Source organism: Polyangium mundeleinium, from assembly GCF_028369105.1.
Lineage (GTDB): Bacteria > Myxococcota_A > Polyangia > Polyangiales > Polyangiaceae > Polyangium > Polyangium mundeleinium.
In genome coordinates this window covers 8,940,608-9,055,950 of sequence record NZ_JAQNDO010000001.1, presented here as the reverse complement: position 1 = coordinate 9,055,950, position 115,343 = coordinate 8,940,608, and the positions used below count along the sequence as shown (strand labels likewise).

Annotated in this window: 101 protein-coding genes (2 of these 101 running past the window's edge); 53 read left to right on the top strand and 48 right to left on the bottom strand. The window is 67.9% G+C overall.

What is annotated here, in order from left to right:
- Window positions 1-1,755, top strand: partial view of a lamin tail domain-containing protein gene (locus tag POL67_RS35875; protein WP_271925136.1) — the 3' portion only. It extends 579 nt beyond the left edge of the window; the window shows 1,755 of its 2,334 coding nt (coding positions 580-2,334); its start codon lies beyond the left edge, outside the window; it ends in the stop codon at window positions 1,753-1,755.
- 36 nt (window positions 1,756-1,791) lie between these two features.
- Here the strand turns inward: POL67_RS35875 and POL67_RS35870 are convergent, their stop codons facing one another.
- The gene (locus POL67_RS35870) at window positions 1,792-2,619 is read right to left on the bottom strand and encodes a PAS domain-containing protein (protein WP_271925135.1); all 828 of its coding nucleotides are present in this window, start codon (window positions 2,617-2,619) and stop codon (window positions 1,792-1,794) included.
- A gap of 340 nt (window positions 2,620-2,959) precedes the next feature.
- On the opposite strand from POL67_RS35870, the gene POL67_RS35865 reads away from it, so the two are divergent.
- Window positions 2,960-4,582 (top strand): hypothetical protein, encoded by a 1,623-nt coding sequence (locus POL67_RS35865; RefSeq protein ID WP_271925134.1) that lies wholly within the window; start codon window positions 2,960-2,962, stop codon window positions 4,580-4,582.
- Here POL67_RS35865 and POL67_RS35860 read toward each other — a convergent pair.
- A complete protein-coding gene (locus POL67_RS35860) occupies window positions 4,579-5,133 on the bottom strand; it encodes a sugar O-acetyltransferase (RefSeq protein WP_271925133.1) in 555 nt (184 codons plus the stop codon). The two genes, POL67_RS35865 and POL67_RS35860, sit on opposite strands and share 4 nt — an antisense overlap.
- A gap of 103 nt (window positions 5,134-5,236) precedes the next feature.
- Window positions 5,237-5,737 carry a VOC family protein gene (locus tag POL67_RS35855; RefSeq protein WP_271925132.1) on the bottom strand — a complete coding sequence of 167 codons (501 nt, stop codon included), beginning with the start codon at window positions 5,735-5,737 and terminating at the stop codon, window positions 5,237-5,239.
- A gap of 252 nt (window positions 5,738-5,989) precedes the next feature.
- Here POL67_RS35855 and rpmG point away from each other — a divergent pair, with 252 nt between their 5' ends.
- The 5 genes from rpmG to POL67_RS35830 all read left to right on the top strand — a co-directional run bounded on the left by rpmG (window position 5,990) and on the right by POL67_RS35830 (window position 10,848).
- A complete protein-coding gene (gene rpmG, locus POL67_RS35850; RefSeq protein WP_136928309.1) occupies window positions 5,990-6,160 on the top strand; it encodes a 50S ribosomal protein L33 in 171 nt (56 codons plus the stop codon).
- A gap of 14 nt (window positions 6,161-6,174) precedes the next feature.
- The gene (zigA, locus tag POL67_RS35845; protein ID WP_271925131.1) at window positions 6,175-7,503 is read left to right on the top strand and encodes a zinc metallochaperone GTPase ZigA; all 1,329 of its coding nucleotides are present in this window, start codon (window positions 6,175-6,177) and stop codon (window positions 7,501-7,503) included.
- 256 nt (window positions 7,504-7,759) lie between these two features.
- Complete coding sequence (locus POL67_RS35840) at window positions 7,760-8,779, top strand: deoxyhypusine synthase family protein (protein WP_271925130.1); 1,020 nt, start codon at window positions 7,760-7,762, stop codon at window positions 8,777-8,779.
- 9 nt (window positions 8,780-8,788) lie between these two features.
- Window positions 8,789-10,111, top strand: a complete 1,323-nt coding sequence (locus POL67_RS35835; protein ID WP_271925129.1) for an FAD-binding oxidoreductase — start codon at window positions 8,789-8,791, stop codon at window positions 10,109-10,111.
- Window positions 10,108-10,848 carry an SDR family NAD(P)-dependent oxidoreductase gene (locus POL67_RS35830; RefSeq protein ID WP_271925128.1) on the top strand — a complete coding sequence of 247 codons (741 nt, stop codon included), beginning with the start codon at window positions 10,108-10,110 and terminating at the stop codon, window positions 10,846-10,848. The genes POL67_RS35835 and POL67_RS35830 overlap by 4 nt, the downstream gene beginning before the upstream one ends.
- A gap of 9 nt (window positions 10,849-10,857) precedes the next feature.
- On the opposite strand, the gene POL67_RS35825 is transcribed toward POL67_RS35830, so the two are convergent.
- From POL67_RS35825 to POL67_RS35810, 4 genes are all read right to left on the bottom strand, one after another.
- Window positions 10,858-11,598 (bottom strand): SDR family NAD(P)-dependent oxidoreductase, encoded by a 741-nt coding sequence (locus tag POL67_RS35825; RefSeq protein WP_271925127.1) that lies wholly within the window; start codon window positions 11,596-11,598, stop codon window positions 10,858-10,860.
- A gap of 510 nt (window positions 11,599-12,108) precedes the next feature.
- On the bottom strand, window positions 12,109-12,396 hold the full coding sequence (locus POL67_RS35820) for a hypothetical protein (RefSeq protein ID WP_271925126.1): 288 nt from the start codon (window positions 12,394-12,396) through the stop codon (window positions 12,109-12,111).
- Between the two features lie 5 nt (window positions 12,397-12,401).
- Window positions 12,402-13,265, bottom strand: a complete 864-nt coding sequence (locus POL67_RS35815) for a hypothetical protein (protein WP_271925125.1) — start codon at window positions 13,263-13,265, stop codon at window positions 12,402-12,404.
- Window positions 13,266-13,287: 22 nt separating this feature from the next.
- The gene (locus POL67_RS35810; RefSeq protein WP_271925124.1) at window positions 13,288-16,488 is read right to left on the bottom strand and encodes a TonB-dependent receptor; all 3,201 of its coding nucleotides are present in this window, start codon (window positions 16,486-16,488) and stop codon (window positions 13,288-13,290) included.
- Window positions 16,489-16,810: 322 nt separating this feature from the next.
- On the opposite strand from POL67_RS35810, the gene POL67_RS35805 reads away from it, so the two are divergent.
- Window positions 16,811-20,065 carry a serine/threonine-protein kinase gene (locus POL67_RS35805; RefSeq protein WP_271925123.1) on the top strand — a complete coding sequence of 1,085 codons (3,255 nt, stop codon included), beginning with the start codon at window positions 16,811-16,813 and terminating at the stop codon, window positions 20,063-20,065.
- A gap of 22 nt (window positions 20,066-20,087) precedes the next feature.
- On the opposite strand, the gene POL67_RS54555 is transcribed toward POL67_RS35805, so the two are convergent.
- On the bottom strand, window positions 20,088-20,969 hold the full coding sequence (locus POL67_RS54555; RefSeq protein ID WP_506333376.1) for a hypothetical protein: 882 nt from the start codon (window positions 20,967-20,969) through the stop codon (window positions 20,088-20,090).
- A 999-nt stretch (window positions 20,970-21,968) separates the two neighbouring features.
- Between POL67_RS54555 and POL67_RS35795 the strand changes: the two genes are divergently transcribed.
- The 5 genes from POL67_RS35795 to POL67_RS35775 all read left to right on the top strand — a co-directional run bounded on the left by POL67_RS35795 (window position 21,969) and on the right by POL67_RS35775 (window position 27,995).
- Window positions 21,969-23,381, top strand: a complete 1,413-nt coding sequence (locus POL67_RS35795; protein WP_271925121.1) for an FHA and sigma-54 interaction domain-containing protein — start codon at window positions 21,969-21,971, stop codon at window positions 23,379-23,381.
- 189 nt (window positions 23,382-23,570) lie between these two features.
- The gene (locus POL67_RS35790) at window positions 23,571-24,185 is read left to right on the top strand and encodes a hypothetical protein (RefSeq protein ID WP_271925120.1); all 615 of its coding nucleotides are present in this window, start codon (window positions 23,571-23,573) and stop codon (window positions 24,183-24,185) included.
- A gap of 112 nt (window positions 24,186-24,297) precedes the next feature.
- Entirely contained in the window at window positions 24,298-24,963 is a 666-nt protein-coding gene (locus tag POL67_RS35785; protein WP_271925119.1) for a hypothetical protein, read from the top strand.
- A gap of 93 nt (window positions 24,964-25,056) precedes the next feature.
- Entirely contained in the window at window positions 25,057-25,848 is a 792-nt protein-coding gene (locus tag POL67_RS35780; protein WP_271925118.1) for an ABC transporter ATP-binding protein, read from the top strand.
- Window positions 25,845-27,995 (top strand): ABC transporter permease subunit/CPBP intramembrane protease, encoded by a 2,151-nt coding sequence (locus POL67_RS35775; protein ID WP_271925117.1) that lies wholly within the window; start codon window positions 25,845-25,847, stop codon window positions 27,993-27,995. Before POL67_RS35780 ends, POL67_RS35775 begins: the two co-directional genes overlap by 4 nt.
- A gap of 1 nt (window position 27,996) precedes the next feature.
- Here POL67_RS35775 and POL67_RS35770 read toward each other — a convergent pair whose 3' ends face one another.
- Window positions 27,997-28,902 carry a bile acid:sodium symporter family protein gene (locus POL67_RS35770; RefSeq protein WP_271925116.1) on the bottom strand — a complete coding sequence of 302 codons (906 nt, stop codon included), beginning with the start codon at window positions 28,900-28,902 and terminating at the stop codon, window positions 27,997-27,999.
- A gap of 113 nt (window positions 28,903-29,015) precedes the next feature.
- On the opposite strand from POL67_RS35770, the gene POL67_RS35765 reads away from it, so the two are divergent.
- Window positions 29,016-29,987, top strand: a complete 972-nt coding sequence (locus POL67_RS35765) for a PAS domain-containing protein (RefSeq protein WP_271925115.1) — start codon at window positions 29,016-29,018, stop codon at window positions 29,985-29,987.
- A 142-nt stretch (window positions 29,988-30,129) separates the two neighbouring features.
- Window positions 30,130-32,010, top strand: a complete 1,881-nt coding sequence (locus POL67_RS53840; protein WP_271925114.1) for a sensor histidine kinase — start codon at window positions 30,130-30,132, stop codon at window positions 32,008-32,010.
- Window positions 32,011-32,041: 31 nt separating this feature from the next.
- On the opposite strand, the gene POL67_RS35755 is transcribed toward POL67_RS53840, so the two are convergent.
- Window positions 32,042-33,247 (bottom strand): cytochrome P450 family protein, encoded by a 1,206-nt coding sequence (locus POL67_RS35755; protein WP_271925113.1) that lies wholly within the window; start codon window positions 33,245-33,247, stop codon window positions 32,042-32,044.
- A gap of 198 nt (window positions 33,248-33,445) precedes the next feature.
- Here POL67_RS35755 and POL67_RS35750 point away from each other — a divergent pair, with 198 nt between their 5' ends.
- On the top strand, window positions 33,446-34,576 hold the full coding sequence (locus tag POL67_RS35750) for a sterol desaturase family protein (RefSeq protein WP_271925112.1): 1,131 nt from the start codon (window positions 33,446-33,448) through the stop codon (window positions 34,574-34,576).
- Here the strand turns inward: POL67_RS35750 and POL67_RS35745 are convergent.
- The 4 genes from POL67_RS35745 to POL67_RS35730 form a co-directional block, all read right to left on the bottom strand.
- Window positions 34,557-35,576, bottom strand: coding sequence for a radical SAM/SPASM domain-containing protein (locus tag POL67_RS35745; RefSeq protein ID WP_271925111.1), 1,020 nt, complete (start codon window positions 35,574-35,576; stop codon window positions 34,557-34,559). The genes POL67_RS35750 and POL67_RS35745 overlap by 20 nt on opposite strands.
- On the bottom strand, window positions 35,573-36,949 hold the full coding sequence (locus POL67_RS35740) for an aspartate aminotransferase family protein (RefSeq protein WP_271925110.1): 1,377 nt from the start codon (window positions 36,947-36,949) through the stop codon (window positions 35,573-35,575). Before POL67_RS35740 ends, POL67_RS35745 begins: the two co-directional genes overlap by 4 nt.
- A gap of 46 nt (window positions 36,950-36,995) precedes the next feature.
- Window positions 36,996-37,943: a bestrophin family protein gene (locus POL67_RS35735; protein WP_271925109.1), complete on the bottom strand. Its 948-nt coding sequence runs from the start codon at window positions 37,941-37,943 to the stop codon at window positions 36,996-36,998.
- Window positions 37,944-38,005: 62 nt separating this feature from the next.
- The gene (locus tag POL67_RS35730; RefSeq protein ID WP_271925108.1) at window positions 38,006-38,344 is read right to left on the bottom strand and encodes a hypothetical protein; all 339 of its coding nucleotides are present in this window, start codon (window positions 38,342-38,344) and stop codon (window positions 38,006-38,008) included.
- 107 nt (window positions 38,345-38,451) lie between these two features.
- Between POL67_RS35730 and POL67_RS35725 the strand changes: the two genes are divergently transcribed.
- Window positions 38,452-39,234 (top strand): YkgJ family cysteine cluster protein, encoded by a 783-nt coding sequence (locus POL67_RS35725; protein WP_271925107.1) that lies wholly within the window; start codon window positions 38,452-38,454, stop codon window positions 39,232-39,234.
- Here POL67_RS35725 and POL67_RS35720 read toward each other — a convergent pair.
- On the bottom strand, window positions 39,214-40,284 hold the full coding sequence (locus POL67_RS35720) for an alpha/beta hydrolase (RefSeq protein WP_271925106.1): 1,071 nt from the start codon (window positions 40,282-40,284) through the stop codon (window positions 39,214-39,216). The two genes, POL67_RS35725 and POL67_RS35720, sit on opposite strands and share 21 nt — an antisense overlap.
- A gap of 99 nt (window positions 40,285-40,383) precedes the next feature.
- Here POL67_RS35720 and POL67_RS35715 point away from each other — a divergent pair, with 99 nt between their 5' ends.
- A complete protein-coding gene (locus POL67_RS35715; protein ID WP_271925105.1) occupies window positions 40,384-41,985 on the top strand; it encodes a thioredoxin family protein in 1,602 nt (533 codons plus the stop codon).
- Between the two features lie 20 nt (window positions 41,986-42,005).
- Here POL67_RS35715 and POL67_RS35710 read toward each other — a convergent pair whose 3' ends face one another.
- From POL67_RS35710 to POL67_RS35700, 3 genes are all read right to left on the bottom strand, one after another.
- Window positions 42,006-43,160: a DVUA0089 family protein gene (locus tag POL67_RS35710; protein ID WP_271925104.1), complete on the bottom strand. Its 1,155-nt coding sequence runs from the start codon at window positions 43,158-43,160 to the stop codon at window positions 42,006-42,008.
- Entirely contained in the window at window positions 43,157-46,501 is a 3,345-nt protein-coding gene (locus POL67_RS53835) for a VWA domain-containing protein (RefSeq protein ID WP_271925103.1), read from the bottom strand. The genes POL67_RS35710 and POL67_RS53835 overlap by 4 nt, the downstream gene beginning before the upstream one ends.
- A gap of 183 nt (window positions 46,502-46,684) precedes the next feature.
- Window positions 46,685-47,557, bottom strand: a complete 873-nt coding sequence (locus POL67_RS35700; protein WP_308789565.1) for an NAD-dependent protein deacetylase — start codon at window positions 47,555-47,557, stop codon at window positions 46,685-46,687.
- Window positions 47,558-47,629: 72 nt separating this feature from the next.
- Between POL67_RS35700 and POL67_RS35695 the strand changes: the two genes are divergently transcribed.
- On the top strand, window positions 47,630-47,962 hold the full coding sequence (locus POL67_RS35695; RefSeq protein ID WP_271925102.1) for an ATP-dependent Clp protease adaptor ClpS: 333 nt from the start codon (window positions 47,630-47,632) through the stop codon (window positions 47,960-47,962).
- Between the two features lie 9 nt (window positions 47,963-47,971).
- On the opposite strand, the gene POL67_RS35690 is transcribed toward POL67_RS35695, so the two are convergent.
- From POL67_RS35690 to tssI, 4 genes are all read right to left on the bottom strand, one after another.
- Window positions 47,972-48,766, bottom strand: a complete 795-nt coding sequence (locus POL67_RS35690) for an alpha/beta hydrolase (protein WP_271925101.1) — start codon at window positions 48,764-48,766, stop codon at window positions 47,972-47,974.
- 67 nt (window positions 48,767-48,833) lie between these two features.
- Window positions 48,834-49,910 (bottom strand): PAAR domain-containing protein, encoded by a 1,077-nt coding sequence (locus tag POL67_RS35685; RefSeq protein WP_271925100.1) that lies wholly within the window; start codon window positions 49,908-49,910, stop codon window positions 48,834-48,836.
- Between the two features lie 10 nt (window positions 49,911-49,920).
- On the bottom strand, window positions 49,921-50,367 hold the full coding sequence (locus POL67_RS35680) for a DcrB-related protein (RefSeq protein ID WP_271925099.1): 447 nt from the start codon (window positions 50,365-50,367) through the stop codon (window positions 49,921-49,923).
- 130 nt (window positions 50,368-50,497) lie between these two features.
- Window positions 50,498-54,376, bottom strand: coding sequence for a type VI secretion system tip protein TssI/VgrG (tssI, locus tag POL67_RS35675; RefSeq protein WP_271925098.1), 3,879 nt, complete (start codon window positions 54,374-54,376; stop codon window positions 50,498-50,500).
- A 71-nt stretch (window positions 54,377-54,447) separates the two neighbouring features.
- Between tssI and POL67_RS53830 the strand changes: the two genes are divergently transcribed.
- From POL67_RS53830 to POL67_RS35660, 3 genes are all read left to right on the top strand, one after another.
- Entirely contained in the window at window positions 54,448-56,079 is a 1,632-nt protein-coding gene (locus tag POL67_RS53830) for a hypothetical protein (protein WP_271925097.1), read from the top strand.
- A gap of 140 nt (window positions 56,080-56,219) precedes the next feature.
- Window positions 56,220-56,639 (top strand): DUF1801 domain-containing protein, encoded by a 420-nt coding sequence (locus POL67_RS53825; protein WP_271925096.1) that lies wholly within the window; start codon window positions 56,220-56,222, stop codon window positions 56,637-56,639.
- A gap of 98 nt (window positions 56,640-56,737) precedes the next feature.
- Window positions 56,738-57,997, top strand: a complete 1,260-nt coding sequence (locus tag POL67_RS35660) for a hypothetical protein (RefSeq protein ID WP_271925095.1) — start codon at window positions 56,738-56,740, stop codon at window positions 57,995-57,997.
- A 417-nt stretch (window positions 57,998-58,414) separates the two neighbouring features.
- Here the strand turns inward: POL67_RS35660 and POL67_RS35655 are convergent, their stop codons facing one another.
- A complete protein-coding gene (locus POL67_RS35655) occupies window positions 58,415-61,600 on the bottom strand; it encodes a serine/threonine-protein kinase (protein WP_271925094.1) in 3,186 nt (1,061 codons plus the stop codon).
- A gap of 43 nt (window positions 61,601-61,643) precedes the next feature.
- Window positions 61,644-62,282: a hypothetical protein gene (locus tag POL67_RS35650; protein ID WP_271925093.1), complete on the bottom strand. Its 639-nt coding sequence runs from the start codon at window positions 62,280-62,282 to the stop codon at window positions 61,644-61,646.
- Between the two features lie 243 nt (window positions 62,283-62,525).
- Between POL67_RS35650 and POL67_RS35645 the strand changes: the two genes are divergently transcribed.
- Window positions 62,526-64,508, top strand: a complete 1,983-nt coding sequence (locus POL67_RS35645) for a caspase family protein (RefSeq protein ID WP_271925092.1) — start codon at window positions 62,526-62,528, stop codon at window positions 64,506-64,508.
- A gap of 9 nt (window positions 64,509-64,517) precedes the next feature.
- Here the strand turns inward: POL67_RS35645 and POL67_RS35640 are convergent, their stop codons facing one another.
- Entirely contained in the window at window positions 64,518-64,994 is a 477-nt protein-coding gene (locus POL67_RS35640) for a hypothetical protein (RefSeq protein ID WP_271925091.1), read from the bottom strand.
- Between the two features lie 301 nt (window positions 64,995-65,295).
- Here POL67_RS35640 and POL67_RS35635 point away from each other — a divergent pair, with 301 nt between their 5' ends.
- The 3 genes from POL67_RS35635 (at window position 65,296) to POL67_RS35625 (ending at window position 69,740) form a co-directional block, all read left to right on the top strand.
- A complete protein-coding gene (locus POL67_RS35635; RefSeq protein ID WP_271925090.1) occupies window positions 65,296-66,954 on the top strand; it encodes a sigma 54-interacting transcriptional regulator in 1,659 nt (552 codons plus the stop codon).
- Between the two features lie 222 nt (window positions 66,955-67,176).
- Entirely contained in the window at window positions 67,177-67,947 is a 771-nt protein-coding gene (locus POL67_RS35630) for a hypothetical protein (protein ID WP_271925089.1), read from the top strand.
- A 110-nt stretch (window positions 67,948-68,057) separates the two neighbouring features.
- Window positions 68,058-69,740, top strand: coding sequence for a hypothetical protein (locus POL67_RS35625; RefSeq protein ID WP_271925088.1), 1,683 nt, complete (start codon window positions 68,058-68,060; stop codon window positions 69,738-69,740).
- 3 nt (window positions 69,741-69,743) lie between these two features.
- On the opposite strand, the gene POL67_RS35620 is transcribed toward POL67_RS35625, so the two are convergent.
- The gene (locus POL67_RS35620) at window positions 69,744-70,031 is read right to left on the bottom strand and encodes a WD40 repeat domain-containing protein (RefSeq protein WP_271925087.1); all 288 of its coding nucleotides are present in this window, start codon (window positions 70,029-70,031) and stop codon (window positions 69,744-69,746) included.
- A 9-nt stretch (window positions 70,032-70,040) separates the two neighbouring features.
- Between POL67_RS35620 and POL67_RS35615 the strand changes: the two genes are divergently transcribed.
- A complete protein-coding gene (locus POL67_RS35615) occupies window positions 70,041-70,166 on the top strand; it encodes a hypothetical protein (protein ID WP_271925086.1) in 126 nt (41 codons plus the stop codon).
- A 1,332-nt stretch (window positions 70,167-71,498) separates the two neighbouring features.
- On the top strand, window positions 71,499-74,066 hold the full coding sequence (locus tag POL67_RS35610; protein ID WP_271925085.1) for a DUF2169 family type VI secretion system accessory protein: 2,568 nt from the start codon (window positions 71,499-71,501) through the stop codon (window positions 74,064-74,066).
- A 99-nt stretch (window positions 74,067-74,165) separates the two neighbouring features.
- Here the strand turns inward: POL67_RS35610 and POL67_RS35605 are convergent, their stop codons facing one another.
- The gene (locus tag POL67_RS35605; protein ID WP_271925084.1) at window positions 74,166-74,639 is read right to left on the bottom strand and encodes a hypothetical protein; all 474 of its coding nucleotides are present in this window, start codon (window positions 74,637-74,639) and stop codon (window positions 74,166-74,168) included.
- Window positions 74,640-74,979: 340 nt separating this feature from the next.
- On the opposite strand from POL67_RS35605, the gene POL67_RS35600 reads away from it, so the two are divergent.
- The 4 genes from POL67_RS35600 to metG all read left to right on the top strand — a co-directional run bounded on the left by POL67_RS35600 (window position 74,980) and on the right by metG (window position 79,897).
- Window positions 74,980-75,552, top strand: a complete 573-nt coding sequence (locus POL67_RS35600; protein WP_271925083.1) for a hypothetical protein — start codon at window positions 74,980-74,982, stop codon at window positions 75,550-75,552.
- 61 nt (window positions 75,553-75,613) lie between these two features.
- A complete protein-coding gene (locus POL67_RS35595) occupies window positions 75,614-76,828 on the top strand; it encodes an acetyltransferase domain-containing protein (protein WP_271925082.1) in 1,215 nt (404 codons plus the stop codon).
- A gap of 21 nt (window positions 76,829-76,849) precedes the next feature.
- Window positions 76,850-77,686 (top strand): lysophospholipid acyltransferase family protein, encoded by an 837-nt coding sequence (locus POL67_RS35590; protein ID WP_271925081.1) that lies wholly within the window; start codon window positions 76,850-76,852, stop codon window positions 77,684-77,686.
- 150 nt (window positions 77,687-77,836) lie between these two features.
- Window positions 77,837-79,897: a methionine--tRNA ligase gene (gene metG / locus POL67_RS35585; protein ID WP_271925080.1), complete on the top strand. Its 2,061-nt coding sequence runs from the start codon at window positions 77,837-77,839 to the stop codon at window positions 79,895-79,897.
- 37 nt (window positions 79,898-79,934) lie between these two features.
- Here metG and POL67_RS35580 read toward each other — a convergent pair whose 3' ends face one another.
- The 6 genes from POL67_RS35580 to POL67_RS35555 all read right to left on the bottom strand — a co-directional run bounded on the left by POL67_RS35580 (window position 79,935) and on the right by POL67_RS35555 (window position 87,936).
- Window positions 79,935-80,453 (bottom strand): HIT family protein, encoded by a 519-nt coding sequence (locus tag POL67_RS35580; protein WP_271925079.1) that lies wholly within the window; start codon window positions 80,451-80,453, stop codon window positions 79,935-79,937.
- A 7-nt stretch (window positions 80,454-80,460) separates the two neighbouring features.
- The gene (locus tag POL67_RS35575) at window positions 80,461-81,627 is read right to left on the bottom strand and encodes a hypothetical protein (protein WP_271925078.1); all 1,167 of its coding nucleotides are present in this window, start codon (window positions 81,625-81,627) and stop codon (window positions 80,461-80,463) included.
- A 100-nt stretch (window positions 81,628-81,727) separates the two neighbouring features.
- Entirely contained in the window at window positions 81,728-82,639 is a 912-nt protein-coding gene (locus POL67_RS35570; protein ID WP_271925077.1) for a PAS domain S-box protein, read from the bottom strand.
- Between the two features lie 514 nt (window positions 82,640-83,153).
- Entirely contained in the window at window positions 83,154-84,968 is a 1,815-nt protein-coding gene (locus POL67_RS35565; protein WP_271925076.1) for an IgGFc-binding protein, read from the bottom strand.
- A gap of 101 nt (window positions 84,969-85,069) precedes the next feature.
- Window positions 85,070-85,705: a YkgJ family cysteine cluster protein gene (locus POL67_RS35560; RefSeq protein ID WP_271925075.1), complete on the bottom strand. Its 636-nt coding sequence runs from the start codon at window positions 85,703-85,705 to the stop codon at window positions 85,070-85,072.
- Between the two features lie 53 nt (window positions 85,706-85,758).
- Window positions 85,759-87,936, bottom strand: coding sequence for a M4 family metallopeptidase (locus tag POL67_RS35555; RefSeq protein WP_271925074.1), 2,178 nt, complete (start codon window positions 87,934-87,936; stop codon window positions 85,759-85,761).
- 271 nt (window positions 87,937-88,207) lie between these two features.
- Between POL67_RS35555 and POL67_RS35550 the strand changes: the two genes are divergently transcribed.
- From POL67_RS35550 to POL67_RS35540, 3 genes are all read left to right on the top strand, one after another.
- Complete coding sequence (locus POL67_RS35550; RefSeq protein ID WP_271925073.1) at window positions 88,208-89,332, top strand: hypothetical protein; 1,125 nt, start codon at window positions 88,208-88,210, stop codon at window positions 89,330-89,332.
- 48 nt (window positions 89,333-89,380) lie between these two features.
- Entirely contained in the window at window positions 89,381-91,873 is a 2,493-nt protein-coding gene (locus POL67_RS35545; RefSeq protein ID WP_271925072.1) for an FG-GAP repeat domain-containing protein, read from the top strand.
- Between the two features lie 1,010 nt (window positions 91,874-92,883).
- Window positions 92,884-93,891, top strand: a complete 1,008-nt coding sequence (locus tag POL67_RS35540) for a tyrosine-type recombinase/integrase (RefSeq protein ID WP_271925071.1) — start codon at window positions 92,884-92,886, stop codon at window positions 93,889-93,891.
- Here POL67_RS35540 and POL67_RS35535 read toward each other — a convergent pair.
- The 9 genes from POL67_RS35535 to POL67_RS35495 form a co-directional block, all read right to left on the bottom strand.
- The gene (locus POL67_RS35535; RefSeq protein WP_271925070.1) at window positions 93,888-94,118 is read right to left on the bottom strand and encodes a hypothetical protein; all 231 of its coding nucleotides are present in this window, start codon (window positions 94,116-94,118) and stop codon (window positions 93,888-93,890) included. The genes POL67_RS35540 and POL67_RS35535 overlap by 4 nt on opposite strands.
- A gap of 43 nt (window positions 94,119-94,161) precedes the next feature.
- Window positions 94,162-94,377, bottom strand: a complete 216-nt coding sequence (locus POL67_RS35530) for a hypothetical protein (RefSeq protein WP_271925068.1) — start codon at window positions 94,375-94,377, stop codon at window positions 94,162-94,164.
- 3 nt (window positions 94,378-94,380) lie between these two features.
- Complete coding sequence (locus POL67_RS35525) at window positions 94,381-94,578, bottom strand: hypothetical protein (RefSeq protein WP_271925066.1); 198 nt, start codon at window positions 94,576-94,578, stop codon at window positions 94,381-94,383.
- Window positions 94,575-94,871, bottom strand: a complete 297-nt coding sequence (locus POL67_RS35520) for a hypothetical protein (protein ID WP_271925065.1) — start codon at window positions 94,869-94,871, stop codon at window positions 94,575-94,577. The genes POL67_RS35525 and POL67_RS35520 overlap by 4 nt, the downstream gene beginning before the upstream one ends.
- Before the next feature lie 348 nt (window positions 94,872-95,219).
- Complete coding sequence (locus POL67_RS35515) at window positions 95,220-95,486, bottom strand: hypothetical protein (RefSeq protein ID WP_271925064.1); 267 nt, start codon at window positions 95,484-95,486, stop codon at window positions 95,220-95,222.
- Between the two features lies 1 nt (window position 95,487).
- Window positions 95,488-96,135: a CHAP domain-containing protein gene (locus POL67_RS35510; RefSeq protein WP_271925063.1), complete on the bottom strand. Its 648-nt coding sequence runs from the start codon at window positions 96,133-96,135 to the stop codon at window positions 95,488-95,490.
- The gene (locus POL67_RS35505) at window positions 96,132-96,587 is read right to left on the bottom strand and encodes a hypothetical protein (protein ID WP_271915053.1); all 456 of its coding nucleotides are present in this window, start codon (window positions 96,585-96,587) and stop codon (window positions 96,132-96,134) included. Before POL67_RS35505 ends, POL67_RS35510 begins: the two co-directional genes overlap by 4 nt.
- A 78-nt stretch (window positions 96,588-96,665) precedes the next feature.
- Window positions 96,666-97,103, bottom strand: coding sequence for a hypothetical protein (locus POL67_RS35500; protein WP_271915051.1), 438 nt, complete (start codon window positions 97,101-97,103; stop codon window positions 96,666-96,668).
- A gap of 364 nt (window positions 97,104-97,467) precedes the next feature.
- A complete protein-coding gene (locus tag POL67_RS35495) occupies window positions 97,468-97,827 on the bottom strand; it encodes a hypothetical protein (protein WP_271915049.1) in 360 nt (119 codons plus the stop codon).
- A 128-nt stretch (window positions 97,828-97,955) separates the two neighbouring features.
- Here POL67_RS35495 and POL67_RS35490 point away from each other — a divergent pair, with 128 nt between their 5' ends.
- The 10 genes from POL67_RS35490 to POL67_RS35445 all read left to right on the top strand — a co-directional run bounded on the left by POL67_RS35490 (window position 97,956) and on the right by POL67_RS35445 (window position 105,618).
- Entirely contained in the window at window positions 97,956-98,630 is a 675-nt protein-coding gene (locus tag POL67_RS35490; RefSeq protein WP_271915048.1) for a hypothetical protein, read from the top strand.
- A 49-nt stretch (window positions 98,631-98,679) separates the two neighbouring features.
- Window positions 98,680-99,456, top strand: a complete 777-nt coding sequence (locus tag POL67_RS35485) for a hypothetical protein (RefSeq protein ID WP_271925062.1) — start codon at window positions 98,680-98,682, stop codon at window positions 99,454-99,456.
- Window positions 99,457-99,783: 327 nt separating this feature from the next.
- Window positions 99,784-100,029 carry a hypothetical protein gene (locus POL67_RS35480; RefSeq protein WP_271925061.1) on the top strand — a complete coding sequence of 82 codons (246 nt, stop codon included), beginning with the start codon at window positions 99,784-99,786 and terminating at the stop codon, window positions 100,027-100,029.
- Window positions 100,026-101,756, top strand: a complete 1,731-nt coding sequence (locus POL67_RS35475; RefSeq protein WP_271925060.1) for a hypothetical protein — start codon at window positions 100,026-100,028, stop codon at window positions 101,754-101,756. Before POL67_RS35480 ends, POL67_RS35475 begins: the two co-directional genes overlap by 4 nt.
- 87 nt (window positions 101,757-101,843) lie before the next feature.
- Window positions 101,844-102,563: a hypothetical protein gene (locus tag POL67_RS35470; protein ID WP_271915040.1), complete on the top strand. Its 720-nt coding sequence runs from the start codon at window positions 101,844-101,846 to the stop codon at window positions 102,561-102,563.
- The gene (locus tag POL67_RS35465) at window positions 102,560-103,165 is read left to right on the top strand and encodes a hypothetical protein (RefSeq protein WP_271915038.1); all 606 of its coding nucleotides are present in this window, start codon (window positions 102,560-102,562) and stop codon (window positions 103,163-103,165) included. Before POL67_RS35470 ends, POL67_RS35465 begins: the two co-directional genes overlap by 4 nt.
- Window positions 103,159-103,980, top strand: coding sequence for a hypothetical protein (locus tag POL67_RS35460; RefSeq protein WP_271925059.1), 822 nt, complete (start codon window positions 103,159-103,161; stop codon window positions 103,978-103,980). Before POL67_RS35465 ends, POL67_RS35460 begins: the two co-directional genes overlap by 7 nt.
- Window positions 103,977-104,672: a transglycosylase SLT domain-containing protein gene (locus tag POL67_RS35455; RefSeq protein ID WP_271915034.1), complete on the top strand. Its 696-nt coding sequence runs from the start codon at window positions 103,977-103,979 to the stop codon at window positions 104,670-104,672. The genes POL67_RS35460 and POL67_RS35455 overlap by 4 nt, the downstream gene beginning before the upstream one ends.
- A gap of 12 nt (window positions 104,673-104,684) precedes the next feature.
- Window positions 104,685-104,990, top strand: coding sequence for a hypothetical protein (locus POL67_RS35450; protein WP_271925058.1), 306 nt, complete (start codon window positions 104,685-104,687; stop codon window positions 104,988-104,990).
- Window positions 104,991-105,030: 40 nt separating this feature from the next.
- Window positions 105,031-105,618, top strand: coding sequence for an RAD23 family protein (locus POL67_RS35445; protein ID WP_271925057.1), 588 nt, complete (start codon window positions 105,031-105,033; stop codon window positions 105,616-105,618).
- Here the strand turns inward: POL67_RS35445 and POL67_RS35440 are convergent.
- The 6 genes from POL67_RS35440 to POL67_RS35415 all read right to left on the bottom strand — a co-directional run bounded on the left by POL67_RS35440 (window position 105,605) and on the right by POL67_RS35415 (window position 108,778).
- Entirely contained in the window at window positions 105,605-105,856 is a 252-nt protein-coding gene (locus POL67_RS35440; protein WP_271925056.1) for a hypothetical protein, read from the bottom strand. The genes POL67_RS35445 and POL67_RS35440 overlap by 14 nt on opposite strands.
- Window positions 105,853-106,134 carry a hypothetical protein gene (locus tag POL67_RS35435; RefSeq protein ID WP_271925055.1) on the bottom strand — a complete coding sequence of 94 codons (282 nt, stop codon included), beginning with the start codon at window positions 106,132-106,134 and terminating at the stop codon, window positions 105,853-105,855. The genes POL67_RS35440 and POL67_RS35435 overlap by 4 nt, the downstream gene beginning before the upstream one ends.
- A 41-nt stretch (window positions 106,135-106,175) precedes the next feature.
- Window positions 106,176-106,496: a hypothetical protein gene (locus POL67_RS35430; protein ID WP_271925053.1), complete on the bottom strand. Its 321-nt coding sequence runs from the start codon at window positions 106,494-106,496 to the stop codon at window positions 106,176-106,178.
- 166 nt (window positions 106,497-106,662) lie between these two features.
- Window positions 106,663-106,806, bottom strand: coding sequence for a hypothetical protein (locus POL67_RS35425; RefSeq protein WP_271925052.1), 144 nt, complete (start codon window positions 106,804-106,806; stop codon window positions 106,663-106,665).
- Between the two features lie 119 nt (window positions 106,807-106,925).
- Window positions 106,926-108,272 (bottom strand): hypothetical protein, encoded by a 1,347-nt coding sequence (locus tag POL67_RS35420; RefSeq protein ID WP_271925051.1) that lies wholly within the window; start codon window positions 108,270-108,272, stop codon window positions 106,926-106,928.
- Window positions 108,269-108,778 (bottom strand): hypothetical protein, encoded by a 510-nt coding sequence (locus POL67_RS35415; protein WP_271925050.1) that lies wholly within the window; start codon window positions 108,776-108,778, stop codon window positions 108,269-108,271. Before POL67_RS35415 ends, POL67_RS35420 begins: the two co-directional genes overlap by 4 nt.
- A gap of 54 nt (window positions 108,779-108,832) precedes the next feature.
- Between POL67_RS35415 and POL67_RS35410 the strand changes: the two genes are divergently transcribed.
- The 8 genes from POL67_RS35410 to POL67_RS35375 all read left to right on the top strand — a co-directional run.
- Entirely contained in the window at window positions 108,833-109,597 is a 765-nt protein-coding gene (locus tag POL67_RS35410) for a DUF6065 family protein (RefSeq protein ID WP_271925049.1), read from the top strand.
- Window positions 109,594-109,869, top strand: coding sequence for a hypothetical protein (locus POL67_RS35405; protein ID WP_271925048.1), 276 nt, complete (start codon window positions 109,594-109,596; stop codon window positions 109,867-109,869). Before POL67_RS35410 ends, POL67_RS35405 begins: the two co-directional genes overlap by 4 nt.
- 53 nt (window positions 109,870-109,922) lie before the next feature.
- Window positions 109,923-111,266, top strand: coding sequence for a hypothetical protein (locus POL67_RS35400; protein WP_271925047.1), 1,344 nt, complete (start codon window positions 109,923-109,925; stop codon window positions 111,264-111,266).
- Window positions 111,267-111,271: 5 nt separating this feature from the next.
- Complete coding sequence (locus POL67_RS35395; RefSeq protein WP_271925046.1) at window positions 111,272-111,736, top strand: hypothetical protein; 465 nt, start codon at window positions 111,272-111,274, stop codon at window positions 111,734-111,736.
- 12 nt (window positions 111,737-111,748) lie between these two features.
- Window positions 111,749-112,363: a hypothetical protein gene (locus POL67_RS35390; RefSeq protein ID WP_271925045.1), complete on the top strand. Its 615-nt coding sequence runs from the start codon at window positions 111,749-111,751 to the stop codon at window positions 112,361-112,363.
- A 544-nt stretch (window positions 112,364-112,907) separates the two neighbouring features.
- Window positions 112,908-114,257: a hypothetical protein gene (locus POL67_RS35385; RefSeq protein ID WP_271925044.1), complete on the top strand. Its 1,350-nt coding sequence runs from the start codon at window positions 112,908-112,910 to the stop codon at window positions 114,255-114,257.
- Window positions 114,258-114,428: 171 nt separating this feature from the next.
- Window positions 114,429-115,190 (top strand): hypothetical protein, encoded by a 762-nt coding sequence (locus POL67_RS35380; RefSeq protein WP_271925043.1) that lies wholly within the window; start codon window positions 114,429-114,431, stop codon window positions 115,188-115,190.
- A 67-nt stretch (window positions 115,191-115,257) separates the two neighbouring features.
- Window positions 115,258-115,343, top strand: the beginning of a protein-coding gene (locus tag POL67_RS35375) for a sterol desaturase family protein (RefSeq protein WP_271925042.1). The gene runs 1,018 nt beyond the window's last position; only the first 86 of its 1,104 coding nucleotides appear in the window; the start codon lies at window positions 115,258-115,260; its stop codon lies off the right edge, out of view.

The window sequence follows — 115,343 nt, the reverse complement described above, 5'->3', positions numbered from 1 at the left end:
CAGATGGCCTGCGACGGCTCCGGCGGCACCTCGCCCGAGGTCGACGACAGCGACGTGCCTGTCGACGGGAATGCATGCACGGCCGACGTCTGCGCCGCCGGCGCGCCTTCCAACCCGCCGATCTCCCTCGACACGGCGTGCAACCAGAACGGCGGAAAGGTCTGCAACGGCGCTGGCCTGTGCGTCCAGTGCAATGCCGGCGCGCAATGCCCGAGTGGTGTCTGCGCGGCCGGGGTCTGCAAGGCCGCGAGCTGCGCCGACGGGGTCGAGAACGGGTCCGAGACGGACGTCGATTGCGGCGGCGCGGGGTGCCCGCCCTGCGGGGTGGGCGAGAGTTGTCTCGCGCCGGCCGATTGCCACAGCGGTCTCTGCGCCACCGGCCTTTGCCAGCCGCCAGCCGTGGTGGGAACGTCGCCCGCCGACGCGGCGACCGGCGCGCCGGTGACCTCCACGGTGGCGGTCACGTTCAGCGGGGCCATGGATCCGGCCACGCTCGCCGCGCAGACCACGGTCGGACCCTGCACCGGCGTGGTCCAGGTCTCGACGGATGGATTCGCCACCTGCCTCGGCTTCGCCGCGGCGCTGCCCGTGATGTCCGGGAATGGCACCGTGGCCACGTGGACCCCGTCTCCGGCGCTCTCCTATGGCACGACGTACCGCGTCCGTGTCGCCGCGACGGCCAAGGGGACCGATGGAACGGCGCTCGCGGCGGCGTACACTTCGAGCGTCGGCTTCGGCACCGCCACGCCGCCGACCTCCGCTCCCTGCGCGAGCTCGGTGGTGATAAGCCAGATCTACGGCGGAGGCGGGAATTCCGGCGCCACGTACAAGAGTGATTTCATCGAGCTGCACAACCGCGGCAGCTCCTCGGTGAACCTCGCCGGTTGGTCGGTGCAATACGCGAGCGCGGCAGGGACGTCCTGGCTCGTGACGAACCTGAGCGGCACCCTCGCGCCGGGCGGTTATTACCTGGTGGCGCAGGCCGGCGGGTCGAGTGGCGTGGCCTTGCCGGCGTCCGACGCGACGGGCACCACGAACATGAGCGCCTCGGCGGGCAAGATCGCCCTGGTCAACGCCACCGCCGCGCTCAGCGGGAGCTGCCCCAGCGGCGCGAAGATCCTGGATTTCGTGGGGTACGGGACCACCGCGAACTGCTTCAAGGGGAGCGGCGTGGCCCCGGGGGCGTCGACCGCCGCGCAATCGATCCAGCGCCTCGCCGCTGCGTGCACCGACACCGGCGACAACAAGGCCGACTTCGCGACGGCCCAGGTCGCGCCGCGGAGCTCGGCGAGCATGGCGAGCGCCTGCGCCTGCGCGGGCGACGTCACGGCCAACGAATCGGACCAGGCGTACGAGCTCGATTTCTGCAACGTCGAGCTCCCGGTCTCGCTGACGGTCTCCGCATCGGCGATGACGCCCGTGATCTACGGCCGGGCGTACGAGGCGGGCGTGACCGAGGCCGCCGACGCGAGCGCGACGTTGAAGGTCGAGGTGGGCTTTGGCCCGGCCAACATCAACCCCACCACGCAGAGCGGCTGGCAGTTCTTCTCGGCCACCTACAACGCGCAGATCGGCAATGACGACGAATACAAGGGCTCGTTCCTCGCGCCCGCCGTTCCAGGCGCCTACCGGTATGCCTACCGCATGAGCCTCGACGGGACGCGGTGGACCTATTGTGATCTGAACGGCGCAGGCTCGGGCGCGGGGCTCTCCTTCGAGATCACCCAACTTCCCGCGCTGACCGTCGTGCCGTGACGCGGCTCGGCCGGCGGAGCTCGCCGGCAAACGTCATCATCCTCGCCGCGCGAGCGCCCACGCGACGCCTGCCTGCATCGTCGACAACGTCACAATCCCTTCCAGGCGGGCATCCATTTCGATCATGGCCTGAGCCATCGCCGCTTTCACGCCGGTGAGCACCACACGCGCGCCGAGCAGCCGCACGGCCCCGGCGGCGTCGACGAGCAGGCGCACCACGTCGTCGTCGATCGTGGTGACACCCGTCACGTCGAGCAGCACCACGGCGGCCTGGCGCTCGGAGACGCCATGGAGCAACGAATCGAGCGCTTGCGCGGCGCGGGCGGCGTCGATGCGGCCGATGAGGGGCATCGCGAGGACCCGCTCGGCGAGCGGGAGGAGCGGCGCGCCGAGCTCGCGCAACGTCGCGGCTTGCGCTTGTCGTTCCTCCTCCAGGCGTTCGGCGCGGCGCACGCCGGTGACGTCCCAGTAGATGCCCATCGAGCCGGTGATCGCGCCCTCTGCATTCCGCACGGGAACCTTTTTGACCTCCACGTAACGCGAGCCCTCGGAGGTGGGCGCTTTGTGCTCCTCGACGTCCTGAAGGGTCACGCCCGTCTCGATCACGCGCCGGTCGTCGGCATCGTATTTTTCCGCGAGCGCGCGCGGGTAATAATCGAACACCGTCTTGCCGAGCGCCTCTTCGAGCCCGGATCCGACGCTCGCGAGCAGGGCCGCGTTGGCCCATACGCAACGTCCTTCGCGGTCCTTGTGGTAAAGGCTGAGTGGCAGCTCGTCGGCGAGCGTGCGGAAAAATCGCAGCTCCTCCTCGAGCGCCCGTACCTTCTCTTCGAGCGCCTGCACCAGCGCGCGGTCCTCTGCCAACCCCCCTTCATGTCCTCCAGCTACGTCAATCATCTCTTCGGAACCACTCATAGAACTGCCACCTGTAGCCCATGTCGCACGCATCCGTCCGGATTGGAAGAGGAAACGACGAGGCGTGCGTGGTCCAGGTGCGCGCGTCGTGCGGGGTTTTCCCGGGTTCGAGCGAGGATGGAGATTTCTCGGCACGCACAACGCTCTCGCCCCGACCTCGCCGGGGCGGTGACCGGGCCCGCAGGCGTTGACGAAGGCCCGCGACGGTGGTGCTATCGCGCCCGCCATGCGACCTCCGCGCAGGTTTGGGGAGCGCCTCCGCTCGTTTCTCCGGCGACGATGGATTGCCGTGACGACGACGCTCCTCGTCGTGGTTCCGGCGCTCGTCGACCTGCTCTCGTCGATCCGGACGGCCCCCTTTCACTGGATGGCCATCGATACCTATTATTACCTCACGATCGGCAGGAACCTTGCGCGGACCGGCAGGTTTTCCTACGACGGAGAGCATCCCACGAACGGGTTTCATCCGCTCTGGCAGGCCTTCATCGGGGTCACCGAGCTCGTGCGGGAAAAGGCCGGGCTCGGCGACATCGGCCTCTTTCTCGCCGTCATGAGCAGCGTGATCGCGGTGGGGGGCGCGACGTGGCTCCTCGGCATGACGCTTCTGCGCGCACGCCGGCTGACCCCGACCTTCGTTTTGCTGCCCGTCGGCGTGTATCCGCTCCTCGTCCTTCCCCTTTGGAATTTCGGCCTCGGGCTGATCGAGAAGGCGGGTTTGCCCCACTGGAGGCTCCCCGTGTTCGGGACCCCGTGGAGCTACATGAATGGCATGGAGAGCGGGCTTTGCCTTTTGCTCTTTGCGCTCTCCCTCTTCCTCGCGACCTCCCGCTCGGCCCTTCATTCCACGCGGGCGGGGGCGTACGTCGGGGCGGCGCTCGCGGCCTTCACGCTCGCGCGCCTCGATCACGGGCTCATCGCCGCGCCGATGCTGGCCGGGTATTGCTTTTCGTGCCTGCGTCGAGGCGGCCGGCGGGAGGCGGCCGGCGCGGCGGTCCTCGCGTTCGTCGCGCTGCTTTTGCCCTACCTCTTGATCAACCGGATCCATTTCGGATCGCTGATGCCCATCAGCGGGGCCGCAAAGACGACCTTTCCGAAATGGAACCCGGAGCACGCGCACCTCATCAAGGTCCTCTTCCAGGGCGCGCTGAAAAACTCGCCGTGGTGGCTCCCCAATGCGTGCCGTGAGGCGCAGATCGTCCTGCCGCCGCTCCTCTCGCTGCTCTACATCCTGGCCTGCGCCTTTCGCCGGCGCAGGGCGACGCGGCTCGAAGTGCAGCTCGTCTTCGCCGCGCTGGGTGTCATCGCGCTCGGCGCCTACAATTTCTGCTTCGGGCTTTATCTGCACCAGGGATACTGGTACTTCCCCGTCTCCACGCTCCTCCCCACCCTGTTCGTCCTTTCGTTCCGCCTCCCGCGGCTCCGCTTCCCGGCCCTCGCCGCGCCGCGACCTTCGCCCGGGAAGGTGGTTGCCTGCGCCGTCGCCGTGGCGCTCGGCCTCGCGTTTTTCTTCAAATACCACCGGCACGTCGCATACAACGGGGATTTTTTGCGGTTCCACCAAAGGACCGTGCCCGAGGTGCGGAAGCGGTACCCGAACGGGCTGCCGAAGTTCATCGAGGTCGACGACGGCGTGCTCAGCTACTGGTTCGACGCGCCCTCCCAATCGTTTCTCCTCGCGCTCGATCGAGAGGGGTTTACGGCGCGACGCGAGCACCGCTTTCTGGAGCTCTCGTTCGAACGAGGCTTTCAACATTTCGCCTCGTTCCAGTACCGGCCGCACGATTACCGGCCTTCCGAGCTCTCCGCCTGGCTCGGCCGCGCGGCCGATCAACCCCCGGAGCGCTTCCTCCTGGAGCGGGAGTACGTCTCTCCGGATGGGATGTTCGCCTTGCTTCGCGTGCGAAGTCGTTAATCCGTGCGCTTGACGAGCCGGGCCGGGTTTCCTGCCACGACCCAGCCCGGCGGCACGTCCTTCGTGACGACGCTGCCTGCGCCGACCACGACGCGATCGCCGATGGTCACGCCCGGCACGACAATCGCGCCGCCCCCGAGCCAGACGTCGTCGCCGATCCGCACGGGCCGCGCGAGTTCGCGCCCCGACGAGCGCAGCGCCGCGTCGAGCGGGTGCGTCGCGGCATAGATGTGCACGCCCGGCCCGAAGAGGACGCGGTGGCCGATGTCAATGCGGGCACAATCGAGCACCACGCAGCCGAAGTTCATGTAGAGCCCGTCGCCGGCGTGGATGTGGACGCCGTAATCGCAGCGGAAAGGCGGCTCGATGAACGCGCCGCCGCCGAGCGTGCCGAAGAGCGCCTCCAGGATCTCGCGCCTGCGCGTGGGCTCGTCCTCGGGCACCTCGTCGTAGGCGCGGCAGAGGCGGCGCGCGCGGGTGCGGGCGGTCGTGAGTTCGGGGTCGTCGGGTCGGTAGAGCTCCCCGGCCAGCATTCGATCGCGCTCGGACATGCGTGGTTCCTTGGCGCCTCGGTCGGAAGCCGTCAAGCGGCGGCGTCGTCACGCAGGATAGGGGAGGAGCCGTCGGTCCGGACGGGGTGGATTCCTTTGTTCCTCAGCCCGCCGCGGCCTTCTGCAGGGCGGTGATGTCGAGCTTCTTCATGCCGAGCATGGCCATCATGGCGCGGCGCGCTCGATTCGGGTCGGGATCGGAGAGCAGCTCGACGAGCTGCGTGGGCACCACCTGCCAGGACACGCCGAAGCGGTCCCGGAGCCAGCCGCATTGCTGGGCCTTCGGATCACCGCCCTCGCCGAGGCGATTCCAGTAATGGTCCACCTCCTCCTGCGTCTGGCAATGGATGACGAACGAAATCGCCCCGTTGAACGTGAACTGAGGGCCGCCGTTGATGGCCGTGAAATCCTGCCCGTCGAGCTGGAAGGCCATGGTCATGACCGACCCCTCCGCCCGGCCGGACGCCTGCGCGCTTTCCTTGTTGTAGCGGGTGGTCGTCACGACCCGCGAGTTCGGGAAGATCGAGGTGTAAAACGCGACGGCCTCCTCGGTCTGCGTGTCGAACCAGAGAAACGGCGTGATGCGCTGAAACCTGTTTTGCATGGTCGTTGTTCTCGCTGCTCTCTCGCTGATGTGGCGGTACAACCGCGGGAGCGGGGTCGTCCAGAACGTACGGCTGCCCCTCGCGGACGTGCTTCACGTCGTTGGACCCGCGGCGGAGGACAAACTCATCGGTCCCCCGCGTCGAAATTGTGCGACCTGGAGCTGTCGTCCAGGCCACGGTCGAGACCGTCGGAGTTGCTTGAGATGCAACGTGGTTGCATCTGATAAGTTGGTGATGTAGTAAGTTCGCCCATGCGCGACACGATCAAGCTCGTCTCGTCGGCGGGCACCGGGTACTGCTACTACACGACGAAAAACAAGCGGACGACGACCGAGAAGCTCCAGATCAAGAAGTACGATCCGATCGCCCGCAAGCACGTCGTGTTCGTCGAGGGGAAGATCTCCAAGGGCGGCGCAAAATGAGGAGCGCGGTCCCTGTGGCATCCGATCGCCGGCTCCCCGTCACGGTGCTCTCCGGCTTCCTCGGGGCCGGAAAGACGACGCTCCTCAATCACGTGCTCGAAAACCGCGAAGGCAAGCGGGTCGCGGTGATCGTGAACGACATGAGCGAGGTCAACATCGACGCCGAGCTCGTGCGGGGCGGCAGCGCCGCGCTCAGCCGCACCGAAGAGCGGCTCGTCGAGATGACAAACGGTTGCATCTGCTGCACGCTGCGCGAGGACCTCCTGATCGAAGTGCAGAAGCTCGCGCGCGAGGGGCGCTTCGAATACCTGCTCATCGAGTCGACGGGGATCAGCGAGCCCCTGCCCGTGGCCGAGACGTTTGGCTTCGAGGACGACACGGGCGCGCGCCTCGCGGACGTGGCGCGGCTCGACACGATGGTGACGGTGGTCGATGCCTACAATTTCTCGAAGGATTTCGACGCGGCCGAGGAGCTCGTGGACCGGGGCGTCGCGGCGTCCGAAGAGGACGATCGCAGCGTCGTCGATCTGCTCGTGGATCAGGTGGAGTTCTGCGATGTGATCGTGCTGAACAAGGCGGATCTCGTCACCGAGCCGGAGCTCGGGAAGCTCGAGGCCACGCTCCACCGGCTGAACCCGCGGGCGAGAATCGTGCGGGCGAGGTTCGGGGAGGTGCCGATCGATACGATCATGGGCACGGGGCTGTTCGATCTCGAGAAGGCGAGGGAGGCCCCGGGCTGGATGGCGGAGCTGCGCGGCGAGCACATCCCGGAGACGGAGGCGTACGGGCTCGGGAGCTTCGTGTTCCGCGCGCGGCGGCCCTTGCATCCGGCGCGGTTTTACGCGCTCCTCCACGAGGAATGGCCGGGCGTGATCCGATCGAAGGGGTTTTTCTGGCTCGCGACGCGGCCCGAATGGGTGGCGGAGTGGTCACAAGCGGGAGGCGCGTGCCGGTTTGGCGTCGTGGGGAAATGGTGGGCCGCGCAAGCAAAGGAGGAATGGCCGGAGGACGAGGACGCGCGGCAAAGGATCGCGGCGGAGTGGGATCCGGCGTTCGGCGATCGCCGGCAGGAGATCGTGATCATCGGGACCGTGGAGCGCGAGGAAATGCGGGCGCGGCTCGAAGCTTGCCTGCTCTCGGACGAGGAAATGGCGCTCGGCCCCGAGGGCGCTTTGCAATTCGAGGATCCGTTCCCGCCCTGGGATCTGGCCGAGGGCGACGAGGACGAGGGCTCGCCGCCCGGCGATCCGCGCGTCGCGTCGATGTGGACGCGCGGCCCCGCGCACGATCGAAGCAGCGAGCCGGCTCCTCCTCGCGGCCCGTCGCCTGACCCCTTGACCTGACTCCCGTTGCGGGGGCGAGAACGTCATGCTCGTCCCCCACGACCGCCTGTCGACGGCGTGACCGTCCGACCCGCCGCGAGCAGCGCGCTTGTGCGGTGGGATGGGTCACGCTTTTCTGCCTCCGAACGGGTGACGGACTGTCAGCGGGATGTGGCAGGTCATGGCCAGCGCGTGCTACGTCTCGGGCGCCACGCGGCCGACCTCGAAGGCCCGGCTCTCCCTCACGCGATCGCCCGACGGAACGGAAAGACCTCTCATGACGCCCCCCACGCTTCCGATTCTCGAGTTCATCCTGAAGAACTACAAGAACTTCAATGCGCGCGCGACGCGTGACGCGTTGGTCGCCTACATCCGACACATCGAGAGCGGCGGGAAGATGTTCTGGGCCCTCGCGGGAGCCATGTCGTCGGCGCAGCTCGGCATCACGCTCGCGCCCGCCATCCGCGCGGGGCTCATCCACGGCTTCTCCGTGACGGGGGCGAACCTGGAAGAGTCGCTCTTCCGGCTCGTCGCGCATGCGAGCTACAAGGATTTCCCGGACTACCGCTACTTCACGAAAGAGGACGACACGAAGATCCTCGCGGACCGCATGCGGCGGGTCACCGACACGAGCATCCCCGAGGACGAGGCGTTCCGCGCCGTCGAGAAGGACCTCGTGCCCATGTGGAGGAACGCGGGCGCGGCCGGCCAGCGGCGCTTCTGGCACGAATACTTCTACGACCTCATCCAGCGCATCGACCCGGCGCTTCACGAAGGCGACCCGGACGCGTGCTGGCTGCTCGCCGCCGCGCGCCACAATCTCCCGATCGTGGTCCCCGGCTACGAGGATTCGACGTTCGGCAACATCTTCGCGTCCCACGTCAAGCTCGGCGAGTGCAGCGCGAGCATCGTCAAATCCGGCATCGAGTACATGGCCGCGTTCTACGACCAGTATCGTGAGCTCTCGGCCGGCGCGGGCGTGGGCTTCTTCCAGATCGGCGGAGGCATCGCCGGCGACTTCCCCATCTGCGTCGTGCCGTCGATCAAGTACGACCTCGAGCAACCCGTGAAACCCTGGGCGTACTTCTGCCAGATCTCGGACTCGACGACGTCGTACGGCTCGTACTCGGGGGCGACGCCGAACGAGAAGATCACCTGGGACAAGCTCACGAAGGAGACGCCCATGTTCGTGATCGAGTCGGACGCGACGATCGTGGCGCCCCTCCTCCTCAGCGCGCTCCTCGAATACAAGCAGCACCCGGAGGCGGCGAACGCGCTGCTGTCGAAGCTCTCGTAGGAGGGAGCCATGGCCGAAGCGATCCTCTCGGGGTGGGGGCGCCTTGCCCTGCCGGGCGTCGAGCTCCTCGGGGAAGACCTCGAATCCCTCTCGCGTGGCACCACGCTGTCGAGGGGCATGGGTCGCTCGTACGGCGACTCGTCGCTGCCCGCCCGTGGCACCGACAGGGTCGTGTCCACGCGCCTTGCGAACCGGCTCCTCGCCTTCGACGCGCAGACGGGCGTCGTGCGCGCCGAGGCGGGCCTCAGCCTCGTCGAGCTCAATCGATTGTTCGTTCCGCGTGGCTTTTTCACGCCCGTCACGCCCGGGACCAAGTTCGTCACGCTCGGCGGGATGGTCGCGAGCGACGTGCATGGCAAGAATCACCATCGCGAAGGCTGTTTCGGCGCGCATGTACGCTCCTTGCTCATGCGCCTCGCCGACGACAGCATCGTCACGTGTTCGCCCACGGAGCTCCCTGATCTCTTCTACGCGACCATCGGCGGAATGGGCTTGCTCGGGCATATCCTCGAGGTCGAGTTCACGCTGCACCGCATTCCGAGTCCGTGGATCTTCATGGAAAGCGAGCGCGTGCGCGACATCGACGAATTCCTCGCCGCCCTCGGCCGCGCCGCCCCCCGGTGGCCCATGACCATGGGCTGGATCGATTGCCTGCAGCGCGGGCGATCGATGGGCCGTGGGATCCTCATGGCCGGAAGGTGGGCCGAGCCGCACGAGGCCCCCAAGGAGCCGCCGCGCGCGGCCCCCGAGTTGACGTTCCCGGTCGAGCTCCCCAACTGGGCCCTCAACCCGACGACGGCGAGCCTCTTCAACATGGCTTATTACTGGCGACACACGCAGCAACGCGTGGAGACGATCGTCGCGCCCGAGCCATTCTTCTACCCGCTCGACGCGATCCTGCACTGGAACCGCGCGTATGGCCCGCGGGGGTTTACCCAGTACCAGTGCGTCCTGCCGCGCGCGGCTGGGTCAGCGGCCGTGCGCGAATTCATGGAGCTCTTGACGCGGCTCGGCGGGGCGTCGCCGCTTTGCGTGATCAAGGACTGCGGGCCCGAAGGCGAGGGGCTACTCTCGTTCCCGCTCGAAGGGACGTCGATCGCCGTGGACATGGCGATCTCGCCGGACATCCAGCGGATCGTCGATCAACTGAACGAGTTCGTCATCGCGGCGGGCGGGCGGATCTACCTGACGAAGGATCTTTTCACACGGCCAGAGCATTTTCGCGCGATGGAGCCGCGGCTCGACCGTTTCCTCGCGGCGCGCGAAAAATGGGATCCGCAGAGGCGGCTGCGGAGCGCGCAGTCCGTGCGGCTTTTTGGAGATCGGGCATGAAGGCGGTCGTTCTCGGTGGCACGGCAGGCATGGGGCGCGCGGTCGCGCGGAGGCTCGCGGAGCGGGGAGACGAGGTCTTCCTGATGGGGCGCGACGCGGGCGACCTCGCCCGGAGCGCGGCCGATCTCGAGGCGCGGAAAGCGAAGGACGCCCGCGTGGGTTATGCCGTGTGCGACCTGGAAAAACCGGAAGGCTTCGCCGCGGCGCTCGACGAGGCCGACCGGGCGCTCGGCGGATTCGATACGGTCGTGGTCACGGCAGGCATGTTCGCGACCCAGGAGGCGCTGGAGGCGGACATCGAGCTCACGCGCCGCGTCCTCACGGTGAACTACACGAATACCGTCGTCTTCTGCGAGCACGCGCGCAAAAGGCTCCTCGAGCGGGGCGGCGGCCAGCTCACCGTCTTCTCGTCGGTGGCGGGCGATCGGGGACGCAAGCCGGTCGCGCTTTATGGATCGAGCAAGGCCGGCCTCTCGCATTATCTCGAGTCGCTCGACCACAAGTTTCACGCGAAAGGGCTCTCCGTCCTTTGCGTCAAGCCCGGATTCGTCAAGACCGGCATGACGGCGGGGCTCAAGCCGCCGCCGTTCGCCGGGGAGCCGGACGCGGTCGCGAAGCACGTCGTCCGCGCGATGGTCGCGCGCAAGCCGCTCCTGTACACGCCCGCGATATGGGCGCTCGTGATGCTCGTGATTCGATGGTTGCCGCGCTTCGTGATGCGCAGGATCGGCTTCTGAGCCGCGTTTTCAGCGCCCGGAGAGGAACGGGAGCTTCTGGAAAAGGGCCTCGGGCGTGCGCCGCACGAGAGGCATGATGAGGCCCCACCGCGCGGGTACGTAAGCCTCGGGCGTACCGCCATCCATGGCGCGCACGATGTCCTTCGCCACGGCGGCGGGTTTGCTGAAGAGAAGGGTCTTTTCGTGGTCCCGTGTCATCGGCGTGTCGACCGGGCCGAGCTTCAGCGTCGTCACGGTCACGCCCGAAGCATAAAGGCGCGTGCGGAGCCCTTGCAGGTACACGTTGAGCGCTCCTTTCGCCGCGCCATAGGTGTAGTTGCGGGGGCGCCCGCGGTCGCCGGCGACCGAGGTGATGACGCCGATCCGCCCCTTCCGGGTGGCCTCCATGTGATTCGCCAGCGGGATGAGGAGCGAGACGACGCTCGTGAAGTTCGTGCGGAGGATCGCCTCTGCTTCGTCGAAGGAGCGCTCGCTGGCGAGCTGATCGCCGAGGTCGCCGTGCGCGATGAGCGCGACATCCACGTGGCCGAGCGTCGCGATCGCGTCCGTGATGACGCGTTCGTTCGCGCCGAGCTCACCGAAGTCGGCGGTCGCCACGGAGACGGTCGCCTCCGCGCATCGCGCTGCCACCGCGGCGAGTTTTTCGGGGTTGCGACCCACCAGATGAAGGCGATCGCCGCGGCTCGCGTGAATCTGCGCGACCTCCGCGGCGACCGCGGACGTGGCACCAAGGATCAAGACCCGTGTCATGGGGATTCTCTCTAGAGCATCGACCGGCTCGATGCTCGGAAGATCGCGCAGCGTCCTTCCCTCCCCGAAATGCGGGTCTTCCGGATACGGGTTCGAGAAACGCGCATCGGAGAGAAACGCCTCGTCCGTGAGCGCGCGCTGCTCCCAACGCTCAGGAGGACCCGCGGGGGTCGACACGAGGCGACCGCCTCGGATCACGAGGACCCGCGGGGGTCGACACGAGGCGACCGCCTCGGCTCACGATGACCGGCGGGGGTCGACGCGAGGCGACCCCCTCGGTGCATGATGACCGGCGGGTGTCGACACGAGGCGACCCCCTCGGATCACGAGGACCCGCGGGTGTCGACACGAGGCGACCGCCTCGGACCACGAGGACCGGCGGGTGTTGACGCGAGGCGACCGCCTCGGATCACGAGGGCCGGCGGGTGTCGACACGAGGCGACCCCCTCGGGAGACCGTTCGCGACCGCGAGCGCTCCAGCGAGCCGAACGCGTGCCGGTCGGCGCGCCTCTATCGCGAACGATACGTCGAAAGGAACGCCGAAAGCCGGTCGATCGTGTCTGCTTTCGGCGAATCGATGCGGAAGAACTCGCGATCCTCCCACGCGACCGGGACACCAATCGCGGCCGACATCTGGACGTCGAAGTCGTGATACGGCCCCATGTCTCCGCGGTCCTCGAAGTCGGACGGGGGCATGAATTCGAAGGCGACGCGGAGGGTACCGTCCGCCATCACCTCGATTTGGGGCTCGCCATTCGCGTCGAACCCCGACAGCTCGATGGTCCTTACCACTTCCATGCAGATCAGCCTCCGCAGAATGAATTCTTCCCGAGCGGTGGGAAGGACTCCCCGGGCTTCCAGTCGAGCACGCACGACAAAAGCTCGGGGTCACACTTCACCTTGAAATCCGGGTGAATGCCGGAACCAAAGGGGCGCCCCTGCGAAGGATCGGCGGTGGCGCAGCAGCGCGTGTCGTCGGGCATCCCTGTCGCCTGGCCCGTGTCGTCCACCGCTTCGCAGCCGACGATGGGAAACAGGGCGCTCGCGACGTACGTCGTCGTGCACGTCGCGCGGTCGCCCGTCACCGGATCCTCGTCCTCCCGGGTGATGGTCACCTCGCCCGTCGCGGCGTTCCCCGGCGTCGCGAACGTCATGTACACGCGTACATCCCGCCATTCGTAGGCGAGGCGCGTCTCGGGGTAGATGGCCGGATTGCCGTCCGCGTCCGTATAGGCCGTCTCCGGGATGTGCTGCTCGGCGACCGAGAGGCTCGATGCCGCGCAGAAATCATCGGCGTCCGGTCGCACGGCGTACGCACCCAGGGAATACTGCTTGTGATTCGCGTCCGGGTCCGTTGCGCTCGCCGTTGCGCTGGCACTGTCCGCCAGCACGCCCATCGAATGCGCCTGGATCGCGACCGTCGCCTGGGTGGCATCGATCTCCCTGTCGTCTCCCTTCGGCGGATTGTACACGGACATGCCGACCCGCTCCCCGGGCACCTGGATACAATCGTTGCCGCCCTCCTTGGGGTAGTACTTCACGAGATAGGCGCTGCTCGCGACCTCGCAGAGCAGCGGTGGCTGCTCGCAGGACGCGCCGAACGCGGCCGTGAACAGGAGGGCACAGGCCCCGAGGGCGATCGACTTGGGGGGGTTCGGGCGAATCATGCTTCGTCTCCTCGTTCCGCGATCAGAAGGTCAACCGGACGCCCATGCGGATCGTCCTCGGCGCCTGGTACGAGGTGGGGCTGCCGTAGTTGGGGTTTCGGTTGGCAGGATCGAACGGCGAGCCGTCCTCGAAATTCACGAGTTTGTACCGGCACCCCGCGCCGGTCGCGCATGCCGATTCGCCCTTCTCGGGCAGATCCGTCGTCGTCCCGCCGTCGATGGGCCGGACGTTCGCGTACGTGAAGGACTGGTCACGGCTGGTCTCGGCCTGGAAGTTGAACAGGTTGAACACGTCCACGTTCACGGAGAGCGTGCTGTCCTTGCTGATCTTGTAGCCGACCGCGAGGTTCGAATCGACGCTATGGATCCAGGGCAAGTTGCCGCCCGCGCCCCGAGGCAGAATGAACGCGGCGCCTCTTCCATAGTAGGGATGAGCGCCGAGAACATCGAGCGGCGCCCCCGACGTGCCGGTGTAGCTCATTCCGATGTTGATGCGGATGTTTTTCGGGAGCGCGAACTCTTTGGCGCCGTAGAGCTTGACGGAATGGCGCCGATCTCCAGGAAGCGGGCCATCCCGGTTCGGCAGGAGCGACAGGAGGTCGAAGTCGGAGAGGGTATGAGGGGACGGCCAGGACCCCGACCCCGAGGCGAGCCCGGGGTAGTTGCCACGGAGATAGGACGCCGTGTAGCTCGCCAGCGCGAGCCACCCCTCGGAGAACGACTTCTGGAAGAACAACGTCACGGCGTCGTAATCGCGCCGCGCTTCGGGGAAGTCGGACGCCGCGCCGTGCCCGGGATTGCCCACGAAGAACGAGGTCCCTTCGTCGCGGCTCATGTTCTCGATGACGCGGTGGATCGACCGGTGCGTGTAGCTCGCGCCCACACGCGCATCGCTGAAGACTTGATACTCGCCGCCTGCGGTGATCTCGTCCATCGATTGCGCCTCGAGCTCCGGATCCACCGGCGCACGGTCCCCGTAATAAAAGCCCCATTGCCGGTTGGGCGAGGAGGGCGCCCCGTACGTGAGTCGGTTCTTCGGGTCCAGGCAGGCCTCGACCTTCGCGGGATCGGTCGGGTCACACACGGAGCTCGACACGGCGGATACGGTGAAGGGCCGCTGGACGAACAAGCCCTCGGCCATGCCGAGGGGCACGTTCTCGTAATACCGTGCGTAGCTGGCGAAGAGCTTCGACCGTCCCTGGCCGGTGAAGTCGTAGATGGCTCCCACGCGCGGAGACCATTGGTTGGGGAGCACCATGCCCACCCCCTCGCTGCTCGACATCATCTGCGCGTCGTACCGCAAGCCTGCATTCACCGTGACCCGGTCCAGGAACGTGAAGCTATCCTGAACGAAACCGCCGACGATGGTGGAATGCGTCGTGGGGGATTGCAGCTTGGGTACGTACACGTCGTCCGGGCTCGTCAGGTTTCCGATGCGCCAGACCTGCCACGCGGAACCATCGTACGTCTCGGAGAACCACACGTTCCCGGTGTTCGCCCGAGCGAACAGGCTGTTCGACACCTCGATGTCGAGTCCTGCCTTGATGACGTGTTGCCCGAATGCGTTGAGCAGGTACGTGACGACAGAGCGCCCCTGGAAACGGTTCGTGATGGACTCGTTGACGTTCCCGGGCCCCCCCGTCAGGTAGGCGCGCACCGGGCAGTAGATGACGTTCGTCGACCCCTTGGGCTCACAACCACTCCCCGCCGGCAGATTCTCGAAATCCGCGATGGAATGCGGTGCGCCCCGCGTCCACGAGACACCGGGGACCTTGTCGAGCCCCTGGCCGCTCCCGATCCCCGCTCCGTCGACCGGGAGGCGGTTGGAGTAGGCGTGATGGTATCCGACCGTCGTGTCGACCAGGAGCCTCTTGTTCAGGAAGGCCGACGAGAGCTTGAGCGAGACCGTGTTGATCACCTGCTCTTCCCGCCTCCCGAAGGCCGCGTATTCGCCTTCCAGCAAGTTCGTGTTGATCGTCGTCATCTGGCCCGAGACCCCATTGAGCGAGATCCGCCCGTTCCCGCCCGACCACGTGGGCGAGCCGAACACGGACAACGTCAACGTGTGCGACGGGTTGATGAGCCACGTCAGCTTGCCGATGTACTGCAACGTCTCTTTCGACGCGACGTAGTTGCGCGTCCCGCCCTCGATGGGTTCGGTGACCTGAAAGCCGTATTCGTCTCGAAGGCTGATGGGGTTGCCGTTCGCGTCGAGCTTCAAGGACCCGTCGGCGTTCGTCTCGTACCGCAAGCGGTTCAGCGAACGCACGATGTCGAGGTCCTGGAGGGCCACGTTCAAGCCCGCGTAAAACCAGAGGCGATCCTTCATGAGAGGGCCACCCAGCTCGAACCCGAAGTCACGCATCGCGCCGAGCTTTTGATCGACGCCGACGACCGTGCCCTGCGCGCGCACGGGCTTTCGGCGCCCCTCGAACGCGCCCGGCGTGAAGCTGCCGAAGATCGACCCGTGAAATTCATTGCCGCCCGATTTCGTGACGACGTCGAACACACCACCGGTGGTTCGGCCGTACTCCGGCATGTATCCGCCCGTGGCGACGTTGACTTCCCGGACGAATTCGAGCGAAAGCGGCGTGTCGTTGATGCCGTCCGAGGCGCTGCCCACGGAGACGCCGTCGATCTGGAATCGGTTTTCGGGGGCCGAGGAGCCGTTGATGGCAAAGCCGAGGGGGGTCGGCTGTGCGCCGGGCGCGAGCGCGCCGAGGCTTTCGAAGGATCGTATGGCCGAGGCGCGACCTCCCGGCGGGGCCACCGCGAGGCGATGCGAAAGATCCGAATCGACGATCACGCCCGTCGTCGTCGACCCGATGTCGATCGTCGGGGGCCTCGCGACGACCACGATCTCCTCGCGCAGCTCGTCCGGCAAGAGCTCCAGGTTGGCGCGGAGCGTGCTGCTCGTGCGGAGCGTGATTCCGCCGCGCGCGAGGGGCTTGTGCTTGTCCCCGTCGAGCCGGATCGTGTATTCGCCCGGCGGGAGCTGCGGGACGCGATAGTTGCCGGCTGCGTCGGTCACGACGGTCTGCTCGCCTTGCAGCGCGGGGGACGTCACGGTGACGACGACGTCGGCGAGTGGCTTCCGCGTCGCTGCATCGATCACCGTGCCGGTCAGAACCGAGTTTCCGGCGGCGAAGGCGGAGGAGGCGAGCAGGCCAAAGGAACAGGCTGCCGCCAGGGAAAACCATCGGGTTCTAAAGGGGAAGCGCATGATGATTCGATGTCCGGTGCTTGGGGTTTCCAAGACGATCCTCCAGGCGCAAGGCAACCCTCGTACCATGCCTCGATTCTCCTTGAAATGCCGTGGAGCGAGGCGATGAGGTGTGCTTGTGGTGTTGTGTCAGTGTCACACGCGCGTGACACTGACACAACACCGTGACAGTCCCGCCACGACGACCGTCGCACGGCCGTGACAGGTCGCGTAACGGAACCCCGCTATCGATGGGGACGTCGGACGCGGGGACGTCGTGCTGTGAAAACGTAGACCCTTGCAGGAGCGCCAGGGTATCCTCCCCTCGAGGTCTTCGGGAGCGATGTCCGTCGAGGGGGGAGAAGGGGCGATCTTTGCCGGGCGTTACCGGCTGATTCGCCGCCTCGCTGCGGGCGCCATGGGCGCGGTGTACGAAGCTCGTCACCTCGGGACGGACCGCCGGTGGGCGCTCAAGGTGATGCTCTCCCATATCATCGAGCGCCCCGAGCTCCGGCGGCGGTTCGCGCTCGAAGCGCGGGTGACCGCGCATATCGAAAGCCCATTCCTCGTCGAAGTCTTCGACGCGGGGGTCGACGAGGCGACAGGGGTGCCGTTCCTCGTCATGGAGCTGCTTCGTGGGGAGGAGCTCGGGCGATGCCTCCGGCGTGTGGGGCGATTTTCGCCCGAGGAGACGCTCGCGTGCCTCCATCAAACGGCGCTCGCGCTCGACAAGACGCATGGAGCGGGGATCGTCCATCGTGATCTCAAGCCGGCGAACCTATTCCTGAGCGTGCGCGAGGATGGCGAGCGGCGTATCAAGATCCTCGATTTCGGCGTCGCGAAGATCGTCGCCGAGGGCAGCGCCGGCGGAGGCGCGACCCAGACCGTGGGGACGCCGCTGTACATGGCGCCCGAGCAGTTCCGTGGCCATCGCGTCTCGGCAGCGACGGACATTTACGCGCTCGGGATGATGGCTTATACCTTTCTCGTCGGCGAGGCGTACTGGGCCGACGAGAGGCTCGAAGAGGACAACCTCGTCGCCTTCGCGCTCTGCGCGGCTTACGGCCCGGTGGAGCCAGCGAGAGCGCGCGCGTCGAGGAAGGGTGTCCTTCTGCCCATGGGCTTCGATGCATGGTTTGCAAAGACGACCGCCGTCGAACCGGACCGGCGTTTCGCCACGGCAACCGCCGCGGTGCGCGCGCTCGGCGATGCGCTCGGGATGGCCGACATCACGACGTTCGCCTTGCCCTCTCCGGCCCTCGGCGTCGAGCCCTCGGCGGCGGAGGCGGAGACGGTGGCCGCCACGGAAGAGGCTGGCGGGAGGGAGGACGGCGCGGAACGCGCAGGCGCGGAAGAGAGCGCTTGGGGAGAAACGGAGCCGGCGTCCCAGGAGGACGCGACGGCGGGGGATTCGACGTCGGAGAGCGATTCGTCCGTGGCCACCCGCGAGGGAGGGAGTGCAATCCCCGTCGAGCGGGCGCTCCCGACGCCGACGCCGCCCGCACCCGGCCGCCCGCGCGCGTGGGGCGTCCGGGGCCTGGCCATTGCCGGCGGCCTGCTTCTGGCCATCGGGGGCGCATGGTTCGTCCAACGTGATGCGTCTTCTCCGCCCGTGCCCTCTCCTTCGGTCGTCTCCCCTTTGCAATCGACGTCTTCGGTGCTCGCGTGCCCCGTCTTCGAGGCATCGGGCATCGACGAGCCCTCTGGCTGGATGGGCGCTGCGGCGGCGTCTCTCTTTTGCGACCGAGCGCGCGTCCTTTTGGGCGGCTCCGCCACGCGGACGCTCCTCCCTGCAGAGCTCCTCGCGCTCCCGGGGCAGCCTGTGGATCGGTTCCCCGAGGATCCCTATGCCGCGCCCGAGGCCCGCGCGAAATCGATCGAAGCCGCCCGTCGCCGGGCGGCAGCGTATGCCGAGGGGCAGGTTGTCCGGGAGAACGCCGGCTTCCGGATCACGGTCACCCTCCGCCGTCCCGACGGGGGGGATATCGATCATGCCATCGGCACCGGGCGTTCCCTCTACGAGGCCACACGAGACGCGATGAACCCTCTCGCCGAGCGGGGCTCGCTCCCGGTCGCGACCGCACTCGACCCCACGATGGCGGACTTTTCGCGCGCCCGAGACGTGAGCAGCGCCCTCGCGCTCTTCGATCTTGCTGCAGCGATGAGCAACAACGCGGGCGGGCTCCCGGACGAATGCTCCCACGTCGCGGCGAGGAGCGCCGACCTCGCGGAGCTGGGGCCCGCCGAGCGCCGCCACTGCGCCTATACGCTCGGCCTCCCGATGCCCGAGGTGAGGTTGTCCCAGCGAAACAATCCCGCATCCCCGGGCGAGCTCGCCGCGCGCGCGCGTGTCGAGCATGTGGCGCGACGGGTGGACGATCCGGCCACGATCGCCGAGCTCGAGCGGCTCTTCGCGCGCGAGGCGACGCCGCTCGGGCGCTCGACGCTCGCGACGACCCTCTCGTGCCTCCTCCAGTCGCCCGACCCGAAGCGGGCCGCGGAGCTATCGCTGCTCGCGGTGCAAGCGGAGCCGAAGAACCCGATCGGCGAGGGATGCGCGCCCTGGCTCCAGCTCCTCGCGGTGACGTATGGCGCGTCGAGCGCCGCGCCGACGCTGCGCGCGATGCAGGCATGGGTGCCCTGGAACAGCTATGGGTGGCTGTTTCAGGCGAAGCTCCCGGGTGACAAGGACCGTGCACTCGTGTATGCGCGGCGCGCCTATACGCTCTCGCCCCTCGACACGTCCGTGGCCCATACCCTCGCCGACAAGCTCCTCGCCTCCGGCGCGCGCGAGGAGGCACGAGGCATTGCGCTCGCGCTCGCGACCGGCGGCCATGCCGTCCACTTCGTGGAAAGCAATCTGCTCCTCGTGCGCATCGAGGCAAGCGAGGCTCGATTCGGCGCTGCCCTCGCGCGGGCGAAGCGGGCCATGCTCCCTGCCGCGGACTATGCCGGCTGGCTGCGCGTGCAACGCTTCGAGATCGCCTGGCGCGCCCTGCAGATCGCGCACGTCCTCGGTCGCGCGCAGGAGATCGCCGACCTCGTCGTGGAGCGATTCCTCGACCCCGAGCCTCCGCCGCTCGACGGCGCGTACGTCGACGTCCCGCTCCGGCTCCCCGCCGTCTGTGCGTACGCCTCGCCGGCCGTCTCCCGGCGTTGTTTCACCCGGTTCCGTGAGCTCCGGCAGCGCCTCTCGTTCAGCGCCCTCCCGGACGCAGATGCCTTCACGGAGGGGGCCGAGCGTTATGCGAAGGGGGACTTCGCGGGCGCGGCGCGCGCGTTTCGACCTTTGCTCCGGACGCCGGGTCCGTTTGTCGAGGTCCTCGCCGAGCCGATGATCGAGACGTTCGAGCATACGGGGGAGAGCGAGCTCGTCGCCCGCGTGGAGGCTGCGATGGCCGATCGCTCTGGCGAGCTCAATGGGGCGAGCCTGGCGCTGGTGCGCGCCGCGCGTCGAGCGGCGAAGCGTGGGGAGAAGGAGCAGGCCCGGGCGCTCGCGCATCGCGTGCTGGATGCGTGGTCGGTGGCGGATGAGACGGTCCCCGCGGTGGCGGAGATGCGCCGGCTGGTTCAGGAGGGGCGCGGCGGGGCGCGGTGAGCGGGGCTTGGAGGATTGTGTTTCAGTTGCAGGTCTTGCCGCACACGGTCTGGACTTCGCTCACGCAGATGTCGTCCCAGGCCGTGTTGCAGCAATAGGGATCCACGGCGCAGATGCTCGCTGCGCAGCCCGGGGAGGCGAGGGGAGGGACGTCGCAGCCCGAGGTGAGAGGAGCGCCTTCGGTGCAGAGCGTGTGAGCGCAGGTGCCGGCGACACATTGCAGGTTGTTCGCCACGCTCTGGACCTCGTTGACGCAGATGTCGTCCCATGCCGTGTTGCAGCAGTAGGAATCCGCGGCGCAGATGCTCGTCACGACAGGGCTGCACCCGGCGGTGAGCGCATTTCCGGTCTGGCAGGCTGAGTGGCCGCAGGGACCGATATTGCACGCAACAATATCGCTCTCATCGTCGTTCTCGCAGGTGGATCCATTGATGCCCCCGCCATGGGTTTCATGGTCAAGGCCACCCCCACTCCCATTGCCGCATGACGCGTTGGGCGTGCCATCATCGTCGGTGGGAGGGTTGATTGCCGAGTCACTTGATTGGCTGGAAAGCGCGTTGGGATCGTTGAGGAAGACGGTGACTGGGCGCCACGCGTCGCAGGGGTCGTAAAGGCTTCCTGATGCTACGCAGGTATCGCTACAGGGGGCGGTCGAAATGGAGCACTGACTATCTTGTTCTGCACAGAGCCGACCGGTAAGGTACGCGGTGTCGTGTTGCCACAACTCGCTGGAGCACGCGCGTCGATCGATTGCGTCATCCGGTGTCGGGAAGATGTTCCCATAGAACGCGCCCTCCGGATAGGTGAACACCTGGCCCTCTGTCGCGGGATAGGTAGCGCCACAAATGGGCGTCACGATGGGATCCGGTGGAAGCTCCCCCCCAGGGCTCTCCGGTGCCACCATGATGCTGAAGTAAGTATGACCAGGTTTGTCGCGCGGCGCAGCTCCCGCGTCATGGGGGCATGTGAACGTAATGTGGGCAGAGCCCAGGCCGAATTCTTCCACGAATCCTGCATAGGGGGGTGAAAATGCAGGGAGGCTCGGAGGCTGTTCACGGTAGTTACATCCGTGGATGCCTTTGCATACACGCACCTTGAGCGCTCCGCTACGCGCCATCGTCACGGGTTCGCCGTGCCTGCAAATCCCCACGAATTCCGGCTGCCAACCGCTTCCGACCAGTGTCCTGTCACGGAGCCTCGTCTGAACCCGGACCTTGGGCGCAGGCGGAAAACCATTGACCGGGATACGCACCGAGATGGGGACATGCCTGCCGAGAACGTTCATCCGCGCAAGGACACAGGCCGATACCATTTGGCTACACTTCTCACTGGCCGGAAAGCCCCCCCAGTTGCCAAACGTAGACCCCACACCGCAAAGGCCAAATTGGCCATTCCAAGTGACATTCTTGCCATTGACAGTGGCCGTTACATGCTGTCCCGGGTCAAGCGCGCACGAAACGATGTACTGCATGAGGTTTGCGGCGCTCGTAGGCCCCGGATTGAATAGACTCTGAATGTTCGGGTTGGCCGACAGGGTGGCTTGGAACCCACCACTCGTGAGCGGATGCTGCCAGACCTCCGAAAGGAGCGCGTCATTCAACTCGACCGCGGCAGGGTCGAGCCCATTCTGCGGCATCTCGAAGTTGGGCCCGTACGTGGCCTGCTGCGTCGAGTCCGTGACCTCTTCAAGCGTATCTTCTGCTCCGCACCCCATGACGAAGAGCGCGGGCACGAGGGCAAGCGTGGCGAGAAAGCGTCGAACGTTCATGCCCCACGCCTCACGCAAGGCCCGTGCCTAGCCGTTTGGCGCTCTTCTCCACGCCCGGGACCTCCAAGAGCTCGTTGCGGTGTTGCACCCCTTGTTGCACCAACGTCTTCGCGCCGCGGCGACGCTCGGGATCGGATGGTGTATGCAGCGAACGCGATGATCGACGGCCCGGACAGCAGGACGCTCTCCTCCACCGAAGAGCCCAAGGAGGTAGGCGACACCTACCACCGCCCCCACCTCTTCCTCGTCCTCGAGGCGCACCGCCCCCTCGCGCCTCCCGCGCGCGTATCGCTCGCGAAGCTCGACGAGCTCGAAATCGGCCGCGGATCCCCCCGACAGATGGAAGCGACGAACGCCCCGAGCGCCCGCCGCCTCACGATTCGCGCCGATGATCGCCGCATGTCGTCGACCCACGCGCGCCTCGGCAAGCTGCTCCAGCGCTGGGTCCTCGACGACGCCAAATCCAAGAACGGCACATTCGTCAACGGCATTCGAACGACCCGGGATGAACTCGAAGATGGCGACCTGATCGAGCTCGGCCAAACTTTTTTCCTCTACCGGGAAGCCCTTCCTTGCGACCCGAACGATCCCCCCGTGCTCGACCGGACCGCGTTGCGTCCAGCGGCCCCGGGCCTCGCGACCGTGCTCCCCCAGCTTCATCGTGTATTCGAAAGGCTTGTTCCCATCGCGCGTTCGACGATCTCGGTGATCCTCGAAGGCGAAACCGGCACCGGCAAGGAGGTCATGGCGCGCGCCCTCCACGCGCTCTCCGGGCGTCCCGGCGATTTCGTCGCGGTCAATTGTGGCGCCCTGCCGAAGGACCTCGTGGAGGCCGAGCTCTTCGGCCACAAGAAGGGGGCTTTTTCGGGGGCGACCGAGGATCGCCTCGGCCTCGTCCGCAGCGCCGACCGGGGCACGTTGTTCCTCGACGAAATCGGCGATCTCCCCGCGCCCGCACAGGCGGCCTTGCTGCGGACCCTTCAGGAGCGTGAGGTCCGTCCGATCGGCGGCACGCGCTCCATCGCCGTCGATCTCCGCGTGATCGCCGCGACCCATCGGTCCCTCGAACGAATGGTCGCCGCCGGCGCATTTCGCGCCGATCTCTGGAACCGCCTGGCCGGCCACAAGGTCGAGCTTCCCCCGCTGCGTGCGCGTCGGGAGGACCTCGGCCTGCTCGCCGGCGCGATCCTCGCACGCCTCCCACCCGATCAGGCCGCGCGGATCCAGATCCACCCGCGCGCGGCGAGGGCCATGCTCCGCCATGACTGGCCGGGGAACGTGCGGGAGCTGGAGAAGTGCCTCGGCACGGCGGTCGTGCTCGCGGGGGAAGGAGGAGTGGTGGAGCTCGAACACCTCCCCCCGGCCGTGCAGCGCGCGCTCGAAGGGCTCACAGCCGAGGAGGCCGCGCTCCGGGACGAGCTCATCGCGCTCCTCAAGGAACAGGGTGGCAATATCACCGCGGTCGCGAAGGCCATGGGCAAGGCACGCATGCAAGTCCAGCGCTGGCTGAAGCGGTTCGGAATCGACCCGACGCGGTTCCGGCGATAGCCGCGACGCCGCGGCGCAACCCACAGCGCAACAGCGCAACACCAGGCGGACGCTCCGCGCGCCCTGCTCCTCGTCGTATACGATGCGGATCTCGCGCTCCTCTCGCTTGGCACCGGGGTTGCTGACCGGACTGGCGCCGGCATCCCCTAGCGCCGGTACAGCCAACGCTTTTTCAAGGAGCCAGCCAGAATGACTTCGTACACGATACGCGTGCTCCAGCCGATTGCGCTCTTCACCGCGGCGTGCGCGGCGAGCTTCGTCGTCGCGCACGCGACGCCCGCGCAGGCGTCACGCGCGATCGTCCACGCCACGGCGTGCATGATCGAGACCGATTACATGGGCGACTACAAGATCTCGGCGAGCGGCATCGCCAACGCGAGCGGCAGCAGTGGTGTCGATCCCGGCGCCCGCGCCCGCAGGGTGTTTTGCCCCCTTCCCGACGAGACGTACAACTCCATCAATCAAACCGTGCCCGAGTCGAGGACCGACGTGCTGTACGTGTCCGGCGTCGACAGCAACAACAGCGTGCCGAACCACACCAACTACGAGCAAGACGGTCGGGCCATCGCCCAGACATGCGTTCGCTCGTACGGCGGCGCGCCCGCGCTCTGCTCGTACTGGGTGGAGCTCACGTCCGGCACGTACACAGGGGCGTTCGACACCAATATCGCCGCCTGGACCGGCGCCAACGACCCCGTGCCCTTCGTGAAGGCCTACCCCGACTATTATCCCGTCCTCGTGGTCAACCTGCCCAAGAGCGGCATTTACGGCTGGAGCAGCCTGTCCGGATTCAGTACGTTCTGAGCCTCGGCTCGCTCTCGTCCTCGTGGGGCCGGCCATTCCCTGCACGGGCGTGGCCGGCCTCCTCGCTCACTCCCGCATGACGAATCCCTCATGTCCTCGTCGAGGTGGCGAAATGAACTCGAAGAATTCCGAAAACGCGCATCGCGGCGCGCCTCTCCTCGTCCGCTCGTTCCTCCCCGCCCTCCTGGGTATTGTTGCCGGCGTCGGTTCCTCCCTGCTGCTCGCGCGACCGGCCGTGCTGGCTGCGAGCAAGGATGCGCCCGCGCCCCAGGCCGAGCTCCCCACGAAACGCACCGAGGGGCCTGCGCCCACAGCACCCCAAGCTCCCCTCGGCTTGGCGACGGCGCGGCTCTCGGCGCTGGAGGAGCGCATCGATTCGCTCGCCCCCACGAATGCGCCCCCCGATCCTGCGGAGCGCGAGGATTCCCGCCGCCGCTTCGAGGCCGTCGTCGCGTCGATGATCGATCGCCACGAGCAAGCGCCCGTCGACCCTGCGTGGTCCAAAACGACGAACGCTGCGTTGCGCCCGGCGCTGGACACGCTCGTCCAAGAAAACGCGAACGGGACCGCGCTCGAGGGGCTCGATTGCCGGACAAACTCCTGCGTGGCGACGCTCTCGTTCTCCTCCTACGCCGCCGCGCAGCAGGGCATCGATCGTTATGTCACGACGTTTTACGGCGTCAATTGCGTGCGCACCGCGAAGCTCGGCGAAGCGCCCGAAGATCCCACCGCGCCCGTGCAGGCCCAGCTCGTCTTCCAGGACTGCAAGCGCGACTGAGCGGCCAGGCCGTTGCAGGAGGACGCCGAGAGCGGGAAGGAAACGCCTCGCGCGCTGTTGAACCCCCCCGCCGCCGCTGCCACAGTCCTCCCGATGCCCCCGGAAGCCACCGCCCCCGATGCCGCCCTCGCCGCCGAGGGCCTCGTCAAACATTACGGTCCCACGATCGCCGTCGCCGGCCTTGATCTCGTCGTTCGTCCCGGCGAGGTCGTCGGCCTGCTCGGCCCGAACGGGGCGGGCAAGACGACCGCGCTGCGCATGCTCGCCGGCATCCTCCGGCCCACGCAGGGGCGCGTCCGGATCGGCGGCATCGACATGGCCGAGCGGCCGCTCGAAGCCAAAGCCCTCATTGGCTTCCTCTCCGGCGACACGCAGCTCTACCAGCGCCTCTCGCCGCGCGAGACCTTGCAGTATTTCGGCCGCCTCCACGGCCTCCCCGAGGCGGCCCTTGGCGCGCGCATCGACGACCTCGTGCGGGACCTCGAAATGGCCTCGTTCGCCGATCGCCCCTCGGCCACGCTCTCGGCCGGGCAAAAGCAGCGCGCCAACATCGCGCGCGCCTTCCTCCACGGGCCCTCCGTCCTCATCCTCGACGAGCCCACGAATGCGCTCGACGTCCTCTCCGGCCGCTTCATCGTCGAATCCATCCGCAAGGAGCGCGCGAAGGGCCGCGCGATTCTCTTCTCCACCCACATCATGAGCGAAGCCGAATATCTCTGCGATCGGATCGCCCTCATTCACGAAGGCCGCATCGTCGACGAGGGCGAGGTCCCGGCCCTCTGCGCGCGCGCCGGCGACGCGAAAAACCTCACGGATGCATTCCTCTACCACGTCGAGCGTGGTGCCCCCCGCGCGGACGGCGCGTCTCCCGGAGGTGCGGCGTGAGGCTCTCCATCGTCCTCGTCATTCTGCGCAAGGAGCTCCTCGAGACGCTGCGGGATCGCCGCACCTTCGTGAGCCTCGTCCTCTTGCCGCTGATGCTCTACCCGCTCTTCGCGCTCCTCATGAGCCGGATGGCGGGCGCCGAAATGGATGCGCTCGAAGCGCGCCCCTCGAAGATCGCCGTATGGGGCGAGCTCTCGCCCGACGTATCGGCCGCGCTCGCAGCCGACGAGAACAAACTCGAAATCATGCCGTGGCACGGCGTCTCCGCGCCGCTCCGCCGGGACCTCGAAGCCGGCTCCATTGCGCCCCCTGCGCCCGCGCCCCCACGCCCCCCCGGCCCGCCCCGCAAGGGGCCGAACGCCGAGGCCGCGGGCGCGGAAGCGAAAGCCGACACGAAACCACGCGACGCGGACCGGCCCGACGCGGCGGTCGCCCTCGCGGCCCGCGCGCTCGTCGGCGCCCGCGAGGCCCACGCCGTGCTCGTCCCCTGGCGGGGGTTTTCCGAGGACGTCCGCGCCGGCAAGGCCGCCCGTGTCACCCTTTATTACGACTCGGTCTGGGGCGACTCCGATTTCGCGGCCGATCGTCTCGATTACGCGCTCGCCCGCGCCCGCGACGGGTTGCTCGTCTCCCGCGAGGGCGAAAAAGGGTTGCCCAAGGGTTTTACCTCCGGCCTCGAGGTCGTCTCGCGCAACGTCGCGCCCGACGAACGGCGGGTCGGCAAGGTCCTCGGCACGCTCATGCCGATGATGCTGATCCTCATGTCGCTCCTCGGCGGCTTTCTCCGCGCGGCCGACATGACGGCCGGCGAAAAGGAGCGCGGCACCATGCAGACGCTCCTCTGCGCGCCGCTCCTGCCCATCGAGATCATCACCGGCAAGTTCCTCGCCGTCTTCGTCGTCTCGCTCTTCACGGCCCTCGTCAACGTCGCGAGCCTCGGCCTCACGATGCGCCGCATCCTGCCGGGCGAGATGGACATGCCGTTCTCGGCCCACGCGCTCACGTTCGCGCTCCTCGTCCCGGTCACGCTCCTCTTTTCGGCGCTCTTTCTGGCCGTCGCGGCCTTCGCCCGTGATTTCAAGGACGCGCAGAACCTGCTCACGCCCGTCTATCTGCCCGTCATGCTCCTCTCGATGATCACGTCCTTGCCCGGGATGGAGCTCTCCTTCGCCACCTCGTTCGTTCCGGTCCTCAACGTCGCGCTGCTCATCAAGGCGATTTACCTCGGCGACGTCTCGCCCGATCTCGTCCTCTTCACGCTCGGCTCGTCCACCTTGTTCGCCGCGCTCACGCTCGTCTTCGCCGCGCGTGTCTTCGAGCGCGAGGATGTCCTGCTCGGCGGCCGCGGCTCCTTCCGCGCTGTCTTCTCGTTCGAGCGGCAAAAAGGCGGGATCCCGAGCCTCGGGTTCTCCCTCGGCGCCTTCGCCGTCATCCTCGTCGTGATGTTTTACGCGAGCTTCCTCGTCGAGAAGACGACGAACAAAACCGCGCAGCTCGTCGCCACCCAGCTCGGCCTGTTTTTCCTGCCCGCGCTCGCCGCCATCGCCGCGTCGGGCGCCTCGATGCGCGAGACGCTCGGCCTTCGTTTGCCGCGCCCGCGCGCGCTCGTCGGCGCCGTCCTCGCGGGCCTCTCCGGGGGCGCCGCCGTCAGCGCGATCGCGACCCGCCTCGTGCCCGTCCCCCACGAGTTCGCGGAGAAACTCGGCGACGCCCTCCTGCTCGACGGCCAGCCCCTCGGGGTGCTGCTGATCGTCATCGCCGTCCTGCCCGCGCTTTGCGAGGAGACGCTCTTCCGCGGGCTGCTCTTTTCGGGCCTCACGCGCGCCGGGTTCGGTCTCGCGCTCGTCGCCTCGTCGCTCCTCTTCGGCCTCGCGCACGGCTCGATTTATCGGCTGATCCCCACGTTCTCGCTCGGCCTGCTCCTCGGCTACGCCCGCCACGAGACGCGGTCGCTCCTGCCCGGCATCCTCGTGCACGGGATCAACAATGCCCTCGCCATCACGGTCCTCGCCGTGCGGCCGGCGTGGCTGGAGAAGCTCTTGCAAACCAATCAGGTGCCCGTCGGGCTCGGCGTCGCCGCGGCGCTCGTGCTCGCGCTCGGCGTGGTTCTCATGCGTGAGCCGCGCGAAGCCGACGCGCGCGGCTGATTCACGTGCCTGCGGCCGCCTTGGGCTGCTCGGCCGGGGCGCCTTCCTCGTTTCCACGCGCGACGAAGCTCCCGAAGGCGGCGGCCGTGAAGAACATGATCAGGCTGTAGATGGCCGGCGGAACGGCCATCGTCGAATTGTTGAGCAGCGTGGGCGTCGAGGCGATCGCGATCGCCAAGGTCCCGTTGTGGATTCCGATCTCCATGCCGATCGCGGTCGCCTGGCGCTTCGGCAGCCGCACGAGCAGGGGGACGAGATACCCGAGGCCCATGCTGGCCAGGTTGAACACGAGCGCCGCGAGGCCCACCTGCTTGAAATACGTCACCAGGTTCGCCCGCTCCTTCAGCACGGCCGCGGCGATGATGAGCAGGAGGAACACGGCCGAGGTGATCTTCACCGGCGTCTGCAGCCGATCCGAGACCGCCGGGCGTTTCGCGCGGATGAGCATCCCGATCCCCACGGGCACGAGCACGACGGCGAAGACCTGGATCACCTTGTCGAACTGAAGCGGAATGCTCTTTTCGGTCCCGAGGAACGCCGCGAGCGACAGGTTCACGATGAACGGCAACGTGAACAGGCTGAGGATGGAGTTCGTCGCGGTCAGCGTGATGTTCAGCGCGACGTCGCCTTTCGCGAGGTGGCTGAAGAGGTTCGCCGTCGCGCCGCCCGGCGAAGCGGCGAGGAGCATGAGCCCGACAGCGAGCTCGGGCGGGAGCCCGAAGCCCTTCGCGATGCCGTAGCAGGCGAGCGGCAAGAGCACTGTCTGGCAGAGGAGCCCCACGAAGACGGCCCGCGGATACACCAGCACGCGCCGGAAATCCTCGAGCGTGAGCCCGAGCCCGAGGCCCAGCATGATGACGCCGAGCGCGAGCGGCATGAACACGGCCGTGAAGACATTCGATTGCATGGCGGCTCATGAGGGTCGCACGAACACCGTGATCGACTCAACCGTGAGCACGCCGCCATGACGCGTCGGCTTGCGTTTCGGTCGGGGTTGTAGGAGTACATGAAGGCGGAACCATGGCAGAGGAACGAACGGCGGTGGGGGCGGGGGGAGACGTCGCCGCGCTCGAAGCGGAGATCGCAACCCTGCGGCGCGAAAACGCCTCGCTGAAGGCGCAGGTGCTCGCGCTCGAGGGCGCGCTCATGGACGTGCGGATCGACGCGCCGCCCCGGATGGCGACGATGCGCGCCGCCGTGGTCGAGCGCGTCGACAACGAGCGAAGGCGCCTCCTCCACGCGGTCCTCGACCATTCGCCCAGCATCATCTTCGTGAAGGACCCGGAAGGCCGATACATCCTCGTGAATCGTCAAGCCGAGCATCGCTTCGGCGTGACACGAAAGGAGCTGCTCGGCCGGACCGACGACGATTTCTTCCCGCCGGAGGCCGCGCAGGCCATGCGCGAGAAGGACACGGAGGCCGTTCGCCGGGGCGAGCCCCTTCAATTCGAGGAGGCGATCGTGTTCGACGGCGAGCTCCGGCATTTCCACACGATCAAATTCCCCATCCTGAACAGCTTCGGCGCGCTCATGGGCGTCTGCGGCATTGCCACGGACATCACGGAGCAAAAACGCAAGGAGGAGGAGCGCCTGCTCCTGCGCGAGCAGGTGATCGCCGCGCAGCAAGAGGCGCTGCGTGAGCTCTCCACGCCCCTCGTCCCGATCGCCGACGGCGTCGTGGCCATGCCGATCGTCGGCAGCGTCGACCAGGCGCGCGCCGAGCGGATCATGAGCACGCTCCTCGACGGCATCGGCCATCACGGCGCGCACGCGGTGATCCTCGACATCACGGGCGTGCGCACCGTCGACACGAACGTCGCGAGCGCCATCGTCTCGGCAGCCCGCGCGGTGCGGCTCCTCGGCGCGCGCGTGGTCGTCACGGGCGTGCGGGCCGAGGTCGCGCGGACCCTGATCGAGATCGGCACCGATCTCGAAGGAATCATCATGCGGGGCAATCTGCAGAGCGGCATTGCATTCGCGCTCCGCCGGTAGCACGTAGGTCCGGCCGCGGCGGCTCGCCCGATGCGCGCTCGCCGCGGCCGGCGGCTCGCTTCTTTGCCAGGGCAGAATCCACACAGGACGGGAGTGGCACCCTTCTTGGTTGCCTCCCCCCCCGCGCCCGCGGCAAGGCCCCGTGAAACTCCCGACGAAACGTGCGGACTGGCTGCTCTTCCTGGTCATGCTCGTACCGATCGGCCTGAGCATCTGGTTTGGCTTGTCCCAGATCGACACGATTCACCGCCGCCAGGCCGCGGCGACCATCCAGACGGTGCTCGCAACGACCCGCGAGGCTCTGGTGACGTGGGAGCGGCACACGGCGACCACCGCGAGGGCCTGGGCGAGCGAGGTGGGCATCCGGCGCGCCATCCTCGCGCAATTGAAGTTCCGGAGCGAGGGCGGGGCGCTCCACGAGAGCCCGCACCTCGGGGAGCTGCGGCGCTTGCTGCGGGACGTCGTTCAGCAGAAGCAATTCATGGGCTTCGATGTCATCGCCGCGGACGGCATTGAAATCGCCTCCGACCACGCAGACGCCGTGGCGACGAACACGCTGAGCCGCCTGGACCCGGACAGCGTCACCGCGGCGCTTCGTGGCTCGACCGTCATCGGAGCGCCGTTCGTCATGCGCAACAAAAACTTCGGCGTCGGCGTCCCGACGATGCTGGTCGTGACGCCCGTGCGCGACGAGGAGGGGACGATCGTGGCGGCGCTCGCCTTCCGCCTCGATCCCACCGGGGAGTTCTCGCACATTACGAGGTCAGGCCAGGTCGGCGAGACGGGCGAGACCTATGCATTCGACCGTCACGCGCGCCTCGCGACGGAGAGCCGGTTCGAGCCGATGCTCCGCGACATTGGCTTGCTCGCGGTCGGCGAGCGCTCGAGCCACGTCATCGAGCTGCGTGATCCGGGCGGCGACATGCTCCGCGGCTTTCGCCCCCACGTACCCCGGTCGGAGCAGCCCTTGACGAAAATGGCCATGAGCGCCGTCGCCGGAAAATCCGGGCTCGACATCGACGGCTACCGCGATTATCGCGGCGTGGAGGTGATCGGGGCCTGGGTATGGGATCCGGAGCTCCGGCTCGGCATCGCGACCGAGGTCGACAAGGCCGAGGCCTACAGCGCCCTCGCCGCGACGCGCAGGGTCGTTCTTCGCACGTTCCTCGTCGGGCTCTGCATCACGCTCGCGTTGACCCTCCTTTTGCAGCAGCGCGCGACGGCCCTCGTCCACGGACTGGCGCGGGAGCGGGAGCTCCGGAGCGAGCTCGAGGAGCGCGTCGGCCGTCTCCAGCGGGTGGAGGAGGAGCTGAAGAGCGCGCTCCACGCGCGAGAAGACTTCCTGCGGTTCGCGTCGCACGAGCTCCGCACGCCGCTCACGAGCCTGCGGCTCCTTTACGAATACATGCTTCGATCCCGCCCCGAGGACGCGACGCCCGCGATGAGCCCGGCGGACGTCAATCGATTCTTGAAGGTCTCGACGCGCGAGCTTTACCGGATGACGCAGGTCATCAACAACATGTTCGTCCTGTCGAGTGTCGCCGCGGGCAGCGCGGTGCTGAACCTCGAGCGCGTGGATCTCGAGGAGCTCGTGCGGAACGTCGTTCGGAAGATGCAGGCGGAGGTCGCGGCGGAAGGGTGCACCGTGGAGATCCAGGGCGATGGCCTCGTGGTTGGCCACTGGGATCGGGCGCACCTCGAGCAGGTCTTCGTGAACCTGCTGTCGAATGCGGCGCGATTCGGCAGCAGGCAGCCGATCACGATATCGATCGGCAGGGAGTCGGGCTTCGCGGTCGTCACGGTGCGGGATCGCGGCGTCGGCATCACGAAGGAGGACCAGGAGAGGATGTTCGAGCCGTTTCAGCGGAGGCAGGACGCGCACGCCGGGCTCGGCGCGGGGCTCTTCGTTTGCCGCGCGATCGTCGAAGCGCACAAGGGCACGATCTCCGTCTCCAGCGAGAAGGGCCAAGGCGCGGCCTTCCGCGTGCAGCTACCGCTGCCACCGGGGACCGAGCAGGCATGACGCGTCGAGCGGTCGGGCGGCGATCGAAGGGCTAAAACTGGATGGGCAATCGCTTCTTCGCGTGCAGGAGGAGCAGCATCGAGCTCGGCTCGAGGTCCTCGCGCGGCACGGCCAATTTCATCCGCGGCAGGCGCCGGAGCAGCGTCTCCACGGCGATCACCGCCTCCAGGCGCGCGAGCGGCGCACCCAGGCAGAAATGGATCCCGTAGCCGAAGGCGATGTGCTTGTTCGGCTTTCGCCCCACGTCGAAGCGGTCCGCGTCCGGGAATCGTGATTCGTCGTGATCGGCCGAGAGCAGCGATGCCAGGACGAGCTCGTTTTTCCGGATCGTCACCCCGCCGATCTCCACGTCCTCCAGCGCGAAGCGGTACGTCGTCGTCTCCACCGGCCCGCAATACCGCAGCATCTCCTCCACGGCCGATTCGAGGAGCGAGGGATCGGCGACGAGGCGCTCGCGCTCCTCGGGGTGATCCATCAGCGCGAGCATGCCGTTCGTGATGAGATTGACCGTGGTCTCGTGGCCTGCGACGAGCAGGAGGAAGAGCATGCCCACGAGCTCCTGCGTGCTCAGCCGATCGCCGCCTTCCTCGGCCGCCACCAGCCCGCTCACGAGATCGTCCCTCGGCTCGGCCCGCCGGCGCTCGATGAGCGCCATGAAGTACTGGAAGAATTCGAAGCCGGTGGCGCGCAGGTGCGCGAGCTGCTCGTCGGTGTCCGCGGGCGTGAAGAGCGTCGTCGTCCAGCGCCGAAAATCGTCCTGATCCGAGGCCGGCACGCCGAGCAGCTCGGCGATGACCGTGACGGGCAGGGGATACGAGAACTGGGAGACGAGGTCCATCCCGCTCGAATCCCGCGCGACCGCGGCCGAGACGAGGTTCTCCGCGATCGCGGAGATGCGGCTCCGGAGGCCCTCGACGATCTGCGGCGTGAAGGCCTTGGCCACGATGGATCGCAGCCGTGTATGGTCCGGCGGATCTGCGCCCAGCATGTGCTTGCCGAGGGCATCGAATTCGCTCGACACGTGCATGCGCGCCCGCTCTTCGGCGGACCATTTCGTGAAATCCTTGCCGAAGCGCGGATCCCGCAGCATGTCGGAGCAATCGGCGTACCGCGTGAGCAGCCAGAACGGCGTCTTGCGATAAGGCTCGAGGATCTGCACGGCGGGCTCTTCGGCCCGGAGGCGCTTGTAGATGGGGTGAGGGTCCTTGCGGCCCTCCAGGGTGAACAAGGGGTGCATCGACGAAGCATGGTAGGGGGGCGTGAAAGGGGCAGGCAAGGGAGCACGTTCTGCGCGCGAGCTGCCCAACGTGTGACGTTTGGTACGCTTCGCTGCCCGAGCGACCTCGCTCATGGCTGGCGGCTCGAAAAAGGTGCTCCCATGGTACATGCCGCGCCTGCCCTTTACGCCCCTGCCTCGTTTTCGTAGTCTCGGCGCATGGGCCGCCTCGAGACGAATGGGTACTACGCGCTCGGGGTCCCCTTCTACCTCGCCATCGTCGCCCTGGAGATCGCGCTTTCGCGGCGGAAGGGAAAACACGTCTACGGGTTCGCCGACACGCTCGGGAGCTTCTCGGCGGGGCTCGGCGAGATCGTCCTCGGCCTCTTCCTCGGCCCCCTGCTGCTCGGCCTCTACGATTTTGCTCACGACAAGCTCGCCCTCGTGCGCTGGCCCGAGGGCTCGATCGTCCCCTGGATCCTCGCGTTCGCGCTCGGCGACCTCGGGTATTACTGGTACCACCGCGCCGGCCATTCCGTGGCCGCGTTCTGGGCCATTCACGGCGTCCACCACCAGTCCGAGCATTTCAACGTCTCGGTCGCCACGCGTCACCCCTGGTTCTCCGACACCTACGCGTTCCTTTTCTACGCGCCGATCCCCATGCTCGGCGTCCCGCCGCTGCATTTCTTCGTGGCGATCTCGATCATCTCGTTTTACGCGCTCACCGTCCATTCCCGCGTCTTCCACCGGCCGGGCCTCTGGTTTTTGGTCACGCCGGCGACGCACATCGTGCATCATTCGAAAAACCGGCGGTATCTGAACAAGAACTTCGGCGCGATGTTCACGGTGTGGGACCGGATGTTCGGTACGCACGTGGAGGTCGATCCGGCCGATCCGCCGGTCCTCGGAACGCCGTTCGGCTACCAGACGCACGACGGCGCGCGGGCGCAATGGGTGTTTTTTCGCGATCTCGTCGCCGTCGCCCGGCAGGCGAGGACGTTCGGCGACAAGGTCCGGACCTTCGTCCGCCACCCCGGCTGGACCCCCGCGGGGATCGGGTTCCCGCGCCACGCGCCCGCGCGGCCCGACGCGGACATTCCCACGCGCACGAAGGTCTATGCCGCGCTCGCGTTCGCCGCGACGCTCGCGTTCGCGCTGCACCTGCTCTGGCTGCGCGAGCGGCATCCTTTCTGGCAGCTCGCGGCCGGGGCGCTCGTCGTCCTGTGGGGGTTGTCCACGATTGGAGGGCTGCTCGACGGGCGCGACGGCGCAGCCAAGCGGGAGGGTGTGCGTGTCGCCGCGACGGCCGCGCTCGGCCTCGCCATCGCGTTCAGCTCGTCCGCATCCTAGTGCCGAGATCGAAGAGGCTTCGCGCCGATCCGCCATGGCCGAGCGCCTGGTTGATGCCCCGGCACGCGGTCCAGCATTGCTGGCATCGCGCGATCTCGGCCTGCTTCTCTTGCAGACGCCGATAAAGCTCGCCGAGGTTCGCGTCGCGCACGTTGCCCACGCTCTCGTGGATCCGCTCGATGCAGGGCGAGACGTTGCCCACGTGATCGATGTTGAACCCCGTCTTGCCCGCGCTGCACGTGGGCATCTCACCCTGCGCGAGGAAGGCGTCGATACGCGCGAAATAATCGCGGAAGTACCGGAGGTGCGGATACCGCTCCCATAACGCGAGCACGTGCTCGGATACGCCCACGGGCGGCATCTTGTCGGGGCCCTCCTTGCCGCGGCGATAACCCGCAATGCTGAGGAGCGTGAGCTGATGGCCGACCCCGCGTGCGTCGCTTTGCCGGAGCAAGCCTTCCAGGTCGCGCCAGTTGTCCTCCATCAGCACCGTCATCACGTGCACCTGTTTGCCCCCGCGCGGCGCCGTGTCGCGCAGGATGTCGACCGCCTTCCAGGCGCGATCCGTGGTCCCCGCGAGCCTGCGTTTCCCGTCGTGCCGGCTCGCCTCGGGGTAATCGATGGACACGTTGCCGTGCACGAGCCCCGCGTCCCAGAGCGCCTTCGCCTTGTCCTCCGTCACGAACCAGCCGTTCGTGAACAGCGCGGTGATGTGTTTCTCCGACAGGATCCGCACGATCTCCACGATGTCCGGCCGCGCGAGCGGCTCGCCGCCCTCGACTGAAATCACGAACGTACCGAGCGCCGCGAGCTCGTCCGCGACGCGGCGGTAGTCGGCGAGCGAGAGTTCTTGCTTGGGCGGCGCGGGGTTCGGCCAGAAATCGCAGAAGCTGCATTCCATGTTGCAGCGGTTCGTGACCTGGATCAGGCACGAAAAAGGTCGCCTGCGGAGGAGCGTCGTGGTGAACGCTGCCTCTTTTTTCCACGTGGCGAAGCTCATCCGAACCTCCATCCACCGGCGAACTGCTTGCCGAGCCGCTCCGTCGCGTCGCGCACGATCGGAGCCACCTCGCGGTATTCGTCGAGGAGCGCGCCGATCCGATCCACGACACGGTCGATCTCGGCGTCCGTCACCGTGAGCGGCGGTTCGAGCTTGAGCACGTTCCATTGCTGGCTCGCGGGTTGCGCCACGATGCCGTGTTCGAGCAGCCGCACGCTCAGCCATTGCCCGAAGATGCGGCGCGAGACCGCTTCCACGAGGCCCGGCAAGGCCCGATGCAAGAGCCCGCCTTTTTCGGTCGGCCCGAGCTCGATCCCCACGAAGAGCCCGCGGCCCCGCACCTCGCGCACGAGCGGGTGCTTGCCAATGCGATCCCGCAAGGCATGGAGCATCCGCTCGCCTTTCTCCCGGCTCGCGCGGACGAGCCCCTCCTCGTCGAGGATCGCGAGGATCGCCCCGGCCGTGCGGCAAGCGAAGGCATTGCCCGCGTACGTCGAGCCGTGCAGATCGAAGCGCTCCGCGGTGCCAAACGCGCGCTGGCACAGGTCCTTCGTGGTGAGCGTCGCGGAGATCGGCACCATTCCACCGCCGAGGGCCTTGCCGAGCACGAGGACGTCCGGGAAAAACCCTTCGGCCTCGCAAGCGAAGAGCGAGCCGGTGCGGCCGAGGCCAGTCTGCACCTCGTCCAGGATGAGCAGCGCGCCGCGCTTTCGGCAAAGCTCCTGCGCGGCGCGCAGGTACCCCTTCGGAGGCACGATCATGCCGCCCTCGGCCTGGATCGGCTCGACGAGGAATGCGGCGGCGCGGGTCTTGCCAAGCGCCTCGTCGAGCGCGTCGAGATCCCCGAACGGCACTTCCTGGCAGGCAGGCAAGAGCGGCTCGAAGAGCTCACGCATGCGCGGGATGCCGGACGTCGACAGCGTGCCGAGGTTCAGCCCGTGATAGCCGTTCTTGCAATACACGAGCGTCTTTTTCCCGGTCGCGGCGCGCGCGAGCTTGAGCGCGGCCTCCACGGCCTCGGCGCCGGTGCACGAGAAGAGGCACATCGTGAGCGGGCCGGCGCGGCGCGCGAGCTCGGCCGCGAGCTCGGCCGCGTGGACGGGCGGTCCGACGTGCACCAGGTTCGGCACGTCGTCCGCGAGGAACGCGGCCATGTGCGCCCGGAGCTTCGGGTGGTTGTGTCCGAGGTTGTGCGCGCCGAAGCCCGCGAGGAAATCGAGATATTCGCGCCCCTCGTGATCCCACAAGGTCGCCCCACGCGCGCGGACGAACACGCGGCCGTAGCCGAAGGCGCCGAGGAGTTTTACGAAGGCGGGATTGATGTGCTCCGCGTACTTCGCGACCGCTGGGTGGGAGGAGGGTGAGGGGGGCATCCGCGGGCGATTGTCGCTCCCGGATGCGGCGAGAAGCAAGCGCCGATCAGGTCAGGTGGCCGGCCTTCGGCTTGAGCAGGGGCGGCAGATCCGTCTCGCCGAGCCGCTGCCGGAGGTTCACCTCGATCATGCGCGAGAGGCCGGAGAGCGGGAGATCGTTCGCGTCCACGCCGAAGGGATTTTCGATCTCGTCGCCGATCGCGTCGAGGCCGTAGAACGCATAGGCCACGATCCCCACGACGACCGGCGTGAACACCCCGACCGTCTTCACGATCCCGAACGGGAGCGCGAAGCAATAAATGGCGACGAGCTGGTGAATGAGCGAGGTGTACGAGAGCGGGATCGGCGTGCTCTTGATGCGCTCGCAGCCGCCCTGGAGGTCCGTGAGGACGGTGAGGCTCTGCTCCAGCACGGGCAGGTGGTAGGAGTGAATCCAGCCGCGCTGCCAGGCGTCGCGCAGGCGGAACGCGGCCGATTGGAGGATCGCCGTGGGCCGATTCAGCTCGGGCCGCAATGCCTCGATCTCGGCCGCCGCGAGGAAGGGCTCGAGCTCCTCCAGCCGATCCTGATCGCGGAGGTGCAGCCGGAGCGCATGCGTGTAGCCGATGATCCGATAGACCATCTCCCGGCGGAACGCCGCGACAGGCTCGCTCTCGTCGGCGCGCTCGGCCGGCGCGTTCACGAGCGTGAGGATCTGGCGCGTGATCGTGCGGGTCGTGTTGACGAGGCCGCCCCAGAGCTTTCGGCCTTCCCAGAAACGGTCGTAACTCGTGTTGTTTCGGAAGCCGAGGAAGATGCTGAGCGCGAGGCCGATGAGCGTGAACGGGATCGTCGTGAGGTCCGGGTGAAAAAACCGGACGTTCAAGTCGATCACGGTCACCACGACGGCGAGCAGCGTGGTGAGGGCCATGCGGCCACGGATCCGCTGCATCGCCGTCCCGCGGTACTTGAGGAGCAGGCGCAGCCAGGAGTAGCGTTTTTCCGTCACCATCATGGGGCACGATCCCGAGAGGGGCGGCCGCCCTTACCACGATGACGTTGGTGCACCAACGGCAATCAGGCGTGTCCGAGCGGCCGGGCAGCCGCGGCGAGCGCGGCGTCGATGAGCCGCTTTTCGGAGGCGTCGAGGGCGCGGCGCAAGGCCGCGACGCGGCCCGGGAGCTCGACGAGCACGGCCGGGAGCGTGTCCACGGGGCCGAGCTCGCGCAGGGAGGCCTCCGCCGCGTCGATCCGCGCCCGCGCCGCGGCGTGCGCCTCCTCCGCGGCCCCGAAAAGCGGCATCTGCCACGTCGATCCGGCCGTCTTCTCCGCGCGGCCGAGCCAGAGCTTGGCGGCGTCGAGGTGCTGCCCGGCGTCCCGTATCGCCGAGATGATCGCGTCGAGGTAATGGGTCATGGCAGCAGCACCTCGGCCAGTCTACACGGGATCGACGGCCCGCGCTCGCCCGCCGAGGGCACGCCCCGACGTGGCGCGGTCCGCGCGGTGCTGATATCCCCTGATTCATGACGGACGAACGGCGCTCCTTGCCGCTCGCGCGCCCGAGCCGGTATTCGAACGAGATCTTCGTCGGCATCGCGGAGGGCGAGAGCCAGGCGCTCGCGCCGCTCGTCGCGGAGAGCCCGGCGCGCGCGATCGAAGCCGCCCGGATCACGAGCGAGCGCGCCGAGGCGCTCACGGCGGCCGCGCACGCGCACGAGCCGCCCGACGCGCCGATCGCGTGCCGTCGCGGCTGCTCGACGTGTTGTCAGGCCAAGGTGCTCGTCGTGGCGCCCGAGGTCCTGCGCATCGCCGCGCACCTCCGCGCCACGTGTTCGCCCGAGGATCTCGCGGTCCTGCTCGGTCGTGTGCAGGAGGCCGACGCCCGGACGCGGGGGCTCTCGCGCGCCGCGCGTGCCGAGGCGCGCGTGCCTTGTCCGCTGCTCGACGCGGACGGCGGCTGTGGCGTGCACGCGGTGCGGCCGCTCGTGTGCCGGAGCTGGTCGTCGTACGACGCGGGCGCGTGTGAGCGGTACTGGGAGGCGCCCACCGGGAAGCAGACGCCGCCGCAATGGGCGATCGGCTACGAGCTCGCGCAGGCCGTGCTCGCGGGGCTCGGCAAGGCGTGCTTCGACGCGGGCCGGGACGGGACGCCGCTGGAGCTCATCGCGGCGTTGCGCATCACGCTCGAAAGGCCCACGGCGGGCGAACGCTGGCACAAGCGGCTGCCCGTGTTCTCGGCGGCGAGGGACGCCGAATGGATCGAGGCGAACGTGCGCCCCGGTTCCTCAGGAAAAACCGTTCCGTAAAGCCGAGGCGGCCTCGCGGATGATGCGCGAGGTCTCCTCGCGGCAAGCGAGCGCGAAGCCTCCGGTGAGCACGAAGCCGTGGATCATCGATTCGTGGCAGACGTGCCGCGCAGAGACGCCCGCGGCCGTGAGGCGCTCGACGTACGCGACGCCCTCGTCCCGCAGCGGATCGAAGCCCGCCGTGAACACGAGCGCCGGCGGCGCGCCCTCGACGCTCGGCGCGAGGAGCGGCGAGGCGTCGGGGTGGCGGCGCAGGGCCAGATCGGCGCCGAAGTAATGCTCGTAATACCAGTCGATCATCGCCTTCGTGAGCATCCAGCCGTTCGCGTACACCGCGTGCGAGCGGTGCGCGCAGGTCGCGTCGAGCGCGGGATAGAGGAGCACCTGCAGCGCGGGCCGATGGGCTTCGCCGCGCGTCTTCAGCGAGACGACGGCGGAGAGGTTGCCGCCCGCGCTGTCACCCATGACCGCGATCCGCGCCGGATCGACGCCGAAATCGGCCGCGCGCGTGGCGACGTCGCGGAAGGCAGAGGCGGCGTCGTCCACGGCCGCGGGGAAGCGGTGCTCGGGCGCGAGGCGGTAGTCGACGGCGAGGACACGCACGCGGCCCTCGACGGCGAGCTGCCGGCAAAACGTGTCGTGCGTGTCGAGGTCGCCCGTGACGAACCCGCCGCCGTGGAAGAAGAGCACGCACGGCGAAGGCGCGGCGAGGCCCTCCGGCACGTATGTGCGGGCCGGGATCGGGCCGGCGTCGCCGCGCAGGCGCGTGGGCGCCACGGAGACGCCTTCGAGGCGCGGGATCTCCACCATGCTCACCGACTCGGCGAGGCGCGCGCGCGCCTCGGCCGGCGCGAAGCGTCGAAGGTCGCTCGATTTCAGGAGGTCGTCGAGCGCGAGCATCAGCGCGACGTCCGCATCGACGGTGCAGCCCTCGACCGGCCGCGCGCGCCAGCCGAGGAGGCGCGCGGAGAGCCCTTTCGAGCTGCGAATGGCGTCCGCGAGCGTACGGGCGACCTGGACGCGAGCGCGGGCCAGCGGAGAGAGCATCATCGCGGCCGATGGTAGCGGCGGCCGCAGCGGCTGTCATCACGGGCCGGACGCGTGGACGCCCTTTCCGGCCCGCGATACGCTCGGGATCGGACGAACGTCATGCGAGACGGCCGCGCTGCGCTTCGAGGTTCTTTGTTCGTCGCGCTCGCGCTCGCGTCCGCGTGCAGCAAGCGCGCGCCTGCGCCGGAAGAGCGTCCCGCGGCCACGACGACGGCGTCCGCGACGACGGCCCCGGCGCCGCATTCTCTTTCTCTTCCGGGCCCCTGGACCGATCTCACCCCCGACCGCGCGTTCGTCCGGGCGCGCGCCGAGGGCAAGCTCGTGTTCCTGTACTGGGGTGCGGCCTGGTGCCCGCCGTGCAACGATCTGAAATCGGAGGTGTTCTCGAAGCCCCGTTTCGCCGAGATGATGCGTGATTTCGTGCCCGTCCACCTCGACGGCGACACGGAGGACGCGCAACACGCGGCCGAGGCGCTCTCCGTGTCCGCGTATCCGACGATCCTGGTCCTCGGCCCCGAGCGCGAGGAGCTCTTGCGCTTGAACGGGAGCGTCGACCTCGCCGAGCTCGATCGCGCGCTCGGCGCAGTGCGCGGCAAGGCGCAGAGCTTCCGGGCGGCGGCCGCGCGCCTCGACGAAGGCAAGCCGAGCGCGGAGGACTGCAGCACGCTCGCCCACGCAGCGTGGGAGCTCCTGCCCGCGGAGACGTGGAGCCGGACGCGGATCCTCGCGGCGTTGCGCACGGCGATCGAGGTTTGTCCCTCCACCATGAACCGCGAGCGCGCCCTGCTCGCAGGCACGCTCCTCGGGCTCGCCGCGTCGTACCGACACGACCCGACGCTCGCCGAGGCGACAGGCGCCGCCCGGGCGAGCGCCGTTTCGTACCTCGATCTCATTTTCTCGAACGCCGAGACCACGTGGGCCGCGCGCGCGCTCGTCAATCACCGCGCCGAAGCGCTCGCGGCCTGGCTCGCCGCCGATCCCAAGGACGCGGCCTATCTCGCGTGGAAAGCAAAATGGCTCGCGGCCGCGGCGTCGCTCCGGTCCCGCGAGGGCGCCTCCGTCGACGTGCGGCTCGCGGCCGTGGCGCCCTCGATCGATTTCTTCCGGCACGAAAACCCGAGCGGCCCCGTGCCCGAGCCGCTCCGGGCCGACGTGCTCGCTGCTGCTCTACACGCCGATCACGAGGCAAAGACGTCCGACGAACGGTATTCGGTCGTCTCGACGGCGTCGTATCTCCTGCGGCGCGTGGGCGCGCACGACGAAGCGCGAAAGATGCTGAAGGCGGAGGCCGAGCGCTCGGACACGCCGCATTACTGGTACTCGATGATCTCGGCGCTCGAGAAGGAGCTCGGGCGCATCGAGGAGGCGCGGGTCTATTCGCAGAAGGCCCGCGAGGGCGCGGGCGGGCGCGCGACGCGGCTCCAGTGGATCACGAACGACATCCTCTTCCACGCAGAGCTCGAAGGCCCGCCGCCGCGCGCCTACCTCGTGGCCCAGGCCGAGGCGTTCTACGAGCTCGCCTTCTCGCTCCCGGACGGGTTCCAGGGGAGAAACCGGACGCGCGCCGAGCAAGTCACATCCGCGCTCGCCGTCCTGAAGGACGATCCTGATTACGTGAAGCTCGTGTCGCGTCTCCGTGATCGGTGCTCGTCGCTCCCCGCGGATGCCGCCGATCGCTGCCGGAGCTGCCTGCCGCGCTGAGGTGCGCGCGGAAAAAAAACTCACTGGATGACGATCTGAATGCCGTACGGGCTCGGGTCTCCGGCGAGGGAGCCGCCGCGCATGCGTACGAAGTACGTGCCTGCGGCGAGGTTCTGCGCGAGCGCGGCCCCGCAGTTGCCGACGATGTCGTCGCCCGTGGCGAGCACGGTCGTGCCATCGGGCGCGAGGATGTCGACGATCGTGTCGAGCGTCTTCGCCGCGCAGGCATTCGTGCCTTGATCGGTCGTGGTCGCCGTCAGGCTCGAAGCGGGGCCGGAGAGGACCACGGACACCACGTCGACGTCCCCGAGCGGCGTGAGCACCCCGTTCCACGGCGCCGCGAAGGCGTTGGCCGTCGCGGGGGTGTCGTTCGGCTCGGTCTCCGTGATTTCGATCGAGCAGGTCGGGCTGCACCCGTCGCCCGCATCCGTATTGCCGTCGTCGCAGGCCTCGGCGGGCGTCTTCTGCCCGTCGCCGCAGACGTCGGCGACCTGGTCGATGCGCAATCGATACAAGAACGTGGGGCTCGGCGCGGCGCCCGAGGCCACGACGCGCGCGAAATAAGACCCGGGCGCGAGGCTCGGCAGGACGGCGCGGGAGCAAGCTCCCTCCCCGGCGTCGTCGTCGCTCGCGAGGACGGTCGTCCCGTCCGCCCCGCGGACCTCGAGGATCGTGTCGATCACGCCCGTGGCGCAGCCGCCGTCGCCGACGTCGAGGATCCGCGCGATCACGCTCGTGTTCGCGGCCGCGACGGTGAAGGAGACGAAATCGACATCCCCTTCGGGTGCGATTTGGGCCGGGAAGGGGTCCTTGTAGGGGCTCGCCTGGCCCGGGGTGTCGTTGGGCTCGCTCTCGCCGAGCTCCACGGTGCATTCCGGCGAGCAACCATCCCCGGCCTCGTTGTTCCCGTCGTCGCACTCCTCGCCGGAATCGAGCGCGTCATCGCCGCAGACGGGCACGGGCTTGCCGCCGGCGCCGCCTTGCCCACCGGCTCCACCTTGCCCGCCGACACCCCCGACGCCGCCCTCTCCGCCTTGTCCACCCGCGCCCCCGGGCCCTGCGCTGGAGGACGTGCTGCTCGAAGATCCATTGCTCCGCGGCGGGAGCCCCGCGCCCTCGCCGCACGCGACGAGGGCTGTCCCGAGGAGACCCAAGACGAGGATCGATCGTTTCATTCGGAGTCCGGGCAGGAGTAGCTGAGATCCCAGCTCTTCACGATGGCCGCCGCGCTCTTGTTCGACGCGGGATTCAAGGTGATCGAGAGCTCGAGGTGGCTCTGCCGGGCGTCGCCCGCGCCCAGTTTGTCGAAGAAGGAGAGCGGGCACGGCGCCGGGCCGCTCATCAGGCAGACCTGCGTGTTGGGCGAGGCCTGCGCGGTCGCGAGGTTCTTGTACGTCGCGGCGGCGAGGCCCGCTTGTGTGGTCGCCGTGCGCGCCTTGAACACCACGTTCGTATCGGCGGCCGTGAGCGTGTCGTACGCGAGGAAGCCCCATTGCACCGTGGTGCCCTGCGGACAAACCGCCTCGTACTTGTACGTGAACGTCGCGGGATCGTAGCCGCCGGGGCAGCCGAGATCGACGGAGAGCTTGGCGCCCGCGTCGTTGAGGACCGTCTGGCAGGTCGAGGGGCAGAGCTTGAGCTGGGCCGGGTTCGCCGGGTCGTCGTAATACCAGCCCGCCCCGCAGCCCGCCGCGGAGGCCAGGTTGGCGAGGACGACCGGCGCGCCGGAGGTGGGCGTGAACGTGACCTTCGCGGCGCTCGGATCGTAGACGCCGCCGTTCGGCACGACGAAGTCACACGAGAGGGTGTCGCCCTTGATCTGGATCAGCGCCGAGAGCAGCTCGTTTTCGACGTTCCCGCCGGACGCGACGAAAAAGCCTTTTTTCGTGCCGCCCTTCGACGCGATCTGGTTCATGAAGTTCTGGTTCGCGCCCTGGATGCCGATCGCGTACGTCTTGATGCCCTTGGTCGAGAACGCCGTGCCCGCGAGGTCGGAGATGTCCGTCTCGCTTTCGTTGCAGCCGACCGGATCCCCATCGGTCGCGAAGACCACGATGGCGTCCTCGTTGGGGTTCGCGTTCTTGTAATTGATGGCCCATTGCGTCGCGCCCGAGAGCGCGGGGTACATGGGCGTGTTGCCGTTCGGCGATTTCGCGTCCAGCGCGTCGACGAGCTTCTTCTCCTGGGCGTCCGTCGGCGCGGATTGGAGCGTCAGGACGCCGACGTCGACGAGCGGCGAGCGGCAGGCCGTGGCGCTGCACGTGGTGTCGTTGCAGCCCGAGACCGGCGCGTTGTCGGGCCAGAACCGGAGCGCGACGCCGAGGCCCGCCGAGCCGGGATCCTGGACGAACTTCTTCAGTGCCTTCACGGTCGCCGACCAGCGCGTCTCGCCGCCGCCGATGTTCGTGGTCATCGAGCCGGAGCGGTCGAGGGCGATGAACATGTTCACGCGCTTGACCGTCGCGGTCGTCGTATTCGAGCAGCTCGGCGAGCCGCAGGCGACGTTCGGCGCGAACGACGCCCAGTTGTCGAGGCACTGGCATTCGTCGAGCTGCGTGTAGCCGCCGTAGCTCGGCGGGTTCACCATGATCTCGCGCTTCGCGGCGCTGAGGCCGCAGCTCGCCGCCGGCACGTTGATGCACTTGCCGGGGGGAATGGGGCTCGGTGTGGAGCAGCTCTGGACGCCGGCAAGCGCCTGGTTCGGGCTGCACTTACCGAACTGGCCGGAGCCCGCAGCGTAATGGATGAGCTTCACGCCCGCGGGGACCGTGGCGTTTCCGTGGTTGCACACCGGCACCGATCCGCTGCAGGGGACGCCGATCGAAAGGTCGTAGCCGGCGCAGTCCGGATCCGTTTGGCCAGGCAACCAGGGCACGCAGTCGCCCTTGACCGGGCAACCCTGGCCGCACAGCGTCTTCACGCGGTCGACGCAGAGGTTCGTCCAGGCAACGTTGCAGCAATCGGGCAGCTCCTGGCAGATCGTGGCGACGCACGAGTCACACGCCGGAGCGAGCTTCTCGCCCGAATCGCACTTGTTGTGGGAGCAAGGCGGATCCTGGTAGCACTTCGCGCCGCAGACGGTGTCGACCATGCCCACGCAGGCGGAGTCCCACTCGAACGGTCCGCACGATTTGCCGCACACGCTGCCGACCTTGTCCACGCAGGACGCGGTCCAGGTCGACGGATCGCAGGTTTTGCCGCACAAGGCGGGGACCTTGTCGACACACCGCTGCGTCCAGCCCGCGGTGCACGAGTTTCCGCAGACGGTCGCGACCTTGTCCACGCAGGACGACGTCCATTTCGGCGAAGGACACCTGTCGTTCTGCTGGCAGACCGACGCGACGAGGTTCACGCAGGTCGAGCTCCACGCGTTGCCGCTTCCGGTGCAGCAGCTCGGCTGCACGGCGCACACCGCGGCGACACAAGGATCGCAGGCCGTGTTGAGCTTGGTGCCCGTGGAGCAGTAGTCGTGCGCGCAGGCGACCGTGCCGGGCGTGAAGTCGCAACACTTCGGCTCGGCGGCGCAGATCTGCGCCACGCACGAATGGCAGCCCGGGACGAGCGGATTGCCCGTCGAGCAATACCCGTGCGCGCACGTGCCGGTCGTGCCCAGGTTGCAGCACTTCGGATCGTCGGCGCAGACGGTCGACGCGCACGGATCACACGCCGTCGTGAGCGAGGTCCCCGTCTTGCAATAGTCGTGGCTGCAGGAGCCCCACGCCGGCAGGCCGCAGCACCTCGGATCGACGTCGCAGATCGAGCTGACGCACGGATCGCAGCCGTCCGTGAGCTTCGCGCCGACTTCGCAATAATCGTGCGCGCATGTACCGCCGTACGTCGTCTCGCAGCAGGTCGGGTCGATGGCGCAGATGTCGTCCACGCAGGGATCGCAGCCAACCCCGAGCGGAGCGCCGACGGCGCATTTGTTGTGATTGCACGTGCCGAACACCGGCGCCGAGCAGTATTGATTGAACTGGCAGTCCACGCCCTGGGCACAAGGCTGGGCCACGCCCTGCGCGGCGAGGTCCGCCGGATAATTGCCGATATCCCCGGTCTGCCACGTGAAGATGGGCGTCTGCGCGAACGGCTTGAGGCCGCCGGGCGGGTCCTCGTCGAAGACCTGGCACGAAGGATCACAGGGATTGTTCGCGCAATTGGCGAGGACGTTGTTGCTGCCCGGAGGAGCGGGTTTTTCGCTAGAAGCGCCGCCCGGGGCGAAGGGAGCCTTGTCCTCCTGGCACGGGCTCCACGCGCCATTCTGGCAGACGTGGACGCCCTTGAAGCACGACTTCACACCATTGTGCTCGCCGAGCTGCACGGTGCAGGTCTTCTTCTGTCCCTCCTGACAGACGGCAGGCGCGCCGCCCGATCCCCCGCCGTCCCCGCCCTGGCCGCTGCCGCCCTCTCCCGTGCCCCCCGCGCCATTCTCGCCGCCCCCCGAAGGCTCCGACCCCCGCGGCGGCAGATCGTCAATCCCCTGACTGCAGGCGACGAGCAGGAAAAGAAAAGGCACCACGAAGAGGGGGAGAAGCCCCCGGGATGATGAGGTTCTCGTCGGTCCGGAACCATAAGCCATGAGTGAGCGCCTCCAGTCCAACCTTCCATGATGCATGAAGGCAGTCTGAGATCAAGGCGTTTTGGTCACTGGACTTATCGGTCTGGTTTCTGACGTTACCAGGGCGCCCCAGCGCGCGGGGCCTCACGCGCCGAGCGTCGCCACGAGCCGCGGCAAAAGCTCGCCGAGGCGCGCATCGACGCACAAAGCCGCGTGTTCGTCGCCGCGCGTCGGGCCGAGGTTCACAATGGCCACGGGCACGCCGCGCTCGCTCGCCCGACGCACGAACCGATACCCCGAGAACACCGTGAGCGACGAGCCCACGACGAGCAGCGCCTCGGCCTCGTCGAAGAGCGCCCAGGCGGCCTCGGTGACGCGCGCCGGCACGTTCTCGCCGAAAAAAACGACGTCGGGTTTGAGCGTGCCGCCGCAGCCGAGACAAACGGGGACGTGGAAATCGGCGAACGCGTCATGGTCGAGGTCGGCGTCGCCGTCGGGCGCGAGGGCCGTGCCCCACCTGTAATACGAAGGGTTTTCCGCGATGAGACGCTCCTGCAAAGCAGCGCGCGGCTCGATCACGCCGCAGCCGAGGCAACGGACGCGGGCGAGCGCGCCGTGCAGCTCGACCACGCGCTCGTTGCCCGCGGCCTGGTGCAGCCCGTCGACGTTCTGCGTGATCGTGCCCGCGAGCCGACCGGCGCGTTCGAGCGCGGCGAGCGCTTCGTGTGCCGGGTTCGGCCGGGCCGCGGCGATCCGGGGCCAGCCGTTCATGCTGCGCGCCCAGTACCGCGCCCGCGACGCGGGCTCGTGCAAGAACTGGCGCGCTTGCATCGGATTGCGGGCGCGGCGCGCCGTCTCGGGGCCCCGATAATCGGGGATGCCCGACTCCGTGCTCATGCCCGCGCCGGCGAGCGCGACGATACGCCGGCCGTCGAGCAGCCGCGCGAGGCGCGAGGCGGGGGCGAGGTCTTCCGCTTCGGAGCTGGAAGAGGCGGAGAGCGACGACGACGAGGTCACGCCCGAGCGTAGCGCACGCGCCGAAGCGAGGCTTGTGGAGGGCGAGCGCGCGGATAAGATCCCCGCTCGGCCATGGCGAACGATCCGAAGCGAAGGCGAGACGACACGGACTCCGATCTCGCCGTGGAGCAAAAGCGCAAGGTCGAGAAGGCGAAGCGCTGGCAGGTCGTCTTCCACAACGACAACTACACGACGAAATGGTTCGTGGTCGACGTGCTCGTCCGCTTCTTCCACATGGATGAGACCTCCGCGCTGAGCTTCATGCTCGTCGTGCACGCCACGGGCCGCGGCGTGGCCGGCGTCTACACGAAGGACGTGGCCGAGACGAAGGCGAAGCTCGTCCAGGAGCACGCGCGCGAGTACGGGATGCCGCTCCGGCTCACGGTCGAGCCGGACGACGATTGAAGGGCCCGCTCAGGGCGCGTCGTCGCGTTTTCCGAGCACGAACGGGACGACCTCTTCCTCGACCTCGTCGAAGTGCCAAAGATCGTTGTGGTGCGCGCCTGCGACGGCCATGAATCGCCCGCGCGGCAGGCGCGCCACGAGCTTCTTGCCGAGCTCCACGGGGATGAGCTCGTCGTCGGTGCCGTGCACGACGAGGACGGGCACATTCACGCCCGCGGCCCGCGCGGCCGAGTCGAATCGATCCTGCAGGAGGAGCCGCACCGGCAAAAACGGGAAGATTCGCGCGCCCACGTCGGGCAAGGACGTGAACGGGCAGAGCAAGAGGACCCGCGCGCCATGGCCCCGCGCGGCCATCTCCATCGCCACGCCCGTGCCGAGCGATTGTCCCGCGAGCACGAGGTCGCCCCGCGGGATCCCCCGATGCTCGACGAGGTGCCCGATCCCGCGCTCGGCCGCGTCGAAGAGCGCTTTTTCGCTCGGCTCGCCGAGGCCCCGCGCGAGCCCGTAGCCGGGATACTCGATCGCCGCGAACCCCGCGCCCGCGCGCGCGAAAAGATCCACGAGCCACGCGCTATCGGCGATCTGCTCGCCGTTTCCGTGGAAATACACGACCACGGGGCCACGCGCCGGCGGCGGCCGGAAGAGCATGGGCGTGCCGCCGTCGATCCGCAGGAGCTCAAAGGTTCCGGCGGGCGTGCGGCCCACCGTGGGCGCGGGAAAGACGATGCGGCGCTGGGCCGCGTAGAGCAGCCAGCAGAGCAGGAGGTAGAGCGCGACGAGCGTCCCGAGGACGATGCTCAGCACGCGACGCACCCGGCGGGGTTTGGGGCCTTTCCGAGCGACATCGGTCCCCTCGGCCACGCAGGCGCGCCTATTTTCCGCCGCCGAAGAGGAGCGCGCCGCCGAGGATCGATTCGAGCGCACCGCCCACGGAGCCCACGAGATCCCCGACCTTGCCGAGCGCCGCACCCGCCGCGCCCGCGACCTTGTCCACCGCGGCGCCTGCCTTGTCGGCGGCCTTCTCCGCGGCGCCGAGGGTTTTTCCGAGCGTCTTGTCGACCGCGCCCGTGACCTTGTCGATCGTGCCCGTCACGGCGCCCGTGGCCTTGTCGATCGTGCCCGTCACGGCGCCCGTCGCCTTATCGAGCGCCTTTTCGTACTTCGCTTCCGCCTTGTCGAGCGTCTTGCCGACCGCGCCCGTGACCTTGTCGAGCGCCGCGTTCACCTTCGTGTCGACCTTGTCGAGCGCCGCGTTCGCCTTGCCCTGCGCCTTGTCGAGCGCCTTGTCGGCCTTGGCCTGCGCCTTGTCGAGCGTCTTGCCGACCGCGCCCGTGACCTTGTCGGCCGCCGCCGAGACCTTCTCCGCGCCCTCCACGAGCGCCGCGCCGAGCTCGTTCATCCGCTCCACCGCGCCCGTCTTCGTCAGCACCGCGCCGAGCACGACGGCGCCGAGCGACCCCGCGAGATCGTTCAGCGACACCGGCTTCGGCGCCGCGGCCGCGCCGCCCACGACGACGCTCTTCACCCCGTCGCAGACCGTCGCGCCGCAGCTCGTCTTGTCGCCGACCCGCACGAGCTGCATCCCGCGCACGAGCACGCTCGGGCTCCCCGCGACGATGGGCTGCGCCACGTGGGGCCCGCACGGCTGGGGCAGGGAAGGGGCGAGCACGGCCATCTGGCCCGGCCCGAGCATCACGTCCGCCGCGCCCGTCGCCACGACGCCTGTCGTGAGGATGGGGACCATGTCCACGATCGAGATCATCGTCCCAGCCGGCGCCGCGCCGATGCCCGCGCCGAGGCTCGCCGCGCCCGCGCCGCCGAGCCCCGCCGGCCCCACGACCTCGCTGCCGAGCGTCGCCGCGACCATCGCCTGGCTCGGCGTCACGAGCGGCATGGCCGCGTGCGCGAGCCTCGAACCGACCTTCGCCGCGAGATGACCCGTGGTCATTGTGTCCTCCTCACGCCTCCTCCCCCGGACGGGGGAAACGCACCGTGGACAGGATCCGATCGAAGAGCGGGTTCATCTGATCCGCGTCGACCTTGGCCGCGGTCGCATTGAAGCAAAAGACCGTGCGCCGCCGCCCGAGCGCCATCGCGAGCCGCTGCTCGAGCTCGCCCGCTTGCGCACGCCACGTGAAATGCAGCTCGATCCCCGGCTGACCGCCGAGCGTCCGCTCCTTCCGATCCACGAGCTCGAACCCTTCGAGGCGCTTGCCCAGCTCGGCGAGCTGTTTGTCCGCGTAGGACACGAGTGTCTCCTCGGGGGAGAGCACGTCGCGGGTCATGACCACGTTTGGCGCCGTGGATTGTCCGGGCCGCGGCGTGGCGGCGAACGCCACCATCGTCCGGTCTTCCCAGTGGCGGGGTACGTCGAAGGAGACGTCTCGGCTCTCGTATCGCGACATTCGCTCTCTCTTCTCTCCTAGTCCCGAGGGGGCCGCCTCGCGTCCCCCTCTCGTCCGGGCAAAGCCCGGACGATTCACCCCCCGAGGGAAGATCGCTTCGCGATCTTCCGAGCATCGAACGATCGATGCTCTAAATGACCGCAGCGCGCTTCACGAACGCCTCGGCGAGCTCGCCCCAGGGCCGCTCGTACACCACGTATCCCTTCTTCGTGAGGGTGTGGACGAACGCGTCGCTCGACGAAAACCCGTTCATCTGCGCCTCGACGAGGTTCGCCTCCAGCTCGGCGCCCGAGACCGGCATCGCGCCCTGCGTCTTCATCACGAAGAGCTGCCCCTCGCCGGGGCTCTGCAGGATCGTGGCGCCCTTCGAGCCGCCGTTGACCGCGGACGCGACGTCGTCGCCCGTGAACCCGCCGGCGCGCGAGAGGATCTGCCCGAGCGATCCGCCGTCCGGCGTCGCGCCCTGGCCGAGGCTCACCTGCGGGCCTGAAAGCGCATTCGAGCCGTTCCCGCCGAACGCGTTTTGCAACGCGCCCTTCACGTCACCGAGTGCGCCCTGGCCTTGCTCCTGGGCCGCGCCGAGCGTGTCCTTCGTCCCCTCGGCCGCGTCTTTGCCCTGACCCTTGAGGTCCCCCCAGAAGTCCTCGGCCTCGTTCTTGATGTCGCCCCAGGCGTCCTTCGCGTCGCCCTTGATGTCCTTCCAGGCGTCCTTCGCGTCCTGCCCCGCCTGCTTGAACTCGTCCTTCGTCTGGTTCCAGGTCTCTTTCGCCTCGGTCTTGGTCTGCTTCCAGGCTTCCTTGGCGTCCTCGACCGTCTGCTTGGCGCCTTCCTTCGTCTGGTTCCAGGTCTCCTTCGCCTCGGCCTTGGTCTGCTTCCAGGTCTCCTTGGCCTCTTCCCAGGTCTCTTTCGCCTCGGCCTTGGTCTGGTTCCAGGTCTCCTTCGCGTCGGTCTTGATCTCGTTCCACGCGGCCTTCGTCTCGGCGACGAACTCCTTCGGGATGGCCTTCACGTCGGCGACCATCTCCTTCGCGTCCGCGATGGTTTGCTTGACCGTCTCCTTCGCGCTCTCGATCTGGCCCTTCACCTCGTCGACGACGGCCTTGGCTTGCGCCTTGACCTCCTCGACCTTGGCCTTCGCCTGGGCCTTCCACTCCTCGACCTTGCCCTTCCACTCCTGGACCTTCTGCTTGACCTCTTCCTTGGCGCCTTCGATCCGCGCCTTGAGCTCCTGCACGCGGGCCTTCGCGGCTTCGACCTGCGTCTTGGCCATCTCGAGGATCTCGCCCGCCTGCTTCTTCATCTCCTGGAAGCGCTCGACGGCCTGATCCTTGAGCGCGATCACGCGCTCCTTGATCTCCTGCACCTTGGCCTTGGCCTGCTCCTTGATGTCGTTGATGCGGCCCTTGATCTCCTCGATCTTGGCCTTGGCCTGCTCTTTCACGGCCTCGATGCGGCCCTTGATCTCGTCGATCTTGGCCGTCACCCGCGCCTTGGCCTCGGCGAACTTCTCCTTCACCTCGGTCACCTTGCCGAGCACCGCCGCCTTCGCCGCTTCGAGCTTGCCCTTGAACTCCTCGACGATCGCCACGGCCCGCGCCTTGGCCTCTTCGAGCTTGCCGCGCAGCTCCTGGATCTTGGCCTGCACCTGCGCCTTCGCGGCTTCGAGCTTGGCCTTCACCTCCTGGAACTTCGCGATGGCCATCTGCTTCGCGGCTTCGGCCCGCGCGCGCAGATCCTCGACCGCGCCGCGGATCTTCTCCTGCACGTCGCCCGCGATCTCGCCGGCCCGCGCGCGGATCTGATCGATGCGCTCCTGGAGTTTTTTCTGTTCGAGCGCCACGCGATCGAGGATGTCGTCCACGATCACGCCCGGCACGCCGAGCACCTTGTCGATCGCCGCCTGGAGTTGCTCGTTGATGGCCTCGGGCACCATCAAATACCCCGGCGCGTCCCCGATCGAGGCGGGCGGCTCTTCGAGCAGTCGCCGCAACGCGCCCTCGACGGCTTGTTCGTCGAAGCCGCCCGGGATCTCGTCGAAGATCTTCGCCTGGAGCGCCTTCGCCGCGTTGTTCACGGCTTCGGGGAACGAGAGATCGGCGAGGTTGATCTCGGCCGCGCCGAGGGACATCGGCACGGGCGAGCTCGCGCCCGCGGTGTTGAGCAGGACGTTCGGCGCGCCGTCGATGTGCACCTCGCGCCCCGCGAGCCCCGCGAGCCCGCCGGCGCTCACCTTGATGCTGCCGCTCGCGTCGAGGAAGATGTCGCCGCCCGCGAGCGTCAGCGATGCCTTGCCCGTCGAGAGCACGACCCTGTCGTTCGAGAGCGACGCGCCCGTCTCGCCGACCTGGATATGGCACTCGCCGCCGACGACGAGCACATCACTCTGCTCGACGCGCGTCGTGCGGCTTCCGACGACGTGGAGCGTCTGATCCTTGCCGACCTTGCGCGTCTCGCGCTCACCGACCTGCACGTCGAGATCCGCGCCGACCTGGAGCGTGTGTTTCTCCCGGACGACCTCCTCGCGGTCCTTTTGCGCGTGCATGAACACCTTCTCGCGCCCCTTGGCATCCTCGAAGGTGATCTCGTTGAAGCCGCCGGATCCGGGCGAGCTGTCGCTCTTCCACGACGTCTTCGTCTTGTGATCGGGCAGCTTGTACGGGTGCGGCGAAGTCCCGTTGAAGACGCGGCCGACGATGATCGGCTGGTCGGGATCCCCTTCGAGGAAATCGACGAGGACCTCCTGCCCGACGCGCGGGATCGCGACGTTTCCATACCCGCGCCCGGCCCATACCTGGCTCACGCGGATCCAGCACGAGCTCTCGTCGGTGTACTTGCCTTCGCGATCCCAGTGGAATTGCACGCGCACGCGGCCGTACTCATCGACGTGGATCTCCTCGCCGGGAGGCCCGACGACGACCGCGCTTTGCAGGCCGCCCATGCGCGGCTTCGGCGTGACGGGCACGGGCCTGTACGGATCGTCGGCGAACACGGCCGTGCCGGTGCTCGACCAATCGCCCTCGCTCGTCCCTTCGAGCGTGCGTTGCACGAGCAGCAGGCGGCTCTCCTGGGCGAGATCATCGCGCGGATGCCCCTCCATGCAAAACACGTCGCCGGGCGAGAGGCCGAGCGCGGTCGTCTGGAACAGCACCTTGCGGCGCCCTTGCCGCGCGCCGTCGAGCCTGCGCGCTGCGAGCGCCTTGGCCTCGCGCTCGTCGACGCGCCCCGGATCCACGACGAACGCGCCGGGGACGTAGCTGTAGCTCTCGTATCGATCCTCTTGATCGAACGTCGACTTCGCCTCGGCGATGAGCTGGAAGTCGGGCCGCCTGCGGAAATCGTGATCCCGCAGCGTCATCCGGCCCTGCCGCACCTGGTGCGAGACCTTTACGTGCGTGATCGCGTCGCGAGACTTCGCGTGATCGAGGTTGTTCACGTAGAGCAGCGGCGCGCCGGCCTCGCGCACGGTCGGATCCGTGACGAGGACGAGCTTGCTCGGCGTCTCGCTGCCCGGATCCGGCGGCCGGAAGTGATAGCTGATGCCCGCCTCTTCGAGCAGCCGCGAGAGGAACGCGAAGTCGGTCTCGCCGTACTGCACGCGGTACGCGAGCTTGGGGAACGTGCCCGCGTCGAGCTCGAGCACGGGCTCGATTTCCCAATCCGCGAGCAACTTCTTGGTGATGTCGGGGATCGAGAGGTGCTGGAAGATTCGCTGGTTCCTGCGCTGCGAGGTCCGCCAGAGCGCCGGCACGATCCGCAGGAAGTACGTCGAGAGCCCGTCCGGCTCGACTTCGATCTGCTCGGCGAACTGCACGACGCCGGTCCAGGCGAGGCCCCCCGCGACCTTGAACCCCGCGCCGTTTCCGACGAGGGCGTCGAGGTCGATGTCCTCATCCGCCGATCGCGCGACGAGCGAGACGTCGAAGAGCGTCGACATCTCCTCGACGACCGAAAAGCTCCGCACGGAGAGGTTGATGTCCTTCGCTGCGAAACGAAGCTCTAGGTTTTCCATGGGACAGCGTGCAAAACGATACGCGAGCGCAAGGCGGGCGGGAAGACGGAAGCTTCGTGTAGGATGGCCCCGTGCGAAGGCCAGGACTTCCGTGGCTCCTCCCACTCTTTCTCGCCGCGTGCAGCACGCGGTGCGGCGAAACGCGCGTGGAGGGCCTCGCGCCGGAGGGCTGGATCACGCTCGTCAGGGCGCCTGCCGAAGGCCCGGAGACCCCATTGCAGGCGCCGGCGGGCCGTGAGGGGGACGTCGGCACCGCACACCCTTTGCTGCTCGCGGCGCATGATCCCGCGGGTCGGTGGGTGATCCTTTGCCAGCCGCGCGAGGACACCAACGGAGATGGCCGGGTCGAGGCGCGCGTGGGTATCAACGGCCCGATGTCCGGCGACGACGTCGACCCCTATCTGATTTTCGGATCGGGCGCGGGGCAGCGGATCGACCAGTACGTGGCGCATGCGGGCCCCCACGTCGCCGTGATCCGCGACGGCAAGCTCGTGATCGTCGACGTCGAGGCGCGAACCGAGACCCTCTTGCCGCGCGCCGAAGTGACCGACAATAACGACCCCTACGAACCGCACCGGACCGCCGTTTTCGACGCCGCGGGCAAGACGCTCGGCTACCTCGCGAAGAAGGGCGAGCGCACGATTGCGATCGTGCGGGACCTCGAGGCCGGCGTGGAGACGGAGGTCGATCCCGGGCCCGGACGGCTCTGGCGCATCGCACTCCCGGGCGACGGTAGCTCGATCGTGATGCATGCCGCCGTCGCCGATACGAACGGCGACGGGATCCTCGGCTGGCCCATTCCCGAGACGTCGGTCGGCCGTCGCCGCTGTCGCAAGAGCGGTGGGCACGGCTTGTATCCAGGAGAAACCGATACCCTGGTGACGCGGATCGTCTCGCTCGCGACGGGGCGGATGACGCGCGTGCCGCGTATCGAGGCTGCGCTCGGGGATCGATGGATCGTCCGGGAGGAGGCGCCGGAAAAGAGCCCGGCCGCGCTGTTTCTGGTGTCGGCGGAGGGAATCGCGCGGCCGTTCGTCTCCGCGGCGTGTGACGGCGATCTGGTTTACCTGGATCACGGACGCAAGCTCGCGCTCGTGGCGTGCCAGAACGGCGCCGTGCGCTTCCGCAATGAGCCGGAGCGGACGCGGGTCGAGCTCCACGGCGAGGATTTCCATTTGCCGCTCGGCGTGTACGTCCAGGATCCGCGCTTTTATACGAAAAAGGTGGGGACGGGGAGCGTGGTGTTGCTCCGGTCCGTGAACCCCGAGGAGGGCAACGCGGACCCGCCGGACGTGCTCGTCGACCTGGAGCACCACGGCGTGCTCCACCCCTTCCCCGAGGGAGCACGCGCGCTCTCGGCCTACGACAGGTATGCGCTGTACGTGTCCGCAGAGAACAAACTCGTGCTGCGTGATAGGAGCCTCGGCGTCGATTCCGTCCTTCGTCCTTCCGAGCGCAACGTGCACATGGAGCAGGTCGAGCGATTTGCCCATTCGGGCTCCGAGGTCTTCGACCTCGAGCGCGGCGTCGTCGGCGAGGTGTCCCTCTTTTATGCGATGGTCCTGACGACGGATGGATGGGCCCTCGGCGTTCCGCACGCGTCGGAGGACAAACTCCCGGAGAGAAACGAGCTGTGGAGGGGGCCTTTGCGCTGGGAGAAGCCGAAGCCGGAACCGTATTACGGCCGCTTCGGTTCGTGGTAGCTTCCCGCGTAGATGCTCCGCCTCCACACCTTTCCTCCGTCTCCCCATGCCCTCAACGTTCGCCTCGGATCGAATTCGCGCCCGTGACGCCTGGACGGCGGCCGGCGGAAAGGCCATCGAGCTGTGACGAGAAGCGCACCGTGACGATAAAAGCCACCAGCAAAAAAACAACAAAACGGCCTGCGCCCGCGCCCGAGGACGTGGAGGCGTTCCTCGCGTCGCTCGATCATCCCTTCGAGAAGGAGATCCGCGAGATCCGGCAGGTGATCCTCGGCGTCGATGACCGTATCGGCGAGGGCATCAAGTGGAACGCGCCGAGCTTCCGCACGTCGGAGTTTTTCGCGACGTTCCATTTGCGCGCGAAGGACGGCGTGCAGGTCATCCTGCACCTCGGCGCGAAGAAACGAGAGACCCCCGGCGTCACCCTCGACGACCCGGAATCGCTGCTCGAATGGCTCGGCAAGGACCGGGCGTCGGTGAAGTTCCGCGACGCGAAGGACATCCAGGCGAAGCGGGCTGCCTTCGTGAACGTCGTTCGCCAGTGGATCGAGCACGTGTAGCTTCTCTCAACCGTGCGAATCGCCCCCGCACCTTTGCAACGAAGTACAAGCTATCGACGCGTGTAGAAGAAAAAGCCAAGCCGGGTACGCCTATGTCCATGAACGTCCATTCTCTTCCGTTCCGACTCCCTCGCCGCTCTCCTCCGTCGGTTCTCGCGTCCGCGCTCGCGTGGGCGCTCCTCGCGGGGTTGCCCCTCGCGACGGCGAGCTGCGGCGGGGGCGGGGGTGATCCGACCTCGTCGAGCGGCCAGGGCGGCGCGGGCGCGACGACCTCTTCGTCGAGCTCGGGCGGCGGAGGCGGCGGAGGCGGGCAGGGCGGCGCCGCGCCGTTGATGTACCGCCATGGCGACCTGGTGGACATCGAAGGCGACTTCGGCAGCAACGATGTCACGAAGACCTTCCTCGGCGGCGCCGACGGGAAGATCGAGTCGTTGCCGCCGGGTACGACCATGGTGAGCGGCGACGGCTGGTCCTTTCATGACCTGGGCGGCCCCACCACGGTGGAGCTCGACCCGAAGCGCGGCAAGGTGCTGTTCACGCCCCAGGACAGCGTCCATTACAATGCCACCCGGCGCTTCGATCCGGGCTTCGCCATCCAGGAGCACCGGTATTTCTACAAGGCCCACTACGTGCGCAACGTGATGCTCCTCGACGGGATGCCGTACGCGAAGAGTTATCAGTGGAAGCACGAGCGGGTGAACTGGGAGAACTCGGTGGTCGACGGCGACTGCGAGATCAAGGTGCATAGCTGGTTTGCCGGCGGCGGGGGCGTGATCACCTACGTCAACCGATCGGCGATGGACAAGTCCACCTACTACGGCGGAAAGGCCGCCGACAGCAATGGGGACTGGGCGCTCCTGGAGATGATGGTCTTCACCGGCACGCAAGGGCAGGAGGACGGCAAGCTGGTCACCCGCGTCCACAGGAACGGCAAGACGCTGATCAGCCAGAACAAGCAAGCCGAGCGCATCTATGCGGATCCGAACCTGCGGCTGCGTCATTTCGTCGAGCAGAACTACTTCGGCAATTTCGGTCAGATCGAGGACGGCGTGGACAATCCCCTCCCCAAGCCGGACGTGCGCGAGCTCTATTCGGACGACAGCCGCGTCCTCGTCGGCAACACGGCCGAGACGGGCTGGAGGCGCGTCGAGCTGCGCGACAGCGTGGACCTCCAGAGCGCCACACTGCGCGAGGTGCAGGACTGGGAGAGCTGGAATGGCGCCATCCGCCTGCGCCTGAACGCGGACGGTCTGCCGAAGGGGGAGCACGAGCTGTTTCTGGTCGTCATCGACGGCGTCGACGCCGACGGCTGGGATGTCGTGACGCACTCCATGCCCATCCGCGTCAGCGTCGATTGAGGAGCCGGCAAATCACGGCATGAAAGCAGGTTCGAGCCTTCGGACGCGCGCAACCCCCGCGACGGTCTCCCGGCGCCTCGTTCGGACATGCTCGAACGAGGCACAGGAAGTGGTGTGCGTCACGTTTGAAAATGTCCGAACGATGCACAGGAGCCCCGGCGGGATGTTCGGACGTGCTCGAGGGCGCCGGGCGCGTCGGGCGCGACGGTTTTCGGATCCCGAACGGCGTCGCGCTCGTCCTGTGCGGAGGTCGGAAGGGGCGAGGGGTGGGGGTTGGGGGCTCCTGTGCATCGTTCGAGCATGCGCGAAGACGGGATCCGGTTCTCGGGGCAGAATTTGCCAGCGACAAAAGCGAGGTTTCGGCGTTCGCTGCGCGACAGCGTGGACCTCCAGAGCGCCCCTCCATGCCCCTCCGCGTCAGCGTCGATGGAGGAGCCCGTCCAGCGATTCGTGGACGGAGAGCACATCCATCCGCTGATCCCAGCTCGCTTCCGGCACGTCGCGCACGAGCCCCGCGATCGCGTCTCGCCATTGCTCCCTCGCTTCGGGAGCGATCGGCCCCAGCAGCCCGAGGGTCTGGATTCCGACGCCCGGACCTTTGCAGTTCATCGCCCGCTCCGCGAGCGCCTGCACCTCGCCCGCGTCCGCGGTCGCGCCACAGGCAAGGGCGAGCGCTCGGGCCAGCATCGCCGCGAAGGGCCGCCCCATCCCGCGCCATATCGTGGCCGCCCGGTCGGCGAGCGCCGCGCCCGCGTCCCGCGCGCCCGCGCGCATCGCTGCCGCCCCTTCGTTCAGGCACACCAGCGCCTCCAGGTCCAGCGCCCCCACACGGGCAATGGCGTCCACGAGCTCGAAATCGGGCCCTTGGGTTTGCCCGGTCCGATACTTCGCGGACCGGGCCAGCCATTCGGCGCGGCCTTCCCAGTAGGGATTCCGGCACCGTGCCGCGAGCGCCTGCGCTTCCGAGGCTCGAAGGGCCGCTTTGTCGTGCTGGAATGCCTCCAGCAAGGCGGAGGCACTGTTGAGCATCGCCGCAATACGCCCCGTGGTCCACGGCTCGAGTGCCGCGGCCTGCGCATGGAGCGCCGCCGCCTCCTGGAAGCGCCCCTCGTGGTATCGCAGGAGCGCGCGCCCCTCCGCGAGGCAGAGCAGGGCGAGCGGATGTCCGGTGTCCTCGGCCCACGCCTCGATCTCCTCGAGCACCTCCGCGATGAGCGAGGACGACGCGCGGGCCGCGACCGCGACGATACGGATTCGCTGCCGTCGTCGCTCGAGCTCTGGATCCGAGAAGGAACCGATGTCATCGGCCATTTCGAGGGCTTTGAGCGCGCCCGCCCCGGGCGCCGCGATCCCTGCGCGAAGCAGGGCCTCGATCCGCCCGAGCTCTGCGTCACGGTCGCGGAGACGCGAGAGCTCGTAAAGAACACGATCGAGCGCGCGTGGTGCGCCCCCTGCGAAAGCGACCTGCGCCCATGTGCTCAGGATCTCGGTCAATTCTGGCCCGGAGCCGAGCTCCCGTGCTGCCCGCAGTCCTTCGGCGAGCGCTGCCGTCGCGGCGCCGAGGTCTCCTTCGACCGCATGACGATGCGCGACATCGACGGCCTCTCGTGCGGATTCGCGAACGAGCCCGGACGCCAGGAGATGATGCAATCGCCCCTCGTCGCCTGGCTGCATGACGCCTGCGAGGGCGCGGTGCGCCTCCACGCGCTGCTGCTCGCTCCAGGGCAGATAGATGCGCCCACGTCCCTCGAAGCGATCGGCGCCGTGATGCTTCACGGCGCCGAGGGAGAGGAGTGCATTGCAAGCCGCCTCGACGCGCCAGGGCGCGCAGCGCATCACGCGCGCGAGCTGGAGGATGGTCATGGGGCGGCCGGCGAGCGAGAGCCATGACCGCGTCTCTTCCACGTGGACGTCGTCGTCGAGGAGGTCGTGGGCCGCCGTGGCTCCGCCCGGAAGGCTCGCGAGGCCTGCCTGGAGCCGCCCCAGGGCATCTCGGTCCACGACGAACGCACCACCCTCCCGGCGAGCAAGGCCGAGGCGCGTCCACATGACGAGCTCCGCCTCGATGCGCGCAGGAAGCCCGTCGGTCCGCTCCCACAAGATACGTGCGGCATCCTCGCGTAGATGAAAAAGCCTGTCCGGTCCGGCGAACAGGGGCACGAGGGATGCCTCGTCGAGGGGCGGCAGCATCACGATCCCGTCCGCCCATGCGTCGGCGGAGGACAACAGGACCGCGCGAATCACGACGCCCGGCCCCTTGGGATGCCGGCCCAAGATCTCCGCGGACCACGGGTCGAGCCGCTCCGCATCGTCGGCGAATAACACGGTCCCAGCGCCCAGCACGTTTTTCAAAGCGCTCTCAGCGTGCGCGAGCGCGCCATCGAGCCGTAGTTCGTCTCCACCCGGCGGCTCCCCCACGATGGAATGGAGGCTGCCAAGGGGCGCCCGGGAAGGACGTGTCCACAGCGCCGAGAAGCCCGCGGCCGTGAGCTCCTCGGACGCCTCGTGCATGCAGCGGGACCGCCCGGATCCTCGCGGACCGACGATATCGATCGAACGGCCTGCCCGCGCGGCTTGGACCATTTCGAGCACGGGATTGCGGGAGCCGAGCCAGGGGAGCGTCGCGGAAACGTACATCGATTCGCCTCGTAGCGCCGCCAGCACGTCCGCGGCCGAGTCGAATCGATCCTCGATACGAGCAGCGAGCAATCGATCGATGACGGCCCCCAGGACGGGAGGCAGATCCGGCGCGAGCTCGAGCAAGGGGCGTGCCGGCTTCACGAGGCGCGCGCGTAGCATCGAAGGGACGTCCGGCGTCTCGTGAGGCACGCGGCCCGTGAGAGATTCGTAAAGCATCACGCCGATGGCATAGAGGTCCGTTCGGGCATCGACGGTTCGTGCGAGGATCTGCTCGGGCGCGACGTACAGGGGGGTGCCGACGATCTGTCCTGCGCCGGTGAGCCGCTCGGAGCCGGGGGCGTGGAGCTGAGAAATCCCGAAATCCAGCACGACGGGCCGTCCATCGGGGCGAACGAGGACATTCTCGGGTTTGAGATCCCTGTGCACGACGCCGGCTGCATGGACGTGCGCGAGCGTCTCCAGGAGCGCGAGCGTCGGGCTCGCCAGGGTTTGCCACGGCAAGCGTTGCGTCGGGGCGACCTGCTCCACCCCGGGGAAAGGTCGGCCCTCGATGAACTCCATGACGAGGAAGGGCCTGCCATCGGCGACGCCGTCGTCGAGGAGCCGCACCACGCCCGGGAAACGTAGCATCCGTAATGTCGTGATCTCGCGGCGAATCCGGGCGAGCATGGATCCATGCGCGACGCGCATCCATTTGAGCGCGACGCGCTCGCCGAGGATACGATCGTCGGCCGCCCAGACGTCCCCGTGCGCGCCGCCGCCGATCCGCCGGACGAGGGTGTAGCGGTCCTCGAGGACGCGCCCCGGCGCCTCGTCGTCGGGAGGAGGCGTGTCGACATTCGCTGGTAGCGGAATGGTGGAAGCGAGCGCTGGGTCGCCGGATCGAGCTCGCTCTTCGGCGTGGCTGTGCGCGAGATCCTCGCTCCCCTTCAGCGTCCCGGCTGCGTCGATCTCCGACGGCATGCCGGGAGGCTACTGGGCTCCGGACTTCGACGCAATGGGAAGCTCAGGGAGCGAAGGGGGCCGCGGTCCCGTGGTGATTGAGGCAGCCCGTGATGACGAACTTGCATCCGGGCCCCCAGGACGTGTTGGCGAGCCGGACGAACGCATCGAGCGAGGTGGCTTCCTCGGTCCCGACGGAGACGACGGCGCGCGTGCTCCCGGCGGGACGGTAACGCGCAGGGAGCGACCAGTACTCGATGCTCGACGTCTGCGAAAGGCCCCGGACCACATACGCGGAGCCGCGCCAATCCTCCTGGAGCACGTCGATCACCTTGCCGCCGGTGTAATCGAGCTGGTAGTTGCTCCCGGGGCGCTCGGGGAACGAGGGCTCTGGAAGGGCCGAGGCCGGCGGGATCTGCGTCCAGGTCTCGCCGTGCGGGTACACGTCGGCCTGCGCCCACACGTAATATCCGTTCGGCCTCCAGAGGCTGGGCACTTGGGCCTGCCAATCGGCGAGCGTGAAGCTCGCCATGGATGCGGGCGGCGGCCGGATTTCGAGCTCGTTCCGCGGATCACGAAAGAGCAGCCAGCGCTGAAGCTGACCCTTGCCGCTCGCCAAGGTGAATACGTATCCGAGAAGCTCCCCCGTCGTTCGATCGACCACTTCGGCAGCGCCGAGATCGAGCAGGCCCGTCGTCGTCATTTCGTCCCTCCGTCCCTCTTTGCGACCAAGGCCGCGCGGTTTTCTCGCGGCTCGTCCACAAACCATCATGCAGCCGCCGTGCCTGCCCTGTCACCAGGGAACACGGGGCCCCTGGTCCGTCACTGACGCGTCAGCGCGCGTCAGTGACGCGGGCGCGCGTCAGGTGTCTGTCATCCGACGGTCCATCCGAAGCGCTCGGGCGTCCTTTACGAAGGACGTGGTTTCTGGTCCCATGGATGCAGGATGAACCCTCCTCCTCGCTCCCATGTCCTGCTGGTGGGAATCGACGCCTATGCGCGGGTCGAGCCCCTCCACGGCTGCGCCAATGATGTCGACGCGATGGAAGCTGTTTTCCTCGATCGGCTCGCTGTACCGGCCGAGGCGATCACGAAGCTCGTCGCGCCCCACCCGCGGTTGTCGCGGCGATCCCGCGTGCCGGAGGACCGCCCCACGGCCGAGCGGCTCCGCGCGGCGCTGGAGGCGCTCGCGGGGGATCAGGTTCGAGCGGGCGATCGGGTGTTCATCCATTACTCGGGGCACGGCACGCAGACGTTGCCGCGTGGCACGCGCACCACGCGCGAGGCGCTCGTGCCGGTGGATGCGCTCGCGGGCGGGGACTTGCTTTTCGACCACGAGATCAACGCATTGCTCCGCCGTATCGCGGCGCGCACCGAGGATCTCACGGTCGTCCTGGATTGCTGCTGCTCGGCGGGCGCGACGCGCTCCCTTGGGCGTGCAGAGGACAGCGCCGTTCGTTTCTGCTCTGTCGACGGTCCCGACATGCTCTCCCCCGTGGCCTTGCGTGGCGGGGGAGAGCTCGATGCGGGGCTCCTCTCGTCGTTTGATCCTTCGGACCCCGGATTCCTGGTCGTCGCGTCCGCGCAATCGAGCGAGCCCGCCCACGAGGGGCGTGATGCCCGCGGCCATCGCCACGGCGCGTTCACGGGGGCGCTCCTCGACCTGCTCGCCCGAGAGCCCGACGAGAGGCTGCAGGCCCTGCGATGGGCGGATGTCTGGCAGGCCCTCCGCGGGCGCGTCACGTCCCAGTTTCCGACCCAGCACCCGTGCCTCGTGGGGCGGAACGAGAGGCATCTGTTCGGCGGGCCTTTCCGTCAGCAGGATCCCGGGTATTCGATCCGCGAGCTCGACGGCAAGGTTCGGATTCATGCGGGCTCGCGGGTCGGGCTCGGGCCGGGGGCCACGGTTGCGGTCTATGGGCCGAGCCCGGCGTTTTTCCCGCCGCTGCATTCTCCCGAGGACCTCGGCGCGAGGCGCGGGCTCCTGCGTGTCGAGAGCGCGACGCCTTCGTATGCCACGGCGTTGCCCGTGGGAAGCGCATTTCACCTCGGCGAGGGGGCGCGAGGTCGGCTCGTCCAACCCGGGAAGACGGATGTCCTGCTCGTGGGTCTCGATCCGTTCGACGCCGAGCTCGCGCGGTGGCTTTCGGCGGAGGGGCCGTTCGAGGTCGTGCCTGCCTCCGAGCACGGAGAGCGTGACGTGGAGGTTTTCGTGGGGCGTTCGCCCGACGGGCGACGGTGGATCGGCGATGCGGTGTTCGGATTTGGCGTGACCGGATCCGCGGGGGAAGCCCCGCTCGCGTGGGTGTCGGGGGAGGAGCGAAGGGCGCTCCTCCAGGGCCTCTTGCATTACGCGCGCTACAACCTGCCGCTCCGCCTCGCGCGGCGATGCCTCGATGGGCCGGGCGTCCTGCGCATGCGGGTGCTCGACGCGCGCAACGCTGGGGTGCTCGTCCCCGAGGAGCTCGCCGACCCGCCGCTCCCCGAGGCCGAGCCCGATCCCGAACACCGGTATCGATATCGGCTCGTCGATGGCCAGCCGGTATGTTTTTCCGTGGAGAATCGTTCGTCTGCGCCCATCTTTGCGCAGGTGATCAACTGCTCTGCGAGCGGCAGGGTGGAGATCCTCGGACCAACGCAGCTCGAGATCGCGCCCTGGCGGCGGCAGACGTTCTGGCTGCGAGGGCATCTCGGCCGGGCATTTCCGTGCAGGGTGTCGGCGGGACGGGCATCCAATGTCGAGCGGCTCGTCGTCGTGGGGACGACGTCACCCGAGGTGGATCTGCGCTCCTTGCAGGTGAAGGAGTCGTTCGCGGAGGCGATGGGCGTGACGCGGAGGGAGATGGTGCCGGACGAGGAAGAGCCCGCGGAGCGGTGGACGGCGACGGTGGTGATGGTGAAGATCGTCAAGGCCGCGGGCCGGCCCTGAGGATGCGGTTCAGAAGGAGACCGTCGCGTTCGCCCCCAGAAACGTGTTCTTTTTCTCGAACGACGCCGCCGGCAGCACGGTGAAGCTCACGTCGCTGCGCGGCGAGCGCGGGGTCGCGGCGTATTGGGATTTGCCCCACGTCGTGAAGCCCCAGATCATCAGCGGGAGGCCGATCGTCGCCGGCAGGAAGACACCAAGGCAATAGGCGGCGCCTCCCCTTTCGCAGTCCGGTGCCCCGACGATGATATTCGCGACACCATATCCGGTGAGCAGGGTGCCGATGGTCGCCGCCACGTTCCCGGGATGGTCGATGTCCGTGACGCTCAGGAGCGGAATCGAGTCGTGTCCGGCGCGCGTCTCGACCATGAGGATACCGTCGTCGGCCGAGATGATCTTCCCCTCGATGTCGGGCTCGTTGATCCGAGAAATGGTGGCGGTCGTGCTGCAGCCCATCACGAGCGCTGCGAAGGGGGCACAGAGGAGCATCCTGGGGGTCCGAATGTCGCGGAGCATAAAACCTCTCGAAGAACGGGGGGTGACCTTGTCGCATCCCCCAAAAGCAGCTTCCGTGCCTGCCAGGCCGCGACGTTTTTCGAGCCCCGCCGCGCGAGGAACGTTCGTCCACGGATTGGGCTGACGTGTCCGTGGACGGGGCTGACGTCGCGACGGCGGGTTGACGCGTCAGCCCGCTCGTGCTCGCTGGCTGTTCCCCTTCGCCTCGATTCCGGAGCCTTTGCTCGCTTCCCCCTTGCCCCGCCACACCCCCCCGTCCTACCATCGCCGATATATGCCGACCGGCAGGATAACCGGATTCAGCCGCACCACCCTCGGGGGCCGCGGGACCGCCACCGCATCCGGCGACGACCATCCGACGCTTTCGCTGACGATCCTCTACCACCCGGTCCTCGACCGCGTGGGGGATCGCGTCCTCGTCGACAGCGCTCCCGATCGACCCTTCGCCCTCTCCCGCAACGCGCCCGCGTTCGCTCCTCCCGGCGCCAGCGACGGCAAGCCCCTCGGCGACGACTATCTCAGCCGCAAACCCATCCACCTCACCGGCACCTCCGACGGCGGCGTGCGCATCGATATCGGCGACAGCGGCACCGCGGTGACCCTGCGCGGCCAGCTCGTCCGAGGGAGCGCGGTGCTCTCCGCCAAGGAGCTCGCTCGCGGCGTCGTGATCGAGTTTGGCCACCGGATTGTCCTTCTCGCACATCATGTGGGCACGCTCGAAGGCGTCCTCGACGGAGGCCAGGGCGATGAGGCTCGCGAGCTCGTCGGCGCGAGCGACGGCCTCCATCGCGTGTTATGGGACATCCGCAGCGTCGCCGATCTCGACCTGCCCGTCCTGCTCCGCGGCGAGACCGGCAGCGGCAAGGAGCTCGTCGCCCGCGCGATCCACCGGTCGAGCACGCGCCGCGACAAACCGTTCCTCGCGGTCAACCTCGGCGCGATTGCGCCGTCGCTCGCCGTGTCCGAGCTCTTCGGCGCGGAAAAGGGCGCATACACGGGATCGATCAAGCGTCAAGTCGGGTATTTCGAGCAAGCGCACGGCGGCACGCTTTTCCTCGACGAGATCGGCGAGGCCCCGGTCGAGCTTCAGGTCGTGCTGCTGCGTACGCTCGAGACGGGCGAAATCCAGACCGTGGGCTCCCCGCAGCTCCGCAAAATCGACGTGCGCGTCGTCGCCGCGACGGACGCGGACCTGGAAGGGAAGGTCGCGACGGGGTCGTTTCGCGCGCCGCTGCTCAACCGGCTCGCGGCGTACGAGATATGGATTCCGCCGCTGCGCGAGCGTCGGGACGACATCGGGCGGCTGCTCGTGCGGTTCTTGCGCGAGGAGCTCACGCAGATCGGCGAACCGCAGCGCCTCGCGCCCCCGGCCGGCGACGCGAAGCCGTGGTTCCCCGCGTCCCTCGTCGCGCGCCTTGCCGACTACGACTGGCCGGGCAACGTGCGGCAACTCCGGAACGTCGTTCGCCAGATCGTCATCGCCAATCGCGGGCGCAATCGCGCGGAGATGACGCCCGCCGTCGAGCGGCTGCTCGTGAAGCCACCTGCGCGAGAGCCGGAGAGTCCGCGGCCCATCGCGTCGGCGCCACCCGATCCTCCGAAAGAACCCACGGCTGATTCGCCGCCGGCCGCCGCCGCTCGCGGCGCCGGTCGACGAAAGCCCGCTGACGTCACCGAGGCCGAGTTCCGCGAAGTTTTGCGTATGTGTCGCTGGGATCTCGCCGCCAGCGCGGAGAAGCTCCGCATTTCAAGGGCATCCACGTACCTGCTCATCGAGCGGTTCCCCGGGTGTCGCACCGCGGGGGCCCTCACGGCGCAGGAGATCACGCAATGCCACCGTGAGCTCGGAGGCGATCTCGCGCGGATGGCCGAGCAGCTCGAGGTCTCCGAGAAGGCGCTCTTGCGCCGCGTGCGCGAGCTCGGCCTCGCCTGAACGTCGAGGACGCCGGCTTCCTCGTCGCTGACGCGTCAATTCCTTCGGCACACGGCGAATCGCGCGGCCGACGCGTCAGCGCGCGGGCGTGACGTCCTTCGCTTGCACGAAAAGAGGGGGGCGGGGTGCACGGAAGACCTGGCACGGTCGCTGCAGATAGGAGGGACAGAGGCCGCGACGAAGGACGAGCGGCCCTTCATGCCAAACGCGAGGAGCATCGCCATGAACAATGCAAATTCGATCTTTGTGTTTCGTTTCGTTTCGGCGGCTTTGATGGCTGGCAGCGCCGTGATGGCCGGATGTATGGCCTCTCCGGAGCCCGAGGGCGTCGAGGAGGCGCTCATCGACGAGAGCGGGGCGATGGGCATCCCCGCGCAGAGTGAAATGAAGCTCGAGCGCAGGGGGGAGGGCGAGTCCCTCTCGCTCGTGCCCAACGCGGCGTGGAAAGAGCTCGCTCCGGGCGTATGGGAGAACGGGGAGCAGGAAGGCGCGAATCGTATCGTCGTCGGCGCCGAGGGGCACAAGTGGGCGATCGAGCAAGCCGAAAAGGAGCTCTCCGAGCTCCAGGCGCGGAGCGCCTCGCAGGCGGAGGAAGAGCCGGCCGTGAACGACGCGATCGCGCAGCGAAAGGCGCAGCTCGCGAACCTCCAGGAGACCGCGAAAAACATCGCGGCGGCGCCGGGCAGTGCGAATTTGACGGTCTCGTGTGACATCGGTTTTTATACCGGCCCGAGCTCGTCCGTCTCGGGGTACTCCGGCGCGGCCGCGCTCGCGCAGGTCTCGTGCATCGGCGGCTGCGAGACGTTCACGATCTCGGCGCAGGCGTGCACGAACTTCGGCTGCTCCCCGGTCTATGCGTCGTCGCGCGTCGTCTGCTCGACGCCGTGGACCTATGGCGTGACGAAGAGCGGCACCTACGGCGCGAGCTGCTCGTCCGCGGCGTCCGTCTCGCCTCCGGGCATCATGTCGTCCTGGAGCGGCTCCTGCGGCTGACGGAACGACCCCATCGGGGCCCTCGCGCGCTCCGAGCGTGCACGCAAGCCACCAAGAGGGTTGCGCGCTCCGCTTGACTCGACGACGATGGATTGCGATTCGAGGGCCCCTTGACCGATATTCAGCTCTTCCTCGCCCACGCTGACGATCACCGCCCCCTCCTCGACGAAGGCCTCCCGCTCGCGGCGACGCTCGACGCGCCTGCGCAGGACGCGCCGCCCGAGGCCTCAGAACGCCTGGCCAACGTCGACGCTCCGGCGGACGCGCTCCCCGAGCAACGCTGGGCCCTGGTCGCGCCCAAGGGCTCCGCCGGTGATCGTTTGCTTTCGCTGGTTGCGCCGCTGCGGAAAAAACGCGAGGAAGAGCAAGGGGAGGACGCGCTCGTGTACCGCGTCGATCCCGGAATGGATCCCGTCGCCGCCGCGGCCTGGATCCAAAAAGAGTATCGCGAGGCCGTCGGGCGGCGCGAGGCGGCGCGGCCTCGTTATCTCGCCCTGCTCGGAGGCCCCGAGCTCATTTCCTGGGACCTCCAACAGATGCTCGGCGGCGAGACGTTCGTCGGTCGACTCGCGTTCGGGGAGGACCGCGGATACGAGGCCTACGTCGAAAAAGCGCTCCGCTGGGCGAACGCCGTGGAGGCGCCGCGCGCGCGGGCCCTTTATCATGCGGTGCTGGACGGCACGCGGGCGATGCAGGAGGGCCATCGTTACCTCGTGCAGCCCAGCCTCGACATTGCGCGGCAGGGCCAGGCCGCGGGCACGTTCGACGCCGATGGAATCGTCGAGATCCCGACGGATCCCATGGGCACGGCGCTCGACCTGACGAGCGCCGCCGGTGTTTTGCTTCGCGAGGCGGCACGCACGCGCGCCGGAATGCTCTTCACCATGAGCCACGGTGCGGGGATCCCGAGGGCGGGATGGCGATCGCGCGAGGAGCAACACGCCCACCAGGGCGCGCTGGTCCTCGGTCGCGCGGGGGACCTCCTCACGGCGAACGACATCTCCCACGGCCCATTTTTGCCGGGCGGCGTGTGGTTCCTGTTCGCTTGTTATGGTGCGGGCACGCCTTTGCGCAGCGCGTATTTACCTTGGCTCACCAGGCTCCACGAGCTCGGTGTCGTGGGAGACGCCGCAGACGAGGCGCTCGCCGCATTGCCCCGGGGAGGCGATCCGCCGTTTGTCGCAGCGTTGCCGCAGGCCGCGCTCGCGAACCCCGAGGGGCCGCTCGGCGTGGTCGGGCACGTGGATCTCGCGTGGACCTGGAGCTTTCTCGATTACGACGTCGATGGAGGAGGCCTCGTCCCGCGGAGCCGCGCCGAGCGTTTCCAGGGGATTCTCCAGGCCTTCGTGCACGGGCATCGGTTCGGCGTCGCGCACCACGAGCTTGCGCGGTTTTTTCGTTCCGTGAGCACGGAGCTGACGATCTCCTACGAGGAGCGCGCTCATCGGGCGAGCCTTTCCTCTGCTTTCGTGGAGGATCTGGCGAGCAAGGTGCGTCGTGCCAACCTCTGGATGCAACGACAGGATCTTTCGGCCTACGTGCTCCTCGGAGACCCGGCCGCGCGGCTCCCCATCGGGCGATGCCCGGCGGGCATTCAGCGGGGGGCGCCACGTGGAGCGGGATCGGGGAGCAGCGAGGAGAGCCTTCGCAGGGAGGAGGCCGTCCTTGCGGTGCTTCGGGGCACGGGGACGGCGACGACGATGGCTTTGCGTCATGGCGTCACGCGCGACGAGGTCGAGCGCTGGGTGGAGGTCTTCGTGGAGGCGGGCCGGGCGGCGCTCACGAAGGTGTGAGCGTCAGGGGGTGACGGGGAGGAAGGGCGCGTCGTCGGGGAGGCGGAGATGGAGGTATTCGTCGAGCTCGCCGGGGTCGAATCGGCAGAGGCCGGCGACGTGCCAGAAGGAGCCGCCGATGTCGCCGCCGAGCTTGTAGCGGCCGTCGGGGGTGAAAGCGACCCAGCCTTCGCGGGTGGCGAGGAGAATGGCGAGGCATTGGGCGGTGGCGACGTCCCATAGCCTGACCGTATTGTCGTACGAACCGGATGCGAGCGTCTTGCCATCCGGGGCAAATGCGACACTTTGCACCGCAGACGCATGCCCCTCGAAGGTGCGGAGGGCGCGGCACTCTCCCAGGTGCCTGCGGCGTACGACGTGGCCTCGACGCGCTCGGAGATCGAGCGTGCGGCGGCGGAGTTCGCCGCGCGCGACGTCGAGCAATGACGGACATCCGGCCTCGAGCAAGATCAGCCGAGGCCAGCGAGCCAGCGAGGCGTGACGAAGTTCGTGGCCGAACCAGGAGGGTCCTGGAGCCGCCTCTCCCGAAGGGGTCGACACGTGACGCCCCCCTCGGTACACGACGACCGGCAGAGGTCGACACGTGGCGACCCCCTCGGTGCACGACGACCGGCAGGGGTCGACACGCGGCGACCCCCTCGGTGCACGACGACCGGCAGAGGTCGACACGTGGCGACCCGCTCGGTGTACGACGACCGGCAGGGGTCGACACGTGGCGACCCCCTCGGTGCACGACGACCGGCAGAGGTCGACACGTGGCGACCCGCTCGGTGCACGACGACTGGCAGAGGTCGACACGTGGCGACCCCCTCGGTGCACGACGACTGGCAGAGGTGCGCTTCGGGAAAATAACCCGCCGGTTTCACCCCCGCGCATGGCCGCCGTCACCCCGCCGCCCCACTGTCTTGTTTTTCTTGGTTTTGCGTGCATCCCGATGGCGCATTCCACAGCGAAACGCTGGCCCCTATCGTAACCTGCGACGAGGCTGTGCTTCAGGAGCATCTCCTTGATTTCATCGGTCAACATGGCTCGATCGCCCAGTTTCATCGCAGTAAAGCGTCCACCGGCGAAGTACATGGCAGCCCCCTCCAGATGCGCGAATGTCAAAGAGGGCCTCGCGAGGGATTCTACAAGAACGGATGTCGGAAGCTCCAAGAGAAGCCTTTCGGGGATGGATCCGTCGTTCCACGAGCCTCCGCCCTTACCAAACCATTCGAACAGAATCAGGCCGCGATGAACCGGATCTGGATATGCATGCTCTCTGCTTCGCTACCTCTCGCGGGAAACCGTCGTCAGGCGGCTCGAACTCGCGTGGGGTCGACTGCGAGGGCGCATCGACGCGGAGAAGCGTTCCGTGGCCGCTGAAGTGCACGACGTCGGGCGCATCGTCGAGCAAGAGCCGGTGGAGATCCACAGGCGTGACAGCCAGCTCGACGCGGAACTCGATCTCATTCCTCGCCCAAGCGCGCTCGATCTCTGCCCGAATGTCCCGGGACTCTGCGCCGGAGCTTTTAGAAAATGTCGGCGGGTTACCTGAGCGAGAGCTCACCGCAGCTTCAGCAACGTTGGGGCCTGACCTCGCCGTCTCAGCATACGGCTCGACTACTGCCTCCCGCCGCCGACCCATTCGCCGGGACCCCCGTCCCCGAGCGGGACCCCTGCATACCGTTCCCGCTCGCGCTTGCGCTTGCGCTTGCGCTCCCGCTCGCCCCCGCTCCCGCTTCCGCCCGTTCCCTCCGTTGTGGTAGCGTCCCGCCGATGGAGGTCGTCGCGCTCGGCCCCTTCTACGTGGCCTCTCTCCCTTGGCAAAGGCAGAGCCGCGAGTGGGTGCTCACCGTCGTCTGCAAAGCCACCTTTGATCTTGCCCCGGGAGAACTCCGTCTCTCCTCGGGCCAGGAGCCGATCAACGACGCCGACAACCACTGGGACGACGATCCCCGGCGCAGCGTGTACTCGCCGAGCGACCTCGTCCCGTTCCGCAAAGGCGCGGACGTCACGCTCGTCGGGCACGCATTTGCCGCGCATCACCAGCCGTGCCGCTCGCTCCTCGCGCGCATGGTCGTCGGCTCGCTCGACAAGGCCATCGAGGTCCACGCCGACCGCACGTGGTCCGGCGAGGCGCAGATCACCGACGGCCCCGCCTTCACCCACATGCCGCTGCGCTACGAGCGCGCGCAGGGCGGGACCGGCACCATGAACCCGGTCGGGATCCCCGTCGCGCCCGGGCCCTTGCCGAACCTGCATCCGGCGCGCCGACAGCACACGCTGAAGGACGACGGATCACCCGTGGGCTTTGGCCCGATCGCCGCGGGATGGCCCCAGCGCGAGACCCGGCTCCGGCGCCATCGCGGGAGTTTTTCCCACGCCGAATGGCACACGCGGCCGCTGCCCGACGACATCGAGATCGAGTACTTCAACGCCGCGCCGGCCGATCAGCGCCTCCCCGAGATCACGCCCGATCTCGAGATCGTCCTCGAGCACCTCCACCCCGATCATCCACGCCTCACGACGCGCTTGCCGGGCCTCCGCCCGCAAGCATTCGTCGAGCGCCCGCGCAGCGGAGCGCAGGAGCTCAACCTCGTCGGCGACACGCTCTGGATCGACACCGATCGGGCCCTCTGCACCGTGACGTGGCGTGGCCAGATGCCGCTGCTCTCGCGCGACGAGCGCGGGCGTGTCCTCGTCGCGATGGGCGCGGCCCGCCAGAAGCTCGGCTGGGACGACGTGCAGATGCTGGTCCGCGCGCTCGCCCCGCAAAAATCGTCCACGCCCGCCCCGGCCGCGCAGCCCGCCGCGCCTGCACCCGCACCCGCACCCACCGCGCCTGCGTCCGCTGCGAAGGCCGCGCCGCCCGCGCCGCCGAAGCCCGTTCGTCCTGCGGAACAGCACATCTTCGAGGAGGAGTCGGTCGAGACGGAGATTATCTCCACCGAGGAGCTCGCGCGCGCCGAGGGCGTGAATTTGCCGGCGTGGCTCGCGCGCGGAAGAGCCCGCGGCGGTGCGTCCACGCCTCCCCCGGCGGCTGCGTCCACGTCTGCGCCCGCGCCCGTCCCCACGTCCGCCGCCGCGCCCGTCCCCCCTCCTGTTTCCGCGACAAACCCCGTCACGGCGCCCCGTGTCCCGCCGCAGCCTTCCCGCACGCCGCTGCCTTTCCCGGCCTCGCAGCCGCCCGCGGCCGCGCAGGTCGTCCCTCCGATGCCGCCCGTGCCTGCGATCCCCGCGGCGCCCGCGGTTCCTTCCACCGCGGCCATCCCCGTCGCGCCGCCCATGGGCCCGCCGGCTGCGGTCGCGGCCGCCGCGCCGCCCTTCACGCCCCCGCAGGCGACGCCCGTGCCTCCGGCCGAGGTCCCTCGCCGCGAACCCCTCGACGTGGCGGCCGCGCCCGCCTCGCCGCGCGAGACCAGCCCCTGGGCGGCCGGCGCGTCGGCGAACGTCATCGGCGCGCCCACGCATACCCCTGTCGCTGCGCCCGTCACGACCACGCCCGCCGCCCAGGACGACATGCGCCCGCGCGTGCCGCCCGCGCGCCCCTCGCGCCGGCTCGGCCCCGAGGTCGTTGATCTCCTCTGGTTCGATCCGCAGGGCGTCGCTCGCATTCGCGCCGCGTTCCCGACCATCGTGGACGAGCTCGAATTCGAACCGCTCGATCCCAAGCACGACCTGCCCACCGACGACCCGAATGCCTCGCGGGATCGGCACGACACCTTTGGCGTCCTCACGCGCGCCACGCCCACGGACGGACGGGGCATTCAGCGGGCGATGCTCGAATCGATCAGCGAGACGGGCCGCTTCACGCCGCCCGTCGTCATGCTCACGGGCGAGCTCCGCTTTCCCTTCGACGAGGTCGAGCACCTCCAGGCCGCCGTCGCCGCGATCACGCCGCTCGTGACCGAGGACAACAAGAAACTCAAGGATGCCCTCGAAGCGGCGAACGAAGTGCTGAAGACGCCGCTTCTCCAGGCACCTTCGAATGTCGAGGCCGTCACGAGCGAGCTCCGCGACGCGCTCCGCCAGTCGAAGCGTAGCGTCACGGTGACCCAGCTCGACGCCCACATCGAGCGCGTGCTCCTGGATCAACGCAAATACCAGAAGCGCACCGTGTTCGGCGACGAGCAGATTCGCGCCCTCTGCGTCCCCGCGGGCGAAAATACGCCCGTTCCCGTCTACCTGCCGCAGATCCTGGCGATGAAGCTGCCGCTCATGCTCAAGATGAAGGCGCGCCTGCTCGCCGAGGCCCACGCCCAGCAGGATCAATACGAGTCCCACCCGAATGCGCTGCGCGTCCTCGCGCTCGGGCGCGTGGTATCCATCGACGGCTGGCGATAGGCGCGGTTTGTCTATCGCGTACAAAAAGGGAACCCGACCGGCTCCCGGGTGCCGGTCGGGTTCGGATTCATCCTCGATGCGTGGGCGAATCGCCCCGGATCACCAGAACCGGCCGGCCCCGTAGCCGCAGAAGCCGCGCCCGTAGCCGCCGCAAGCCCCGTAGTACGGGCCGCGGAGGAAGTGGCGGCCGCCGATTCCGCAATCGAAGCCGCGTCCGTAGCCGCAGCCGCCGATGCCGCCGATGCCGCCGATGCCGCCGATGCCGCCGATCCCGCCGATCCCGCCGACGAAGCCCCCGCCGACGACGGCCCCGCCGACGAAGCCCCCGCCGACGAAGCCCCCGCCGCCACCGCAGGCGCCCCAGGCGCAGCTGCCCGTGCTCGAGAGCGCGTCTTCGCTCTCCGCCGTCGTCTCGTCATCCGCGCTCACAGCGAGCTCTGCGCTGTCGTCCGCTTCGTCCGCGAGGGCCAGCTCGGACTCGGGATCCTCGACCTCGGCCGCGCAACCGGTGCCGACGAGCGCCACGGACGCGGACAGACCGAGCAGCGCGAAAAACTTCGAGAACTGATTCATGGTTGGCCTCCCCAATTGTTTCCGTTCGTGGATGGTCGTCTCCGCCACGGCAATCACGGCGAGCCGCGCTCACCGGAGCACATCTGACCACCGCGCTGTCTCTTTGGCCTGGGCGAGCCCTCGTCGAGCGGGGCGGCCACGCGCTCGCTGATAAACTTTGGAAGTTCCTCCGAGGACGGGAGCAAACGGCCAGCGCGGCGAACATCCGTGCCGGGCGGCGCTTCCGGTCGTGCGCGGGCGGTCTCATGGGAAGGGGGCGACGAAGAGGGCGGGGCCTGCCTTCGTTCGTCGAGAACAAATTCGCCGCGCGAGAGCCGCGCGTGCAAAGGAGGAATGCGCCATGGGACGAATGATTCGCCTCGTCATGCTTGCCGCGCTCGCGGCCGCGCCGCTCCTCGCGGCATCACCCGCGGAGGCACAGCGCCGGGATCGAAATCCCGTGTTCAGGAATCTGAGCGTCGACATCACACGCGACGGGGACCTCGACGTCGATTTTCGTGAGTCTGGCCTGGCACGAAGGGCGAACGTCGAGATTCGCCTGCGCGCCGAGGTCCGCGCCGTGTACCGCTGCGCGACCCGGGCCGGCGTCGTCACGGGGGGCCAGGGCGACCGGCGGATCGTCCGCCAGTACATCTCCGAGCGGAGCGCGCTCCGCGCCGATCGCGAGGGCCGCATCGTCGGCTCGCTCAACCTCGAAGCTCCGCCGCCGGCCGCCTTCTGCAGCCGTGATCGTCGCCCGATCCTCGTCCGCGTCACGTACGACGACGTCACGCTCCGCGACGTGACGAACAACGTGGTGGTCCGGCTCGAAGGCCGCTACAGCGAGCGCATCGGCAATCGGTACAACCCGTTCATCGTGTTCGACCGGCGCGACGACGACGGCCGCCACGGCGATCGATTCCGCATCGAGTGAGGAGCCGCCTCGGGCGTGAGCGTGGTTCGAAATGCCGAACGCTCCTGGTAAGCTCGCGCCGGTGACGGCCCTGACTCTCGAAGATGGCGGCGCGGCTGCGGCCGCGAGCTCCACGAAACCCGCCGAACGTGCGCGCCTCGACGCGGTCGACGTCCTGCGAGGCCTCGTCATGATCCTGATGGCGATCGACCACGTGCGGGACTTCGTGGGCCCGCCGGTCGACTTCCGCCTCGACGTCACGAAGACCAGCGCGGCGCTGTTCTTCACCCGGTGGATCACGCACTTTTGCGCCCCCGTGTTTGTCCTTTTGGCGGGCACGAGCGCGTACCTGCAGGCCGCGCGGGGCAAGAGCCGGGGCGAGCTCTCCCGCTTCCTCCTCACCCGCGGCGCCTGGCTGGTGTTCCTGGAGATCACGGTGATCCGGCTCGGGTGGACCTTCGATCCGGGCTACCACATCACGCCGCTCCAGGTGATCTGGGCCATCGGCTGGAGCATGATCGCGCTCGCGGGCCTCGTGCACCTGCCCGTGCGCGTGGTGGCGGCGATCGGCGTCGCCATGATCGCGGGGCACAACCTGCTCGACGGCGTCTCGTTCGCGCGAGGGAGCGCGCTCGGCGTCGTCGGGTCGATCTTGCACGAGTCGCGGCCTTTCGAGCCCGCGCCGGGCCACTACGTGTTCGTCGCGTACCCGCTCGTGCCGTGGATCGGCGTCATGGCCGCGGGATATGGCCTCGGCGCGCTCCTCGAAGCGGCGCCGGGCGAGCGCCGCGCGCGGCTCTACAAGCTCGGCGCGGCGCTCACGCTGGCCTTCGTGATCGTCCGGGGAGCGAACGTGTACGGCGATCCTTCGCCCTGGACCTCGCAGGGCAGCGCCCTCCCCACGGCGCTCTCGTTCCTCAATTGCCGCAAGTACCCGCCGTCGCTCTCGTACCTGCTCATGACGCTCGGGCCCGCGCTCCTCGCGCTCGGCGCGCTCGAGGGGCGTGAATTCCCCGGCAAGAAGGTGCTGCTCGTGTTCGGCCGGGCGCCGCTCTTTTATTACATCCTCCACCTCTACCTGATCCATGCCTCCGCGGCCGTCGTGCACTACGCGATCCACGGCCCGAAGGTCTTCGCGTGGCACGACCCCATGGGGTTGCCCGCGGAGGCCCAGCATGGTTTGCCCTTCGTCTACGGATACACGCTTGCCGTCGTGGCGGCGCTCTACCCGCTCTGCCGCTGGTTCGCGGAGCTCAAGCGAAGGCGGCGGGATCTCGTATTCCTCAGTTATCTTTGACGTCAAAAGGTGGTGGGCACGATGCGCTCGCTGGATGGCCTGTTCGAGGCGCTGGATCGACAGATTCCCCGGGAACTCGCGGAGATCGTGGACACGGTCTCGCCCTCCGTGAACACGCTCGGGTTCGACAAATGGGGCTTCTCCACGGCGACGGCGAAGCGCACGCTTTACGTCGCGGCCTGGTTTTACCGGCACTATTTCCGTGTCGAGGTGCACGGGATCGACCGCGTGCCGCAAGGAAAGGGGCTGCTCATCGGCAACCACTCGTCGCAGCTCGCCTACGACGGCATGATGGTGGCGACGGCGATGATGCTCGACGCGCGTCCGCCGCGGGCGGTGAAGGCGATGATCGAGAAGGTCTTCCAGCGCCTGCCGCTCGTGAACGTGTGGCTGACGCGCGCCGGCCAGGTCACGGGCCTGCCCGAGAACTGCGAGCGCCTGCTCGCGGACGACGAGCTCATCATGGTCTTCCCGGAGGGCGCGCGTGGCAGCGGCAAGCTCTGGAAGGATCGGTACAAGCTGCTCGACTTCGGGACCGGCTTCGTGCGCCTCGCGATGAAGACACGTGCTCCCATCACGCCCTTCGCGTTCGTCGGCGGCGAGGAGGCGTGCCCGGCGTTCTTCGACATCAAGCCGCTCGCCCGCGCCTTCAACATCCCGTACTTCCCGATCACGCCGACGGTCCTGCCCTTGCCCCTGCCGGCCCGCTGCTCGATCTGGTTCGGCGAGCCGATGTGGTTCGAGGGCACGGGCAACGAGGAAGACGCCGAGGTGCAGCCGAAGGTGGATGCGGTGAAGGCGCGGATCGCCGAGCTGCTCGACGAGGGGCGCGCCGCGCGCAAGAGCCTCTACCTGTGATGTCCCTCTGACGCGGACGGACCGACGAGCTGCGCGCTTGCAGGTCGGGGCTTGGCATTTGTCCGCGTGATGGTGCACATTGCGCCCGCCATGAAGCCTTCGAACGATGGGGGCTCCGCTCCGACAAGCGGAGCTACGCCCTCAAACTCCTTGCTCGTCACCAGCGCGCTCCCTTACGCCAACGGCCACATTCACCTTGGCCACATGCTCGAGTACACGCAGACGGACATCTTCGTGCGGTACCAGCGCATGGCCGGACGCCGCTGCGTCTACATCTGCGCGGACGACACGCACGGCACGTCGATCATGATCCGCGCGCGCAAGGAGGGGCGCTCGGAGGAGGCGGTGATCGCCGACATGAGCGGCGCGCACCAGCGCGACTTCGCCGACTTCATGATCCAGTTCGATCACTACGGCAGCACGAACTCGGCCGCGACGCGCGAGGTCTGTCACGAGATCTGGGCCTCGCTCCGGAAGAACGGGCGGGTCGCGAAGCGCGACGTCACGCAGCTCTTCGACCCGCAGGCGGGCACGTTCCTCGCCGACAGGTTCGTCAGGGGCACCTGCCCGCGCTGCGGCGCGCCCGATCAGTACGGCGACAACTGCGACAAGTGCGGCTCGACGTACAGCGCGACCGAGCTCGTCGATCCGAAGAGCACGCTCTCGGGCGCGCGGCCGGAGCTCAAGAGCGCCGAGCACCTGTTCGTCGCGATCGAGCCCGACCACGCCTTCCTGACGGAATGGACGGCGGCCGAGGGCCGCATGCCGAAGGAGATCGCGAACTACCTCGCGGGCCATTTCCTCGCCGAGCCGCTGCGCGACTGGGACGTCTCGCGCCCCGCGCCCTACTTCGGCTTCGAGATCCCGGACGCGCCGGGGCATTACTGGTACGTCTGGTTCGACGCGCCGATCGGATACATGGGCACCACGCGCGAGTGGTGCGACAAGAACGGCGAGCGCATGGATGACTGGTGGCGCTCGGACAAGACCGAGATCGTGCACGTCATCGGCAAGGACATCGTCTATTTCCACACGCTGTTCTGGCCCTCGATGCTGAAGAGCGCGGGGTATTCGTTGCCTTCCCGCGTGCAGGTGCACGGCTTCTTGACGGTGAACGGCGAGAAGATGTCGAAGACGAAGGGCACGTTCGTCATGGCACGGACGTACCTCGACCACCTCGACCCCTCGTACCTCCGGTATTACTACGCGAGCAAGCTCGGCGCGCGCGTGGAGGACTTCGATCTCAACGTCGACGAGTTCGTCCAGAAGGTGAACGCGGAGCTCGTGAACAAGATCGTGAACCTCGCGAGCCGCTCGTCCCGCTTCGTGGCGAAGACGGGGCTTTCCGCGAGTTACCCGGACGACGGCGGTCTCTTCGAGGCGGCGGCGAAGGCGGGCGCGGAGATCAGCGAGGCGTACGCGGCGTTCGATTTCGCGCGGGCGATCCGGATCATCGTGGGCCTCGCGGATCGGGCGAACGAATACGTGGATCGGGTGGCGCCGTGGGCGCTCGCCAAGCAGGCGGGCAAAGAGCAGGACGTGCAGAATGCGTGCACGGTGGCGCTGAACCTGTACCGGCAGATCGTGCTGTACCTGGCCCCCGTTTTGCCGAAGCTCGCGGCGGAGTCGGGCGCGCTCCTGAACAGCCCGATGGATCGGCTCGACCTCGCGCAAAAGCCGCTCGTGGGCACGCCCGTGGCGCCGTACCAGCATTTGATGAAGCGAATGGAGGTGGAGGCCGTGCACAAGATGATCGAAGCGAGCCGCGCGGGGGAGCCGGGCGAGGCGCCGAAGGCCTCCGCGGCCCCGGAGGCGGGCGCGGCGGAGGCGGCCCCGGCGAAGTACGAGGATGCCGGCGACGCGCTCGCGAAGGAGCCGCTCGCGCCGCAGTGTTCGATCGACGATTTCACGAAGGTCGACATGCGCGTGGCGCGGATCATCGCGGCCGAGGGCGTGCCGGGGGCGAAGAAGCTGCTCAAGCTCACGGTCTCGCTCGGCGGCGACACGACGCGGCAGGTGTTCGCGGGGATCAAGGCGTATTACGATCCGAAGGATCTCCTCGGCCGGCTCGTGATCGTGTGCGCGAACCTGGCGCCGCGGCAGATGAAGTTCGGGATGAGCGAGGGAATGGTGCTCGCCGCGGGCGACGGGGAGAGCGTGTTCGTCCTGTCGGCCGATAGCGGGGCGAAACCCGGAATGCGGGTGCATTGAGGGGCCCTGGGGGGCGGCGCGGAGACGCGCGGCCCCCTCATTCCCCCGCCAACCAGCTTGCCCTGAGCGCCTCCCCGAGCGCATTCGCCTCGCCCTCCTCGTACACGTAGACGCCGAGCTCCCAGGTGAGCACCTGCGCGGGCCTGTCTTGTGTATCGTCCGCTTCGATCGGGATCACGTGCACGTGGTGGTGCGGGAACGAATTGACGCGCGCCGTCGCCGCGCCGAGGGCCGCCACGAAGGTCCGGCGCGGCGCGAGGACGCGTTCGAGCGCGCGCGTCGCCCCCCACGCGAGCTTTTGCACCTCGGCGTATTCGTCCCACGACAAGGCCGCGATCGACTCCACGTGACGCCGCAGCACCACGAGCACGTGACCTCGCCGCGCCGCGAATCGATCGAGCACGGCCACGGCGCGTGGGCTCTCGGCGAGCCGCTCGGTATCCGCCGGAAACCCCCGGGCGAGCGCGCACATCACGCATCCCTCGAACGAGGCGGGCAAACGCTCTCGCTCTGCCTCGACGCGCGCGAGGGCCTCGGCTTTTTGGATCCGGGGCATGGCCGCTTCAATACGTCCCGTACCGCCGGACGATCCGCGGCGGCGGCGACGGCTTTCGCGCCGACGGGGGCGGGAACGTTGCGGTGGGCGTGTGCGTGAGGGGCGGGCCTTTTTGCTGCTCCTCGTATTCCTCGACCTGGGCGGCGACGATGTTCAGCGTATTGGCCTCCGGCTCGTACACGCCAAAGGGAAAGGCGAGCGACGCTTCATAGACGCCGAGCAGCGTCGGCACCGGCGCGGCGAGGGGAAACGCCTCTGTCACCACGTGCACGTTCCACCGGATGCCGGTGAACCGCCGCTCCGGCGGGTGCAAAAAGAGAAACCGTGCGAGCGCGCGGAGCGCCGCCGCGCCGTCGAGCAGCTCCTTCCGGATCTCGGGCGTCCGGATCGACCACGATTCGATCATCGATTCGTTGCAGAGCACGTACTCGCGATACCCGACACGCTCCTCCGGGCCCGCGAGCGACGCCGCATACCCCGTCTTGGGCGTGTCGTGCACGAAATACACGGCCGCGATGCGCTCGGGGTGGGCAATCGCGTCGGCGATCGGCACCGGTTTGCCCGCGAGATCCCGTACTTCGAGGGCCTTCTTCGAGGTCATGAGCACGGCGATCCGCGCGTCTTGCTTCAACGTGACACGCAGGAGCCGATTGCCGTAGGACTCGCCGCCGAGGCCGTACGTCGTCGCCCAGGGCGCGGTCCAGGCGTACCGCGCGCGGGCAAACGGCGTCGTGCGGAGCACCTCGGCGAGCGGATCCTTGGCGAGGGCGCGGGCGTGGAGCATTTGATCGAAATACGACGCGCCGTGCTCGGGGGATTCAGCGCGCGTGAGGAGCACCGGGTCTTTTTCGAGCGCCGCGATCTGCTCGCGCGTGGTCCACGTATAGAGCACCCGGCGCGCGATCGAGCCGTCCGTGACCGCGTACGGCATGAATTTCTGGAGGATCTCCTCGTCCCCCTGATTCAGGCCGGTCCACGCCGAGGCGGACGGCGCGGGCGCGGCCGTGGGCGGCGCCGGCGAGACGGTCTCCGTGGGCGCGGGCGAGGCGGGCGGCGTGGGCGCGGGGGCGGGGCTGCAGGCGAGCTCGGAGAGCGCGAGCGAGAGCCACGCGCCCTTTTCCAGTGTGGCCTTGGCCCTTCGGCGGTACCCCGCGCGCCCGTCGTCTCGTCCCATGGCAGGCGAGGATACCAGGTTTGAACGTGGTTCGCGCCCCTTCCGTGGGCCCGCGCCCTTGCCCGTCGAGGTCGACGCGCGGGGCCCTGGAAGAGGGCCGCTATCGCTTCAGCCGCCCCAGGGCGTACGAAATGCCCTCTCGGACGGTGCTGAGGGTCATGACGGTGCTCAGATCGGCCTGGAGGTCCACGAGCGTCTTGGCGATGCCCGGCTGGATACCCGTCAGGATCGCCTGCGCGCCCAGCAAACTGACGGCGCGTGCGGCCTGAATGATCGCGTTCGTGACATCGTTATCCATGACCTGCACGCCCGTGATGTCGAGGATGGTCATTCTTGCCTGATGTTTCGTGACGCCATCGAGCAATACTTCGAGCACCGCCTGTGCGCGGACATTGTCGATCGTGCCCACGAGCGGCATCACGAGGACGTGCTTGGCGACCGGGATGAGCGGGGTCGACAGCTCGCGCAACGCCCTTTTCTGCGCGTCGATGATCTCCTGCTTGAGCGCCAGCCGCTCCTTTTCGCTCTCCCAGCGTTCGGTGATGTCGTGCAAGAAGCCGAAGAGATGGTCGAACGAACCGTCGGGGCGGTAAACACCTTGAATGAGAATGTTCCCATACATGGTGCTGCCGTCCTTGCGGACGAAGCGCTTGTCGAGGCTATATCGCTGAATCTCGCCGCGGATGAGCTTGTTGAACAAATCCATGTCGAGCGAGACGTCCTCGGGATGCGTGAGGGCGACCCAATTCGTGGCCGTCATCTCCTCGGGTGAATAGCCCAACTGCTCGCACAACCGCTGATTGAACTCGACCCACCCGGTCTCGAGGGAAGTGACGGTCATGCCGATCTGAGCAAAGTCGAAATACCGGCGATAGCGCAACGCATCCGCTCGGGCCGATTTGATTTCTTCGGCCTGAACCTCGACCTGCCTCTCCAGATCTGCAATGCGTAGACGCAACAGATCGACATCCTCCTCGATGGGAACCGATTGTTGGGTGAGTTGCCTTTCCATGCGTACGATTCTGCCTTCCTTCGCGCGACGAGCAGCAGGCTGAGCGGGGGCGGGGCTCTCGATGCAGAGAGGAAATGTCGCCCGAGATGCAAGAGCACGTCAAGCGCCGCAGCATGCGAATTTGGTCTCATACCGCGACGTCCGCAGCGTAGAGGCAGTCTGATACGCAGAGATACCAGAAGTGGGGGCCACCACCGAAAACAATGGCCCTCATGGTTTTGGTCGCGGCCCTGACTTGCCTCGCTGCTCGGAACCACCTCGCCGCAAGCGCGCGGACCAACCCACAGCACGAAACCTATCGTGTCGCGCCCCCGAGGAAACGCGAGCGTAGGGGCGCCTTCGAGGTCTTTCGCAACGACGACGCGACCGTCATGAGATTGACTGTTCTGCGTGTTCACGAACGGGACGCCCGGTTGGGTCCGTACGACACGGGGTGCGGTGCGAGGGGCGGAGGCAATGGCTCCGCCCCTCGAATCCCATGGCAGCCGGCGGGGGCCAGCGGGAGGACGAAACGTTACTTGAGCGGAGGCGGCTCGTACACGCGCTTCACGTCCGCGCCGCCCGCGAACGCATACGATCCCGCGCTCCCGTATCCGTACGCAATGATGCCGAACGGTTTGTCCCCGGTGAGGCGGTGCACGCCGGGCTGCAACGAGCATTTGCGGGAATGGTACGTCTTGCCCTCGACCATGCCCGCCGGCTCGATCTGGCAGAGGTTCGTCGTGGCGCCGTCGAGCATGACCTCCGAGCCGACCTCGGCCGCGACCACCACCCAGTTCTGCGTCCACGAGGGCGGTGTCGGAATGACGTATTCCGTGCGGAACTGCTCGATCGGCGGGAAGACGGTGAGCGAAGGATCGCCGATCGCCGGGCCGTCGACGTATCCATTCGAGACCTGGATCTGCCCCACCATGACCGGCTTCGTCGCGCCGACCACGAAATTGTCCTGGGCCCAGGTCGTCTTCACCTCGCCCGGTTTGAGGACGAACGAATCGAAGGGCGGGGGCAGGTTCGTCGTGACCGTCGCGTCCTCGGCGACGCCGAGGAATCGAATGACGTCGGGCTCGCGAAAGCCCGACGTGGAGCGCACGGGGCTGCGCGTGATCACGTACCGCGAGCCGATCGACTCCACGGGGAACATCTGCTCTTCGAGGTGATCGAGGCAGCAGGTACTGTCGCTCGACCAGCCGCCGTACGTCGGGACCTCGAGGACGCCGCCGGGCGCGCTCGTGGTCTCGACGCCCGAAAAGACCGCGACCGGAAGCGTCGACGTGACGATCGTGGACGAGAGATCGGCGACCGTCTTGGGGTCGTCCTGGAACGTGGCGTCGTCGGTCTCCAGGTTCAAGACGTCGAAGGGATTCAGCGTGACCTTGATCTCGCCGCCGGGCGGCGTCGCGGCGATGGGCGGGTTGCCCCTGATGCGCCAGCTCGGCTTGACCGTGACCACGGTATTCGGCTTGGTGCCGATCACGGTCACGTACGAGCGATCGATGATCTTCCCGATGCCCGGGAAATCGAGCGGGATCGGGTGCCCGGCGGGCCAGTTGATGATGCGGTAGATCTTGCCGAGCCCGGGCGTGGGCAAGAGGAGCGACGCGTCGTTCGAGTAGGCATTCTCGAAGACATTGAACTGATACACGACGATCGGCGTGGACGAGGTGATGCGGAACGCATTCGAGGACAAACACGTCCCAGGGGAGAGGTAATCGTTCGGCTTGACCCCGCAATCGAGCTCGCGCGTGGGCAGCTTCGCCGTGAAGAGCGCGCCGGGCTGCACGTCGACCGCGAGCACGAGCTTCGGCGTCGCGGGCATTCCGAGCGGCGCGTCGTTCAGCTCGATCACGACCTTCGCCACGGCCTCGCCGGTATTCGAAAGGACGACGCCCCAGGGCGCGCTCGCCGGATCGTTCAAGCCGTCCTGTTGATCGAGATCCACGGCCCAGAACTCGCAGCCCACGTTGGAGGGCTGATCCGCGGCGACGTCGCAGGCGCCGGTGCAAGCCCCATTGGAGCAGCCGAACCCCGCGGCGGCGTCGCAGACCTCGACGACCTCCGTCGCCGTCTGGCCGTCCTCGGAGCAGCGGCGGACCTCGTTCCCGACGCACGTGAGGGCGCCGGGCTGGCATTCGACGCAGCCCACCTTCGGCGCGCACACGCCGCTCGGACACGTGACCGGCGTGCCGGACGTGCCGTCGGGATTGCAGGGCGTGAAGTTGGCGCCGAAGCATTGGCCGCAGCCGTCGCCGCCGCCGCCGCCGGCCCCGGCGGTGCCGCCGCTGCTCGTGGACGTGCGATCACCGCTGGCCGAGCAAGCGAAGGGGAGCACGAAACATGGGAGGAGAAAGAGAGCTAGCAGAGTGCGCATGCGCCGGAGAATGCCACGGTTTTGCGCGGTTGCGATCGTCCTCTCGCGCGCCTGCCGCGGAATTACGGCGCCGTACGTTCGAGCGCGCGGAGGAGCCCGAGCTCCAGCCGATGGCCTGAAGCATCGATCCCCGCGGCGACGAGCGCATGATCGTAGCCCGCCTCGACGGCGTCCGCGGCGCGCGTGAGGAGCGCTGCGCGGGGCGGCAGGGCGTCGGTGCGGCCCTCGAACGCGTCGCGGCAATCGTCGGCCGAGCACGAATGAAAGGCCCGGCAGCGCAGCGGACGCGCCTCGTGCACGGAGCAGTACCCACGTTCGTCGAGCAGCGCGCAAGGGATCCGCGCGGCCCAGCGCTCCTCGTCGGAGAGCGGCTCGACGCGCGCCACGTGCCGGGCGAGCCGCTCCTTCAGGGTTTCGAGCGCCTCCGGGGCGAGCGAGCGGCGGAGCCACGCGGCGACGGCGAGGATCTCGGGCAGGGTCGCGTGCGCGTGCACGTGGCAGCAATACGAGCAGCCGGCCGAGCAGGCCGGAGCGTGGGCGCCCGTGCCTCGGGCGCGCGTGGTCTCCCGCTCCATCGCCGCGTGGGCCGCGAGGGCCAGTGATTCGAGGCTGCCCTCGCCGAGGAGGTTCTCGACGTCCCGCGCGACGCGCGCGCGGATCGCCTCGTCTCTTTGCCGGAGGACACGGAGGGCACGCACGGCCCGAGGATTGCGCCTCGGGCCGCGCGGGTCAACCGCGCATCACGTCAACATCACTTCACTTCGGCGGTGTCGACCCGGAACGTCGTGATCGCCGAGCTATCGTTCGTCGTGCGGAACTGGATGCGGACGGTCTGGCCGCCGTAGCCCGCGAGCGAGAGGCTCTTCTGCGCGTAGGCGCCGGCCGTCCCCTTGTTCAGGTTGCTGTAGGTCGCGAGCGTCTTCAGCAGCGTGCCGGAGGTGCTCCGGAGCTCGACGAAGAGCTGGTCGTATTGCGTCGACGTCGTGGTCTCGGACGTCGTCACGTTCAGGTAGAACGTGAGCGTCGGCGAGGCGCCTGCGGGGATCGTGATCTGCTGGTACATCGAGCCCGAGACGCTGACGGCATTGCCGAAGTACGGGTACCCCGTGCCGGATTGCGGGTAATTGCCGTTGTTCGTGTAGAGCGCGCCCGTGCCGCTCAGCACCCAGGGGCTCACGCTGCTCTCGAACGTGCCGTTCGTGAGCAGGTTCGTCCCGCCGCCGCCGCTGCTGCTCGTGGCGGGGCATTCGCCGACGCCGACCGCGCACCAGGCCGATTGCGTCGATGTATACTGCGTGCTCGACCCGCCGAAGAGCGCGCTCGCCGCGCTGAGGGTGGCCTGGCGGGCGCCCGCGAAGTTCGTGCTCGCCGTCATGTAATCGGCGAGGGCCTTGTACCAGATCTTGCCCGCGTCGTCGGCGCCGATGCCCGTGACCGCGACACCGCTCAAATGGTGCGTGCCGCCCTTCGCGAGCAGGTAAAATGCGTGGTTCGGGATGCCCGAGTTGATGTGGACGCCGCCGTTGTCGCTCGTGCCCGTGTACCGCTCGCTGTAATGGTCGGGATCGTCGTTCGACGTGTAGCCGCCGTTGCTCGCGTTGTGGGGGTTATCCATGTAGCGGAGCGCGTCGCCCGAGGTGCCCGGCGTGTAGCAATCCTCGCCGATCTTCCAGGTGTCGGCGCTCTCGCCGTAGACATACCGCTCGACGAGCGCGCCGAAGACGTCCGACCACGACTCGTTCAGCGCGCCGGATTCGTTCTCGTAGGTGAGGTTCGCCTCGTACTGGGTCACGCCGTGCGTCATCTCGTGCGCGGCGATGTCGAGCGAGACGAGCGGCGCGAACGTGGAGCCGTCCCCGTCGCCGTACGTCATCTTCGTCCCGTCCCAGAAGGCATTGTTGTAGGCCGTGCTGTACCGGACGACGGAGCTGATGAGCCCGGCGCCGCCGTTCGCAGCCGCGTACGCCGTCGGGCCGCCCGCGCCGTCGATTCCATTGCGACCGTAGACGGTCTTGAAATAGTCGTAGACCATCGACGCGCCGAAATGGGCGTCGACCACGACCCGCTGATCGCTGCTGCTCCAGACGTTGTCCGTGTCGGCGATACGATACACGGTGCTCGTGCCATTGGCGTAGGTGAACGTGCCGACCTTGCGGGTGAGGTCCTCGGGGTAATACTTGCCGGCCGAAAGGCTCGTGCCGATGGTCACCGTGCCGCTGTAGAGCGAGGTGCCCTGCGCGGTCTGGAGGTTGTCGTAGCGGTGGATCTCCTCGCCGCTGTGCGCGTCGATGAAGATCACCGGCATCGCGGTGTCGCGCGTGCTGTCGATGCGGCGGAGCTGCACGCGATAAGCGAGGTGATCCTCTCCCGCGTGGCGCATCACGAGCAAATCGACCTCGGGCGCTGCGGTGATGCACGATTCGCAGACGTATCGATCGAGCGCCGCGCGGATCGCCTGCTTTTCGGTCAACGCGGGCGTCGCCGAGAGCCCGCGGCGGATGCGCTTGACGAAGCCATCCGTGACGTCGCGCAGATTGCCATTGCGATCGATGTGGACGATCGCCTCGCCCTCGAAGACGGGCACGCCCTTGAATTTCTGCTGGATTCGCGTGTGGGCGAGCGAGAGCTCGTCGATCCGCACGCGCTCGACCGCGATGTCTTCCTCGCTCTCGAGGCCGAGCGTCTCCAGGTTGACCGCAATGTGGGCGCGGCTGATGGCCTCGGCCAGCGTGCGCTGATCCGCGTCGCCGGCCGGCGTGAAGACCGGCTTCCCGCCTTGCGCCGCGGCCTCCTCCATACCCTCGACAGGGAGGTTCTCCTCCGGGTTCTCGGAGACGGCGCAACCGGCGGCCAGCACGAGCGAGAGGCCCCCCAAGGTCTTCCCGAAACGACGAACGCCAAGCACGGAGATCGATTGCTTCTTCGACATGACCCTTCTTTCGCAAACAGGTGGAGGTTTTCCGTAAGCTGAAAGTATGGAGAAGCGATCCGTGGGAAATCCAAACCCTCTCCCTGTCAAGCGACAAGCATCCGGTGATTCCGCGCCAAGGGAGCCTCGCTTCCAGTGAACCAAGAAACTTTCAGCGGTCTGCGAACGTAGGATGCACGAGGGTGATGACGCGTGGCGACATCCACAAGGAGTGCTTTCCACGTTGTCGGGGGTCGTTGTAAGATTTTCGATCGGACATCGGGAGTGTACCGTGAACAAGCGATCCTTCACCTGTCTGTTGTTGCTTCTCTCTTCTCTCGCCGGGTGCGGGAGTGAACCAAATCCTTCGCCCGGCGCAGGGGGCGCAGGCGGCGCGGGGGGCACCGGCGGGGCCGGCGGAATGGGTGGTGTCGGGGGCACCGGTGGAATGGGCGGCACCGGAGGTGCGGGCGGCGCGGGCGGAATGGGCGGTGGTGGCGGCGGCGCGGGCGGAATGGGCGGCGCCGGGGGCATGGGCGGAGCCGGCGGAATGGGTGGGGCCGGCGGAATGGGCGGCGGCGGGAACGAGGCGAAGGTGGTCGTCGGCGTGATCAATGCGCCGAACGAGCTTTTCGTGCAGGCGGCGTCGGTGCACGTCGTGGCGAGGGTGGACGGCGCAATGGTCCGGGACGAGATGTGGGGCACGGGCGTCCCGGCGCCGCTTCTCTTGCCCAAGGAGCTCTCGCTCGAGGGCCTCGCCGACGACGCGCTCGTCGAGGTCTCCCTGGAGACCGACGTCGACGGCACGGGAATGGACGTACGCACACGTCTCGCGAGCACGCGCGCCCGGGCGGGCAAGACGCCTTTGCTCCGCGTCACGCTGAGCGGCGACGATTGCGGCGGAGGGTGTGGTCCGGGCCTGACGTGCAACTGGGGCCGTTGCCTCGACCCCTATCTCGCGCCGGAGGTGCTCGAGGCGTACACGTCCGATTGGGCGAAGTATAGCTGGTGCAAGCCGAAGCAGGCGGGCGCGCCGACGCTGACGCTCGGGCAGGGCGATGCGACCTTCAGCCCGCTCGCGGATCAGGACACCTTGCAGGTCTGGTCCGGCGAGCAAGGGGGGCACCACATCTTCGCGTCGCTCCGCACGCGAGGGTTGAAGCAAACCGCGATCGTGAAGCTCACGGCGACGCTCACCGACACGGGCGAGGTCCTCGGGCCTTCGCAATCGGTGCGTGTGTTCCCGGACAGGCCGGCGCAGGGGTTCTGCGAGGCCAAGGCGATCCTCTTCCAGATCGACACGAAGCTCGACATGGGGGTACTGATCAACCGGCAGGTGAACCTGAAAGCCGAGGTCTCGGACGCCGATGGCGCGTCCGTTACGGAGCAGAAAACGGTGGTGATTGGTTCGCCTTGACGAGCGGGTAGGGGATGCCTTTCCAGCGGAGGAGTGGAGGACTTGGTGATGAAGCGTAGCAATCTTGCGATTTTGGCGGCCCTCGGGCTCGTGCTCTCGGCGTGTGACGATGGGGGCACGGGGACCACGTCGGGGACGGGCGGATCCGCCGGGACCGGCGGAATGGGCGGCGTCGGCGGAATGGGCGGCGACGGAGGGACGGGCGGCGTCGGCGGTATGGGCGGCGTCGGGGGGCAAGGTGGCGCTGGAGGAATGGGCGGCGTGGGCGGCACCGGAGGCATGGGCGGCACCGGAGGCATGGGCGGCACCGGAGGCATGGGCGGCGCTGGGGGTATGGGCGGCGCCGGAGGCATGGGCGGCGCCGGAGGCATGGGCGGCGCCGGAGGCATGGGCGGCGCCGGAGGCATGGGCGGCGCCGGAGGCATGGGCGGCGCCGGAGGCATGGGCGGCGCGGGCGGCGGGGGCCCGACGGGCCTGCAATTCGTCTTCGACAGCTCGTATCCCGCGGCGGTCGGCGCGGGCAATGCGGCCGTTCGCTCGGGCGACATGAACGGCGACGGAAAGCTCGACCTCGTCGTCGCGAATCCCTCCGGCGGCTTCCTCGGTGTCCTGCGCGGCGCAGGCGACGGCTCGTTTCAGGAGATGCACCGGACGCCGTTCGCCGCGATCGGCACGAACCACGCGCTCATCGACATGAACGGTGACGGAAAGCTCGACGTCGTCGTCACGGTCAGTGGTCAGGACGCCTCCACGGGGGTGTTCGTCCTTTTGAACCAGGGGAACGGTACCCTCCTCGCGCCCAAGCAATACACGGGCAGCACCACGACGATGGGCGCCTTCGCCGCGAAGGACCTCGATGGTGACGGGGACTTGGATCTCGTCATTTCGCGCGGAACCAACGGCATCGACGTGTTCACGAATGCGGGCGACGGCACGATCACGCTTTCGGCGACGTACACGGTGAGCGGCTCCCATTTCATGTTCGGCCTCGCCCTGGGCGACATCGACGGGGATGGGGTCGACGACGTGGTGACGACCAGCACGGCGAGCGGCAACGTGATCTGGGTTTTCAAGGGAATGGTCGGCGGCACGTTCGCGGCCGGGGCGTCGCGCCCGGCGCAGAGGTCGGAGTCGATCGCGCTCGCGGACGTCTCCGGCGACGGGAAGCTCGACGTGGTGGTGGGCCCGCGGCAATCCTTCACCTCCGGATATGGCGTCCTCGTGAACAACGGCGACGGGACGTTCGCGCCCCTCGTGAAATCCGCGGCGTCGGAATATGGCGAGCTCGCAGGGGTCCTCGACATCGACGGCGACGGCCAGCTCGACCTGCTCGCGACGTATCGCTTCGGAGGCGCGTATTACCTGAAAAACCTGGGCGCGGGCGCCTTCGACGATCCGGTCGTGATCGAGGCGGGGCGCGCGCCGCGGGCGCTCACCACGGGGGACGTCGACGGGGACGGGCACACGGACCTCGTCGCCGGGAATGACGGGCCCGGGATCTCGACCGTGCGGCGCGACGGAATGGGCGGCCTGCTCCCCCCGATCGGCGCGCCCTACGGCGTCGGCGCGCGCAGATCGGTCGCCGCCGATTTCGACGGCGACGGGCACAAGGACATCGTGTTCAGCCATGCCGCGGGGGTCGACACGATACTACGTGGAAAGGCCGGCGGCGGGTTCGAATTCGTGGGCTCGCACGACGTCCTCGAGACGCCGCTCGGGCTCTTCGCGTTCCCGGCGGACGCAGGTCCGAGCCTGGACCTCGTCGCCGTGCTGCCGGGCGCGAGCGACGAGGGCTACATGGTCCAGGCGTTCCCGAATACGGGCGGCGTTTCGTTTGGCCCGTCCATTCCTTCCTTCGCCGGGTACTTCGGCGCCGGGAGCACGGACGTCGGCGACACGGACGGCGACGGGGATCTCGACGTCCTCGTGGTGGCTGACACGAACAACGGCGGCGTTTCGCTCCTGAACAACGGCGATGGCACGTTCGTGGAGGCGGAGTTTCTTTACACCGACGGCGTGGCGATCGCCGATTACGACGAAGATGGGAAGCTCGATTTTGCCGGCGCGGGCGACTTCGTGGTCTTCGTGCAGCCCGGCAAGGGGGATGGGACGTTCGCGAATGCCAAGGAGTACCTGGTCGTCGACGACATCATCAACGACATGGCGGCGGGCGACGTGAACGGCGACGGGCACGCGGATTTCGTGGCGACGTTCGCGCAAGGGGACGGCGTCGTGCTGATGCTCGGCGTCGGCGACGGCACGTTCATCGGCACGACGTTCAAGCTGGGCCTCGGGATCGCGCAGAACCCGGTGCTCGACGATCTCGACGGGGACGGCGACGAGGATCTCGTGCTCCTCGCGGGCGGACGGGTGAATGTGCTCCTCTGGGACGGCGATTATTTCACCGCCGGGCCGACGATCGGCGACGTTTCGCGCCCGACGTCCGTCTCGGTGTCGGACGTGACGGGGGATGGCCGGCCCGACCTGCTCGTCACGTCGAATGCCACGAACTCGCTCGTGATCCTTCGGAACACGAACTGAATTTCTGTCCCCTGACTACGACACCGCCGCCTACGTAGGCTTCCCTGCTCCAGGTGTACACATACCCGTCCCGGGTCCGCTTGCGGGTGACGAGCTTGGACTCGTGGGCGGCGATTTCGGCGAGCGCGGCGCGGCAGGCCACCTCACCCCATTGCGTGATTTTTGCCATGACAGGGGCTGTCATGTGGCAAACGCCGTCAGGTGGCGTGTGCCTTGCGAGCTGAAACGCCACGTGCTGCGTGATGCCCCCAAAACGGGCCTGGATGAGCCGCGCCACGGGGCCCCAGGGCTTGAACTTCCCAAGGCCTGACGTGTCCTGTCCGCTTTGCGCGTCGCCGGTCTCGGGACAGGTTGACGAACCGCGTGCGGGTGTTGTAGACTCTTCAATACAGGTCGATTGCGACACAAAGACCTCCTAGACCCTCGGGGCCCAATCTTTGCGGGACCGGCTCCGAGGGTTTAGCTTTTTGTATGGCGCCCGACCAAGACCAGGACGGTCTCGACGGGGATGCTCGGAGGGTGCACGGCTCCCGTCCGGAAATCAAGAGCCCTCGATCGCGCGCTGCGCTGCGTTTCGAAGATCTACCGGATTCCTATAAGGAGCACGACCGCCACCAAGTGTCGTTCTCGCTCGACGGGTCATGGCGGTTAGTGCATCACCCGGCGTTGCTCCCGAATACGCTGGACACGCGGATGCGAATGTGTAGTCACGGTCGCTCGTGTGGGATGGAGCCCTGTAACGAGCTATTGACAGCACCGCGGGGTAGTGCGCCCTACGGCAGGAGTGCGGGTAGCGGTGTTACGGATTGCAGAACAGCGAGCGCCGGGGGAGCGGGCGGGTCTGAAGCCTTGACGGGTCGACGTGGGTGTGTATGCGTCGCGTTTCCCCACGACGAACCGCGCCTACGCGGGCCGTTTCTAGGTTCGTCCGAGGGGTTCGTCCGCGTGGGGTGGAAGCGAGCTTGCCCCGTTGGGGTGGGGGTGGTCGCCACGCTGTGTGGTGCCTTCCCGTGGACGTGCGTGGGACTTCTGGGGTGGTCGGGTGCGGCGCTAACGTCCAGGGCATGACCCTAGCCCCGCGCGCGCCCGAGGAACGGCCGAACCCGGCCATCGTCTACATCGGTGGCCTCCAGAGCCCGAGGTCGAGGGAAGCGGTGCGTGGGCGGCTCAACCGGGTGGCGCGTTTCTTCCGGGCGGGGACGACCGCCGCGACCTTCCCGTGGCACGAACTCCAGTACGAGGACATGCAGCGCCTTCGCGGACACCTCGCGGAGAGCTGCGCGCACACGACGGCGAACTACATCCTCACGAGCGTGCGGAAGACGATGCGCGCCGCCTGGCGGCTCGGTCTCATCGACGGCGACCACTTCGAGAGGGTGACGGACGTCGAGCGCGTGAGGGGGGAGTCCCCTCCGGCGGGCCGCGCCCTTTCGCTCGACGAGGTGCGGGCTCTCATCGACGCGGCGAAGAGCGACAGCCGCCGCTGGCGCGGGAAGCGCGACGCGGCGCTCGTCGTGCTGCTGTACTGCGCTGGCATCCGGCGTGCGGAGGTGGCCGGCCTGGAGCTCGACGACCTGGTGGAGGAGAACGGGCGCGTCTTCCTCGACGTCCTAGGGAAGGGAAACAAGCGGCGGAGGGTGCCATTGCCGCGCGAGGCGAAGCCCATCGTGGACGAGTGGCTGGACGTTCGGGGCCGGAAGGCCGGGCCGTTGTTCCCCGGGAGGTCGAGGCGAGGGCAGGACGTGCGGGGGCGCCCCATGCGCGGAACCTCGGTGTGGAAGATTGTCGTCAAACTCGTCAAGCGCGCTGGCATTGAGCACGTGAACCCCCACTTCTTCCGGTACACCTTCATCTCGACGCTTCTCGACGAAAGCGGTGACGTGTCGGCTATCCAGAAGCTCGCCGGCCACGCGAACGTGACGACGACCCTGCGCTACGACCGGCGAGGGGAGAGGGCTAAGGAGCAGGCGGTGGACAAGTTGCCGATGCCGTTTGGCAGGCCTGATGAAGAGACCTAGAGCGTGTCGAGCTCGGCGCTGATCACCCGCTGGACCGCATCATCGTCGCGCAGCTCGTAGAGGACGGAGGCCGCGAGGCGGAGGAGCGCCGAGCGGCTTGGGGGGTTTTGCCCGAAGGTTCTGCCGACCCACGAGCGGAACGCCTCGAGCTCGCGGAGCTCGGCCTCCGTGAAGCGGACGGCGGTGACCTTGGTATCCAGCATCCCGACGCGGTGAGGGCGGCCCATGCGTTACGTAATACGTAACCACGGGCCGCCTGTCGAGCGCTCTCTATTCGGGCTCGAGCTGAGCTCCGGTGAATGGGAGTGCAGAATGCACGAACTCCCCGTTGCAGAGAATTTTCCCGAGACCGTCATCCTTTTGCAGGTGGTCGAGGGCGACCCACACGAGGGCGTGACAGCCCGGCTCGTCGCGGTTGTCGACCAGCACCCGCCCCACCTTGCCGTTGTGGCGCAGTCGCACGCGGTCGTCTTTCTGGTAGCGCACCGTTCAGTCCTCCGTGTTGAACCAGGCGACGACCAACCCACCCAGCATCATCGTCAGGCCGACCAGAATGCCGACCTCGGGATCCCGGTCGACCAAGCCCGAGACGAGGCCGATTGGGTTGATGAGCACGAGCGCGAGCGCGCAGAGGGCGAGGAACCCATACGGCGACGGTTTCTTGGGCTGGGGAGCAGTCTTGGTCACGAGTCGACGCCCGAGACCCAATCGGGCGCGAACGGCATGCCCATCCTCGGCGTCCTGTCCACGACCAGCACACCGGCGCGCTGCTTGGACACAGCATTGGTCGCCAACGCCTTGAGCCCCTGGCGGAGCGCGGCCACGGCGACATTGTGGTGGGTCGCGGGCTTGACGCCGGGCGGGAACTTGACGCCGTCGCTATCGAGCTGCGCGAGTCGCGTGACGGTGTCGAGCAGGATCAGGCACTCCGGATCGTCGAGCACGAGGGTGAAAAGCGGGGTGTCGGATTTATCGGCCATGGGAGTCTCCTTTTCGTCGCGGAACGGTTTCGTAAAACGTCAGTCTCGTCGAGCTTGCATCGCGGCCCTCAACTCGGCGCGAAGCTCCGAGGTTGCTTCCGTCGCGAGGCTTTCGAGGTCTCGATCGGGGCGGAGAACCTCGCCCACAACCAATAGGAGCCCGCGTCGTCAAATACGACGGTTCTGATTTTGGCGGCCAGGCCGTGTTTTCGCACGAGAACAGTGTCGCCAGCCCTGGGCACTGCGGGCAACGACAGTGGGTAGTGCTCCCACGGGGCCTCGGTGCCCATGCTTCGCACGGCAAGAACGAGGTTCGGCGTAGGCTCGGGTTCGTCGTGGGAGCCCATGTCACTCGATGATCCTGAACCCGCTCGCCTCGAGCTCGCGTTGTTGCGAGGGGGACAGGCCGGGGTAGTCTATCGGCTTCGCCTCGAGCTCGTCGTCGAACGAGACGGCATCGAGCGAAACGAAGTAGGTGCGCTCCTCCCCCTTCTCGACCAGGGAGACCCGGCACGATTCGAGGAGCGTGTTCACGCGGTCCGCATAGGCTTTTCGCCCACGGTCGGGCCCGGAAAGGATCAAGACGCGGCGCTTCGTTTTCTTGGGCTTCGCCATGTCACACCACAAGCAGAGGGTCGAGCGAGCCAATCCCGAGGAGCCGCGGGTCCGCGAACGTGCGGTACATCAATGCGACGCGATCGCTTTTCGTGCCGCTGTTTCCCTCGATCGTGTGGAAGCCTTTCCCATCGCGGTCGACGCTCTCGACCACGCCGATGTGGCCCATCCACGAGCCCGGGTCGCCGCGGTGCCACACCGCGATATCGCCGGGGCGAACCTTCGCGGCGGTGAGCTTCGCCGCGGGAATCCAGGTTCCGCGCGCCTCGAGCTGCTCTTTGAAGGCCTTCGCGCGGGCGCCACCGGCGATCGGGGGCGGACCACCGAGCCCCATGTACGCCTCGCGCATCCACGCGGTCACGGCCGCGGCGCACCAGTTGGCGGGTGGGGAGATCCCCACGGCGGCGAGGTAGCGGTCGACGACCGGCCCCGTGTTCGCAAAGGTCTCAGCGACGCCCTGCCGCAGGGCGCGTTGCGCGGCCGCGAGCAGAGCGGGACCACCTCCGAGCGGTGGCGCCGTGGGGGAGGAGCTGCGCGACGAGGGCGCCGCCGCCGGCCGGGGGCGGCGCGTTCCGCCGAGGAGCTTGTAGGCGACCAGGCCGACGGCGGCGCCCGCGACGGCCACGCCGAACCCCAAGGCCGGCTTCACGAACGCCTCCGGCGCCCGGACCGCGGCGCGTCCACGCCGCTCGTCGTCGGCGCGCTCTGCGCGGCCTCGGCGGCGCGCCTCGCGGCGTCGCCGAACCTCGAGCCAGCCCCGCCCTGCGCTTTCTTCGGCGGGGGTCTGCTGTGGTACTCGTGGATCTCCAGGGGCCGCTCGGGAGCCGGCTTGGGGGGCGGCGCTGGGGTTGTCCCAGGCGACGCCGAGGCCGCCGGGGGCGCCGCGGGCCGCTCCTTCGCGGCGGCCTGCTCGCGTTCGGTGGCCTGGACGATTTGCTCCGGTGTCGCCCGCAGAGCGCCACGGAACGCGGCGTCGATGCCGTCACCAGAGCCGCTCCCACGCGCGAGCTCGGGACGCTCGCGCTCGCGGTCATGGAGGAGGCGATAGACGACGTATCCACCGCCGCCGACGCCGAGGAGGAATAGGAACAGGAGGGGCATGGCTGGTCTCCACCACGGGTCCGACGCGGCCCACAGACAGAGCCGGCCCCGCGCGGCGAGAGGGTCAGGAGGTGGGGTTCAGGACTTCGCGGCGTCGTGCTCGGTCGGCTTCGGCAGCTCGGCCTTGGCCGCCGCGGCGTCGTGCTCGGTCGGCTTCGGCAGCTCGGCCTTGGCCGCCGCGTCGTCATGCTTTGCGAGCACCTCGATCGCGATCCCGAGCACCTGGAACGCGGCCTGCGTTCGCACCTCCGCGACGCCTGCAATCGTGATGGCCTTGGCGATCTGCCCCGCCCGCGCGGACTGCACGTCGTTCGGCATCACGTGGGAGGCCAGCCACCGGCCGAACGTCTCGGGCTCCACGGTCGCGGCCGCCGCCCGGATCGCCTGCACCGACTCGATGGCGAGTTGCTGCGCATAGGTCCCGACGGTCACCCCGTCCGTGGGGACCACGCACCAACCTGCCATGAAAAAGGCCACCACGGCCACCACCACATTCCGTTCCGCCTGGGCGTCCATATCGCTCCTTCCCTTGTGAGGGGTCAGCCTCGGTTCCGAGGAGCGTCGACTATGGCCCGCGAAACGGGGCGTAACGCTTGCGCAAGTCGAAACCCCCCGTGTGTCCAGCGGCTTCGACTTGCAAGCGCAATCGTATTCCGGTCGGCTGGTAGCTCTTGCTAGCGCGGCGACTTCTTATCTACGCCGCGGGCAAACCGCTCGACGGTCGGGACCACGCGCTCCCGAAAAAACGCGCGCGCCTTCGGAGCGCACGACGCGCAGAACGGCACCGACTGGGGATCGAAGCCCTTGCCACAGGCAGGACAGCGCCCGGATACCGCGCGGTCGCAGACGATCAGACCCACGATCAGTCCACGTATGACGCTCATCCGTGCAGTGCAAAGGCGGCCGCGGCCGCGAGTTGGTCCGAGGGCTCCTCATGCTTCGCCACCCGGACGAGCGTGTGAAACGAGGCGTCGTTGACCACCTGAATCACCGCACAGCGAGCGCAGTTCTCGTGCGAGCCGTCGTGCTCCTTCAAACGCATACGACGTGCGATCCGGAGGATATTGTTGCGGTGCGACGGCGTCGGGAACAGCCGCACGCACTGCACGGTCGGCAGTGCAGCGACGGCGCGGCAGCGCGCGAGAAACGGGCCCTCAAGACAGGCACGTACCGTGTCAAGACGAGCCGCAATCGTTACGTCCCCGGGGAACCGATCGTACCGACCGTCAAGGCAATTCACGGCCATAGCTCACCTCACGCTTGCAGACTTGCGGGCGCAAGCGACTTGCGGCGCAAGCCTAGCAGTTGCAAGTCGGAAGTGGGTCGCGCCGGACTTCGATAGCGCTTGCGCATGGGAAAATTCGACCCATGCCTCCGCCTCCTCCGAAAGCAACGATTGCCCGTGCCGCGCCGAAGCCCAGCGCGCCGGGCGCGGGCAAGGTCAGTAAACGGGCGATGGTCCTCGCCGCGGGCCGGAAGGTGGCCGCGGGTGGCAAGACCGCCGGACGCGCGATCGTTCGTGGCGCCGTCGTTGGCGGGCGAGCGCTCGCCACCGCTGGCAAGGCCACGACGCGGGTGATCTATCGCCAGGTCCGGGAGAACTGGAAGACGGTCCTCTTGAACGAGGGGCTCGGCTTCGGGGCGCACACGGCCACGTTCTTCGCCGATCGGGCCGCATACCGCTCTTACCTTCGCGACCTCGAAGGCAATCCGATCCTCCAGTGGCTCGCGAAGCCCAGCAACATTCTGGTGGCCCTCGAGGGTCTTGGCCTCGCGCTCACCAGGGGCAACGTCCGCAAGGCGATCCGCGAGGCCCTCCGCGGGACGCTGCACGCCAAGGTGGGCGAAAACCTCCACGCATGGTTCGGCAACGGCCGCGAGGCCGTGCCGCAGATGACGACGCGCGGAGTCGAGGACGTCGCGGGCGTCGACCAGGGCGAGCCCGAACCGGCGCCCCACGACGTGAGCGGCGTCGAGCCGGATGCGCCCGACGAGCCGGACGAGCTCGAGGGGCCGCCGGACGAAGAGGGCGAGCCCGAATAGGGGCACGCCCATAACCCAACCGCTTTCCCATGCAGACGAATAGGAAGGTATGACCCACCACAGCCACACGCAGCCGAAGATCGCGCTGGTCGGTATCAAAGAGCTCGCGGGCATCCTGGAGGAGATCGGCGCGACGCCCGCCGCCCAAATCGCGAGCCTCGCGCCGAAGTACGTTCAGGCGCTCCAGACCCAGGCGCAACGCATTCAGGTCCCGCAGGTCCGCAGGCTCGCGACGAGCACGGCCGCGAGCCTCTCGCAGATCCACAAGTTCTCGCTCGAGCGGAAGATGCAGCGGGCCGTCCAGCCGACCCTGCCGATCACGATCTCCTGGGACGGCGTCCCTGCCAATACGGCGGGCGCGCAGGCGACGATGAAGGCGCCCTACAGCGGCCAGCCGTTCCGCGTGACCGAGATCGAGTGCCTCACGCAGGTCCCGTTCCGGTTCACGGAGTTCAATATCGGCGGCATCGATTTCGCCGAGCCGTCGCGGAGCCGCGTCAGCTACGACGGCGCCATCGGAGCGGTGGCCACGGCGAACCGCGGCTTGGACTTCCCGACGATCAAGGCTCGCGACAAGACGCGGCCGATCGATGCCAACTGGTCGCCGTGGGTGAACGTCGACTTCACGAGCGACGCGACGATCACGGTCACGCCGTTCAACTACGGCACCGTCACGGGTGCCGTCCTGCTGACGATCTACACGCGCTCGAACCCCTGCGGCAACCAGTTCGCGAAGAACGCGTACTACCAGGGGGCCGCGAAGCAGGTGGCCGCAAACGCGATCATGGGCGCCTCGTATATCAACGCGCTCGACGGGATCGGCTGAACCGTGCTCGTCTCGGTGGACACGGATGCGGCGGGGGCGGCGGAGCTCGTGGCGGGACTCGTGAGAGTCAACGTCCGCGATTGCCTCCGCTCGCCCACGTTGCGCCGTGCGCTGATTCTGCGGTGTCGGGATCGCCGGGACTTGCTGCGGTACGCGGACGATGCAAAGGCCAGCCCATTCAAACGGGATGAATGGGCGGCCTGGTCCGTGAATGCCACGCGTTACGGATGCGTGCGTGCGAATCCGAATGCGAGGAGGGGCGATGACCCGTACCTCCCCGGCGACGATGACGCAGTCGTCATTGACGACTGTGAGGGCCTCACGGCCATGGACTTGGCGGCGCTCGTCCTCACGGAGTTCCCGGACGAGCTCTACGCCGCGATCACGCACCCGAACGGCACGACGGTCGCCCACGCGTACCTGCGGCTCGGCCCACGCGGGCCCACCCAGCGCGTGTGGGACCCGTCGGTGCCGGCGGGGATGAAGGCTCCTTCGAAGCCTGGCTGGTACGACCAGGACGACACCCGAATGGTCAGGATCGAGCCCCTTTCGCATTTCCTGGAGGCCGCATGAACCCTATCCAGATCCTCGTCGCTGCGGTCCTCGCGGTCGCGGGGGGGCTCGGGGGCGCGTTCGCCGTCGACAAGCTCGTCGACAAACCCAAGCCCCCGAGCCCCCCGCCGAAGCCGGAGACCAAGACGTCGGGTGTCCTGTCGCCCTCGCAGCAGCGGGATCTCCGTCGTCTCGGTCCGCCGGCAGCCGGCAAGAATTACCAGCGGATCGAGGACACCGGCGCGGATGCGTTCGACCGCGCCCTCGACGCGGCGATGTTCACGCCGGCGGCGCCGTACGCCGCCGTCGTGAAGGTCATTCGCCCTCACGCCGAGGGAGCGATGCAGGACCTCATGGCGCCGCCGAAGTCGAAGAAGGCGGCGCCACCGAAGTCGAAGAAGACGGCGCCACCGAAGCCGAAGAAGGACGACGCGCCACGGAAGGCGGAAGCCTCCGACTGCCCGAAAGGAGTTGTGGTGCTGGACCAGGACAAACCGCAGGACGAAACCGGATTCACGAGCGTGGGCGCCGTACCGCCGAAGCCGAAGCCGCCGGACCGGTTTTACAAGGCCTGGTCCTCGGGCCAGAAGCGCTATTACCAGGCGAAGAAGTCCGACGCGCAGTGGAAGAAGGAGATCGACGCGTACAACGCGGCGCTCAAGGCGTGGAACGAGGCCGTCGCGTTCGACGCGAAGATCACGCTCGAGAAGAAGCGAATCGAGGAGGACATCCGCCGCGCGAAGAGCCAGAACGAGGTGACCGCGCTCAAGAAGCGGCTGGAAGCCGTGACGAAGGCCGGGAACCTGTCGAAGGTCCACGGCGCCAACTGGCGAGGCCGGCCGGCGCTCACCGCGTTTTTCCAGGCGACGGCGCAGAATGGCGTCCCGGCGAACCTCGACGCGAACAAGCTGCTCGAGGCCCTGAACGCATTCGCGGCGCAGCTCCAGACCCAACCGGTGCCCGGCCTCGACCCCAACGCGTTCATGACGCCGATGGCCCCCGCGGTGTCGGACTTCCAGAACCCGTGGGCGGCGCAGCCCGTGGCGCAGCCGCAGCCCTACGCCGCGCCTCCGGGCTACGCGTACGTGCAGACCCCCATGGGCCCGCAGCTCGTGCCGCAGCAGGCCGCCATGCAGCCCGTCGCGCCTCCGGGCTACGCGTACATGCAGACCCCCATGGGCCCGCAGCTCGTGCCGCAGCAGGCCGCCATGCAGCCCGTCGCGCCTCCGGGCTACGCGTACATGCAGACCCCCGTGGGCCCGCAGCTCGTGCCGCAGCAGGCCGCCATGCAGCCCGTCGTGGACCCGTACGGTCAGCAGTTCGTCGCGGACCCGTACGGTCAGCAGTTCGTCGCGGACCCATACGACCCGAACGCCCTGGTCGAGGCGGAGCTCATGAACCTCGCTGGCCACGGCGGTTCGACGGGGACCCCGGAAAGCATCGGGTGGGCGAGCGACTCGGACGTGGAGGGGCTCGAGCAGCTCTTCGGCGACCAGGCCGGGTGGGCCGACGACTCGGACGAGCTCGAGGGCCTCGACGAGCTGCTCTCCGACCAGGCCGGGTGGGCCGACGATTCGGACGAGCTCGAGGGCCTCGACGAGCTGCTCTCCGACCAGGCCGGGTGGGCCGACGATTCGGACGAGCTCGACGTGGGGCGCACCGATTCGGCGTGCTGCACGGCGTGTGCCGTCGGGCAGCCGTGCGAGGGGGGGGCGTGCGGGATCGGCGGAGGGTGCTCGACCTGCTGATCTCGCGATGAGTTTGCCGCCGCGGGGGTGACCGGCGCAACTCGGCGTGTCGGTCGCCCCCGCACTTTTCCTCAAACGGAGGCTACGATGCCCGCCAGCGCAGAACTCGCCAATCCGCTGCTCGACGGTAACTTGCTGCCCCGGCAGAGCTTCACCCGTTTTGCGGAAAATTGCCGGCACGTCGCGAATACGTTCGGGCAAAACTTCCTCCTCCTCACGTACCGTCGTAGTGACGGATACGAAGAACAAATCAACGTCCAGGAGCTCGAAAAGCCGCGGACCGGCACATACAGAGCCCGCATCAAAGGCGACGACCGTGTAGCGGAGGCCGAGTTCACCGCTGCCGCCGACACGACCGCGCACAACCGCGCGAACTTTCTCGATCGGAGCTACCAGGAGCTCATCGAGACCTTAGAGCACAAGTACGCGATCCGGGCGCAGGAAAACCTCGACCTCGAAACACGGCTCGGCGAGGAGCGGAAGCTCCGGTTTCAAGCCGAGGACGCAATGCGTCTCGCCCAGCGCCGCGCCGCGGAGCTCGAGGCGCAGCTCGAGGAAGCCGACGACCAGGTGCTCGACGACTCGCTGATCGAGCTCATCCGCGGCGTGTTCGGCGACTTCACGGGGTGGCTCGAACGCACCGAGGCGGCGCGGACGGCACTCGACGTGATCGAGGCTCATCCGGAGGTGGCCACGGCCCTGCAAGAGCAGGTCCCCGAGGTGATTCTCCTGCTCGCGCACGCGGCCGGCGAGCATACCGGCGACGACGAGGACGCCGATGCGAGCGCAGAGGCGGGATTGCAATGAGCGCTATTTGGAGCGCGGGCGGGGACCCCCTGCACATCTACACCGTGCAATGTGGCTTGCGGGAGAAGCTCGCGGCGAACCTCCTCGATCGCTGGGATCTCGTGTACGTCGACATCCGTCGGCGCGCAGGAACTGTGGAGCTCGACAACGACGGCTACCTCCCACACTTGCAGTACACGCCGCAATACACGCAGACCGAAGAGGACCGCGGTCCGTGGGTCATCACCGGCAACACGGCGGACAAGCCGGTCTTCCGCTTCGATCCCGGGCCGTTCTTTTGCAACGTCGCTGGGAAGATCGTCCTCACGGGAGGCGCGGGGACGGCGGTCTACGTTGTCAGGGTGTATTTGAAGCGCTTTTCCAAAGCCTTCCCCCTTCGTCACACGCTCACAATCGGCACGACCGGAGGGCGCTTTCAGCGTCCACTGGGCGCGTCGGGCCTCTGGCTCCCCAGCAGCACGAACGCGGTACAGGCACACCTCGGCAATTTCAACCGGTCCATTCCTGCGCCGAACGGCGGCTTCGTCGCATGCGGCCCATTCCAGGAATACGTGTTCACGCCGGGCGAGATTGCGACCTTTGAGGTTATCCCCCCATGGTAGGCGCGACCCTTGCGATCGCCGCCTCTGCATGGCTGCTCGGCGGTGGCGCGCGCCTCGTCCAGCAGGCTCGCAAGGCCCCCACGATTCCGGCGCGTCCTGTGGCACCCGCGCAGAAGGCTCAGGGCGCGGTCCTGCCCAAGGTGGGGCTGCTCAGCCCCATCGCGACGGGTCACGCTGGCGGATACCTCATGCAGGGGCTCCGCGACGACGTGTACGCGGCGATCCGCTGGCTCGAAGTGCCCGTTGGGGATCTCGTGGTGACCATGGCGGCGGACGCCGTCCAGGCGTTCGTGCCCGTGGCTTCGTGGAGGCCGCTGCGTCTCCCGGTCTCCTACGCGGACACCGTCGAGGCCTGTCGCGTCGTGGGCGACTGCGTGGCGCCGAACCAGGAGATCGTGGATGCCGCGTACGCCCTGTCAAGCCGCAACGGGCGGCTGGTCTTCAATGGCCTCGTCCACAACGAAAAGGACGAGGCGAACATGACGACGCTGGACTTTACCGTGAAGTTCAACACGGGCATTGACCGGCAGCTCGCAAAGGCGCCGCACCCGGGCATGCGCTGCGGGGCCTGGAAATACTGGATCTTGCACTCGCGGATCCGCGAGAAGGGCGCGGTCAACTACGGGGGGTTTGCCGCGAGCGGCGCGCCGATCCAGACGGTCGGTGGGCGGCACGGGCCGACGCACTACGACTACAGTCAGCTGTTCCAGCCTGTGCGCCGCTATGCGCGCACCAAGGGCGGAGCGCGTCTGGACCTCCTCGAGCGGTACGCAGCGCAGGGCGTCCCGGCCGCGTACCTGGAGAAGTACCGTTGATCCTCCTCCTCGCTGCGGCTTTGGGTGCGGGCGTCGGAGCTGCTCGGCGTTACGCCGACCTCCGGCGCCCGCGCTCGCGGCCGATCGGCTACAACGTGTGGGCGTTCGAGGGGCTCGAGCGGCTCCCCGTGGAGACGGTTCTACGGCCGCTCTCGGCCGGCCTCCTCGAGCTCGGCGTCGACCCGAACGCGGTGCTTGCGGTCCTGAAGCACGAGAGCAATTTCAAGCCCGACGCGGCAAACTGGCAGATGGTCGACGGCAAACGTCGGCTCGTCGCGGCAGGGCTTCTCCAGTGGATCGCGGACACGGCGCGCCGGTATGGCACGACGACGGCGCAGATCCTGCAAATGAGCGCCGCCGAGCAGGTGCCCCTGATCCTGCTCTATTGGCGCGACATGGCCAAGACCTTCCCGAGCCAGCGCGGCCGCTGGACGCCAGAACAAGCCCTCCGCGCAACGTTCTACCCGGCGAGCGTCGGGAAGGCCGGCGGCTACGTGATCGGCGACAAGAACGCGAAGCCCGCCGACGACTCCGAAGCCGCTAAGAAAAAGGCCCGCTACTCGCGCCTGATTTACCAGCAGAATGCGGGCCTCGACCGCAACAAGGACGACAAGGTCACCGCGAGCGACGTCGACGACGACGTGAAGCGCGTCTACCTCGCAGCGAAGCAACGCCCCCCGATCCTCATCTGAAAGGAGCCACCTATGCAAGAGGTCAAGGTTCAACTTATTGGGTTTTCCCTTGGTGTCGTGCTGCTCCCGCTCGCGACCGCGTGCAGCTCCGAGCCGCAGGTCGATGCCGCGAGCGCGAGCGGGGGCTCGGCCCCGAGCTGCTGCGCCGAGGGACAGAAGGTCGGCGACGTGTGCGGCGTCGACCAGCGCGGCGTCTGCCGTGGAACGCCCCTCGAGTGTCACGAATGGTGCGTCGAGAACGGCGCTTGCGTGATCAAGCGCGTCGAAGGCCCCGAATGCCGCTCCTCGTGCTCGGGTGAGGCGTGTCCGCCGCAGTGAGTTTCGTACTACGTAACTGACCCCCAAAGGAGCCGCCCCCATGAAGACCCTCAAAGCTCTCCGCTGCTACCTGCTCGCAAACGCGAGGCGCGCTGACGCCGAGGCACGGTTGCTGAACGCCGACGCGAGCCGCCAATACCTCGCCGCGGTGGAGGAGATCGTCACCTTCATGGTGGCGCTCTTCGACCGCCCCGCGCCCACCCAGGCCGCGGGCGCGCCGACGAGCTCGAGCTCCGCGGGCGCGCCGACGAGCTCGAGCTCCGCGGGCGCGCCGACGAGCTCGAGCTCCGCGGGCGCGCCGACGAGCAGTGCTTCGACGGGGCCAGCGTCCGACGTCGCGCCGCCCCCGTCCCCGTGCCCTGGTCCGGCATGGTCGCGGCCTCCCTCGCCGTCTCCGTTCGCGGATGAGGAGCTCGCCGCCGGCGACGAGCTCGACCAGGCGCTCGAGGTGCTGGGGGAGTTGACGTTTCCTGGGATGGTCGCGCTCGCCCGGCGGTACAAGGCCGTCGAGGCCCTCAAGTACCGCCTAAACGGGCGCGGCCTCGCGAACGACGACCCCGAGCAGCTCCTCGAGGCCGTCGTTCGCTTGGTGGAATGGAACCCGGCCGGCGTCCCTACGGGCGCCTGACGAACAGCACCCTTCCCGCAAGCGTGGGCAGCAGCTTGTCCACCGCGCCGATCACGGCATCCTGGGACCCCAGGTACCGCACGCAAGCCATCCCGCCCAAGTAATGCCAGTCGACACGTTGGCCGCTCTCCTCGGCCAAGGCGGACACCCACCGATTCGCCTCGGCCGTCGTTGCGTCAAACCCCATGAGCACGCTGCCCCTGTAGAAGACCTCCGGATCACACCGGTCCGGGTTCACGCGATCAGGAGCTCCTGCGTTGCACCCTGGATGCTGTTCATGCACTCCTGCAAGTCTTCAAGCGTGTGCTCCCCCAGGCGCTCGCCGCAATTCACACAACAAGGAATCACCCCCATCCGCACTCCCTTGACTTTCGTGATGGGTCCGTCCCAATCGTCCCACGGCGTGTCCGCACACCCGCGCAAGGTGTCGGCTGTGTGTTCGTCAATATCCTCGCCGCAATTCCCACAATCGAGCAATACGGGCCCGTCGATGCGAAGTTTTAACGTGCCTTGCATGTTCTATCCTACCTACTCAGCGTGGCGCGGCGGGCCATCGCTCACGCTGAACGCTGATACCGCTGTTCCCAGGCAAACCGATCATCCCAGCCAGCCCGAAAATCCCATCGTCCCACCTCCCAATCCCCCTCGTACCCGTACTTCGCCGTCACGTGCGACCATGCCACGTCGTCGCAGTCCTTCGTCGGCTCGTAGGCGTTCCACCCCGCGCAGAAGTCCTCCATCGCCGCCGTGCGCTCGCTGCGGACCACGTAGCGGCGTTGTGCGTAGCTCGTCGCGCGGCTCGACGCTTCGCGCTCACGCTCGCCGGCCTCATTGCAGCACGGCGCGCCAGTCAATTCGCACAGTAAATTGGCGGCCATCACCGGCCACCTTTTGCCCACCACGGCATCCGCGAGGCGAGAAGCCAGGCGAGCACGTGGACCTTCTGCGCGTCGGTAGGATAGGGGCGATCGCCGTAGGCTAGATGCCTGCCGTTCCATGCGACCTCGGCGAAGGCCGCTCGGATTCGGTGCTGCTCGTGTGCATTCACGGCTCCACCTCCGGCCCGAACTGGTCCGGCGACCAGGTTGTCCACGGGGGACCTCGCCAGGGGTTATCGAGCTCCGGGAACCACTGCGACACGTCTGCGACCCACGCCACGAGGCGATCGTCGTCCGGTCGCAGGGCCATGTGTGGCAATGCCATGTCGCATCCCCCGTGTGCGGTTGCTGTGCGGTGGCACCGAACGCCAGACGCATGTCGATGGCCGCAGACCGACGGTACAGCCCGGCCGAAAAGTGCCTCCTGCTTCATTGCGCCCCCCCGAGTCTCGGCCAGATCAAGCTGCGGATGCGTCGCGCGAGCGGTGCGCATGCCCCCTCCACGCTTCCACCGCGCAGGGTGACGCAGGTCTCCGCGTCGTCGACGAGCCGCTCGAGCTCGTGCCAGGCCTCGGGGCTCCCAGGGACGAATCCTCCACCCCCCGCACGTGGCACGTGTCCGCTGAGCGCGCATTCACGCTCCTTCGCGAATCCTTCGGGAGTTACGGGATCACCCACAAGGTCCCCCGGATCCCAGGGACCTCCAAGCGCCCATTCCGGCGGATCGACCTCTCGCCCATCATCCAGACGCACCCGCGCCCATCCGTCGCCTCCGTCGATGACCCATCCCTTTCCGAGCTTGACGGCATCCCGAAATTGCCGATGCCCCCAGGGGAGCACCCATACGCGCTCTCCGCGGCTCCACGTACGGGATTCGTACGGGTCATCGTCAGCCACCATGTCGCGCTGGTCCAGGATTGCACCAGCGCTTTCCAGCGTGTTGCGCTGCTCGAGCTCGTCAGGCCCTGGGGGATCCTCGACGGTGTCGCGCTCCTCCCGCAGTTCATACCCAGACGGCAGCTTGTGCAACGTGCACTGTCGCGAACACAGGAACACGCCGCCGCCCAACACGAAGGCCAGCGACCGCGGCACAAGCGGCCGGTCGCACTGGTGGCAGAACGTCTCGGCGGCCACCTCAAACTGCTCGAGGAGGACCGTCGGGGCCGGCTCGAGCTTGGCGTGATCGGCGTGCGTGTCCCGCTGGTCGACATCACCGCCAGCATCGGCGTTTGTCCGCGGGCGCTGCTCGAGCTCGGGGGCCTCGGACGCCGGCCCGTGCTCGAGCGTGTCCCGCTGATCGCGGTCACCAGAGCCATCGGCGTTTGTCCGCGCGCCTAGCTCGAGCGCATCGCGCCCCGGCTCCTTCCAGCCATCCGGGCAACGCGAGCGCCGACCGTCCGCGCCATGCATGGCGCGCGACGTTTTGCAGTTCGCGCAAAGGTCGTACCCGCCCCCGTCGAAGAGCGCCATTGGGTCACCCACGGCGAGGCGCGCGCCTATTTCGCCCATGTGCATGCAGTCCTGAGACTCGTGCCACCGGAATGTGCACGGCACGCGCGTCCGCCCATCCCAAAGCACTCCGGTGCAATGGCGGGTGTGCGTACCGTCTGACAGCGCGCTCGAGCCGAACGCGTGCGCCTCGCAGGCCGGACACGTGAACACCGCGCGCGCTACCGGCCGCCGGTTCCGCCCCGCGAGGAGCTTGATCCCGAACACCACGGCGCCCGTGCCGAACAGGAACACGGCGATGCTCGCAATAACGAGTTCCGCGCTCATGCCGCCGCTCCTTTCGCCGCCGGGCGTTTGAGAACAGCCAGAACCCCCTGCAACCCCGCTTTGACCTGCTCTTGCTCGCCTTGCGACCGTTCACGCAGCGTCGGCACGAACGCGGGTTTCGGGACCACCCCCGACGCCTTTGCCTTGTCTCGCCCAAGGATTGACGTGGCGACATCCGCGAAGTCCTCGCAAAGGCGGGCGAGCGGATGCTTGCGGATCCTCAGCCAGTTGTCGCGCCCTGGATTGGCAAACCACACGGTCATCACGTCGACCGCCGTTCGGTGGAGCGCCTCCCCCGCTGCCTCGTCCGCGGCTTGTCGCGACGCCGCCAGCCATTGGAGATTTTGCCGAAGGTCACTTTGCTGGTCCGTCGTGAGATACGCCCAGCGGCGGGAGGCGGGGAGACCGACGGGGATCTTGTATGACCGCTCATGCTGCGCGGCGTATGCGACCTGCACTGCCTCATCGATGAAGGTGGGCGTCAGGTCGCCCCATTGGGCAAGCAAACTGAATTTTCGTCCCCACCGGGTCGGGGAGCTTTGCTAGGATCGTCCCGGCCGATGTCCGAGAAGTCCGAAAAGCTCCCCTTCCTCGCCTACCACACCAGCACCGGAGAGCCGCCCGAGATCGTCCCGGGGCCCATCCAGCGCGAGTGGATGAACGATACGCGGGACGCGTTCGCGAACCGCTGTCTGCCGCTGCTCATCGCGAACCAGGCCGGCTGGCTCGTCCTCTCGCCGCACACGGTGCGGGCCATATGGGACGGGACGAGCTCCCTGAAGAGCGTGTGCATCGAGAACATCGAGGGGCCCGAGCCGTACCTGGCCATGAGCCATTTCGGGCACGGGATCCTCACGTTCTCCATTCCGTTCCTGTTCCGCACGCCGCCCGGGTACAACCTGCTCGTCCGGGGCCCTGCGAACATGCCGAAGGACGGCGCCTCTCCGCTCGACGGGCTCGTCGAGACGGACTGGAGCACCGCGACGTTCACGATGAACTGGCAGCTCACGCGGGCGCAGCATCCGGTGACGTGGAAGCGGGGCGAGCCCATCGCGATGATCGTGCCGATGCGCCGCGGCGAGCTCGAATCGTTCGAGCCGGAGCTACGCGGGCTCTACGACGATCCGGAGGTCGCGAAGAGTTACCTCGAATGGCGGAACAGCCGCTCGCAATTCATCAAGGAGCTGCCGGTCGAGGGCTCGAGCGCGCACCAGGCGGCGTGGCAAAAAGACTACGTGCACGGCCGCGCGCCGGACGGGACGGTGGCGCGGGACCACCAGCGCAAGCTCGCGCTGAAGGCCTGGAAGAAGGGGAAGAAGCGGTGATCAAGCGGCTCACGGACGCGATCGTGCACGGCTTCGGGTTCAGCGCGGGCAAGGCGTTGTTCGAAGAGGCCGTGGAGAAGGTCGAAGAAGCGTCGCGGGAGCCGACGGCGAAGGAGCGCGAGGCCGCGGCGAAGGAAGCGCAAAAGCGCGCGCTCGCCGAGGAGAAGGCGCGCGCGGCGGCGGCAAAGCAGGCCGAGAAGGATCGGAAGAAGGCCGAGGCGGAGATCGACGCGGAGCTCGCGGCGCTGAAGAAGAAGGTCGGGAAGAAGTAAGGGCGGGGCGCGGGAGGAGGCCAAAGCGGCATGCTTCGATCGGTCCAAGGGCGATGAGGTCGTCCGCATTCGCTGCTCGTGCTGGTCTCCTCGCCTTCCTCGTCGTCGTGGGCTCGATGCTGGTGGCGTGTGCCGCCGCGCCGCCGCCGGAGCCGGGACCACCGGGCTATCCGTACTGCACGGCTCAGGAGCACGAGGCTGCCGTATGTCAGCAGCTTCGTCGCACTGTCCTGATCGAGCCGGACGGGACGCGTGTCCCGCTCCATGTGGTGGAATGCGTCGGGGGCGAGCCGAGCGTCGAGGTGACGTGGGCGCGGCGTGACGCCGGCACGTTTCTGTACCGAGCCCGAGTGGCCTTCGACGTCCCCGAGCCTCGCGCGCCGATGCTCCCTCACAAGCTCGCGCCGGACATCCACGAGTGGCCGTGCGCGGACGATGCCTGCCGGATCATGCAGGACCTCGCCCCGGGGACGCGCATTGGGGTGCCCATCGTGCAGCAATGCCCCGCGGGGGCCGACACGAGCTCCGCCGAGGTCGTCCTGCCATTACCGCCGGCAACGGCCGAGGGCTGCTCGTGGTGTGTCGATGCGGGGGACAGCACGGAGCGATACGTGATCCTCGAGCACTCGTGGAGGCCGAACATGACCTTGGAGGTCGTCATCGAGGTGCGAGAGGGAATCGTCTCGGTTCGGAGCAACGGCAAAGCGCGACGGATTCTGCCGAAAGAAGAGGCCGACGAGCTGATGTCGAGCCTGGAGAAGCTTTGGCGAGGGCCCCTCGAAAGCCACCACAGCTGTCGTGACGGAACCACCACGCTCGTCCTGGCGTGGGCCCTTTATCGCTTCGACGACCCCCTGGGCGAGCCCCGTGTGCTCGTCGAGGCGTTTCGTGTGGGGCCGGTCAACGCGATCTCGAAGGTCGGCGCGGGGCCCGGCTTCGTGGCCGTGTGGGATTCCTATGGCAGCGGCGCGCCCGCCCTGCTGCTCGACGTGGAGACCGGCGCGACGAGGACCCTCGCAGGGTGGCCCGACGTCCCGCCGACCGACATTCTGTTTCGATCGATGGCCGAAGGGGCCGTCGTATTCGAATCGATTGGCCTCGCCCTCACGCGCGACGGCGGCAAGACATTTCACGTGCCCGCCGCCGACAAGCCCGAGGAACGGGGGACGACTTCGACCTCCGGCGGCGCGGAGAGCAGATCGAAGCCGTCCGCGGCGACCTCCGCGCCCCCATCGATTTCGCGGACTCTCGCGTCGGCGCATTCACGCGCCGTCTCGTCGACGTCGCTCGGACGAACCCCACGCTCGCGTGGATCGAAGCGACGGAGACCGATCCGATCGAGCTCGCCCTTCGGGATGGCAGCCCCGATCCGCGCGGGGGTGTCTTCATCGCGGTGAATCGCATGGCCGCCCGCGTGGATCCGAGGACGGGCGCTGCCCTGGAGGTCGCGTGGAACCCGGCGCTCCCGAAGGACACGCTGGCCGATCCCCGTTCGCACGACATCCTGGCTTGTCGCGTCGCACATTTGCCGGATCGAGGGCTCGTCTTCTGCCCCATGGATTTCGAACGTGTCGAGACGGCCGTCTTCAATTTGACGGGCCCGCTCGCCCTGCGGCGCGCCGAGATGCCGAAGCTCTCCCTGACACATGTTCACGAGGTCATTCGGCGGCCCCGCGGCGCGCTCGTCTTCTATGGTCATTGCGCGCCCCCGCGGGCGAAGGACGCGTCCGCCGAGGAGGAGGAGCCCGTCGTCTTGTGCGCGTCCGGGCCCGGGGGGGACGTCGGGCCGGTTCGTCCGAAGCCGGACCTTTACGAGGAAGGGACGTCCTCGGGACCCCGGGAAAACCAGCTCGCACGACGCGGCTGAGCAAGCGCCCCGATGGGGAACTTCTTGAAGGCGACCTTGGGGCCGAACGAGGACGATCCGGTCGTTGGAAATACCGGGCAATCCCTGTTCGCGTGGATGGCCGACGGCTCGTTGCGGAACGTCGCCTCCTTGTATGGGCCGCGCAACGTGGCCGAGGCGGGAGTTCTCGGGAGCAAGGAGTTCCCTGTTCTTCTCGATGGCAGCGGGTGGTCCGCTGTGCAGGCGCTGCCGCTCGGCGCAGGCGCGAATCCGGTTGCGCTTCTTCCCTTGCACGGATGGACGATGCACCGACCACCGAGGCCCGGTGGGTTGTGGGCCCTGCCGATCTGTCGTCCGGGCGCGTCGGGGATGTTGTTTCGTCTCCGGGAGCTCAATGCGCGCATCTCCCTCGAAGTGGACGGCGTGACGTCGACCGACGCGCGGATCCACGCGTTGTATTACGAGGTCCGTGTCGACAAGGGCGCGGCGTGTATCGAGAGCGTCGACGTCAGCCTGGAAGAGGAGGCGCTTCCGGACCACCCGCGTCCGCTCGGCTTCGTGACCGCCCATTTCGCGAAGAAAACAGCGCACGCGATGGAATGGGGCGACGGCGGATCGTTCGTCCGGATGGCCTGCACGCTGCATTGAAGTGCAAGGAGGGCGCTCCCTGGGCGTCCGGAGGGAGCGCGCGGACGAGGTCGTGGACCTTGCCGATGATGTCGTTGGAGCTTTCCGACGATGTCGCGAAGCCTTCCGACGATGTCGTTGGAGCCTTCCGACGATGTCGCGGAGCTTTCCGACGTGGTCGTTGATCTTGCCGACGATGTCGTTGGAGCTTGTCGACGATGTCGCGGAGCTTTCCGACGTGGTCGTTGATCTTGCCGACGATGTCGTTGGAGCTTGTCGACGATGTCGCGGAGCTTGCCGACGATGTCGTTGGACCTTGCCGACGATGTCGCGGAGCCTTCCGACGTGGTCGTTGATCTTGCCGACGATGTCGTTGGACCTTGTCGACGATGTCGCGGAGCTTGCCGACGATGTCGCGGAGCTTGCCGACAGCGGGAAACGGGGCACGGGATTTTCGGCGGGGAGGGGTCGCGGCGGAGGACCCGGGCGGCTGCGGGGCTTTCGCATTTGTGAAGAAGCTTCCGGTCGGATTTGGGGCGCTGGTACCGTCGGCGTGGGAGGTCGTATGCGCGCTCGTTCCTTCACCTCGCCCCTGCTGGCACTGACTCTTCTTTTCTGCGCTTCGCCCGCGCACGCGCTGGAGTTCCGTGTCTGCGTCAAGCCACCGGACGTCCCGCCCGGCCTGACGGTGTGGGCCTATGAGAATGGGTCGGCGAAGGTGTGGACCACGCGCAGCCGGGTGGAGTTCGCGCGGAAGGTCGAGGGGCGCGCCATCTTTCGCTACGATCCCTATGCCCCGCCAGAGAGCGTGCGAATTTTACCCATCCCGTACAACACGCTGAAATGCCCGCCACCGCCGCCGCCGCCGAAACCGGCGCCGGCGAAGGAGGCGCCGAAAAAAGAAGAGACGAAAGCGGAAGACGGGAGCGCGAGCAAAGCGCCCGGCAAGCGCGGCGGCGACGAGGAACGTAAAGGCGGCGGCGACGAGGGCAGCGTCGAGAAGCGCGTCGAGAAACATCGCGTTCCGCAGCCGAAGGAGGGCCCGCCGCCTCCGCGTGCTTCGGCCCCGGCCAAGCAGCAGGATCCGGTCTTGCCGCGGGAAGGCGTCTTATCGAGCGAGCCCATTCTCCCGCAGCGAGAGGCGAAGTGGGCGGACAAGGAGCACGGGCTCGTGGATCGAGGCGGCGCGCTCCCACAGCGCGTGGACACGGCAGACCGGAAGCCGTTGAACGTCACGTCGTGCGAGCAGACGAAGGAGGGCTGCCCGGCGCGGCCGAAGAAGACGCGGGCGGGGGCGATCCTGGAGCAGGTGGTGATCGCGGGGGCGATCTTCAACCTGCAAATGAACGAGGACCTGCATCGCCCCGACGGGAAGGAATACGGGATCGTCGGCGGGATGAACGCGGACGGGCCGAACGACCCGCGGCTCCAGGCGGCGGCCGCGGCCGTGATGTTCTCGCCCGTGGCGATGGCGCTCGGCAACAGGTTCATGAAGGCGACGTCGGAGGCCTTGAAACGCGGGGAGAACGTCGTCATCAAGGACGTGAGCGAGCTGTCGGAAGATGCGGCGAAGTACCTGGCGGAGGAGTTTGGCGAGGAGTTGACGCAGGCGCTCGCCAAGGCGGAGGTGATCGGGCCGTTTCGGGTGATGCGGCACTTCACGAAGGGGTATGAACGGAAGTGTCAAGCGCATCATATCTACGAGACGGCCAAGATGGAGGGCATCGGTCTCAACTCCCTGGATGGACCATCGGTGATCCTGTCGAGCGAGGCGCACACGGTGATGACGAACAAGCTGCGCGAGGCTACGAAAGGTATCATGGCCGATGAACTACCCAAGCTCTGGAAGGCATACCAGAAAGTCTACGCGGACTCTCCCCACTGGCTTAAGGCCATCGAACATTACTTCGATTGACTGGTTGGGTGAACCGGACGTCGAGCGATGAAAACCAAGGTAAAAGTATCTTTCCACGGCCACCATGTCCCAGGGGGAGAGCAGACTATCCTCGCTCCGGCGGGCTGTGGGCCTGATGTCGTCACGGTACACGATTACAAGGCTCTACGGCAGGTTCTCGTCGACGTCATCGTGGACGTTGACGACCCTTGCCTGCCCCTCCTGCAAAAGCTCCTCCTCGCCTACAAGGTCGAATGGTTCGAGGATCGCTGGGACGAGTACACGGACGACGAGTTCGAGGCCGCACCCCTCATCGTTGCGGGCGTCACCTGGGAGATCTTCGTCCTCGGAGGCCCCCGGTTCGGCACGGACTACGACATCTCGACGGCGTGCCCGGCGTGTGGCGCAGGCATCCGTCAAACTTCGGCGTACGTGCTCGATGGCACAAGCCAGGATAGCATGCCGAAGCTCGGGCAGTTTCGCGCCGTGGGCAGCTACAGCGAGATCCTCGTCGACGAACGGCTCGCCGAGACGCTCGAGAACGCCAAGCTATCGGGGCTCTCCTTCCGGAGCGTGTACGCAAGGCAGAAGGACGTGCGGCAAATCAAGCTGCCATGGAGGCAGATGTGGGCGTCGCACACGTTGCCCCCGATGTCCCCGCGCTCGACCGGGATCGAACGGAAACGCGTGTGCAAATCCTGTGGGCGCAGCAAGTTCAACCAGTCCACCGAGGAACCCCTGCGCCTCGCGTACCACGCCCGGGATCTCGTCGGAGCCCAGGACGTCAACCGCATGTGGGAGCATTTCGGATTCTTTCGGTGGACCGGCGATCTGAAGACGGCCGTCATCGGGCAACCCTATTTCCTCATCACCCCCAAGGTCTGGCGCATCTTCAAGGAGGCAGGCGTGACCGGGTTCAAGTGGCTGCCCATCCGGGTCGTCGAGGAGGAATGACGAGACAGCCCGGACGCCCCGCCTCTCCCGTGACGCCGCCCTCCCACCCCGCTATCCTCCCCCCGCCGTGAACGTCATCACCCTCTCGATCCCAGCATTCTTCGTCCTCATGGGCCTCGAATGGACCGTGGGGCGTATCAAGAAACGGCACGT

Bases quoted from the DNA above. Each gene is read 5' to 3' on its own strand.
- POL67_RS35860 (WP_271925133.1), bottom strand. From the start codon at position 5,133: ATGTCCGAGCGCGATCGAATGCTGGCCGGGGAGCTCTACCGACCCGAC.
- POL67_RS35855 (WP_271925132.1), bottom strand. From the start codon at position 5,737: ATGCAAAACAGGTTTCAGCGCATCACGCCGTTTCTCTGGTTCGACACG.
- rpmG (WP_136928309.1), top strand. From the start codon at position 5,990: ATGCGCGACACGATCAAGCTCGTCTCGTCGGCGGGCACCGGGTACTGC.
- POL67_RS35840 (WP_271925130.1), top strand. From the start codon at position 7,760: ATGACGCCCCCCACGCTTCCGATTCTCGAGTTCATCCTGAAGAACTAC.
- POL67_RS35835 (WP_271925129.1), top strand. From the start codon at position 8,789: ATGGCCGAAGCGATCCTCTCGGGGTGGGGGCGCCTTGCCCTGCCGGGC.
- POL67_RS35830 (WP_271925128.1), top strand. From the start codon at position 10,108: ATGAAGGCGGTCGTTCTCGGTGGCACGGCAGGCATGGGGCGCGCGGTC.
- POL67_RS35825 (WP_271925127.1), bottom strand. From the start codon at position 11,598: ATGACACGGGTCTTGATCCTTGGTGCCACGTCCGCGGTCGCCGCGGAG.
- POL67_RS35820 (WP_271925126.1), bottom strand. From the start codon at position 12,396: ATGGAAGTGGTAAGGACCATCGAGCTGTCGGGGTTCGACGCGAATGGC.
- POL67_RS35815 (WP_271925125.1), bottom strand. From the start codon at position 13,265: ATGATTCGCCCGAACCCCCCCAAGTCGATCGCCCTCGGGGCCTGTGCC.
- POL67_RS35810 (WP_271925124.1), bottom strand. From the start codon at position 16,488: ATGCGCTTCCCCTTTAGAACCCGATGGTTTTCCCTGGCGGCAGCCTGT.
- POL67_RS35805 (WP_271925123.1), top strand. From the start codon at position 16,811: ATGTCCGTCGAGGGGGGAGAAGGGGCGATCTTTGCCGGGCGTTACCGG.
- POL67_RS54555 (WP_506333376.1), bottom strand. From the start codon at position 20,969: ATGGTGGCACCGGAGAGCCCTGGGGGGGAGCTTCCACCGGATCCCATC.
- POL67_RS35795 (WP_271925121.1), top strand. From the start codon at position 21,969: ATGGTGTATGCAGCGAACGCGATGATCGACGGCCCGGACAGCAGGACG.
- POL67_RS35790 (WP_271925120.1), top strand. From the start codon at position 23,571: ATGACTTCGTACACGATACGCGTGCTCCAGCCGATTGCGCTCTTCACC.
- POL67_RS35785 (WP_271925119.1), top strand. From the start codon at position 24,298: ATGAACTCGAAGAATTCCGAAAACGCGCATCGCGGCGCGCCTCTCCTC.
- POL67_RS35780 (WP_271925118.1), top strand. From the start codon at position 25,057: ATGCCCCCGGAAGCCACCGCCCCCGATGCCGCCCTCGCCGCCGAGGGC.
- POL67_RS35770 (WP_271925116.1), bottom strand. From the start codon at position 28,902: ATGCAATCGAATGTCTTCACGGCCGTGTTCATGCCGCTCGCGCTCGGC.
- POL67_RS35765 (WP_271925115.1), top strand. From the start codon at position 29,016: ATGGCAGAGGAACGAACGGCGGTGGGGGCGGGGGGAGACGTCGCCGCG.
- POL67_RS35755 (WP_271925113.1), bottom strand. From the start codon at position 33,247: ATGCACCCCTTGTTCACCCTGGAGGGCCGCAAGGACCCTCACCCCATC.
- POL67_RS35750 (WP_271925112.1), top strand. From the start codon at position 33,446: ATGGGCCGCCTCGAGACGAATGGGTACTACGCGCTCGGGGTCCCCTTC.
- POL67_RS35745 (WP_271925111.1), bottom strand. From the start codon at position 35,576: ATGAGCTTCGCCACGTGGAAAAAAGAGGCAGCGTTCACCACGACGCTC.
- POL67_RS35740 (WP_271925110.1), bottom strand. From the start codon at position 36,949: ATGCCCCCCTCACCCTCCTCCCACCCAGCGGTCGCGAAGTACGCGGAG.
- POL67_RS35735 (WP_271925109.1), bottom strand. From the start codon at position 37,943: ATGATGGTGACGGAAAAACGCTACTCCTGGCTGCGCCTGCTCCTCAAG.
- POL67_RS35730 (WP_271925108.1), bottom strand. From the start codon at position 38,344: ATGACCCATTACCTCGACGCGATCATCTCGGCGATACGGGACGCCGGG.
- POL67_RS35725 (WP_271925107.1), top strand. From the start codon at position 38,452: ATGACGGACGAACGGCGCTCCTTGCCGCTCGCGCGCCCGAGCCGGTAT.
- POL67_RS35720 (WP_271925106.1), bottom strand. From the start codon at position 40,284: ATGATGCTCTCTCCGCTGGCCCGCGCTCGCGTCCAGGTCGCCCGTACG.
- POL67_RS35715 (WP_271925105.1), top strand. From the start codon at position 40,384: ATGCGAGACGGCCGCGCTGCGCTTCGAGGTTCTTTGTTCGTCGCGCTC.
- POL67_RS35710 (WP_271925104.1), bottom strand. From the start codon at position 43,160: ATGAAACGATCGATCCTCGTCTTGGGTCTCCTCGGGACAGCCCTCGTC.
- POL67_RS35695 (WP_271925102.1), top strand. From the start codon at position 47,630: ATGGCGAACGATCCGAAGCGAAGGCGAGACGACACGGACTCCGATCTC.
- POL67_RS35685 (WP_271925100.1), bottom strand. From the start codon at position 49,910: ATGACCACGGGTCATCTCGCGGCGAAGGTCGGTTCGAGGCTCGCGCAC.
- POL67_RS35680 (WP_271925099.1), bottom strand. From the start codon at position 50,367: ATGTCGCGATACGAGAGCCGAGACGTCTCCTTCGACGTACCCCGCCAC.
- tssI (WP_271925098.1), bottom strand. From the start codon at position 54,376: ATGGAAAACCTAGAGCTTCGTTTCGCAGCGAAGGACATCAACCTCTCC.
- POL67_RS35660 (WP_271925095.1), top strand. From the start codon at position 56,738: ATGAACGTCCATTCTCTTCCGTTCCGACTCCCTCGCCGCTCTCCTCCG.
- POL67_RS35655 (WP_271925094.1), bottom strand. From the start codon at position 61,600: ATGCCGTCGGAGATCGACGCAGCCGGGACGCTGAAGGGGAGCGAGGAT.
- POL67_RS35650 (WP_271925093.1), bottom strand. From the start codon at position 62,282: ATGACGACGACGGGCCTGCTCGATCTCGGCGCTGCCGAAGTGGTCGAT.
- POL67_RS35645 (WP_271925092.1), top strand. From the start codon at position 62,526: ATGAACCCTCCTCCTCGCTCCCATGTCCTGCTGGTGGGAATCGACGCC.
- POL67_RS35640 (WP_271925091.1), bottom strand. From the start codon at position 64,994: ATGCTCCTCTGTGCCCCCTTCGCAGCGCTCGTGATGGGCTGCAGCACG.
- POL67_RS35635 (WP_271925090.1), top strand. From the start codon at position 65,296: ATGCCGACCGGCAGGATAACCGGATTCAGCCGCACCACCCTCGGGGGC.
- POL67_RS35630 (WP_271925089.1), top strand. From the start codon at position 67,177: ATGAACAATGCAAATTCGATCTTTGTGTTTCGTTTCGTTTCGGCGGCT.
- POL67_RS35615 (WP_271925086.1), top strand. From the start codon at position 70,041: ATGCCCCTCGAAGGTGCGGAGGGCGCGGCACTCTCCCAGGTGCCTGCG.
- POL67_RS35610 (WP_271925085.1), top strand. From the start codon at position 71,499: ATGGAGGTCGTCGCGCTCGGCCCCTTCTACGTGGCCTCTCTCCCTTGG.
- POL67_RS35605 (WP_271925084.1), bottom strand. From the start codon at position 74,639: ATGAATCAGTTCTCGAAGTTTTTCGCGCTGCTCGGTCTGTCCGCGTCC.
- POL67_RS35600 (WP_271925083.1), top strand. From the start codon at position 74,980: ATGGGACGAATGATTCGCCTCGTCATGCTTGCCGCGCTCGCGGCCGCG.
- POL67_RS35590 (WP_271925081.1), top strand. From the start codon at position 76,850: ATGCGCTCGCTGGATGGCCTGTTCGAGGCGCTGGATCGACAGATTCCC.
- POL67_RS35580 (WP_271925079.1), bottom strand. From the start codon at position 80,453: ATGCCCCGGATCCAAAAAGCCGAGGCCCTCGCGCGCGTCGAGGCAGAG.
- POL67_RS35575 (WP_271925078.1), bottom strand. From the start codon at position 81,627: ATGGGACGAGACGACGGGCGCGCGGGGTACCGCCGAAGGGCCAAGGCC.
- POL67_RS35570 (WP_271925077.1), bottom strand. From the start codon at position 82,639: ATGGAAAGGCAACTCACCCAACAATCGGTTCCCATCGAGGAGGATGTC.
- POL67_RS35555 (WP_271925074.1), bottom strand. From the start codon at position 87,936: ATGTCGAAGAAGCAATCGATCTCCGTGCTTGGCGTTCGTCGTTTCGGG.
- POL67_RS35545 (WP_271925072.1), top strand. From the start codon at position 89,381: ATGAAGCGTAGCAATCTTGCGATTTTGGCGGCCCTCGGGCTCGTGCTC.
- POL67_RS35535 (WP_271925070.1), bottom strand. From the start codon at position 94,118: ATGGGCCGCCCTCACCGCGTCGGGATGCTGGATACCAAGGTCACCGCC.
- POL67_RS35520 (WP_271925065.1), bottom strand. From the start codon at position 94,871: ATGGCCGATAAATCCGACACCCCGCTTTTCACCCTCGTGCTCGACGAT.
- POL67_RS35515 (WP_271925064.1), bottom strand. From the start codon at position 95,486: ATGGCGAAGCCCAAGAAAACGAAGCGCCGCGTCTTGATCCTTTCCGGG.
- POL67_RS35505 (WP_271915053.1), bottom strand. From the start codon at position 96,587: ATGCCCCTCCTGTTCCTATTCCTCCTCGGCGTCGGCGGCGGTGGATAC.
- POL67_RS35500 (WP_271915051.1), bottom strand. From the start codon at position 97,103: ATGGACGCCCAGGCGGAACGGAATGTGGTGGTGGCCGTGGTGGCCTTT.
- POL67_RS35490 (WP_271915048.1), top strand. From the start codon at position 97,956: ATGCCTCCGCCTCCTCCGAAAGCAACGATTGCCCGTGCCGCGCCGAAG.
- POL67_RS35485 (WP_271925062.1), top strand. From the start codon at position 98,680: ATGACCCACCACAGCCACACGCAGCCGAAGATCGCGCTGGTCGGTATC.
- POL67_RS35480 (WP_271925061.1), top strand. From the start codon at position 99,784: ATGGACTTGGCGGCGCTCGTCCTCACGGAGTTCCCGGACGAGCTCTAC.
- POL67_RS35475 (WP_271925060.1), top strand. From the start codon at position 100,026: ATGAACCCTATCCAGATCCTCGTCGCTGCGGTCCTCGCGGTCGCGGGG.
- POL67_RS35470 (WP_271915040.1), top strand. From the start codon at position 101,844: ATGCCCGCCAGCGCAGAACTCGCCAATCCGCTGCTCGACGGTAACTTG.
- POL67_RS35465 (WP_271915038.1), top strand. From the start codon at position 102,560: ATGAGCGCTATTTGGAGCGCGGGCGGGGACCCCCTGCACATCTACACC.
- POL67_RS35460 (WP_271925059.1), top strand. From the start codon at position 103,159: ATGGTAGGCGCGACCCTTGCGATCGCCGCCTCTGCATGGCTGCTCGGC.
- POL67_RS35450 (WP_271925058.1), top strand. From the start codon at position 104,685: ATGCAAGAGGTCAAGGTTCAACTTATTGGGTTTTCCCTTGGTGTCGTG.
- POL67_RS35445 (WP_271925057.1), top strand. From the start codon at position 105,031: ATGAAGACCCTCAAAGCTCTCCGCTGCTACCTGCTCGCAAACGCGAGG.
- POL67_RS35435 (WP_271925055.1), bottom strand. From the start codon at position 106,134: ATGCAAGGCACGTTAAAACTTCGCATCGACGGGCCCGTATTGCTCGAT.
- POL67_RS35430 (WP_271925053.1), bottom strand. From the start codon at position 106,496: ATGGCCGCCAATTTACTGTGCGAATTGACTGGCGCGCCGTGCTGCAAT.
- POL67_RS35425 (WP_271925052.1), bottom strand. From the start codon at position 106,806: ATGGCCCTGCGACCGGACGACGATCGCCTCGTGGCGTGGGTCGCAGAC.
- POL67_RS35420 (WP_271925051.1), bottom strand. From the start codon at position 108,272: ATGAGCGCGGAACTCGTTATTGCGAGCATCGCCGTGTTCCTGTTCGGC.
- POL67_RS35410 (WP_271925049.1), top strand. From the start codon at position 108,833: ATGTCCGAGAAGTCCGAAAAGCTCCCCTTCCTCGCCTACCACACCAGC.
- POL67_RS35400 (WP_271925047.1), top strand. From the start codon at position 109,923: ATGAGGTCGTCCGCATTCGCTGCTCGTGCTGGTCTCCTCGCCTTCCTC.
- POL67_RS35395 (WP_271925046.1), top strand. From the start codon at position 111,272: ATGGCCGCCCGCGTGGATCCGAGGACGGGCGCTGCCCTGGAGGTCGCG.
- POL67_RS35390 (WP_271925045.1), top strand. From the start codon at position 111,749: ATGGGGAACTTCTTGAAGGCGACCTTGGGGCCGAACGAGGACGATCCG.
- POL67_RS35385 (WP_271925044.1), top strand. From the start codon at position 112,908: ATGCGCGCTCGTTCCTTCACCTCGCCCCTGCTGGCACTGACTCTTCTT.